Origin of the sequence: Bacillus sp. V5-8f, assembly GCF_002863565.1 — a bacterium.
Taxonomy (GTDB): domain Bacteria; phylum Bacillota; class Bacilli; order Bacillales; family DSM-1321; genus Peribacillus.
The window spans coordinates 230,687-331,031 of the sequence record NZ_PGUW01000007.1 but is presented as its reverse complement, the minus strand read 5'-3'; the positions used below and the strand labels follow the sequence as shown (position 1 = coordinate 331,031).

Genomic DNA, 100,345 nt, shown 5'->3' with positions numbered 1-100,345 from the left:
ACTTTTCAGCAGGTTTGCCATTGTCGTTTTTAATACTATTCAAATGTTTTTCAAAGACTCTGGAGCTAATTATATAAGCAATAGTACCTAAACATCAATACTTTTCTTGAAAATATTACCTCCGTTGTAATTTTTTATATAACAATCTTCACCCCAATCACCTCTATAGGCATAATAAAAAGCATCCGATTTATTCGGATGCTTTACAAACCTTCAATTATTTGTTGCTGTTCACTGATTATTAAGGTTTTTAAATTAACCAAAAAATCTTGAGTTTGTTGACTAAAGAAATATATTGAATCGGCATCATAGGAATTCATTTTTAAAGACGGATAAATTACATCATCATTTTCTTTATTTTGTTTAAATACAATTTCCAGAAAATATTCAAGTTTATCAAGGTATTCTTTTGTCATCTGTGAATTACTCATGAATCTATAAAATTGGTTATTTGTTTTAAATTCCTTTAAATGCTTAAAATTATTTTTTGCATCTTTCAAAGTGTGAAAAGCTGTAGCTGAACTTGGGAGAGAATTGAAATGTGCAATGGTTACTTCATTAAACAATTCCTGTTCATCTTCAGTTAGCTCCTGTCGATACCTTATTTTATGATCTATCCTATCTCTACCAATTTTCTCGTTCAGTTCATGACCTTTAAAATATCCAGGGCGATTAGTAATCAGAAGCGTTTTTTTCTTTCCATAAGATAAATGAGGCATACACATATACTGAACTATTTCGTTGCTTCTAATATATTCATCCAACTTACCTAATAGAGCATTTGTTTCATTCATTTCAAGCCGTATCATTTGTCGTCTAGTCATGTTTAAGGTATATCTACTTATTTCCATTTGCTTTTTATTTATATTAAAAGTATAAAAAGCCAACAATCCCATTACGATTAAATTGATCAATCCAACTAAGGAGTTGAAATATGATTCTATTTTGTCTTTTTCCACATCAGCAATTAATGTAGCCAAACCCAAAATGATTAGGATATATATAAGTCCCTCGAATTTTTTATCCATTCTTCCACCTACGAACGCAGTAGCGCATTTCCTTTCCTCTTATAATTCGACATAAAAACTGACTTTCCCTTCATCCCCCCTTCATGTATAAAAATTTTCCACGTCGAAAACGAAGGGGGCGGCGGTCCTTGGTTGGGCCTATTCTAAAGATTAATAAGAGGTCGTTTCATAATCAATATATTCTTTTTTGAATACTTCTCTTCTGCCGAAGTTATTGCTTTGCTGCGAAAACATGCTCTGTAAGTTCGAAACAAGTTGATTAAATCGGACATCTGGTTGCTGCTCCCATATCTTTTAAAGTAGAGTTAGTATCCTTTGTATTCTCCGTGGATCTCTCAATGGTTACTTCCTTTCGAATATTATTAGATATACACATCCGACATTTATTCCTTGTGAAGATTTTACCAAAAATTTATCGAATAAGAATCTATCAAAATTTTTATAATCTCCATAATCCTAAGATATTATGATTCCTTCTTGAATGCAATGAAGGGAGGGGGCTGGGAGGTTAGTCGATGTGTCTTTTTTTTGTTATTACAAATCCTAGTGAAATGAAAACGGGAGACAACTTTATGCGACTATAATTCTCAGGTGATAAATATTAAATTTAATTAATTTATTTCTTAAATAACTTAGTGAATCCATCCTATCAGCAAAGTTATACCAAACTCCTCATTGTTTATACATTTTTTTATTTAAAAAGTAAAAATATTGATGAAAAATGAGGGGTAGCTTACGTGGAGACTAGAAACAAGTGGAAATAAGCCATATGGTATAATGTAACTATTACTTATTAATTACAAATAAAATCATATTAACCAGAGGTGGGAAATGTTAACTTTTAATAAAATGATTTTAAATGAAAGTACAGAGTGGTTAGTTTTCTTACATGGGTTAGGTGGTAACAGTTCACTTTTTTATAAACAAACGGATTATTTATCAAAACACTATAATTTGTTATTAATTGATTTGCCGGGACACGGAAAGTCTAAAGGATTAGATGTAAAGCATTATTCAGCCGAGCAGGTCGCTGAAGAAGTAGTGGATTTATTATACGCTTTAAATATCCCCAAAGCACATTTTATAGCTTTCTCACTTGGAACAATTATAGCGAATGCACTTATGAATGTAGCTACAGAAAAAATCATTACCTTAACTCTCGCTGGGCCTGTCTTAAAATGGAGTTGGTGGTCAAATTTATTAGTAAAAGGGTCATACAGGTTAAGACATTTCGCACCTTATATGGCCTTCTATAAAACATTCGCTTACCTTATGATGCCTAATCAAAATCATGCAAAATCAAGGTATTTCTTTGTTAGAGAAGCTACCAAACTAGGAAGAGAGGAATACATGAAATGGGCATACATGGTGACTGTTCCAGAGAAGGTATACATGAAAAACCTACATAATAAAAATTCAATTCCAAAGTTATACATTGTTGGCGGAGAGGATCATATGTTTGTAAAAGAAGCAATAAACGCTGCTACCAAAGATACTAGTATTCATCTTCAGATAATCGAGAAGAGCGGACATGTGTGTATTTTAGAAAATAGCATAGATACCAATAAAGCGATTTATGAATTTATAAAATCGCAAAACGTAAAAAAAGATAAATCATCGATTAACGAAATATCAGCAACAGTTTATAGAAAAGTTTTGTAGCTATTTGTACAATGATTTCAATGATGATGCTTTAAATAAATTAGTGGTAGCTCACTGTAATTTATTGCTGCTATACAACTGATATAAAAAAGGTGAACAAAGCTGTTCACCTTTTTTTATTTTATCGCGGATTCTTCTTTTACTAAATTAATCCTTCGGTACAATAAACAGGCTTTACTCCCTGAATAAAGTTTCTTAGCAAATCAAACGCTAAACCCTTAGATGGATTCATTGTGTAGTAACAACCAACCGATAACTTCTGCTTTCCTTCAGGTAATCGTGCCATTGTCTAATCCCTCTAATAAAAAATAGCTATCCATTGGACAGCCTCCTTGTTATGATATATAAGTTAAATTCATTTGAAAGTGATTACATTGACTGAAGATACTAAAGAATACAATGGCTATGAGACCACCATTGTTTATGATTACAAAGAGTATCCTGATATCAAGAGCGGACGGTGTGACAATTGCGATCATTCACTGTTCAAAAGCTCTGCGAAAGATAATAAGTTCCTTAGAGAATGTAGAAACTGCGGAATGAAGAAGAGTATCTGACCCTAGAATGAAAAGGTTGCGTACATAAAATAAAGCCGCCTAATAAGCGACTTTATTTTTTACTAATTTTTTCTAATATGACTATTATCTCTCTCAAACCTACAAGCATTATTCCTGATACCACACAAGAAACCATAATAACTGCAGCGTATCCAATGCCCTGTCCAGCCGATATACCCCAATAAAATTGCAATACGATTTTCTGCTTCCATGATGCCTCTCCTCAATGTGTAAGATACTGCAGAATATGTTAAATAGTTTACTAGAGAAAAGAAAGAACCAGTTTCATCCAAACATCAAAAAAATCTTCATTTCATTCTCACAGCTCAACCCACACTTTTTTTATAGGTGTCACGATTCATACTTTCACGCAAAGTTATCAACTCACAGACCTTCACATGGGTTGAGTGTATGTGGCAAAATACTCGATGTTGGTGAGTTTACAGCTTTGAATAATAAGTCAACAAGGGACGGATCAGGATATTCATCGTAAGTTCATTATCCAACTGTCTTCCAAATCGGTGTTTTTGTACCCCACCCCATTGTTTAAAAAGAAAGCTACTTTCTGTTCCTTACACTGGTCACGAATTATTCTTATCCATTCACTTGCCATAGGCCTCGATCCTGGGCCAGATACACCACCACTATCTCAAATGAATGCCCCTTAAATCGAGAGCGTTTAAAAGGACCGATAAGGGGTTCACAAGAAAGAAAACGTATGTAGGCAGGTACTTTTATGGTCGTTAATGCGAGAGGCAGTTTCTTCATTCTCCACACTACTACCATTCCCAAAAGAAGCTACGAGAGAAAAATCCTGAAAAACAAGATATGTTAGGGATAAATTCGAAAAGTCTTTCAGGAGGAGTACCTGCTTGGTACAAGAAGATTAAGCGCGATGCAAATCCCACTGGTATTCGACTTTTAACAGGTGTGTGAATTGAGTAGAACCGAAGTTTTCGTTAATGAATTAAAAGAACCAGCATCGTTTATGCTGGTATCTATGTAAACTTTAAGCGCTTCTTTCACATGCTTTCTTCTTTATTAAATTGCCTATTCTTTTCATTTGTTCTGTGTCAAAGATCTCATCGAATTCCAATTGCCGACCACCATATTGGATATAGAGTCCTTTTTCGAAGGTACCATCTTGAAACCAGGTTACATCCTTTATGGTTTGATAGCGGAACTTTTGGAGATTTCTTAACCCTAAATCCAAGAAAAGCGCTCTCTTGGAGGTTGCGATAAGATACCCCTTTAGTTCCTGCTTTTTGGTTTTATCGTACTCACACCGGATAAACGTTAACCCTTTCTCACCCGATTCAAATATCGTTTCGCTTAGCAATTTGAAATATTGTTGATTTCGTTTTACTTCATTAAATTCGTATCTGGAATAATTGAAGCTATCAAGATCCACTACCTGAGAGAGAATCTCCAATACCTCTTGTTTTTCCTGTGCCTGCTTTTTTGTTGTTATTCGTTGGTTTTCCTTAACTTTTTCATGTTGTTCGTACTTTTTCTTTACCTTTAGTTCTTCTTTAGAGGTACGATATGTTGCGACTTTATGCTTCACTTCATTTGGATTCTGTTTTCGTGAAAGAACCTTGACGAATATGTCCTCAACCGAATAGCAGATCTTTTGATAAATCCCCATCGTTTCCGCCCCTTACTTCAGCATTTTCTTGGCTACATAAACCCTTCTGTCTAACCAACCCAGAACTCCTGCAGCAATGACACCTGATGTAGTTGCGTTATTTTCTTTTCGTTCCTGATTCCCTAATTCATAATGTTGCTTATAAATTGTTTGGCATATTCCGTGGGAACTTTATACGGTTCGCCATCCAATCCGGACTGGTAGGCAACCTCAGCGATCGCCGCCACCTTCTTGTTCGATGTAAATCCTTCTTTATACCAGTCAATGTACTTCTGCTGCTTTAATTTTGTCGCTGTGTACGTCACCATGGTAAAGGCTGCATCGTATCCCTGTTGGACGTACATCAGTTTTAGCTCTTCTTGCCCCTGTTCATACCCTTGTTTGTATGCGTTGACAAAAATCGATTTCACGTTTTTTGGTTCATTCAATACATCCGCTTTCCCATCTTTCAAACCTAAAGCGCTGTATTCTTTCTTTTTTGCTTCATCCTTTTCAGCGATCGCCTGGTTGAATCCTTCTTCAAACGAAGATGCTAACGCATCAACCGAGGCATATTTTGGGGGTACGGACAGATTGTCTCGTTTTTCCCCTAACGCATAACCCTCGTTGTTTGCCGCAACTTTCTGTTTTTCTAGTTGGTCCAACCCTTTTTGGTAGCCTTCCTCATAGGCATTTTGGTAGCCATCTTGATAGGCATCAGATCCGTTTACGGATGAATTGTTTTCAGAACCCTTTTGTCCAGCGGCTAATCCGGCTGCATATCCTGCCTTTTTCCCTTTTGCTTCATCCTGGACCGCTGCTATCGCTTTAAGCTGAGCAGGGCTGTTGTTTATTTTTGTCGTATCGTAATCACTTGGAGCTTCACACGGGATCCCGTCGTCCACAGCATTCCCCCCACCATCCAATCTCTCGGGATCGTTTGTCCTGCTGTATCCTTTGCTGTTCCAATATTCCACCACTTCCTCATAACTTGAGAAATCAGAACAGTCCTTATCCCAGGTATCGTTCGAGTTTGCAGAAGAACTAGATTCCGCAGGAGAACTTTCGCTTAAGCTCGGGCTTGGTTCGCTCGTTCCGCCGTGAGAGTGGTATTCTCCTATTGAAAATCCCCAACTTTCACAATTCGTACGGCAGGTGTGCCCACCGCCGGAATCCGTTCTGCCCGGATGCGCGGAAGCATCTGTTTCAAAAATGAACACAAGGACGGCAGTAAATAAAAAATGCAGGAATATAAACTATCCATTTCTTCAATGCAATACCTCCTTTTGCCTCTGTTTTTATCAATTTACTAATAGGGGAATAGTAGTGTAAATAAACATTTTCAATTTTCTGGGAACATATGACGCAGCTATACCTATGATGCAATTTGACCAAGAGAAAAAGGACCCTTCTTGGTCCTTCTTCGCTGTTCCATCTTGCTACGCACCCGTTACTTAAAGTATATTCCAACCCATTTTTATTTTTTTGGCTTTGTTAAAGTACACCGGGATACACTTCTTTAAAATAAAGAGCGCTTACCCAGAAACGGCTTGCCTTTATTCGGGTCAACTGCTGGTTTACCTGTTGCATGATCAACATGATAGTGAAAAGGCAGTTCTACAACTTTTTTACCACGACTAGTGATCTCAACATATATATAAACTTATCCAGCAATGGAGCTGCTTTCTCATGAGTTGTTAATGCTTTAACGCCAGCTGGAAAGACAATGTGTTCACCTGGACCTGGAGTGTTCTTGTTAAACTCATGAAGATCAGGCTCGCAGCCGGCGGCACCTGAAATTATTCCATCCTTTGGTTCTCGATAAATTGTAGGGTCAACACCATATGGAACCCCTAACCCGCCGCTTTCCAACGTAATTTCATCTGGTTTGTAATGTGGGTTTTGCTTGTCTTTTTCATGTGAACTGAATCCCATTAACGGGATTAATAAAACAGCAATCAACCCTGCCATTACTACAGAATATAGCCACTTTTTCATTCACTTTCCTCCTTAAATGGTGATAACTGTTAAAATTTGTTTCGATTTTTAGAGTATTATGTGAACTAATTGAAATGAACTAAAATTTTTTTTTAATTTACAACATAATTTTTCGTACACTCGACCAAAGTCCTGTTAAAAAGACGGAGATGAACTGTTTGATTATGGTGTACATCTCCATCTTTTTGTTTGACTACCAATATTTTATTAGACACATAAAACTGCCTTACATCAAAGAATAGCCAATGTCGCATGAAGATATTGCATTTGTTTACAAAGATTGAATTAGATGAATTTTTAAGTCAATCAAAAAAAATATTTACATCATCACCATAATTGCAGACCCAACATTCCTTATAAGTGCCAACTCGAAAGTTTATGACACCTGCAGCGAAGAAGTTATCCTATAGCCAGAGCCATGATTTGATTGTGGATGAAAATGATAAGTACACTTTCGTGGAACCGAAAATTAAGTGTCTTGTGAAATTCAGGAATTATACAAAAGCCGGATTATTGCGTATCCCTTCTTTTGTTGAATATATATCTTAACCGTCTATCTATTAGGTAGGCGTTTTTCTTTTCCAAATAAAAAACCCTAATAAATAGGGTTAGATACTCTTCTTCATTCCGCAGTTTCTACATTCTCTAAGGAATTTATTATCTTTCGCAGAGCTTTTAAATAGTGAGTAATCACAATTGTCACATCGTCCACTCTTTATGTCTGGATACTCTTTGTAATCATAAACAATGGTGGTGTCATATCCATTGTACTCTTTGTTATCTTCAGTCAATGCAATCACCTTCATGTTGAATTTAACCTTTTCATCATAACAGAACACCTTTTCATCGGGGAGGTATTGTTTATACAAATTTTTGCTGGAGTATAAGTGCTTTTGTCATATAATTTATGCAAAGGAGATGGGAACAGTGGAGTGGAGAAAACAAGATTGGTTCTGGTTAACTGGAATATTAATTGCTATTAATATATGTGTTAAGTGTGAATACTTACCATTTAAATTCAAGTTGAATGAAGTCCTGTTTCAAAATACATTTCATAACCTTTGTTGTATTTTTGTCCAGTTAATGTCATAGATTCATTTGTGGTAACAGGATGGAAACTGAGGTATGGCTTTATAAGATCAGATAGATAACTTCCGTTTGGTCCTTTGCCAAAGTAAACGGTATCTTTATCTTTGTAATAAATGGCTTTACTTTGTAGTAATCCACCTATTATGTCTACGGGTGCATATCGTACACCTTTATAATCCACCAACCCTGGCACAGACCGTAGTGTCGTCTCTGTCCTGAAAAAGAAGTGAAGGACGTTGAACTTTGTCAACGTCCCATGCGACTGCCTGTAGCACAAAAAGCAGCGGGATCTTGTTGAACTGCACCCTAATTGTTAGACACTTGACGTCTAATAATTGAAGGTGCTTTTTTATTGGTTAAATTTACACTAGAACAAAAAATTAACGGAGTAAAACAGTATTTAAGTGGTGTTGAAGGACATAGAATCATTGCTGAGAGAATCGGTGTACATTCATCTGTATTTCTAAATTGGATTAAACAATACGAACTTCATGGCAATGAAGCATTTCTAAAACGCTATACAAACTATTCCGTTCAATATAAACTAGACGTACTAAACTATATGAACGATAATGGGACGTCTATAAATGAAACAGCTGCCATTTTCAACATCCCTTCTCCCTCAAGGGTGCGCGAATGGTTAAAGGCTTTTGATTCTGGAGGAATAGACGCACTGTTATTCCACCACGTTTCGCTACTTTATTAGATGGTTGATCAGTTAACATCTCAACTATGTATCCTTCAGCATCCACAAGTAAAAAAGGTATCCCTCCCCTTTTAAACACACATAAAAATCTTTCATCACTGGCAACGCCGCATCAATGAGATCTTGATTTTGCTTTCGTCTTCTATCAATGTCGGCTTGTGAAATATGAAACAACCATCTCCCTCTTATGAGAAATGCCCAGATGTTTACATCTTTTCCACGAATCTATAATTTCTCTTCACAGGTTGTATTAGCGCTACCCTCAAAAACAAACTGACTCCATATCTCCTCATGCATCAAACTTGTCCCTCCTTAAAATTTGATTGCATAATAAATTAAAAAGTTAAATCAGCAAAGCTATATTTTAGAAATTTTGGTAGAAATTTTCCTTTCTACAAAGAAGAGATAGGAAGGGATTCCCTCCTATCTCTTTTCCATCGGATTGACCCAAAGCTTCGGTGATTGGTTTCATGTCTACCAAAACTATAGTCCATGTATTGGCTCCGAACCCAAAGTATCTAAAATTTCTATTTAAGTTCTGGCTGAGCATATTTCTTTTCAATTTTTGCAACAAGGGAATAATAGGTATCTACCATATTCCCTACATGCAGCTTACCGATTTGAGTTAGAGCCTGGTATGCTTCAAACCTCTCCCATCCCATTTCAACCATCCAGTCTATGAGCTCCGCGTAGGCAATACGGGCTGCATCTTCCATCGGGCGGGCACTTCCAACCACCATGTATTCCGTCGGGCTTTCAATCCTAGGCCACTTAATGGTTTTTCCTTTTATCAAGTTGAATTTTATGGTCACCTTTGCAGTTATTTCAAGTGCGACCCCACATAATTCTCCGTCCCCTTGACCGGCATGGGCATCACCTGTAAAGAAATAGGCACCTTCTGTATTTACGGGCAGATATACTTTATTACCCGGTTTCGTATCCGGCACATCCATATTCCCTCCATGGGAAAATGGTGTCAATGCGGAGATGGCTTCAATTTCCGGTGCCGTTCCAATGGTACCGAGGAATGGACGCCAAGGGAAGTTCAAACGGTCATTGTTCCGTAGCATTCCATTTTCTAATTTATAGATCCATACCTTCTCCGGAAGAGGTTCATTCAACGTCCGGGTCAGTTCTGTCGCTGTAAGGCCTCCGAAGTTTTCCTTCAAAACACTGACTGCCCAATCGCGAGTCGGTTCGATATCAATGATTTCAGCAACCAATGTGTCGCCTGGCTCCGCTCCTTTAATGAAAATTGGACCAGTTTGTGGGTTCAAATAATCCCCAAGTATCTCCGATGGTATGTCCTGCTCGCTCGTAATCCGATTTTCAAAAGCATCCTTCGTGAAGATTTCCACCGTTTCTCCAGGTTCTACGTATGCGATAGGCTCAAGGTATTTACTGAATACATAACTATGGGTTCCCGGCTGCTTGATCTGTTGGAATTCTTTTGTTTTTTCCATCATTATATCCTCCTTGATTTTGAAATCCCTAGCTCAATGGCACTTTTGTTTTGCCCATTCTTCTGATTGCCTGCGTGAGGCCAGCTTGTCTCGACATCCTCCGGGAATTTGGAGAAATAATATTTCCCCTTTGTCATGGAAGATATAATGACATGCAACACCGGCCCTGCCAACATGGATAAGAAAGAAGCATAATAAATCGGATATACTTTAAAAACTCCTAGGGCCCCGATTACAACCGCGACAGATAACGAAATGATGCCCGCAGGATTCCACGAATGCAGATATTCCTGGCGATACTCCACAAAATCATTCGGAGCGAGCTTTAGCACCTTACGGCAGATGTAGTAGTCTGTCAGAATGATAAATACCCATGTGTTGGTCAAGATACCTGTTATGGCGAGGAAAGTACCCATATATTGAAGCACATTGACCGCATAGAATACGACGCCAAACAGCCACACGGCCAACATCCACCACTGCCGGCCCGGACGGTAATTAAACATGCTATCCATTGTGTTGGAGAGTGCCAAAGAACCAGAGTACAAATTCATCACATTGATGCGAATTTGCGTGATAATGGCGAACACAACACCCAGAATCCCCATTACGAATGGGAAGACGAATCCGGGATCCGCAGCCAATGCATATGCATTTTCCTGAAGGTTTGGCAATAGAGTGTAGGCGAGCATGGCCCCCAAAAAAATGACCACAAACATCGGTATTAACATACCGATCATGATTGTTGCCGTCCCTTTATATGTAATCGTAGGTTTTGCGAAACGACCGTAATCGGTCGCCAATAACCCTTGAAACACCAGCTGTCCGTTTGCCAAGTTCAAAGCGGTCCACATGGTCGTGGCCGTGATGTCATCCTTTGGCATCCAGGAAGCCGTTCCTACAATGTCATAGTTCGTGCCTAACTGATAAAGTCCAATGATAAACAAAATAAGGAAAATAGGGACTCCCCATGTCTGCAAGAATTGCATTGAAGACATGCCTTTCCATACAAACCAGATCGTGATCGCCCCGAGTGTTGCAAAGATCGCAATCCCACCAACTGAATTGATCTCAATTCCAGCATAATGAGCAATCGCATGGGTCACGATCGTTCCTTCGAAAATAAAGTAGAAGATATAGTTCACCGCATAGATCAGGGATGTCACCGCAGAACCCATGTACCCAAACCCAAGGCCACGAGTAAGAAGGCTCATGGACAACCCTTCCTTACTGGCGATTTTCATGGTGCATGCCCCGATGATCGTGGAGCCGATAAAAAAATATAAAAGCGGGATCAACATCGTCGGCCAGCCTATGGTATAACTCATTTCTGCACCGAACGAGAAGAAAAACATAGCTGTGGAATTTCCTAGAAGTACAAGAATAATGGCCGGTATAGGCCAGCGGTAACGGGAAGGTACACGACCGACCGCATAGTCTTCAACGGCTTCAGCTTCGGTGATATCTTGAGGACCTTGAAACCACTCTTTCCATTTGCTCATAACTTTCCCACCTTCGTCAATTATTCACTGTTGAATTCTATAAATCGACCGTATGTGCGAGTTTCTGAGGTGATGGCCTCGATTTAATGGATGCGAGGTAACGCTGATAACGGATTCTACCAGACAGTAAATTAAGTTAACACCTCACTTTTTGTAAATAAAAAACATTGTTAGAAGTCCGAATTATCTATTTTTAATATAGCAAACATTTTCCAAAAAAAACACTTCCATTTTCAAAATCTATCACTATTAGTCAATAATTAGCTTTTAACGCTGAATGTTAACAAATTGTGGGACAATGATGATGGGAACGATAGGTGTGTGTCATCTTGTTTTTAAAATTAAAAACCATTTAGATACTAGAGATTGAATGGCATTTTTAAAACTTTTAAATTTTAATAACAATCGCTTTGGTCTGACTCTTAAACTACTCGATTCTTGGTGGCATCTTCTAGCTACATGTTAGTCTGCTTCGGGTGTTGGAAGAGTAGAAAGTTGTGCGAATCGGTGATTATATAGAAGGTGCAATTAACGTACGAGTGTTTGCGGCAACCAATCGCAATATAATGGAACAAATAGCACATCAGGGTTCCTTTCGCTCCGACTTAGAGGACATCGAATCATTGTCCATCGAATTTTTACAGTAGTTTAATCAATGTGCAAAAGACCTCTGACTCTATATGATTCTGACCTGAGAACCCTCCAATCATATAGCTAGCCTGGGAAAATCCGTGAATTGCGAAATACATTGGAACGGGCATTTCTCTTGGCTCTTGAAGAAAACGAAATATTTCCGAGACACTTCCTAGTTGAATTACAAAAGATAACAGTGCAAATATCTATGTGGTACTTTGTGGAAGAACTAGGCCTTGATCCGCTTACTGGTAAAAGAAAGCGGAAAAAGCAGCGGGGGTTTAAAACAAAAAAGGAACATTGTTAAAGGTGAACTTGACCATGCTGTGAACATGGAACTGCTTCCCACCAATCCAATCGTAAAAGTACAGTTATCTAAGAGCTGCATGGTCATAGTAATATCAAAACAACTCTGGATATATATACTTCCAAACATGCAGAAGACACAGCTAATCAAATTGATGCTTTACTCTCTAATACAAAATAAAGCTCTGCGGCACCAAATACATGATTTGTGCCATTAGTGTGCCCTTTAAAAAAATTAAAAAGCCCCAAAACGTTGCCATTTCAACGTTTTAGAGGCTTTGGTTAGTGACCTGTGAGGGGCTCGAACCCCCGACCCCCACCCTGTCAAGGTGGTGCTCTCCCAGCTGAGCTAACAGATCGTGTTATTTATTTTGCTTGCTAAGTACAATATTAATTATATGTTTTCTGTATGAAAAGTCAATACTTATTTTAAAATATTATTTTTATATTGTTAAAAACGATTCTTAAGCATTTCGTTCGTATTTACATTCAGCATATTGATACACTAATAGCGAAAAAGGAGGAATAACTATGACAACAAAAATCCGCATTTATTCTGATTATGTTTGACCGTTTTGCTATCTGGCGGAGGCTCCGCTTAAAGAAGCAATAAAAGGCAGGGATGTTGAGGTCGAATGGATGCCGTTCGAGCTGCGGCCTTATCCAACTGAAACACTTTCTCCAAAGGACGCCCGGTTCCAGCAAGGATGGAATCAATCAATTGCCCCACTGGCAGAACGCTTAGGCGTAAAAATGGTAATGCCGCAGGTTGATCCAACCCCGCATACCCACCTCGCCCATGAAGGTTTCCGGTTCGCCAAGGAACATGGAAAAGGGAATGAATATGTGGAGGCTGTCCTAAAGGAATTTTGGGAACAAAGCAAGGATATTGGCAGCATAGACGTTTTGGCTGAGATCGCTTCTTCGGTTGGATTGGACAAAGAGCGCTTTAAGGATACTTTATCTGAACGGAAATATGAACCTCATCACAAACAGGCCCTGAAACATGCATATTACGATGCGCAAATAACGGCAGTACCGACGTTTTTTATAGGCAACCGCCGTGTTCAAGGTTTGCATACAAAGGAAGCATTAGAAAGAATACTGGATGAAGAAGAATCAAATTCTCCTTCATAATTATTTTGAATAAAACGGTTCTTTTAGTAGGACCGTTTTTCTTCATACCAAACAAGAACATTTGTTTCCTTTTCGCTTGCATAAAGAACATACGTTTGCATATAATATAATTAACAGCAAAGGAGGTAATTCATATGAAAACCATGTTGCTTAAAAATTTAAAGGAAGGTACACCGTTGGAAATCATTTACCTTTCTGAAAAAGAAAACATTTCACAGCGGCGTATATCCATCATTGATATAAAAGATGAATATATTAGGGCTTTCTGCTTTCTTCGCCGTACGAAACGCACATTCAAGATTTCAAATATCCTTTCCGCCCGCTTGATCCCCTCCGTTGGTACAATGGAATAAACCCTAAAATAAAAAATTCCCAAAAATTTGATCATTATTTCAGCAAGCCGGCGTACGAAAGTTACCCTAATATTTTTCTTCTAGGCGAATGTCCTTCTAATATTCGTTCGTATCTTCTTCATCCCTCAAGTGGATGGCAAACCTTGCTGCAATCATAGTCGCGACGAAATTATATATGACACGCCTGTTGGATATAAACAAAATCATTATGTAGACTTCACCAATAAGAGCTGAATAAGTAGAGCGATTGTTGTAAATCCTTGGCCACGTTGCATTAATTAGCGCTAAAACTTTCGAAAAATCGCTGGAAGTTGTATTAAAGAATTTACTGTTAACAATTCTCCCTTTGGTTCTATATCTATTTTGATGTTGTTATAACTCCATTCTAATTCTGAAGGTATGTGAATAGCGTGTATACCATTCTCAAGGGCAGGTTTTATATCTGTCTTCAAAGAATTCCCAATCATCCAAGTGGTTTTAGGATCTGCATTAATAATTTGAAGTACTTCTTTTAGTGCTTCAGTATTTTTATGTTCATAGATGAACACTTTTTTACCAAAATAAGCTTCTAGCTCCAATTGAACAATTTTTCTTGTTTGGTTTTCTTTATCTCCACCCGTATACATATATAGATTATGTCCCTCTTCTTTAAGCTCATTTAATACCTCATACATATACGGAAAAGGTTGCACTTCTATTTCAAATACTTGTTGGCCAATTTTTCTAACTGTATCGATTTTTTCTTTTTCTATTTTTTGTTGATGTTTTTCACTAAAAAAAGTATAGGTAGATACAAGTGACTCAGGAAACCGTGAAGAGTTTAATCCATATTCAGCAATACTTTTTATATCAATTTCAAATTGCTTTTGAGTAATCTCTTCGCTTGTAAGCAACGGAAACCAATTTTGCATTTTGTCTACAAAAGAGTTGATTGAAGCCCTAAAGTATTTATTACAATGAATCAGAGTGTCATCCAAATCAAATATAAGAGTTTGTTTTCGCATTTGTTTCTCTCTCCCGGCATACAAAACCATAAAGAATGATATGATTGTATTTTTAACTAATTAACTGAACTTAAAACATTATTTAATCCTAACTCTTAATGAACTTTTTATTATTCCCCCCTACCTTAGATACTATTTTAAATTATCATTTTTATCCATCTAGAGTAACTGTTAAACCGATAATACGTAACTTTCAAATGTACATTACATCCGAAGAATTTTTATAAAAGTCACTCTATTACTCCTGAGCAATTAAAATCAGCTATTTCACGTTAAGAAAATAGCTATTATAAACAAACTATATGAGATTTTAATATGCGCCTTGCTATACCGTAGTGGTCAGATACATCTGATTTGATTGCACTTTTTTCAAAATTCAAAATCATAACGAAGAAAATAAGCCCTTAGTATGCTAGAATAAGCGGGTAAACCGATAATAGATAATTGGGGTGGATCGATGAGTAGTATACCTAAGGGCACTATAAAGGAGTACAAGTTTAACAGCCAGGCACTGGAGGAAGAATTGGAGTTATTGGTTTATCTTCCTGCAAATTTTTCGCCTTTGACTAAGCATACTGTTTTAATTGCCCAGGATGGGCGGGATTATTTTCAGCTTGGCCGAATCGGAAGAGTTGCTGATGGGTTGGCAAACGACGGAGACATCGACAATTTAATTATCGTGGGCATCCCCTATCACGATGTTCACGACCGCCGCAGCAAGTATCATCCCGCGGGTGAAAAGCATTCAGCTTACATACGCTTTCTTGCCCATGAGCTTGTTCCATTCATAGATGAAGAATTTCCGTCATATCATATGGGTTTAGGCCGCGTCTTAATTGGGGATTCCTTAGGGGCGACGGTATCACTGCTAACCGCTTTGAAATATCCAAATACATTTGGAAAATGCATTTTGCAATCTCCACTAGTCAATGAGGCAGTTGAGAACGCGGTAAAGGGTTTTGAACACCCGCAGCTGCTTGAAATATACCATGTCGTTGGCAAACAGGAAACAGAAGTCCCTACCACTGACGGTGGAAAAGCGAATTTTATTGAACCAAACCGAAGGATAAGCAAATTATTCGAAGAAAAAGGATTTTCTTATTTTTATAATGAATTTGAAGGAAACCATACATGGAAATATTGGCAGCCTGATTTGAAACGGGCGTTAAAGTATATTTTTAAAAACTGACGGTTATATGGCGCTATATATAAGCTTCACAAAATTACTTGTTTTTCCATAGACTTTGCTATAATTTACTTAGCTCATATTTATTGAAAACAATTTTTTTACATAGGAGGTATGATGATGAAATATGGTGTGGTAATTTTTCCATCGAAAACGCTTCAAGATAAAGCGAATTCTTACCGGAAACGGTACGATCCGCATTATGCACTGATTCCTCCACATCTTACACTTAAGGGGCCATTCGAAGCCAGTGATACAGAAATTAAGACAATTTCCGATAAACTTGCACAAATCGTTTTGGATTCAAAGCCTTTCACATTGAAGGTCTTGAAAGTTAGCTCCTTCAAGCCAGCTAATAATACCATCTACTTCAAGGTTGAGCTGACACCAGAGCTTGAAAAGCTTCACTGTGCCTTGCACAGTCAAGATTTCTTTGAAGAAAAGTCCGAATACACTTTTGTTCCCCATATTACAATTGGGCAAAAGCTTTCAAATGATGAACACTCCGATGTATATGGGCAATTGACTATGGTAAATGTAGCACATGATGAGCAAGTGGAAAGAATCCATTTACTATACCAGTTGGAAAATGGTTCCTGGACTGTTTACGACACATTTACACTAGGAAAGGAAAAAAAAGAGTGAACGTAAAAATCGCAGCCACTAAGGAAGAACGGGAGGATGCCTTTTCCGTACGGACAAAGGTATTCATCGATGAACAAAATGTACCTGTAAAAGAGGAAATTGACCGTTTTGAAGATGAGTCCGCTCATTTTGTCTTATATGATGACTCCCAATTCGCGATTGGCGCCGGCCGTTTTCGGGTGTTAGACGACTTTGGCAAGGTTGAACGAATTTGTGTGCTATCTTCAGCCCGGCAACAAGGGGCGGGGGCTGCCATTATGAATGCCATTCACAAATTTGCAGCATCTAAAGGTATAACAAAATTGAAGCTGAATGCCCAAGTCCATGCCATTCCTTTTTATGAAAAATTAGGCTATCAGACAATCTCCGATGAATTTCTTGATGCAGGCATTCCCCACAAAACCATGATTAAAAATATCTAAGTGTTTTCCTTATAAAAAAACCCAAATTCAGTGCGTAGACAACTCCGCAGAATTTGGGTTTTTTTGCATCTTCACGCCATACCTTTCGAAAAATTCCACAACAGCCCTAAGCCAATTTATTTTTCCTTACATAGTCTAAGGTAAGGAAAAATGAAGGAGGGATATGATGGACCACAAAGGATCAGAAATGGAAGAAGCGCAGAAACGGATGATGGAACTGCTTGTTTCCCGCACTTTGCGAAAGCATGGAGTACAAAAAGGAAAAGCAAATCTTACCGAAGCAGAAAAAGAAAACCTAAGAAATACAATCGAATTATTACGAAAACAAGTCAATGCATTTACCGGAAAAACAAACGTAACGGAACATGATGTAAACCCGGAAACTAATGTGTATGAAGAAGACAAGACCCAGCCTGAACAAGAAGAAGCGCCACCGAAAGCCCCCCGTATAAACAGGCTGGCCCAGAGACGGAAAAATAGGCGTTTGGAGTAATATATTCGTCCAAACATAGTTTCTTGACCAGCATAGCTTAATAGGGAATAAACTTAAAGGAGGATCATTATGAATCAAGAGGTTTACAGCAGCAAGTTTGGTCACAACTGTGATCACCATGAAAAAAGATGGTCAGCTTTAGATCCGCATTGCAAACACCCAATGTCCCATTTTTGCAGCGATGATACTGAAATCGAACAAGAAGCCGTTCAAAGAAGCACAGAATATCAGCTTTCAGAAGAACTGATCTATATCAAGGATTCCTGTGATGTGAATGTTAACTCCGTTGACATCAAAGCAGCTCTTTCATTACAGGCAGCTCTTCAGGCAGCCATCGCCATTGTCATCAGCGTTTCTATCCTGGATGGTGAACGCGCCGAAAGAATCACTCAAGAATTACTTCAATCTACTAAAATTACCCAAATCACAAGACAAAAGACTATCATTGAAAATTCTCGACAAGTTGATGTGCAAACTACTGACGGTCAATTCGCAGCAAGCATTCAAGCCTTGTTCCAGCTATTAGTAGCACTAATTGTAGAAGTCGATATCCTTTAATAAAACAAAAGGACACGGAAAGTGTCCTTTTGTTTTATCCTTATATCGTTTGATTAATATATGCGCCCTTTCCTGTTAGTTCGGACTGGGTTTTGGAAATCAGGTGCTCAGGAATCCTGTTTTTTATAGGGTGATTCATAAATACTGCCGGCAAAGATTTTGTTTCCCGTTTAGCTGGCAGGGGCTCATTTTTTTCTAAAGCAGATGTTTGCCTATCAAGCTCCTCCATAAATGTGATAGGCATAATGGGATTTACCCCTTCTACCACTTTTTGCGGCAGCTTGTCAGCGCTTACCGTGCGGTTTGCATATTGAATATACTCAAATTGAGTGATTGGAAGTATGTATCCCATTACAATCCCCCTTCTTTCTTTTCAACGTCTATAGTTTTTGTATTTATACCCTCATGTTTACTTGTGTAAACATAAATTTATCCTCTTTTTGTTTAGTATATGTTCTGTTATCATGAAGATTACCTATGCTAACTGGCAGATTGTGAATCGCTTGAAGGTTTAGACTTAGTAGAATTAAAAAAGAAGTATCCATGTTATTTTTTCTTAACATGTTAATGAATTGAGGTAATATGCATGAATGCAGCAAAGACAGCTAACGGAATTATAAGCCTTGAATCTGTGCCGGAGGATCAGCTGCAGGCTCTATATGAAAAAGGGAGGCGCGGGGAACTATCCTGCCCATATTGTAAAAACCCTGTGAAGCTTTATATTGGAATTCATGAACCTCCCCATTTTAGCCATACGTCCCAATCTCATGTTTGTGAACAGTCCCTCGACAAGGGTGTTGTCAAGCAAGAACCAGAAATACAGGACCAAGAAGTAGATCACCTCCAAGAAGGCTTCAGGCTTCCGGTACGACGAAGCATCTCCTCGCCATCCGGGATAGCAGAACCTTTTACTAATAGCAGGCCGATCAAGGGAAATCCTCCCTTTTTTGAAAAAATCCCTGTGTCCAATATTAAAGAAGATACATACTTTTCGTTGCTGCGCGACTATGGCATAACACTAGATCAACAACAAAGCCAAGCGGCTGGCTCCATCCATGGCCCTCTTCTTGTGCTGTCAGGTGCAGGCAGCGGCAAAACAAGGGTATTGACCATAAGAACCGCTTACATGCTAACTGAGGAAAAGATTGATCCAAAATCTATTATGCTGGTTACATTTACAGCGAAGGCCGCAAAAGAAATGAAAGACCGGCTGATTACCTATCCAAAAATTACGTCGTCTGACGTAAATCAGTTGGTAAGTGGAACATTCCACAGCATTTTCTATAAAATCCTCATTTTCCATGAGCCACAGAAATGGCAGCGGAACCTCTTGATAAAATGGGAATGGGAAAAAGAAAAGATCTTGAAAGCTGCCGGACACGAATTCGGGCTGGATGAAAAAGAGTTTGCGTATGACAATGCCCTGCAGCAGATCGGCCTTTGGAAAAATTCCCTTGTGTTTCCGGACGATATTAATCCAGCGGATGATTGGGAATCTGCGTGTGCTTATTTGTACAAAAAATATGAGAATTATAAGCGCGAATCGATGATGTACGATTTTGATGATATGCTCGTAGGCTGTTATTCCCTTTTTATGGAACAGCCGGCTCTCCTAGAAAAGTACAGGCAAAGATTTCAATACTTTCTGGTCGACGAGTTCCAGGATATTAATAAGGTTCAATATGAACTGATTAAACTCCTTTCATCCGGAACGAAAAATGTGTGTGCGGTCGGTGATGATGACCAAGCCATATACTCATTTCGGGGTAGCGATCCGGCTTTTATTTTAAACTTTAAAACAGATTTTCCTGAAACAAGGGTGGTCAAGCTTACGGAGAATTACCGTTCCGCCCATGAAATTGTTGCAACAGCGAACCGGATCATAAGCTATAATAAAAACCGAATGGATAAAGCAATGACTGCCCAGCACAATTTCAGTGATCCGCCCGTTTTATTTTATCCTTATGATGAAGAATTGGAAGCCACGATGATTGTTACGGACATACAGGAAAAAATCGCCAAGGGTGCGCGTCCCGGTGATTTCGCAGTGCTTTACCGTACCCATTCCATGTCACGCGCCATTTTTGAACGGTTAGCCTCCTCTTTCTTGCCTTTTGTAATTGAAAGGGATGCTGATTCCTTCTATGAACGCCGAATTGTGAGAGGAATGCTTGCTTTCTTGCGTTTAAGCATATATCCAGAAAATCCGAAAGCCGCTGCAGAGGTACTGGCATCATTGTTCCTAAAGCAAACGGTCCTGCAGGAAATGAAAGCCCAGACGATTTTGCAGGATTGTGATTTTATCGATTCTTTTGCCCATATAAAGACAGGGCATTCTTTCCAAGATAGAAAGCTTAAAGCTTTGCCAGACAAAATTCGCGCATTAAAGAATGTTACTCCCCTTACCGCTCTTGAAAGGATCGAAAAAGACCTTGGGTACCAGGATTTTGTTAAAAAGCGCGGAAATGAAGGAAATATCGAGAAGGGCTCTGATGATATCCGGGACCTTAAAGTGGCGTCCAGAAGGTTCCAAACGGTAAACGAATTTCTTGAACATGTCGACCATATGATTGCTATGAACAAGGAAGTGAAGGAATTTTCCAAGAATAATACAGATGCCATTCATCTCACCACTATCCACCGTTCAAAAGGGCTGGAATACAAAAATGTGTATGTATTAGCCGCTGTGGAAGGGAGCCTGCCGCATGACTTTGCTCTGGATTCCTATAGAAATGGAGACCAGGCGCCATTGGAAGAAGAGCGCAGGCTTGTGTATGTGGCAGCTACCCGAGCTAGCCACGGGCTGTATTTCTCCATCCCGCGGACAAGAAGAGGAAGAACAGCCTATCCTTCACGTTTTTTGAAGATTTAAGCGAAAGAAACGGGGTATATCGTTCTCCCCGTTTCTTTTTTCCCTCCTTTATTTACTGCTGAGCATTTTTGAGAGGGTACTAAAGTCGATTTGATTGCCATCTTTAATGATGGATTGGACAATTTGCTCTTCCATTTCTTTGCTTACAGGTTTATTTGCCAGTAGTGAGACTTTTTTGATCACATTTCGGACGGTTGCTTCATCTTTAAAATTTGCCCCCTGAAGAGAGTTCGCCAATTCAAAAATATCCTTCATGTTAACACCGGTTTTGCTTTCCATGTTTTTAAAGAATTGATTATCCACACATAGCCCTCCTTCTCTGTATTGGTATCTTATGTAAAAGGAGCTAAATGGTGAAATTGTTTTAAAAGAACGTCGACCAAAACCCGCCACGTCCTCGAAAAGCAAAGACTTCGCAGCCAAAAAATCTTTGATTTTTGGTGACATCCTGTGCAAGTAAAAAATGGAATGGATTTACCCATTCCATTTTGTATTAGCAGCAGAAGGAAGCACCAACAATGACTAATAAGATGAACAATACAAGAATAAAAGCAAAACCGTAACCACCAAATCCTACCCCAGCTACAGGAGCGGCATATCCATATCCGCCATATCCGCCGAAGCATCCACATCCAAACATATCATTTCACCTCGCTTTTCGCTTAAGGTACTTTAACATATGTAGGTCTGCGGACATTTGTATATGATGCATGCCTAATACATGTACCAAATTCTTGTTAGAACCGGTTTATGGTACAAGCAAACCAAGCGCATCGGGATACAGTGTCATTGTAAAATATAATGGCAATGAATTAAGGAAGGAAACAAGTCTCACTCAGGCCAGTACATTGAATGAATTCCGGATTTGCCCTTCTTAGCCTTTAGGCCTGAATACCAGAGCACCAAGTACCCCGAATATGATGGCAGCGGATATACCCGCGCTCGTTATTTCAAACATTCCTGTAACAACACCTATAATCCCATGTTTATCGGCTTCTTGCATTGCGCCATTTACAAGGGAACTTCCAAACGAAGTGATCGGGACAGATGCTCCTGCTCCTGCAAAGTCTATTAACGGCTCATAAAGGCCAAGACCGCCTAGTACAGCTCCAACAACAACGAGTAAACTCATTGTATGCCCAGGCGTCAGCTTGGCTACATCAAACAGTAGCTGCCCGATTACACAAAAGATCCCTCCAACTACAAAAGCCCAAAAAAACATTGGTAACATGAAAGCTCCTCCTTTCGATTATTTCTTGTCTAGTTCTAGCGCTACAGCATGCGCTATGCATGGTATAGTCTCTTTTTGCTGATATGATAACGGTGATAAAAGCGCCCCCGTTGCAATCATTAAAATTCTTTTATAAGTTCCTTTTCTCATTTCATTAAGCAAGTGGCCGTATAAAACCGTTGCCGAGCAGCCCGCGCCACTTCCGCCTGATTGCACAGGCTGGTCGTCCTTGTAAATCATAATTCCACAATCCCTGAATTTATCTTCCTGCAAGGATAGCCCTTTTTGCGAGAGAAGCTCGAGGGTTGTTGCGCGTCCTATTTTCCCCAAATCCCCGGTAACAATTAAATCATAGTGGTCAGGCTTGATTTCAAGGTCTTGGAAATGGGCAAGGATTGTATCGGCTGCTGCCGGTGCCATCGCCCCTCCCATATTAAAAGGGTCTTTAAGTCCCTCATCCTTCACTTTCCCTATTGTTGCGGACGTAATGGAAATACTTGAATCATTTCCATTCTCCGCTGATGTAACAATCGCCATTCCGGCCCCCGTAATCGTCCATTGCGCTGTGGGCGGCTTTTGGCCCCCGTATTCTGTTGGATAGCGAAATTGCTTTTCAACGGCCGAATTATGACTTGATGCACCTGTTAATATATAGTTGGCCCCTTTGTTGTTAACTAGGAAAGCGGATAACGCCAAACCCTCCATCGATGTGGAGCAAGCTCCAAAAAGACCGAAATATGGCAGGCCGATATCTCTGGCAGCAAAGCTGGTCGGCGTGATTTGATTGATTAAATCACCTGCTATAAAGAATTGGATATCGTCCTTTTGGACGTTTCCTTTTTCGATTGCTTTCTCAGCTGCCTCTTTTATGAGGATTTTGTGTGCTTTTTCGTAGCTATCCTCTCCAAGCCATAAATCTTCATGTAGAATATCGAAATCATCAGCCAGATTTCCTTTCGCTTCGAAAGGACCGCCTGTTACGCCTGTAGAGAGGATTACCGGTTTATTATCAAAAATCCATGACTGTTTTCCAGTAAGCATGGTCATCCCCCTAACTGAGTAAAGATTGTTTTTATAAGAGCGACAACGAAGGCCGCAAATACACCTAATGCAATAACGGTTCCCGCAAGTTTAAAGATATTACCCCCGACACCTAGGACCAATCCTTCCGTACGATGTTCTATCGCGGCTGATATCACTGAGTTGCCAAACCCCGTTACTGGTACAGCACTGCCCGCTCCGCCAAACTGGCCTAGACGGTCATATACCCCAAACCCGGTTAACAGGAAGGCGAAAAAAACCATGGTAGCCACGGTTGGATTGCTGGCTGTTTGTTCTGTGAAATTAAAAAAATAAATATAAAAATAGGTAACGGCTTGTCCAATGGCACAAATAGCTCCTCCGACTAGAAATGCTCTTATGCAATTTTGCAGTACCGGTCGTTTTGTTTCATATTTTCCTTGAAGCTGTTTGTAAGACTGTTGGGCTGCTTTAGCATTCGTTTGATTCGCCATTTTTTTGACCTTCCCCTCTTACGTCATTTCCTTCTGCAGTGACTCAATTTCTTGGAACTTTTTCTTTGCCTTTTGCTTTGGAACATCCTTGTTCAATAACATCTCATTTAACCTGACCGTTTCCAGAAAGATTTTATAATCACTCGAAACGATAAATTCATTGTCCTTGAACCTTTTTTTCAGGTGACTGTTAACATCCTTTTCAATCTTTTTCATCTGAAAGCGACGTAAATGGTTGACCTTATAGGCTACAAGCACTTTCTTTCCATTTTGCACAACCGCCACATCATAAATACCATCCAGCCCAGCTACTTCTTTTTTTACCTTTTCGGGTAAACCATCCTTTTGATAAGTAGTACTGCGGACATCCACGGCAGGAGGATTTGTCTGTTGAATAAGTGCCGTGCCTTCTCTCGCTCCTTCTCCATTTCCGCAACCAGCGGCTAAAAGAATGATCATCATCTGGATGACAAGAAAGTAAAATCGTTTGTTATGTTTTTCTGGCATGTGGTTCACATCCTATTTGTGTTCTGAATATAATTTTTGTATATCCTTATTTTTTATGAATGACATATTTTCCCCTGTTCATTTAAAAACAGCTGTCATAGAAAGCAAAAAAGCTGACTCGGATAGGCTCGAGTCAGCTTTTTTGCTTTTACTTCCCTTTGCTGCAGCCACAGCTTTTTTTTACCTTCGTAGGTCTCACTTTAATAAGCGGTCTTGGATACTGTGCACCCTGTCTAATCATGGTTTCACCCTCCTTTTTGGAAGATTATAGTGTTATAATATGAGAACGAGCCTGTATTTGTTTCTATTACGAGCCTACAAATTTACTGACAAATGTCTCAATTATAGAGCCGATAGCTGCAATAGCGAGCACGAAAATAACATAATCCCCTGCTGTAGAACCATATAGATGCAATGCCACCAAAATTAAACTGACCCAAATACCTGTGCACCAATAACAGCTTAATAAATCTCCTATCCACGCCTTTATTCCGGATTTTTTGGGAATTAGAAAAACTTCATCGAATCCATCTTCTGTTTTTTCCACTATTTCATCAAAAAAAGGACTTCTCAAGAATTCGGTAATTTTATCAAATACAATAAGCCTGGTCAGCCTGAATGAGGCGAGGCCGAGGAGTATTAGTATCGTGAAATTAATGTTGTCATCCATTTTCCTGCCATCCTCCTCCACGAACTTGACGCTCCTTTGAAGTTACAATACTCGCAGGTCTTGTATGTCTGAGACGTGAAGGTCATATATATGTTCCCCTTCTTGGACAATCACCACGTCTTTTCGTTTATTCAAGACCCGAAAACTGATCCGTTTCCCTTTTACAGTAGCTTCACAGGTAGGTTTCTTCGCTTTAGCAGGATAGCGTGACAGTTTTTCAAGCATAGTACTTACCTCAAATTGAGGCTGGTTATCAACTAAATCTTCTTCATTTTCATTGGCTATTTTTAGCGATACTGGAGTTTCGTTACGGAACTGTTCTGCTTTTATTTTTTGAACCGATGCAATCTCATCCGATATTTCCTTCAGCGCATCATAAACACCATATTCGCGCTTGATTTTCTCCAGTTTTTCCTCTTCTTCCTTTTTCTTTTGCTCATCCTCTTTCTCTTCCTGATTTAAAGCGGACTCCTTTGTTTGTGGTTGATCAATCTTGAAAAACTCGGAACCCTCCCATTCACTTTCCTGCCCGCTCTTTTGTTGGCTGCCCTTTGTTCGAAAAACCTGCTGCATCTGCGGATCTTGGTGTGGGGGCAGATTGGGTTGGACGATATATAAGAGGGGAGTAGAGGTTTTATCGCTATTGTTTTTCATATCATTCTCACCTCAGGTATTTGATCACTTCCACTGATTCTATCTTATCAATAGAAAATTGAAGCGTTTTTCTCGTAAAACACGTCTGGATATAAACCATTGATCTATCCTTTGCCGATCCACTGGCTCCCATTTATAAAAATCTCGCAAATAGGTCTTGGTGCAAGAACAGGAAGCCTCCCTAATAGTAAAATCCTTTCCTCTGTATTCATTTCGCTAAACTTTTTACGAAGGAAGCATTTTGTGAATAGGAATCTGTTTTGCCTTCCATTTTTCCCCTCCCGTCTGTGAATTCAACGATGAACGGCATGAGTCAAAAAAGGCAGAATCCTTTTTCATATGTATATGGCCGTTGTAGCGGGATTATGAATCACCCTATTTTTCCACTTTTTCCGTTTCATAAAGGATCGATTTCATGGACAGACAATCTCCTGAAAGCAAGACGAATAAAAAATCTGCCCCAATGTAAAGCGAGCATAGTTGAAAAGCTATAGATCATAAAAGCGGTCCCAAAGGAATTTAGTCTGTTTTCGCCACTATTCGCTTCTCACCTGCAAAAAAAGCCTGCCCAGTTTGGACAAGCTTTGTGTACATTGCGATCAACGCTTTATTGATTGGAATTATATTTTGTGTCTTAGCCTTTAATATGGTACCCAGAGTCTACATGAATGTTTTCCCCGGTAATACCGCGTGACATGTCGCTAAATAAGAATACCGCTGTATCTCCTACCTCTTCAGGTGTAGTGGTTCGTCTTAACGGGGCTTCTTCTTCTATCTTTTTCAGGATAGAGTTAAAGTCACTGACTCCTTTGGCAGATAATGTTCGGATCGGCCCGGCAGAGATGGAATTAACTCGAATTCCGTGTTTCCCAAGATCATTTGCCAGATAGCGCACGCTAGCATCAAGTGAAGCTTTCGCAACGCCCATTACATTATAATTCGGAAGAACCCGTTCGCCCCCAAGGTAAGTTAATGTAACAATGCTGCCACCCTCTGCCATTAGGTCCTTTGCTGCCTTTGCAACCGCGGTCAACGAGTAAGAGCTTATGTTATGTGCCAACAGAAAGCCATCACGAGTCGTATTCATATAGTCTCCCTCAAGCTCCTCCTTGTTCGCAAAGGCGATGCAATGAGCGATTCCTTGAATTGTTCCGGCTTCCTCTTTGATTTGAGCAAAGCAGCTTTCAATGCTCTCGTCACTTGTGACATCACAAGGAAGTACAAGTGAAGAAGCACCTAACGATTCAGCAAGCTCTCTCACACTTTTCTCAAGACGTTCACCGGCATATGTAAAAATTAATTTAGCGCCCGCTGCATGAAGGGATCGGGCAATTCCCCAGGCAATGCTTCGCTTGTTTGCAACACCCATTACCACATATGTTTTTCCCTCTAAAGATAAAGCCATACCATTTGCCCTCCTTTTTATACAAGTTAATAGTACCTAGTACTAATTTAAAGTATATCAAATATCAATAGGGATTCAAACCTTTTTCCATGTTCGGAATAAGCTATATAGGAATAGTTTCGGACTGAACCCGTTAAATTAACCTTTCCCCTTCATCTTTTTTCCATTTTTTCTGATATACTGAAAAGGGGGGGCTCCGTCTTGAATAACAGTATAATCGAAGTAACAGAGGTTGCGAAAACAATTAATGGGCAGTCCATTTTAACAGACGTTTCATTTTCCATAGAAAAAGGAAGCATCACCGGTCTGTTGGGACCTAACGGAGCAGGCAAAACAACTATCATCCGCTTGTTGAACGGGGTAATTGATGCTACTTGCGGCACGATTTCTGTGTTGGGGAAGAATCCAATCACAGAAGGGGACGAAATCCGAAAAAACTCAGGCATCGTTACCGAAAGCGCTTCTCTTTACAACGATATGACCGCCTGGGAGAACCTTAAGTTCTTCGCTAAGATCTACGGAGTCAATGATGAAAGAAGGCTTAGCTACTTGCTGGATCAGTTTGACTTGCTAGAAGTTAAGGATAAACCAGTTGGGACTTTCTCGACCGGAATGAAAAAACGAGTTTCCCTCGCAAAGGCATTGTTGCATCATCCAAAATTATTATTCTTGGATGAGCCTACAAATGGTCTAGATCCTGACGGAATCAATTCTGTAATTTTTTATTTGGATCGAGTGAACAAAGAAGAAAACGTCACGATTTTAATTTGTTCCCATGTCCTGCACCAGCTTAAGCATATTTGTGATTCCTATTTATTTTTGAAAAACGGGCGGATCATGGAAAAAGGGACAAAGCATGAGCTGGAGGATAAGTACCTGAAAGAAATCCGTTTTTTAGTAGAAACCGGATTAAAGGTCAAGGACAGTTTTTATATGGGTTATCCGATAGAGCAAAAAGGCAAGGAGGGAATAGAGTTCGCACTTTCTTCAAAGGATGAAATCACCCCTTTGTTAAGGGAAATCCTTAAGGAAACCTGGATTCATTCAAGCAAAATTACAAATAGAAGCCTTGAATCACTATATTTCAAGATTATAGGTGAGCGCGATGAATAGACAAATAATAAAAGCCATTGCGATAAAAGATATAAAGTCTATTTTTTCTTCAAAAAAGATATGGGTTCCAATGGTGATTTTGTCGTTTGTCCTATGTATTGCTTTTCCAGCAGTGATGGCATACCTGGGAATCCATACGGATTTATTGAACCAATCAGCCGAAGACATTGAAAAGCCAATTCTTGCCGTCATTGATCATTTCCCTGTTATGGAGATACGTACAACCCTCTCACAATTGCCAACCTTGGGTTTCAAGTTTGTTTATTTTTTCATGAATTTTATGTTAATTCCTTTTTTCTTAATGCCAGCCATTATTCATTCCATGGTTACAGCATCCAACAGCTTTGCGGGAGAAAAAGAAAGAAAAACGTTGGAAACCCTGCTATTTGCTCCGATATCGGTTTATGACTTGTTTTTAGGCAAAGTGTTGGCATCACTTATTCCAACTTTATTGATCACCTATACTTGCTTTATCATAAACATGATTGTTGTAAACATAATTTCTTTCAAGGCGCTTGATAGCATCCTCTTTTTGAATGCCGCTTGGCTGCTCTTTATGTTTTGGGTAATTCCCGCTCTTGTTATCTTCAATATCCTTCTGAATATACTTGTATCGGCAAGAGTAAAGTCCTTCCAGGAAGCCCAGCAATTCGGGGGAATTATGATTTTGCCCATTGTCGGGATTATTATCAGCCAGGCGAGTGGACTATTTTTTTTAAGCCCTGTGATTTTGTTCCTTATAGGAATCGTGCTGTTTGTTTGTAATCTCTTTTTGTTAAAAATCATTGCACGGTTTAATCAACGTAATGCCCTGTTTGAAAGCCAAATCCATTAAAGGATCAAGCCCTTTTATAGAAAAACCGGTGTTGCCATTTACTTTGGTACACCGGCGTTACTATAGTGAAAGGTAGGTTATTCCTGAAACTGTTCTTCCCAAAAATCTTTGACTTTGGTGTATCCTTAGAATCATGCACTTTTATCCGTCCAAAATGAATGTCAAAACGTTCCCTACCTGTGAATGACATTAAGGTTGCTTTATGACAGATAACTCATGAACAAGGTTGCCATTCCAAAATAAATTAAAATACTAATAAGGTCATTAATGGTTGTAATGAAAGGGCCCGAGGCAACGGCAGGGTCGATTTTCATTTTATGCATGAATAGCGGAACAAGCGATCCTGCCAAAGTGGCAACAATGAGCGTAGCGAAGATTGAGACACCTACCAAAAAACCGAGGACAACGTCATGCTGCCAGAAGTACACGACAAAGGTGACTAATATCCCGCAGGTTGCACCGGTAATGAGCCCGGTGCCCGCTTCCCTTAGCAATAGCTTCCATTTATTTTCATCCTCCAGATCACCTGTTGCTATCCCGCGTACAGCAACGGCAAGCGCCTGAGTTCCCGTATTTCCTGCCATACCCGCAATTAACGGAATAAATACAGCTAGAATCGCTTTTTTGCTCAACGTTTCTTCAAATCTACCGATCAAGCTCGCTGTTATCATTCCTAAAAATAACAGGATCACAAGCCATGGCAGCCTTTTCCTTGCTGCAGCAAAAGGATTCTTATCGACTCGGTCCAAATCCGAGACGCCGGCGAGCTTGGAGTAATCGTCAGACGCTTCTTCATCCATAACGTCCATGATATCATCTACGGTAATGATTCCAATAATTCGCTCCTGAAAGTCTACGACCGGCATCGCGAGAAAATTGTAATCCTTCATTTTTCTCGCAACTTCTTCCTGATCCTCTGAAACCGATACTGCAACCACCCTGTCTAACATCACTTCTGATATCATCGTCTCATCATCGGCGATTATTAAATCACGCAATGACATAACTCCAACGAGTTTCCGTCCGTCATCAATTACATAAATATAATAAATCGTTTCAGCTTGGGGTGCCTCATTTTTCAGGATTTGCATCGCTGAACGGACTGTTTGATTGGCCGAAATCGCGATAAATTCCGTGGTCATGATACTTCCTGCCGTATATTCCTCATACCTCAGAAGATCCTTTATGTCCTTGGCTGCCTCATCATCCATGATGGTCAAATAACTTACAGCCTGATTCTTATCCAATTCACTTAGGACGTCTACGGCATCGTCAGCATACATATGGGAAAGCATCTCTGCAACATAAGCAGGATCCATTTCAGCTAGCAGGTTCTGGTACTCTTCCTCATCAATTTCAATATTTTCAAAGAGGCTCGCCATCTCTTCCGGAGAAAGATACAAATAAACCCTGGAGCGAATTTCAGCATCTAGGCCAGTATAAACTTTAGCCTGATCGTATGGGTGAAGATCCATGAATTCGCTTCGAAAGGCATCGATATCCTCACGCTCTAACGTCTGGGCCAGGAGATCTTCATTAACCTGATTTTTTTCATTTTCGATAAAATCCGTCATTCTTTGACACCTCCCCCCATTGTTTTTATCATTCTCAAGAAAGGAATCCCTCTCCAGATTCTTCCACATTTTCAGGTTGATATTATTTAATTTCCCTCCAGGGTATTATACTATTAGCTTACAATGTAAGAAAAGTCGTCTCGTTGACAGCCAATTATGATGATGACAAAAGAACCAGCAAGAGATTAGTCCAAAGGGTGGGAAATATGGAGATCGATATCATTGGCGACATTCACGGATGCTTTGAAGAATTTATGGCGCTTTCGGAAAAACTGGGGTATTCGTGGGACAGCGGCATACCTGTACATCCCTCAGGTAGGATTCTAGGCTTCGTCGGTGATCTTACAGACCGGGGGCCGTTTTCGGTAAAAGTAATTGAAACGGTGTATGATCTTGTCGTAAAGCAAAAACTTGGCCTGTATTCACCGGGAAACCATTGTAATAAGTTATATCGGTATTTGAAGGGCAACAAGGTACAAGTAACTCACGGGCTTGAAACAACAGTAGCGGAACTCGAAGGCCTCTCAGCACGTGAAGAAAAAAAAGCCAGAAAGCAATTCATTGAACTTTATGAGAAAGCACCTCTTTACCAGGTTCTCGACAGTGGGAATTTGATCATTGCCCATGCAGGGATTCGGGAGGACTACATCGGCAAACATAACAATAAGGTGAAAACATTCGTACTGTATGGTGATATTACAGGAGCTAAGCACCCAGATGGTACCCCGGTGAGGCTTGATTGGGCTGCGCGTTATACAGGTAATCCATGGATTATCTATGGGCACACGCCGGTTAAGGAAGCGCGGAAAGTTAACCACACCTACAACATTGATACCGGCTGTGTTTTTGGAGGAAAATTAACCGCCCTAAGATATCCGGAGATGGAACTGGTCGATGTCCCTTCCACTCTTCCATATGTCCCGGAAAAATTCAGGACGGTATTCGACTGACCGATCCTGCGGCTTCTATGATCGATCATATGACAGGTGGCACTTACACCCCCTGTATAAATAATTGTAGACTTATTTAAAAAAATTGTGGCAGCTTGAAGATTGCCTGATCTTTGCATTTTTTTCCCTTTATATGCACGATGAAGGACATTTTTCTTTCCTGATCCCCGGATGTTGTCCTTCATATCCCCGATGAAGGACAATTTGCTTTCCTGATCCTCGGATGTTGTCCTTCTTATCCCTGATGAAGGACATTTTGCTTTCCTGATCCTCGGATTTTGTCCTGCATGTCCCCGAATGTTTTGCCACCAGGATTTAGACCTTGTCATCTCTCTTCCTGGCTTTTTCTCCCGTATTTTCCGGATATCCCATTTTCTTCAACCAAACGTTCGCCCGCAAGTTTTATCATCCGTTTCCCATCGTATAAACATGTTTCGTATACACACATTTAGTGCCACCAACCCTAGCAACCAATCTTCGCCTCGCCACATATTATATGTTAGGAACAAAATAACAGCTACCGCTGATTATTGCCCAACTCCAGGAGCTGGTGCATATCCAGCGGAAGCGGTTCTTCAAATACAAGCTCTTTATTTAAAAAAGGATGACAGAATTTCAAACTGTTGCAATGCAGGGCCTGCCTGGAAATATCTTTTGTTGACCCCCCATATAAATCATCCCCGGCAAGAGGGAAACCAAAATACGATAAGTGGACGCGAATCTGATGGGTCCTCCCGGTTAAGAGTTGCAGCCGGACCACGCTGTAGCCTTTTGCTCTTCCCGCCACTTCAAAAAGTGTACAGGCATACTGGCCATCAGCCCTTACCTCGCGCTCGATAATGCTGGTCGGTTTTCGGCCGATCGGTTCTTCAATTCTTCCTGAATCTTCTTTGATATAACCTTCAGCAACCGCTATGTATCTACGCTTTACCTTCCCTTGCTTCTGCTGTTCGCTTAAAAGATGGTGAATATGGCTATGCTTCGCGACCAACACTAGCCCTGAAGTGTCACGGTCCAGCCTTGTTACAACATGAATGGTGGAAGCAAGCCCCTTGTCCCGGTAATAACCTGCCAGGGCATTGGCCAGGCTGCCCGCAGGATGCTCCCTCGAAGGGATTGTATTCATAAAAGGTGGCTTTGACACCACAAGGATAAAATCATCTTCATATTTGATAGTTAGAGGAATCATTTCGGCAATAAGTCCTGTACTTGGTTCTTCCAGTGGAAAAATAAGTTGTACGATATCGCCATCCTTTAACGAATAACGAACAGTTGCTTCCGTGCCGTTTACCAGGATAAGACCGCCCTCGAATTTTATAGCAGCTAATGCCCGTCTAGAAATTTGGCGCTGCCGAAGAAATTCCCTTAATAACATTCCCGTTTCCCGTTCAGATGCCACCCAATGCAGTTTGAATCTATTATCGAATGTTTCATTTTGCATATATATTTGTTAACTCCCTAGTTTGCAATAAATGAATCATGCACCCTTTTCCAAAAGGGAAATGGCCTGAATCTGGCAAATCGGATTTTTTCGTCAGCTACCCTGAATTGCACGGACTTAACATCTTCATGTACCAAGGAAAGATGGTCGATTGTAATTTGAAAATTTACATTATTCACTGGCTTCAGCATGCAGGTATGGTGTGCTGGCAGTAATAGAGGTGAACCAACAGTACGGAACACCCGGTTGTTGATTGAAGCCATTTCAGCGAGCTGGATAGCATCAATAGCCGGATGAACGATGGCTCCGCCCAGCGCTTTATTATAAGCCGTACTTCCTGATGGCGTTGATACACAAAGCCCGTCCCCTCGGAAGATTTCAAAATGCTGTCCCCGTATTTCAACATCCATAACAAGCGTTCCCTCCACGCTTTTTATTGTGGATTCATTCAACGCAAGAAATCGCGATTCCCTGCCACCATGCCTGTATCGGATAATCACTTCTAAAAGGGGATATTCGACCACCTGGAACGGCGTTTTTGCAAGGGCAATCACCAGCTTTTCCATTTCATCCGGGGTCCAATCTGCATAAAATCCAAGGTGGCCTGTATGCACACCAACAAAAGCAGTCTTATCCAGGCGGTTCTTATATCGATGGAAAGCATAAAGCAGTGTTCCGTCCCCGCCTACTGAAATTACGATATCAGGCTGGTCTTCGTCACATTCCAAATTGAAGTCTTGAAGATATGTGCGCATTTTGTGCATAAGCGTATTCGATTTAGCGTCTCCTTTAGAGGTAATAGCGAATTTCATAAGTCCCATCCTATATAATAGATTTTTTGTAACGAAAGGGGGGCAAAGTCAGCACATACACCACATCACGTTTTTAGCGTGTTTCTTTTTTTCTTGAAAAAATTCGCTGCGCCTCCTTAATTTCCAACCGGATTTTTGACATTTCTTCATCCAGCGAGAACGCTGCTTCAGCTGCCCTCTTTAGCCGGACCTGAATATCTTCCGGAAAATCGCCTTTATATTTATAGTTTAGCGAGTGTTCAATCGTTGCCCAGAAATTCATTGATAGAGTCCGGATTTGTATTTCTGCAAGAATCTTTTTTTCACCGTTGATTGTCTGCACCGGGTAGCGGATCACGACATGGTAGGAGCGGTAACCGCTTGCTTTTTTCTGTGAAATATAGTCTCTTTCTTCAATTACTTCAAAGTCTTTTCTCTTATGCAACAGCTCGACTACTACTTTTATATCATCGACAAATTGGCACATCATCCTGAGGCCCGCAATGTCCTGCATTTCTGATTCCAATTTATCTAGCGGAATATTCTTCTCAGCCGCTTTGTCGAGGATGCTGACAATCGGCTTTACCCTTCCTGTAACAAACTCAATCGGGGAATGGATGTGTTCCCGTTCAAATTGTGTCCTCATTCCCTTTAACTTTACCTTTAATTCTTCAACAGCCTGTTTATACGGAGCTAAAAAATCTTCCCAATGTTCCATGTTCGCCACCCCTATTCCAAAACGCTTCTACCGGCTATGAGAGGAATACCTGCTCCACTTTAGAAACAAAATCCTCTCCATAATTGCTGTTTCCCTTGATATTCTCTATTAAATAAGAAAGCTCTTCATATAAACCCTCTAATTCAATCTTCTTATCTCCTTGGGCAAGAACGGCAGGAATATTATCCGCCATGGCAGCTTTGATATTGGCCCAGATAGGCTCAGGCAACGAAATATATGTATAGTCATCTTTATTTTCCATTATGTAGATAAATGAGGCGCCATCCGAATCTACCAGCATTTGCCCTTTAGGGGTTAACTCGGACAAATCCGCATCACTCTCCGGGGTAAGTAGTAGTTCTTGATTTATGATGTCGGCTTTTAACATTGAAATTTTCTTTCTCATAGTTCAACCTCCCAGTTTTACGGTTATATTTTATCACATTGGCAGACCGATTCATAAAAAATTCAAGTTTGCCCTCCTACGATATTACAGAGATAATAATGGCAATAGTATGACTTGATGAAGGGATGATATTATGGAACAGCATATTGAGATTGAATTCAAAAATTTATTGACACATGAGGAATTTAAACAACTAAAGAATTATTTCAAACTGAATGAAGCAGATTTCGCAACCCAGGATAATCATTATTTTGACACCCCAGATTTTGATTTAAAAAAACAGCAAGCCGCGCTTAGAATCCGTCAAAAGAACGGAAAATACGAGCTTACACTAAAACAGCCTGCAGATGATGGTCTGCTTGAGACCAACCTACCCTTGGAACCATCCCTGGCTGAGGACATACTTAGCGGGAATAGATTGCCTGACAATGAAATCACAAATTTGCTTCCATCCATAAATATAGATCCTTTTCAGCTAATATTGTTCGGATCTTTAAAAACAAGCAGGGCAGAATTCAGCTATAAAGGCGGTCTGCTCGTGCTTGACCACAGTTCTTATTTAAACCAAGAGGATTTTGAGGTAGAATATGAAGTAACACAGAAAGATGAAGGCCAGGAAATTTTTATCAATTTACTGGATAGCCTTCAAATACCCAGAAGACAAACCGAAAATAAAATTAAACGCTTCTACCGCGCGAAATTCGGCTGTTAGCAGCATAATTCAGAAATACTCACTTTTTCAAAAATTTACGTTCCAGAGGTGGAAATCAAAGTTGAAAATACAGGATGTCAGAATGCTAATGGAACTTCAGGCCCTTCAAGGATTTTCAGGTGTAGAAAGCCCTGATACAGAAGAATCCGGGAATCTTTTTCAGGAAGCGCTGGAAACAGCGATTGGACTGGGAAAGGAAAATTCTGTTTCACAGAAGCTTGGGGGCCTTGTGGATATTCTAACCAACAAAAACACTCTTGAAAATATGCTGGACCATATTCCGGTGAAAAGCATGAAGGAAGTTACACTGCCAACTAAAATACCAGAAGCTCTGCCCCCTGAATCCTTGCAGGTAACAAAAGATGACGTTCCTTCCGACATAGAAGATATCATTGAAAAGGCCGCTAACCTGTATAACTTGCCTGCAAAGCTGTTAAAATCGGTCATCAAGCATGAGTCCAATTTTAACCCGAATGCGACGAGCCATGCCGGTGCGACTGGTCTAATGCAGCTTATGCCATCAACCGCTCGGGGACTCGGCGTAAAAAATATATTCGATCCGTTTGAGAATGTTTTGGGAGGCAGCAAATATCTACGACAAATGCTGGACCGTTATGACGGCGATATAAAGCTTGCCCTCGCTGCATATAATGCAGGACCAGGTAATGTGGATAAGCATGGAGGTATTCCCCCGTTTAGAGAAACCCAGAACTATGTAAAAAAAATCATGGGCACGTTTTCTGCATAATGTAAAATAATATTTGTCCTGGAAGAAGATCATCAGGCTTTTACTAAAGAACCGGGTACTTGAGTATTCATTTGATTTTCCAAAGGGCAGTTTTTTCCCTTTCGATTGAAAGCGGTTACAAAGATTGTGGAATAGCTTACTAATCTTTTTGCTAGAAGGCTGACAAGCGGAAAATTTGAGATATTAAATGGCGATTGATAAAATAAGTATACATTATATTTTTAAAAGGAGTAATCAGGATGACAGAAGGTAACCCTACACCATATGAAGTAATTGGAGAAGGGCGGCTGCATAGGCTGATTGATTCCTTTTACTCAAAAGTAAGTAAACACCCGGAACTGAAACCAATCTTTCCTGATGATTTAACGGAGACTGCCAGGAAACAAAAGCAATTCATGACACAGTATCTTGGTGGTCCTTCGCTATATACGAATGAACACGGGCACCCGATGCTTAGGGCGCGCCATATTCCTTTTAAAGTAACACCCAGCCGTGCCGAGGCCTGGCTTGCATGTATGAGGGAAGCTATGGATGAAATTGGATTGGAAGGAGAATTTAGGGAATTTTTCTATCATCGTCTTTATCTGACAGCGCAGCATATGATCAACACGCCTGAAGAAGACGGGAAGGGAGAAGACATTTGAGTTCTCAAAAACCGGTTTTCAATGTAACGGATTGGATTGGGTCACAAAGCTGGTACGGTCCAGGCAAGAAGCCGATTGAAATCTATATTTTTGTGGACCCGTTATGCCCAGAATGCTGGGCATTGGAACCAATCTTAAAGAAACTGCAAATCGAATATGGTGAATTATTTAGTTTAAGGCATGTATTGAGCGGTAAATTAGCTTCTCTTAATAGAGGGAACAGAAAAAATTATGAAAGTATGGCACAGGTTTGGGATCGGACCGCCGGGCGTTCGGGAATGTCCTGCGACGGCACCCTATGGTTTGAAAATCCCATCTCCTCCCCTTACAGTGCTTCCATTGCCATTAAAGCAGCTGAGTTGCAAGGCCGGAAGCAGGCAACCCTCTTTTTAAGAAAGCTGCAAGAATTATTGTTTCTTGACAAACGCGATATTTCCGATTTACAGGTCCTTACAGAATGTGCTCGGGAGGTTGGCATTGATGTCGAGGAATTCACTAAGGATATTTCTTCCGCAAGTGCCGCCAAGGGTTTTCAATGCGATTTGAAGATTACTTCGGAGATGGACGTTCACGAGATCCCTACCCTTGTCTTCTTTAACCAAAATATCGAAGAAGAAGGCATAAAAGTGACTGGCTTTTATCCGTACGATGTTTATGTACACATACTGGATGATATGTTAAGAGGCCTTCCTGAACCAAAAAGCCCTCCTCCTCTCGAATCCTTTATAAAAGCATTCAAGCTCGTAGCCACAAGGGAAATTGAAGTGGTTTATAATATGAACAAATATGATGTTGAACGGGAAATGAAAAAGCTTGCATTACAGCAAATTGTCAAAAGGGTTCCGGCTAAATATGGCACCTTTTGGAAATATATCGGCGAATAACTCCCCTCTGTGGGGAGGTTATTTTTTATGGTTTTAAATGTGAAAAGCCTTGCAAACAACTATTTGCAAGGCTTTTCTATTCATACGAACAAAGGGGATGGGAGAAATTTTTCACGGTCAAACAAAAAGGGGTATGTGTTTGCTTGTGATCAACTTCACTATTGTAATATAACAAATAGTCACAGCTTTTTTCAACTGATTGTACATTATTTCACAATATTGTCATATTCTCAGCATAATGATTGTCCAGCTGAATATAATTATGTCATTGGGGGTCTGCCCCTCAATCCGTTAACTCATTAAGCCATCGTCTTTGAATCTGTGACTCTGGGAGGAAGCTGTATTGTGGCCAGATTCGTTATTGTCCTGTTATTTTTGATGATTGTGTTTTTTATACAATTAATGGGGTTGTTGAGAATCATTCCTTTATATATTAGTTCCCCAGTGTTGTTTCTAACTATATTTATTATCGTGTATAAACTGAATGAACGAAATCGTTTTAAGGGGTTTTGATCGGTTTTTTAGGCACAAAAACCGTCCGATTTGGGCCGGTTTTTATATAATTCACATATTCATGGAATAACAAAATGCTTAGTTTTCCATGACTTATGGGAATATAGTTTTTCCTAAACCACTAATTAAGTAATACTGAGTTTTAAACCAACTCGTTAATACCAAGATAATGAAAATTAACAACCTGTTTACTTGTTTGATACTGCATATATATTTGTGCACCGTGCTTGATACTTTCCGTTCCCCAGTGTAAATAAAAAAGTACACCACTTGATTCTTTGTGGTGTACTCATTGAAAATCTTTAGGCTAATAACCCTTCCAACTCAGATAGTTTTTCTTCAAATACCTTTAGAGCCGCTCTGATTGGCTCAGCTTCAGTCATGTCTACGCCCGCTCTTTTTAGTACCTCGATCGGATAATCGGAGCTCCCTGATTTTAGGAAGTCAATGTACCGGTCAACCGCAGGCTGGCCTTCTTCCAGTATTTGTTTGCTTAATGCTGTAGCGGCGGAAATGCCTGTCGCGTATTGATATACATAATAATTGTAGTAGAAATGTGGAATGCGTGACCATTCCAGTCCGATTTCTTCATCGATTACAATATTTGTGCCGAAGTATTTTTTGTTTAGCTCATAATATTCATTGGTCAGCATTTCAGCCGTTAAAGCTTCCCCGTTTTGTGCCTTTGTATGAATTAGGTGCTCGAACTCTGCAAACATGGTCTGGCGGAAAAGGGTTCCCCGGAAGCCTTCCAAATAGTGGTTCAACAAGTAAATGCGCTTTTTCTCATCATCGATTGTTTTCAATAGATAATCGTTTAGCAAATTCTCATTGCATGTGGAAGCTACTTCTGCCACAAAAATGGAATAGTTTCCATAAGGATAAGGCTGGGTTTTCCTTGTATAGTAGCTGTGTACAGAATGTCCAAATTCATGGGCCAATGTAAACAAATTATTAACGTTATCCTGCCAGTTCATTAAAATATAAGGATTTGTACCGTATGCACCGGATGAATAAGCACCGCTGCGTTTACCTTTGTTCTCATGAACATCGACCCAGCGGTTTTCAAAGCCTTCTCTTAATACATTCAAATAATCCTCGCCAAGTGGTGCAAGACCATTCAGGATTAATTGTTTCGCTTCTTCATAAGGAATTTCCATCTTTACTTCTTTGACCAATGGGGTATAAAGATCGTACATATGAAGTTCATCAAGGCCAAGCACTTTCTTTCGCAGGTCGACATATCTATGAAGCAAATGAAGGTGCTCATTCACTGTGTTGATTAAATTATCATACACGCTTTCAGGGATATTATTGTTGCTAAGCGCGGCATGGCGTGCGGATTCATAGTTGCGCACCCTTGCATTAAAATTATGATTTTTTACAATTCCGGAAAGTGTGCTAGAAAAGGTGTTCTTAAATTGTCCGTAAGTCGCGTATACACCTTGAAAGGCATCTTTGCGGACCCGGCGTTCTTCGCTTTCCAGAAAACGAATATAGCGGCCATGTGTAATTTCCACTTCATTGCCATCCTCGTCCTTAATGGTTGGAAAGGACAGATCGGCATTGTTTAACATTCCAAATGTATTGCTTGAGGCATCCAGCACTTCCGATGCTTCAGCAAGCAATGCTTCTTGTTCGGCAGAAAGTACATGGGGACGCTGCTTGTTGATTTCCTCTAGTGAATGTTCGTAGAGCTTGAGCTCCTCTTTTTCCTGCAAAAATTGTTGTATCTTGCTTTCTTCAATGGCGAGCAGCTCGGGAACAACATAAGAAAAACTGCTTGCTGCCTGAGAATAAAGGTTTTTTGCACGGTCGTCCATGCCTTGGTAGAAAGAATTGGTGGTGTCCTGGTCATAACGCATATGCGAATATGTATAAACCCTGCCTAGCCTTTCAAAAACGTCATCCTGAAACTGAAGGGCAGCAAATAGTTTTTCCGCACTTTCCCCAAGGGTGCCCCTGAAGGAATCCGCTTTTGCAAGATCCTCTTTTATCCCCTTCCATTCCTTTTCCCATTCCTCTTCCGTTGCGAAAATGTCTTCGAGCCTCCATGTATCTTCAGCCTCTATATCTTCTCTTGCAGGCAGTTTTTGTACACCTGTGTCCTGTGCCATGATGATTCCTCCATTCCAAAAAAATTTATAGTACTATTTCGCGCCGCTTGAATGATATCCTCTTCCACCCAATTAGCTCCTACTTCCTTTTATTTTACTTCATTTACCCATCTGAAGCAGTTTTTGATGCACATAATAAAAATTTTTCTCCAATTCAACCATTTGTTCAACGGTTCTTGGTATCTCAATTTTCTTCTTTATTTTAAAGTATCCGGTTTTCTGCGCTTCTATATACCCGGTTTGCAGGAAGAATGACACATAGTTAAACAGTGGGAATAAGTGGTCTTTACCTGTAATCAGGGGAAGCCTCCGTAACCGAATATGCCCTTTTTCTATCCTATTGTTAAAAGCCCTGATAAATTCATTGATCAAAATAATCCGGCCTTCTTCCTTCCTATGCAGTACATCGGTAAAAATGTAAGATTGCCATCGCACAGCCGCCGTCTCGACCAGATGCATGCCTTGGACCGGAAAACCTATCTCCGGTGGGAGTGTACTGGGTGTTAATTGATTCATATACAGATTACGATAAAAAACGTCTTTCCAATTGGCTGATTTTTGATTGTGGAACGACCAGGCCATCCTCTTTTCCCTCCATCTGGAAAGAAAAGGGAGCACACAGGATTGCACATCAAATAATTCTTCAAATGATAAGTTGGATAGAGGAGAATGGGTTTGAAGAGAAAAAGCAGTTCGTGGGGAAAACGGAATGATTCGCTGAAGCATTGAAAGGCGATCCTTCAAGGGACAATAAGCAAGAATCACAGGTGCCGCGTGGCTGCCCGATAGAAAAAGCCAATCGAAATGACGAAGGGAAAATTCGTTTTGGTTTATTTTGTTAATGTTCTTCTCACTAACGATCCATAACGGAGAAATGCCTGCGCTTTGATAGGCTTTTGTACGATTGATAAAGACAGCTTCAGGTATGCTTGAGCACTGGAATTCAATGGCATACTTTTTGTTACCAACTGTAAAGAGAATGTCTGCCCTTTGTTTTATTTCGGGAATATATGCTTCGAGAATGGAGTGGTACTGACGGGAAATCCATTGGTAAAGGTTTGCTTTTCCTAACAAATGATATTCAGATTCTGGTTCGGAGGAAGCATTGCATGAGGAGTTTCGTTTGTGGGCAAAATGGGGAATTTTCACGTTTCCAGCTTTAATGGTTACTTCGCTATTACAGCATGGACAATGAAATCTCCCTTGCTTTTTCATGTTTAGAACTTTTTCTTTCGTTTCAATATTATAGAGCGTTATGAATAAACCCTTTTCGTTTTTTGCTGTCAGCACATGTCTGGCCTCCTTTTCTCTTTGAATATTCTATCAATACCACCTAATTTCCTTTTTCTTATCTAAAAATATTTAATTAGTTAGTAGACATTTTACAGGTGATATCCGGTGAAGGGAATACATACTCAATCGCCAAATATACCGCAATTTCGTATCAGCGAATTGCCGCATATATCAGCCAATTATCTAGATATATAGGCCAAATTATAGGGCTCCATTAGGAATTGTACAGATAGGAATAGCATGAATTCCTATCTGACAAAAGATTACGAAGAAAACCTACTTATAATAGCGGTGACAGCAGTCTGCACGTGGATTCAATGACTTTCAGGCCGAGGTTCCGCTTTGAAAAGGTCTCGATATGAATCTCCCGGGACTCCAAGATGTCGTGTAAATAATCGTTAACAAGCTTCTCAGTGCTTCTTGTTTTGTATAGGAATGCGTTTACTTCAAAATTCAAATGAAAGCTTCTCATATCCATATTCGAAGTACCGATAGAAGCCAATTCATTGTCAACAATCACTATTTTACTATGCATGAACCCATGCTTATACTCGAAGATCCGGACACCGGCATCAAGCAATTCTGGAAAGTAGGATCGGGATGCATGAAAAACAATTCGTTTATCGGGGTTTTTAGGAACAAGAAGCCTAACATCCAGACCGCTTAAAGCTGCTATTTTTAAAGCCTGGAAAATATCATCATCAGGAATGAAATAAGGGGATGCAATCCATACAGATTCCTTTGCCGATGTTATCATGGAAAAGAAAATGCTCTTGATAACCGTCCATTCATTATCAGGACCGCCGGCAATCATTTGGACACCTCCATGTTTATGGACAATCGGCATGGGCGACAGATATTCATCTGTAAGAAAGCTGTGATCCGTACTATAATACCAATCCTGTAAAAAGATCAGCTGCAAGGAACGCACCGCTTCACCCCGTAACATTAGATGTGTATCCCTCCAAAACCCGAAATGTTCATTCCGCCCAAGGTATTCATCCCCGATATTTAATCCACCCATAAAAGCTGTCTGTCCATCTATGACAATGATTTTCCGATGGTTCCTAAAGTTAAATTTATTATTCAAGAACGGCAAGCGGACTGGTCCAAACGCTACCATTTCGACACCGGCGTTCTTCAAATCCTGTATATACTCCCTTGAAAGCTGCCAGGATCCGACTGCATCGTATAAAAATCTTATTTTTACGCCCTGCTTCGCTTTTTGGATTAATATATCCTTTATATCTATGCCAATCTTGTCATGGCGAACGATATAATATTCCATATGGATATGATGATTTGCCTTTTTAAGCTCCTCTAGTATATGTGAAAAAGTCTCTTCACCATTTGTTAAAATTGTTGTTTCCGTACCAAAAGATATAGGGCTATTGCCAATACGCTGGGCTAGCTTAAACAGCTTTTGCTGATGCTCCCCCATCTCCAAAATTCTTTCATTGCTGATATCCGGCTCCCCATTTACCCTTAAAAAAGCTTCTTTATCAAGAAAATATTTTTTCCTGAACATTCTTTCTTTCCGGAAATTCCGGCCAAACAAGAAATAGAAGATAAAACCAACTAATGGAAATGCTCCAAAGACAACCAACCATGTAAGCGTCTGTGTCGGATGCCTGTTCTCCAGGAAAATGATAATTCCGATAACAACTACGGATAACGTCAGCAATACACTGAAATAACCAAGGATACCTCCCTTAAAATGATCTTTTAAAAAAAACCATAAGCCACCCATTAAGACGATTAAAAAAGAAAGTCCAATCGTTTTTTTCACAAAGACACCGCCCCTGCCAACATGTTCACCTATACAACATACATACCCTAAAACAATTTCATGCAATCGTTCGGGTTCTTAGAGTGTACTATTTATAACAAGCATAGTAGAAAAAAGCCGATTCCTTGTTGAAATCGGCCCTAGCTTTATGCAAAATATTTATTTACTGTTATGAAAACATCGTTTTCCATTACAACTTTCCCATATTCTTCAAGCATATGGACGGTAATTGGAGATTCCTCACTGTATTCAAGAAGAATGCTTAATATATTATCGATTTCATCTTCGTCGGACTCATCCTCAGAAAACTCAATGTACAAGTAATATTTATTTTGGTATACAAACAGCTTTGTAACTAGTCCATCTAAACCCTGGCGGTTACTCAATGCTATTAAGTCATCAAAGTTCTCAAATTCCGTGATGAACTCTAATATGCCATCCTCAAACTGTAGAACATTGTCAACCTGGTGTTTTCCCTGAAAATGATGGTCAAGAAGAGACTCAATCTTTTCGTCAACAGGTAAATCCTTCAGCTTGTCTTCAGAAATCGGTAATTCCAGCCTTTGGCCATCTTTGGTCAACTGTGCACGGGTAACAAGAACCTCTAACCCTTTCTCAAGAGCCTGAACCTGAATCCATAACGGGCCTTCAATCATGAATTCCTCTTCCTGATGCACTTCGTCCATCATTTCCCAGAAAAGCTCTTCGCTCCGTTCCCGGCTATACCAGATTTCTTCCCGATCAAAGCCGCGTTCTTCGATATCTATATAAGAGATGTAAAACTTTACTGTATCTTCATTGATCCTTTCAATTTCCACGATATACCTCTCCCTTCTGTTCACATTTTGAAGGGATAATTACCCCCGGGCACCAAAGCCCTTTCTAATATCATTACCCATGAAGCTGCTTTTGTAATCATTGCCTCATTGGTAAAAAATATATTCTATTTTTCTTTTATTTTATGACAAAATAATCAATAAGGGAAATAAAAAACCTGTCCAAATTGAAAAACAATTGTTTACCCACTGTCTCAACCAATTTACCGGTTTGACAGGTCTATTTATCAGCTCACAAACATGCAGTTTGCTGAAGGCAGACAAAGTTTGAGTACGGTCGAGACGTTTCAGTAACATTTATTGATAAGGATACTATATAATGAAAGAGCCCTGCCATTATTATGGCAGGGGTTCTTTCAAGATAAAATCTACAGGAACATTTGCTTTTCTTTTTAATTAACCATTTTTTGTGCTTCACGCAGCTGGAAAGTGCGTACCTTGCGCGGCAGGAACCGGCGAATTTCGTCTTCATTGTATCCTACCTGAAGCCTTTTTTCGTCTAAGATAATCGGTCTTCTTAGCATGCCAGGATTATCTTTAATCAATTTATATAATTCCTGGAGGGGCAAAGCCTCCAAATTTACATTCAGCTTTTGAAAGGTCTTAGATCTAGTGGATATAATTTCATCTGTACCGTCTTCAGTCATGCGAAGAATTTCTTTAATTTCTTCAATAGATAGGTTCTCGGAGAAAATATTTCTTTCTGAATATGGAATCTCATGTTCTTCGAGCCAAGCCTTCGCTTTCCGACATGATGTACAGCTTGGTGATGTATATAAAGTAACCATCATTCACTCACACTCCCTGAAAATAGAATCGGTGATCTATGCTGGGAAATCATTTTATTTATTGCGGTTTATTCACCTTATTTGAAATAACTTTAAATAAGTAATTTCTATTAATTATTATACACTAAAACTAGTAAAATGAATACCCTTTTTGAAAAATGTTGAAAACGTGAAAACTATCTTGTCTAAAGCTTCTATCTCCTGCATTTTACATTAGCTTCCAGCCAACTCAACCATCATTATCGCTAAAGAATGGTAATTTCTTATTCTCAATTACAAAGGACTTTAAAGGTTTTTACTGATAATGGATAAGATTATTTTCTACCTTTTACATATACCCAGAGGTGCACTTCACAAACATATTACAGCCGATATTGCCAGATTTTTGCTCATTTATTTTAGAAATGTGCTGAATGATTTCTTTTTTGCTTTTAAAGTGGTCATTCATTAAATAAAATAGAAGATGTAGGGCTGTGTGTTCAAATGCTTCACTTATGACAGGAGGATTGAGATGGCTGCTTATTTCCTTGATTTTTCAATCGTAGCGGTACTTATTATTGGGATAACGGCAATCAATGGTGTTTTGACTAATGGCATAGGCGAAAAAGTATTTGGCGGGAAGCGCCACTCAGCAAGTTCAGACCAGTCTGAAAGAATTCAGTCAGGCTGGAATAGCGTAGGCGGCAAAACAAAAAGTAACAAATAAAATCCATAGCCGGCTTAAAAGGATACCAAAAAGAGGTCTAGCGGTCACAAGCTGTATCTCTGTCGGCATCCTTTTCTTTTATTGAAATTTCCTCCATACGTATTCGCCTTTTACTTTTGGTATCAGTTGAGGTACCAAAACCATTTATGGGGTATATTCCACATTAGGGGTATAGCGGTTTGCCGCATTCCATAGCAGAAATTCGTTTATTCCGTTATCCTTTAGAGCCTTTATTTGGGCATCCACTTCCACTTTGCCATATTTCTTATAATTCCCCGCACCAAGGTATGAAGCGGTAAAATCCTGTAGCCAAGGCCTTGAAACAGGAGGTGTCTTTAATTGCCCCAGCTTTTGCTTTTCAAGCTTCGCGTACTCATTCACTAATTTGTATGGTTCAAGGTCCGGCTTTACGATCCCGAAATACGAGGTCCAATGGCTCGGATATATCATAGATGAAATAACATCTACGTTTTCCGAGATTTTTGAGAAGTTTTGGCCAATTCCAGGAGCCTCAGGCAATGTCGCGGAATAGCCAAAAATGTCAACGGAAACCTTTACACCGTATGGCTTTAATTTTTCACGGGCATAAGCGACAAAATCCGTTACAGCTTTTACCCGTTTTTGTATATTATCCATTTTAATATCCCTGTATGCTCCCAAACCGTATTTCAGTGTACTATCCCTTTTTTCAAAACCTTCAGGAAATCGGACATAATCAAATTGAATTTCCTGAAACCCCATTTTGGCTGCTTCAATGGCGATGCCAACATTATAATCCCATACTTCCTTCATAAATGGATTAACAAATGATTCTTCTCTTCCATTTTTCCAAACTTCTTTCCCGTCCACAAAAGACAACTCCGGCCTTTGTTGAGATAGTATGGAATCTTTGAATACAACGACCCTTGCAATCGGATAGATTTGTTTCTTTTCCATCTGTTTAAGTATGTCGGCAGGTTTCTTTATGTAATCTTTTCCAATTCCTGCATAGGGAGATTGCGGGTCTTCAGGCCGATAGGTAACATTGCCCCGATCATCTTTGATATCAATAACCATCGCATTTAATTCCGTTTTGTCAACCAAATCCACAAGCCGGCCAAAGTTGCTTCCGCCAGCTGAATGCCCTGTCACATAAATTCCCCGGACTGCATTCGGGTACTTAAATGTCAGACCTGAATCATAAATAAACCTTGGAACAGCCTCCGGTATATTTTTGATGGAAAGCGTTACCTCACTTTTTGGATGGCTTAACGAATCAAGTGCATCTTCTGCAAACACAGGAACCCCAAGCGTGGTGGCTGAACCAAGACATAACATCCCAGTGATTGCCAGCCGTTTTAATCGTCTCATATCCCCGCTCCTCTCGGACTGGAATCTCAAATCCTATTATAATCTAACAGTAAGTAAGTGGAATCCTCTTTTGGAACGATTCTATTTAAAAAGAAATTCTCAACTTCCTTTACCACCTATAAAGGAGATATACTCTTCTTTTCCATAAAAAAACGACCTTCGCCTTGAAGGTCGTTTTTTTTTATTTAGCACGGCTTGCTTGATATTGCTTTAACTCCGCTTCTGAGCATAAAACAAAATGCCCTGGAGCCACCTCACGCATCTTTACTTCCTCACCCTCTGCATAGTTATGAACGCTAGGATCATATACCTTCCGTTTTCTTGTTCTTTCGAGCTCCGGATCTGGAAGAGGAATGGCGGATAACAGAGATTGCGTATACGGGTGGATCGGGTTTTCATACAGCTCGTCACTAGTGGCAAGTTCAACAAGCTTTCCAAAATACATTACACCGATACGGTCACTGATATATTTCACCATGGAAAGGTCATGGGCAATAAATAAATAGGTTAACCCTTTTTCTTTTTGCAGCTTTTTCAATAAATTGACGACCTGCGCCTGAATAGACACATCCAAGGCTGAAATGGGTTCATCGGCAATGATGAATTCAGGCTGGACGGCAAGTGCGCGGGCAATCCCGATACGCTGGCGCTGCCCTCCTGAAAATTCATGCGGGTAACGATTAGCGTGCTCACGGTTTAAGCCAACTGTTTCTAGAAGATTATAAACCATATCCATGCGTTCTTGTTGTGTCTTTGCAAGCCCATGGATATCAATTCCTTCGGCAATAATATCCGCTACCTTCATACGTGGATTCAGGGAAGCGTAGGGGTCCTGGAATATCATCTGCATGCTGCGATTGAAATTCTTTAGTTCCTTCTTGGATTTCCTTCCATGTACATTTTCCCCTTTAAAAATTACTTCACCATCCGTCGCATCATAAAGACGAATGATTGTACGTCCGGTTGTTGACTTTCCACAACCAGATTCTCCGACAAGGCCTAAGGTTTCCCCTTTATATATATCAAAGGAAACATCATCTACTGCCTTTACCATGGATGGTCTGCCAACATTAAAATATTGTTTGAGATTCTTTATTTCCAGTAACTTATCCTGTTCCATCAATTACCCTCCTTCCTGTCAACGAACTTTTTCATACGTCTTTTAACTGCCTCAGGCGGCTCTACCTTTGGAGCATCCGGGTGCAGAAGCCAGGTAGCTGCATAATGTGTATCCGAAACCTTAAACATTGGAGGCTGCTCTTCTAAATCAATCTGCATCGCATAAGCATTGCGGGGCGCAAATGCATCCCCTTTTGGCGGATTCAGCAAGTTAGGAGGAGTTCCCGGAATTGCGTACAGCTCTTCATCCTTTGTGTCCAGGCTTGGCATAGAACTGATCAAACCCCACGTATAAGGATGCTGTGGATTGTAAAACACTTCATCTACTGTACCAATTTCGACAATCTTTCCGCCGTACATCACAGCAACTCGATCGGCTACGTTGGCAACGACACCAAGATCATGAGTAATAAAAATGATAGAAGTATCAATTTTTTTCTGCAAATCCTTCATTAACTCCAGGATTTGTGCTTGAATTGTTACATCTAGTGCTGTCGTGGGCTCATCCGCAATCAGGATTTTAGGATTGCAGGCCAATGCAATGGCAATAACAACCCGCTGCCTCATTCCCCCTGAAAATTGGTGAGGATACTGGTCAAACCGTTTCTCCGCCTGTGGGATTCTTACCAGATGAAGCAGCTCCAAAGCACGTTCTTTTGCTGCTGCCTTGCTGACATTTTGGTGCTTGATAATTGGCTCCATGATCTGCTTCCCTATTTTAATCGTAGGGTTTAAAGAGGTCATTGGATCCTGAAAAATCATAGAAATATCTTTTCCGCGGATTTTTTGCATTTCCCTATCTGATAGTTTCGCCAGATCCTTGCCTTCAAATAGAATTTGACCGTTCTTAATTTCAGAATTCGAAGGAGGCAATAACCTCATAATAGACTTGGTTGTTACAGACTTGCCTGAACCTGATTCACCCACAATCGCAAGTGTTTCTCCTTTTTTTAATTCGAAATCGACGCCGCGGATTGCTTTTACTTCCCCCGCAAAAGTGTGGAAGGAAATATTTAAATCCTTAACTTCTAATATATTTTCCATACCTTCACCTACCTTCTTAATCTCGCATTTTAGGATCTAGGGCATCCCTTAATCCATCTGCAAGCATATTGAACGCTACCATGATAATACTGATTATGACAGCCGGAATGATCATTTCGTGCGGATGCAGGCGCAATACTTTGAAGCCTTCATCAATCAACGTACCAAGTGACGCATCAGGCGGCTGAAGTCCCAATCCGATAAAGCTTAAAAATGCTTCAAAAAAGATTGCGTTTGGAATGGTAAACATCGTATTGATGATAATGACACCTGCGAGGTTTGGCAATAAATGCTTTGAGATGATTTTTGCATGGGTATTCCCTAGTGTTTTGGAAGCCAGAATGAATTCCTGTTCCTTTAGCTTCATAACCTGCGCGCGGACCACCCGGGACATCCCTACCCAACCGGTTATGCTCATCGCGATTGTAATAGATATAATCCCTGGTTCAAGAACAAGGATCATAAGAATAACAATTACCAATTGAGGGATACCCATCAAAACTTCGGCGATACGCTGCATGATATTGTCCAGCCTTCCGCCGAAGTAACCGGAAACCGCTCCATAAGCAACACCGACTACCATATCAATTAAAGCCGCTAAAAACGCAATATATAGTGAAACTTGCGTCCCCTTCCAAACACGCGTAAATAAATCGCGTCCCAGAGGATCCGTACCAAACCAGTAATATTCTTTTACATTTTTCTGTTCATACATATCCACTTCTTTTCCGCTCGGCAATGTTTTCACACCATCGAATGGAAGCCAGCTGATATTCTCCAAGCCTTGTATCTTAGGAGGAAGGTTCTGATGTCTTACGTTTTGTGTATCGAACTCCTTGCCGCTGATCGCCGGGCCAACAAATGCCATAATAATCATTACCACCATTAAGACAAGGCTTATTAACGCGGCTTTATTTTTTCGCACACGCATCCAGGCATCTTGCCAGAAGTTCAGGCTTGGCTTGTTGATTTCCTCACTCTTTGAGGAATCAATAACGGCTGGGGCAAATCGTTCAGCAGCAATCTTTTCATGCTTTGTTGCCATTATTTTTTCCCTCCCGCTAGCCTGATACGTGGATCAATGACTCCATAAAGGATATCCACAATCAAGATAATTACTACGAAAAGTGCCGCAAATAGAAGGGCAGTACCCATGATTACATTATAATCGTTCACGACAATCGACTTTACAAATTGCTCACCAATACCCGGTATCGCAAAAATCTTTTCTACTACAAGGGAACCTGTCATTAGAGAGGCGGTTAACGGGCCAAGAACCGTTATAACCGGGATTAAAGCATTCCGCAATGCATGTTTAAAGGCAATTTCAAAGAAGCTGGCACCCTTCGCCTTTGCGAGTGTGATGTAGTCCGAGCTTAACACCTCAATCATTTCCGTCCTCATAAAACGGGCAGCTATTGCAACGGGAAACATGGCTAGCGCAATTGTGGGCAGGACGGTGTATTCAGGACCTTTCCAGAAAAGGACCGGAAACCATCCTAGCTTCAAAGCGAGAAAATATTGCAGCAACCCTGCGAAAACAAAATTAGGAATTGCCTTTCCGATAACTGCAAGGAAAGTTGAACCATAATCAATCCATGTATTCTGTCTGACAGCTGCCACAACTCCAAGGATTATTCCTACAATAGATCCAAAGATCATGGCCTGCAGCCCAAGTTGGGCAGATGGGCCTATTCTTCTCATCAATAGATCATTTACCGGTGTGTTTCCGAACTGGAACGCGATACCGAGATCTCCTTGTATCAAACTGCCAAGGTATTTGAAATACTGAACCGGTACTGGCTGATCCAGGCCGTATTTAGCTTTCATTATTTCTAACTGCGCAGGGGGCAACTTAGCGGCACTTGCAAAAGGCGTTCCCGGAATAAGCTTCATTAGAAAAAAAGTAGCAGAAGCAATGACAAACAATGTAATTAACATATAGAACACCCTTTTTGCCAAATATTTGGCCATCCTCTCGCACCTCCATAAAAAAATTTAATTTTCCCTTAAATTCGACAATTCTCGCACAGGGAAAAAGAGAGTATATTCTAAAAATATACTCTCTTTTCAACTTCTAAATTATTAACGATCTAGAAAAAGAAAATCATATTGATCTTATTCTTCAGCGATATACGCCCACTTGTAGCAGTAATCAGGACCGTAGTCGTAGGCAGCGATATCTTTAACTTTTGTTGCCTGAAGGATTGCACTGTTACGCTGGTAAACCGGCGCAATTGCAGCGTCTTCCTCAAGAAGGATTTTCTCAGCCTTCAGTAGTGTCTTATAATACTCTTCAGGGTTTGCACCTTGTTCGCTAGCCTGTTTGATTAACTTATCATATTCAGGGTTTGAGTATGCCATTCTGTTACTTCCGCCGTTAGTAACGAACAGGTCAGAGAAAGACATAGGATCGCGGTAGTCTGGTCCCCATCCAGCCATTTGAAGATCGTAGTTCATAGAGTTGTCACGTTCTAAACGAACAGTAAATGGAACACTTTCTACTTTAACTGTTAAACCTTCAAGGTTTGTTTCCAATTGATTCTTCATATACTCAGAGATTTTCTTGGCACTTTCTGTATCATCGCCAAGATAACGAAGAGTGATTTCTTTCTTTCCAAGTTCTTCTAAACCTTTTTTCCATGCAGCCTGAGCTTCTTTCTTGTTGTATTCAAGAAGATCTCCGTTTACTTCACGCCAGTCTTTACCAGATGCTGGGTCAGTTACAAATTCCTTTGGCATTTGTCCATTGGCAGGAATAGAACCATTGTTCATGATGCTGTCAGTGAAATCTTGTTTGTTAAATCCTTGAGCAATTGCCCGACGGATGTTTTCGTTTTGTAAATCAGGATTCTTTTGGTTCATTTTCAACCAAAAAGTCACCTTTTCTAAATCATTAACTAAACGCTCGTCACCTTCATAATTTGGTACAAGATCAGATGAAAGCTTATACGTTCTGTCCACTTCACCAGCTTCAAAAGCATTTGCTTGTGCAGCAGTGTCTTTAACTACGTTGAATGTCAGCTTTTCTAACTTCACGCTGTCTTTATCCCAGTAGTTATCGTTCTTTTCAAGAACCCACTCTGTGTCAGTAGGGCCATCCCAATCAGTCATTACGAATGGGCCGTTGTATAGTAAGTTGTCTTTGCTTGTTGCATAATTCTTTCCTTTTTCCTTAACAAACTTTTCTTGTTGCGGATAGAAGGTAGGGAATGCGAAAAGGTCTTCCCAGTATGGAATTGCCTTTTCTAAAGTTACTTCTAGCGTTTTGTCATCTTTCGCAACAACACCTAAAGTATTTAAATCATAAGGCTTTTTAGCTGCAGCGGCATCTGTGATAGCTTGAGCGCCTTTAATCTTGCCGCCCATCATATATGGACCGTATGGGGAAGCAGTCTTAGGATCGATTGCTTTTTTCCATGCAAAAACGAAATCATTTGCAGTAATTGGATCTCCATTAGACCATTTTGCATTTCTTATTTTAAATGTAATAACAGTTTTGTCATCACTAACTTGTGGCTCACCATCAGAAAGAGCTGGCACCGGCTTGTTCTCCTGGTCTAGACGATATAGACCTTCACCAACGTTGTTGATGTAATCAAAACTTGTTGATCCTTCAGCAAGTGCTGTATCCATTGTTGGGATTTCTGATGCATCAAAAGCAGTTAATTCCTGTGTAGCCGCAAGTTGGCCATCACCTTTTGCTTTGCCATCCTTATCACCCGAAGCCTGGTTATCTCCACCGCCGCTACATGCAGCAAGGATTAAACTAAACACAAGTGTAAGAATCATTAACAAAGAAAATTTAGATTTCTTCAAATATGACACCCCTTTTATTAAATTCTTACAAAGTTTATTATACAAGTTTTTAGAATTTTGTATATAAAGTTTTTTAAAAAAGTTTACAAAGTCATAATAAATTTATGGAAATTAAGCAATTCCTCCTATGGAAATACAAATCATTTAGTTAATTTTACACAATTTTACACTTAAACCCAGTAAATAAGCGGCTTTTTTGCAGGAAGAAACACAATGCGCCTATCTATTGAATGTAATAAGGTTTTTTTATCATCTTATAAATTACTCGTTAAATGTTATTCTGATATAATATTAATGCTTTAAAACTTATTTTCCACCTGTATTTTTGATATACTACCTCTAGATAACGAAGCTAGCGAGGTCATTTCATTGAAAAAAACCTTTTTTTGGACTGCCACGTCCATTTTTCTCGTTTTATTGCTTTCAGTGCTTCTATACAGGGAGCTGTCATTGCTCCATTTCATCAATCTCACCTTTTATATTGCCGGCGGGCTGTTAAGTGTATCTTTATTGGCCATGGTGACGCAGAAAGGTTTCTTTGACGCCATCTTCCTTAGTTTCCGCACAGTCCTTGACAGGACAGATAATAAAGAAGAAAAAAAACCACTATCAAAGCTTATTTCCTTTGATTACAGTACTTTGTTTTCTGTAGGAATTTCTCTTCTTGTTATTATGCTGGCAGCATTATCTTTATATTACTTATGAGATTCCAGGAACTTGTTTAAACTTAGGAAAGAGGCATATAGATTATTTAAAACAGTGGAATAACCGGGAATTTATCCTTACAATATTAAGAAGGTCTTATTTTATGATAACTAGAGGAGTGACAAGTAAGTGAAAAGAATTTTTTCAGGCATTCAGCCTACTGGTTCCGTTACCCTGGGAAATTATATCGGGGCCATGAAGCAATTTATCGACCTGCAGCATGAGTATGATTGCTTTTTCTGCATCGTCGACCAGCACGCGATTACCGTGCCCCAGGACCGCCTCGAGCTGAGGAAGAACATCAGGAGTTTGGCAGCCCTTTATGTGGCGATCGGCCTTGATCCAGAGAAGAATACTATTTTCATACAGTCCGAAGTCCCAGCACATGCACAGGCAGGCTGGATCCTGCAGTGCATCTCCTATATTGGCGAGCTTGAAAGAATGACCCAGTTCAAGGATAAGTCTGCGGGAAAAGAAGGAGTATCTGCGGGGCTGCTTACATATCCGCCATTAATGGCTGCTGACATCTTACTCTACAATACAGACCTTGTACCTGTCGGCGAGGACCAAAAACAGCATCTCGAAATAACAAGAGACCTAGCAGAACGTTTTAACAAAAAATACAGCGATATCTTCACGATTCCTGATATCCGCGTACCAAAGGTCGGTGCCAGGATTATGTCCCTTCAAGAGCCGGGGAAGAAGATGAGTAAATCAGACCCGAACAAGAAAGCGACCATATCCATTCTGGATGATCCAAAACAGATTGAAAAGAAAATTAAAAGTGCCGTCACCGATTCTGAAGGCATCGTAAGATTTGATAAAGAAAATAAGGCAGGCGTTTCCAATCTGCTCTCCATTTATTCCATTTTCAGCAAGAAGAGTGTGGAAGAAATTGAAGCTATGTATGAAGGAAAAGGGTATGGGGACTTTAAGGCCGGCCTTGCAGAGGTTATCCTGGAAGAAATCATGCCAATCCAGGAAAGATACCGTGAACTCCTTGAATCAAAGGAACTTGATGACATCTTGGACCGCGGGGCTGAAAAAGCAAACGCTGAAGCAAATAGAATGCTTAGAAAAATTTATAATGGCATGGGCCTTGGCAGAAAGCGGTAAAATCCATACAAAAACGGGTTCCAGACTGGAACCCGTTTTTTATGAATATATACATAAGACAACGAATAATCGAGATTAAATCAATAACAAACCGGAAAGCTTTCATTATTAAGCCAAACCTGTCACGATTTTCACGAAAAAACGAGATTCACGTTATACGTAATACTTTTTAAACGAATATCAATTTTCACGGCCTATTATAGCATGGACGGGCTGTCCCCTACTTCCATTTCCCAAAGCTTTTCAAAAAACGGCTGCCCTTTGATTAGGTTCTCACACAGGTGCAAATGCTTTTCCGACCATCCCTCTTGTATTTCTTCGTATAATTCCTGCCAGGCATCCTCGAAATTCAGCGACTGGATATATTCATATTTTTCCGGAGCCCATTCGGTATACCAATAACGGATCTCAGCCGTGTTTTTTGCATTGAAGAGCTGGTCAAGTGCCATGAACAAAAGCTGCTTGAGCTGGCGCTCCCTCCTGGTAAGACCTTTCATGAAATCAGGAGAAGGGGATAAAATATGATGCTCTTTCCCGGTTCCGTCCGCTTCATTGTAGGTGAAATCCATCTCTTCTTGATTTTCCACCATATCATAAACGATTTGTTCTTGTCGGGGAATCAGCCTGCTTTTTCTGATTGGGATATGGTAGCCAATGGTGTCTACAGCCAGGATTCCGGATCCGTCCGTCACCACAAAGCAGTAATCCATCTGCACCCTTTCATGGTTTTTCCTGGAGTACGCCTTTTGATAAACGTCATTAAGTAAGGCTTTAGGAAGTTCTGCTAAATCGTTTTCTATGTACTTAAACAACGGGGTAGAAATTTTGAGCAGCGGCACTTGGTCGAGAAGTTCAATGCCGTCATCTTTTCTCCATTCATGGAAATGGCATATATTGTAGCCATTTTCCTCTCCTTCAAACCAATTCACCCATACATCGTGAAGATATAACATGATTAACCCCTCGCTTACATGAATCTATTTGTCCATCATTATAGGCAGAGTGCAGAAAAATTATTCCTGTTTTGGATTGGAAATGGCATAAAAATCAACAGGAATAAGCCTAAGCTTTCCCGTGTATAAGGGCTCATTCCCGATCCTCCATTCCTTCTACAAAAACATGCGAAGGAATCGTAAACGATTTTTTTATGGGAATAAGACCATGCTTATTTACCAAATCATACCCTGAACAATAGCCAAGCATAGAGGGATATGGGCGTTTCCCAAGCAGCAACGCATCATGAAGCTCATCAGATCGTCTGGTCCCAAGCCGTCCCTTTAAGTACTTCTTGAAAAATGCATCAAGCTCCTGTTCTGTGTATAATCTGGTCCAATGAGCAACCTGCTCGTTCCCTACATGCTTTAATACCGCATACTCTGCAAGACCTTCCATAATAATCGAATCGAGCAGCGTATATTCTGAAGGCTGCTTAATGATACGGTTTAAGCGGCAGACATGATGATATTCATGAACAAATACAGCTTCCAGCTCCTTCTCTCCGATCCCGGGACTGATAAACAGAAACATCCTGTCTTTGAAGGCAAGCCCGGATTTAGTCTCCTTTGATCTTCCCAGCAACCCCTGATTTCTTAAAGGGAAAATATAAACTGGAATATCGAAGCCGTCCCATATATCATTATATTTAGTAAAAAAATGGTCTGTTAATCCCCATACATCCCTCTCCATTAATTGTTGAAAATCTTTTTTAGACCTTGCAGAAGGTGAATACATCCCATGCTTTTTTAAATAGTGATAAAACTGGTCACTGCTTTCTTTTGAAAGAGATACACTGCACTTGGCCAGTATGTTTACCGGGTTGTTAAAGTCTTTTTCTAGCCATTCCTTTGTATCAATAACTGCCAATGCCATCCACCTCCATGCTTATGGATTACGTTATTGTATGCCGCAAGCTATAACACTGGTAAACAATTCCACAACGTTTTTCGTTTATTTTTTTCCGGGACGGGAAAGGTTTCCTATAAGCTAATTAAAGGAGGTTGGTTCCATCATGAGAAAACTACTTATGGGCGGATTGGCAATAGGTGCAGCTTATATGCTGAAAAACAAGGATTCAAGGGACAAATTGATGAATCAGTTTAAATCACGAACTGGCAGGAAACGTAAATAATTAGATCAAAGTAAACGTTCAAAAGGGTGCACCAATACAACAGGTGCACCCTTTTTGAGTTATTCTTGCTTATTCATATTTCTTAAATACGATCGTCGCATTGTGTCCGCCAAATCCAAGCGAATTACTCATCGCCGCTTTTATTTCAGCCTTCCTTGCCTCATTGGCGACATAATCCAAATCGCATTCCGGGTCAGGCGTTTCTATGTTAATTGTTGGAGGCATGATCCCATCGCGAATTGCCTGAATCGTAAAGATTGCTTCCACCCCTCCGGCAGCCCCTAATAGATGTCCTGTCATCGATTTTGTCGAACTCATTGCCAGTTTATATGCATGGTCGCCAAATACTTCTTTAACCGCCATTGTTTCATACTTGTCATTATAAGGCGTGCTGGTACCATGGGCATTGATGTACTGAATATCTTCTGGCGCCAAGCCGGCATCGTTGATTGCCATTTTCATGGCACGGGCACCACCCTCCCCGCCTGGTGCAGGTGCTGTAATATGATAGGCATCACCGGTAGAGCCGTACCCAACTATTTCAGCATAGATAGTGGCACCGCGTTTTATGGCATGCTCAAGGTCTTCCAGAATAATGATACCAGCGCCTTCTCCAATGACAAAACCATCCCTGTTTATATCAAATGGCCGGCTTGCCGTTTCTGGATCAGGGTTTGTTGACAAAGCCGTATTGGCACAGAACCCGGCAACAGCCATTTTCGAGATTGGTGCTTCAGCTCCACCCGTAACCATCACATCTGCATCGCCCCGCTGGATGACTTTAAAGGCATCCCCAATAGAATTTGTACCTGTTGCGCATGCAGTAACAGTACAGGAATTCACTCCTCTTGCCCCGAGCAAAATGGAAACCTGCCCGGCAGCCATATCCGGAATCATCATGGGAACAAAGAAAGGGCTAACCCTCTTATATCCTCTATTCAGGAATGTTTCATACTGGGTTTCGAATGTTTCCATTCCGCCAATCCCTGAACCGATCCATACGCCAACCCGAGGGGCGTTTTCTTCCGTGATCTCAAGTTTTGCATCCTTCACAGCCATCATCGAAGCCGCAATTGCATAATGTGTAAAGCGGTCCATTTTTCTGGCATCCTTCTTTTCCACGTACTCTTCGATGTTAAAATCCTTTATCTCTGCAGCAACCTTTGCGGGATATTCTTCTTTATTCAGGCGCGTCAATGGGCCGACCCCAGACTTACCAGCAAGAATATTGGTCCAAGCTGTTTCGGCATCATTGCCAACCGGGCTCACAGCTCCAATTCCTGTTACAACTACACGGCGTTTATTCATAGCAACCAGTGCTCCTTTCTCACACAATTAACTTATATATATATCTTCTAACCTAACGTTTCTGTCTTCAAATTCGTAGCTTGTTCTATTGCTGTTTAAATTATTTTCCCCAGCGCAGGGCGATGGCTCCCCACGTTAGTCCTCCACCAAAGCCTACCATGACTAGTAGGTCTCCATCTTTTATCTTGCCTGCCTCCAATTCCTCCACGATCGCAATCGGGATGGAAGAAGCAGATGTGTTCCCATATTTATGAACGGTTTTTGACATCTTTTCTTCAGGCAGGTTCAGCCTTTCTCTAGCGGCCTCCATAATGCGAATATTGGCCTGATGAGGTATAAGCAGGTCAACATCTTCTTTAGCAAGGCCTGCTTTCTCGAGAACATTTACACATGATTCCCCCATTTGGCGAACTGCGAACTTGAATACTTCACGGCCATTCATAATGATGTGTTCGTCTTGGTATAAATGCTTGGCACCGGATCCGTCGGCACCTAGTTCGAAAGAAAGGATCCCCCTTCCCTCACTCACCGGCCCTATGATCGCAGCACCAGCTCCATCTCCAAAAAGAACGGCTGTATTGCGGTCATCCCAATTCGTGATTTTGGAAAGCTTTTCAACCCCAACAATGAGTACATGTTTATACACGCCCGACTGGATAAATTGGCCTGCGGTAACCATCGCATACATGAAGCCAGCGCAAGCTGCACTAATATCCATCGCAGCAGCCCTCTTAGCGCCCAGCTTTTCCTGGAGCATGCAAGAGACAGAAGGGAATGGCTGGTCAGGAGTAACTGTAGCGACTAAAATCAGATCGATATCTTCTGCCGCAATCCCTGAATCTTCGATTGCTTTAAGAGATGCTTCATAAGCCATATCAGATGTGTCAAAATCATCGTCCGCTATTCTTCGCTCCTCAATTCCCGTTCTTGTTCGGATCCACTCATCTGAAGTATCTACAATCTTTTCCAGATCAACATTCGTCACAACTTTTTCGGGTAAAAAGCGGCCGATGCCTAAAACGCCTGCATTCATACTGACAACCCCTTTTTTATCTTCAATGTTTAATATCAAATATTATTACCTGGTACTAATTTTATTATATGTTTGCGCGATGATGCAATAGTTATCACCCAACAAACAAGTTTTTCTTTTAGAAGACTGGGACAAGTGCCCTTTCAGGGAGGCAAGTCGTTCATATATTGTACAAGAGGCATTTATAGCAGGAGGTGACGACTATGGGACTTTTCAAAACGAAAAAACAGGAGCAACAGAGCAATCGCTTTAACCAATTGATGTTCGGAAAAAAAGCTGCTCCCCAAAAGGAAAAAGAAAAAACGGATTGGAAGAACATCGCCAATAATATCAATTATGAACAGCTAATGGATAATGTGGGGCGGCTAATGGACGCTTACGGTAAAATCAAACCTGGCCTGTCCAAGATCAATCCATTGGTTTCAAAGCTGATCAAAAAAGGATAGCGAAAAAGGGCGAGTTAACATTCGCCCCTTTTTCATAAAATCAGCTATTATTACTGCTTTCTGCGTCCTTTTTACCAAGCTCATAAGCTTCATACATCACCTTCTGGAATAAATCCATAAAAGGCTCGGCCATTTCCATCGATAATGGGATACCCGCTTGCTCCAGCTTGGCTTTTGCTTCAGGAAAATATTTCATTGCGATTGCCATAAACTCTAGTGCTTTTTCATTTTGCATATGATGATTGCTCCTTTTGCTTAATTCTTTTTGTATGTAACTTCGGTTTTATTAAGCTGTTTACCGCTTTTGATGTATCACGATATACGGTGATCTGCTTCTCCCGCCTCTCAAATGATGGGCTTTACTAACTCCTGTTTACTTTGTTGTTAAAATAATGATAGTTTCCCCGACTATATTCTCCTTTTGAACGTGCCAGCAAATGCTTTACGATGCTTGGTAGCAGATGGAGTCCCCAAGTTCTGTTTCATCGCAAAATAAAGCCGATGACCCGTTTTCTTACAGTCTGCCGTTTACAGGAACATTATACCCATCACCAACCGGATACACCACATCTGTGCTTGAGATATTCATAGCGAATTGCTGATATATCCGTATTGGCGTTTTTTTCAGAGTGTCACCAAGTAAAAATCGGAAAACACTCCTTTAGTATGAAGGTATTTTATCTGATAATAAGCTTTTTTTTATTCTACCTTTCCCGTAAAGAATTGAATAGCTTTTAGCGCAGCTTCCATTTTTGGATTGTTTCTATACGTTTGTGATGGGCTTTTTGAAGTTGAATGCCTAACTCCGGCTTTACCTTATTTTTAAGTTGATAAACAAACGATTCAGTAGCAATATCTTTCTCATGCACGGACGAATTTTCATCAACCGGGTCTCGGTTAAATACTGCCCTTGCACAAAGCTTCCATTGGTCAAAATCTGTGCTTTTTACCATAATGGAGTTCTCGGAATGCTCCAGGATGTCACCAAAATAGTCCAGGAAATCCGTTATATATATGGCATCAAGCATATATTCAGACTTCCATTCTGCTGTGGCCAAAGCCGCTCCATTTGAATGGATGCCCCGTTCAAATACCATGGTTTCAGGCTGCCAGGGACCATAAATGGTCGGCAAATAGATAATCTTATCCTGTCCATTCAGAGTTTCAAACATTTTTCTTTCATCGCCAGTATACCCAAGAGGATAAAGTACAATGATTCGGGGGGCAGGATGCATTTTAGGCATCAATGCGTCCAATGCCTTCTTTATTTCAATGGTTTTATCTGTACCCTTTTTAATATAGTCATATAAACAAATATAAAGCGTTACATTGCCCTGTGTGTTTACGTTCTTCAACTCTTGTAATGAAGTAAAATTAAAATTGGCATTACGGCCAATTTCAAGCTGTTTTTCCTCTATAGGATGATCTGTACGAGAATCATCTGTCCAATCGGCCCCTAATACTTCATGGCCCTGTTCCAGCAAATATTTGCATAAGTGAAACCCGATAAATTGATAGGCTCCAATAACGATGGATAACTCCACATCAAGCCCTCCTGTCCTGGAATCACGAGTAAAGCAAATGCCGAATGCTTGCTGTATCGTATGCACCAAACCGGAGATTATTTCTTTTTATAAATAAGTTTCATATTTTTTATAGAACTGGGCCATCTGAAAAGGAATCTTATATCTTTTTTCAGGCAACAAATAGGTGATATTCATTTCCGCCCTGTCTGATTGCTGTTCCAGTTTTTTATAAATATCGGTTTGTCCCTTTTCAATACTACCGACAATATGGATAATCTTTAAAGGAATATCCTTATTTGGAAAGGGTGATTCCGATGAAAAAATTAACTCTTCGCATTCTTTTTCTTGAACTCCAAATGCAGCGGCGATTTCCTTCAGCTGCCTTTTGTAAAAGAATTTATTATCTTTTTCTTTTTGCATATGCTGTTGAATGGATAGGCAGGGGTTCAAGAAAACCGCAGACCTGACTTGCTGTTTCATTTCAGCCATCAGCTGGATCGCCGTCAGGGCGCCTGCCCCCTCAGCCAAAATATGAATTTTATCGTTTAAAATCTCGCTCTTCATCATCATCCAATACAGTTTTTTTGCCAGATCTACAGCCAGCGGGCTTCCCCACCCACTATCATAAAAATTTGACGAAAAAATTAGGTATCCGTATTGTTTTAAACGCTCTAATATTTGGTATCTCCCCGGATGCTGCAGCCAATAGCTGTTCCCCTCTTCAACGAAATGATTCCTGTCTCCAATGAGGAGTACAGCAAAACCGCTTGGCTTAGGAGGATAATAGACGATATTCCATTGGCCGTCACTTTGAAATGTTCGCTGCTCCATCAGAACTTTCTCCTTTTTCATGCATATTGCCTTATCACTATATGTAATCTGACAAATTTCGATAGTTTGATCTGCCTATCAATGCAGCCTAATTCCTCGTGTTGGAGTTTGAAACCATCTCTTTCATATATTTTACAATATTGCTCACCGCAATTGATTTTTTTAAAACAATTTAAGCAAAAAATATATGTTATAGTAAGCTTCTTATGGTACTATTAAATGGAATGCAGTGGAACGAGGTGATGATCAATGCGATACTTGTGGACGGTAATCTGGAGCTTCATTTTAACTCATATGCTTACATATGTAGTTTCTTCGATGCTCGGATCAAGCTATAACTTGAATACCGCCAATACCCTGAGTGTGGCGGTAGCGGTCTTAATTTTCGTTGTAACAGCCATCATTCCTGATGAACCGGTTGAAAATACCCACCATTAGTCCCACAGATGTGGGTCGCACAGACAAAGACATGAGGCGCGTAGCGCACTTAGTCTGTGTTCATATATAGCAGATAAGCATGTTTTATACTCTCTTATCTGAAAAAAAGGGGCACCTCGAATTGGTGCCCTTTTTCTATTTGGCATGCCCTTTTTAAAAAGCCATTAATCAAATAGCTAATAAAAATTACAGTGTTCTCATACTGGAATTATTTTCAAATCTTCGCCATTATAATCAATAGTAAGCTTCTGGTTTTCATCAATCCGGCCGGCAATCAATCCCCTCGCTAGCTTTGTTTCAACGTGTTTTTGAATAAATCTTCTCATGGGACGGGCTCCATAGACAGGATCATACCCCTGGTCGGCAATATACCTTTTTGCTGAATCTGTAATGGCAAGGGAGATATTCTTTTCTTTCAGGCGACTCTGCAAATCCATAATGATTTTTTCTACAATCCCAATGATTTCGTGTTTTGCGAGGGGCTTAAACAGCACTATATCATCAATGCGGTTCAGAAACTCCGGACGGAATCGGCTCCTTAATTCTGCAAATACCTTTTGTCTCGCCTCATTCGTGATTAAACCATTCGGGTTGTTGGTTTCCAGTAAAATATGTGAACCGATATTGGATGTCATAATGATAACAGTGTTTTTACAGTTCACCGTTCTTCCCTGAGAGTCTGTGATCCGGCCATCATCTAGTATTTGCAGCAAAATATTAAAAACTTCCGGATGGGCTTTTTCGATTTCATCCAGTAATATAACCGAATATGGTTGCCGGCGTACCGCTTCTGTCAATTGGCCGCCTTCTTCATATCCGACGTAGCCGGGTGGTGCCCCGATTAGCCTTGCGACTGAATGCTTCTCCATATACTCAGACATATCGAGCCGGATCAAGTGGGCTTCACTATCAAATAGCGTGTCTGCTAAAGCCTTTACCAATTCCGTTTTCCCTACTCCAGTCGGGCCAAGGAAAATGAACGAACCAATCGGCCTATTGGGATCCTTGATTCCCGCCCTTGCCCGCAATACTGCATCAGAAACTAGCCCAATGGCATCATTCTGGCCAATTACGCGTTTGCGGAGCATTTCTGGTAAACGAAGCAGCTTTTCCCTTTCACTTTCGATAAGCTTAGTGACCGGTATTCCAGTCCACCTCGCTACGATATTTGAAATCTCTTCTTCCGTTACCTCTTGGCGCAGCAATCTGGATTCCTGCTTTCCTTGCTCAAATGCATCCTCCATGGCATGCAGCTGCCGCTCCACTTCCGGAATCCTCCCGTGCCTTAATTCTGCGGCACGGTTTAAATCGTATTCATTCTCTGCTTTTTCAAGGGCCCTGCGGTAGCTTTCAAGCTGTTCCCTCTTTTCCTGTACCTGTATGAGCAGCGATTTTTCTTTTTGCCATTTTGATTTCATGCTGTCGGCCCGTTCCCGCAGTTCCGTCAATTCTTTCATGAGCGTATCCAGGCGCAACCGGCTTTGATCATCATTTTCTTTTGAAAGGGCAGCCTCTTCAATTTCCAGCTGCATCACCCTTCTTGTGATTTCATCAAGCTCTGCCGGCATAGAATCGATTTCTGTCCGGATCATTGCACAGGCCTCATCGATCAAATCAATTGCTTTATCAGGTAAAAAGCGCTCGGTAATGTAACGATTTGACAGGACAGCCGCTGCAACGATTGCACGATCGTGGATGCGCACACCATGGTGGATCTCAAAGCGCTCCCTTAATCCACGCAAAATGGAAATTGTATCTTCCACATCAGGTTCCTGCACCATTACCTGCTGGAATCTTCTTTCCAGTGCTGCATCCTTCTCGATAAACTGACGGTATTCATTAAGCGTTGTGGCTCCTATGCAGTGAAGTTCACCTCGAGCAAGCATCGGCTTTAGCATATTCCCGGCATCAAGTGCGCCTTCAGTCCTTCCAGCTCCGACAATAGTGTGAAGCTCATCAATAAACAGCAGGATCCGCCCTTTACTTTTCTGTACCTCATTCAATACGGTTTTTAACCGCTCTTCAAATTCCCCCCGAAATTTAGCACCGGCAACAAGCGCACTCATATCAAGGGTAAAAATAGTCTTATCCTTTAATCCCTCCGGTACGTCTTTCCTGACGATCCGTTGAGCCAACCCTTCTACAATCGCTGTTTTCCCAACCCCCGGTTCACCGATTAGGACCGGATTGTTCTTTGTTTTCCTCGAAAGAATCCGGATTACATTACGAATCTCTGTATCACGCCCAATTACAGGATCTACCTTACCTGCTTTCACTTCCTCCACAAGGTCTCTACCATATTTTTTTAATGCTTCATACGAACTTTCTTGGTAACGCCCTTCCATTTTCTGATTCCTCCTGATCCAGATTTTCTGACATGTTGATGCTGGAAATTCGGCAAAGACAGAAGCGAATTTGACCTTTCCTGACCTTGTACTTTTCATTATAGGTTTTCTATTCAATATGTAAAGGCAGAATCCCCTCGAATGGGAAGCTTTTTAAGACGACCTGCAAAGATTAACAAATAGCAAAAAAGCCAGGCCTCTTTAGAGGCCTGACAACTTGGCTGCCATATTCAAGGTTTCCGCCTATATGTCCATAGGCGGTTGTGATTTGATGTTTCCGGGAAACGGTCTCCCGTTTTCAGTTTAATCCTTTGAGGATTTACCACCATGCTCCCCGTCTCGCCAATTTCAACATAAACGCCGTTATTGGGAGCTTGTTGCCCTGGCCTGAATTGATGATTCTGTCCCATCGTCATCTCTCCTTTGCTATGGCTGCTACATTATTGTTTCCTATTGTCTATCGAACATGACTGTTTTTTGCTCTTAAGACATCAGATCTACAAGAATAGCCTTTTGTGCATGAAGTCGATTCCCTGCTTGATGGAAGATGACAGAATGCGGACCGTCAATAATTTCTGCGGTTACTTCTTCCTCACGGTGGGCAGGCAGACAATGCATGAAGATATAATCGGTTTTTGCACCGCTTACTAACTCCGCATTGATTTGATAATCCTTAAATTCTTTCAAACGCAGTTCATTTTCTTGTTCTTGCCCCATAGATGTCCACACATCGGAATAAACTATGTCTGCATCTTTTATCGCAGCCTCGGCTGAGGTATGGACTTCAATTTTACAATTGTTGGCTGCCGCTTCTTTCTGGGCAAGCTCTACAATTTCATTATCAGGCATATAATTAGAAGGGCACCCAATTGCAAAATCCATACCCGTTTTTGCACAAGCGATCATTAATGAATGAGCCATATTATTTCCGTCTCCAATATAGGCCATTTTAAAGCCCTTTAAGCTGCCTTTTACCTCCTGGATTGTTAGCAAATCAGCTAGAGCCTGGCAAGGATGAGCAGAGTCTGTAAGCCCGTTAATCACCGGAATATCGGCATTTGCTGCCAGTTCTTTTACTTTTTCATGTTCAAACGTGCGGATCATGATTCCATCTAGATACTGTGACAACACCTTTGCGGTGTCGGAAATAGTTTCTCCTCTGCCAATTTGCAGGTCATTGCTGCTTAGAAACAGTGCATGTCCCCCTAACTGGAGCATTCCTACTTCAAAAGAAACCCGAGTACGTGTAGAGGATTTTTCAAAAATCATTCCAAGCGTTTTTCCATTCAAAGGGCGATATTCCTCGCCCTTTGACAGTTTATTTTTAATGTCCTTCGCAAGCTCAAGCAAGTGTAGGATTTGATCGCCAGAAAGATCTGCGAGTGCCAGAAAGTCTTTTTGCTGGAGAATTTTTAATTCGGTTGCCCTCATGCTTGTGTCACTCCTTCTGATTGTTTTGCCAGCCACTCTTGCAGTGAGGCAATTCCCTTCTCCTTGCAAGCAAGCCCCTTCAAATATGCTTTAAAGGTTTCTTCCTCTGTAAAAATCTGCAATCGGTACTTGGCTGCCAATAATCTTATTTGCTTATCTTCTGGACTGGCGGTATAAGCCAGAACAGCAGCCCCTTTTCCAGATTTTAACCACTCATCAAATGTTGTATTGACTACACTATAACCTAATTGTTCCAATTCTGATACTGTGCTTTCGTCCAGAACTACTGAATCGGCCTTGTAAATTTGGTTTACATTCGTTTTTAACCGGGAATGAAATACCTTAGCTAATGCTTCCTGAAAATCTGCGCCAATGGCAATTCCTTCGCCTGTAGATTTCATTTCCGGACCAATTTTTGAATCCAGACCACTTAGTGCAAATGTCGAAAACACAGGATACTTGACTACGCTGAAATTGATATCTTTCATAAGGCCTGTTTTTTCGAATAAATCCGACAGTGAATATTTCCCAAGCAATACTTTTGTTGCAGCCTGCACCATCGGAACCCCTGTTACTTTACTAATAATTGGGATCGTCCGGCTGGCTCGTGGATTTACCTCTAAAACGTATATCTCATCTTCTTCAATGACAAATTGAATATTCATTAAGCCTTTATAATCCAGTTCTTCGACAATTGCTTTGGCATAATCCGCCATTTTTTGCTTTTGTGCTGCTGTCAGATTCAGGGATGGAAGCATTGCCATACTGTCACCGGAATGGACACCTGCTCTTTCAATATGTTCAGCAACGATAGGGATAAAAACATCTTTCCCATCTGCAATCAAGTCGATCTCTGCTTCCTTTCCAGGAATGTAAGAATCAATTAAGACAGGATAGGCAAGGCTCTTGCCATTTCCAAGACGCTCTAGCAAGCTTTCCTTATCTATAAAAATTTCCATTCCCTGGCCGCCAATAACGTAGGATGGCCTTATTAAAACAGGAAATCCTATATTGGTTGAGTTACGGACAAGCTCCTTTTCGTTGTTAGCCATCGTACCTGGAACATGAGGAATTCCCAGCTTTTGAAGCAATTGATAAAAACGGTCCCTATCCTCCAATTGGTCTAGAATGTCAAACGAGGTACCCAGAAGATTAACCCCATATTCCTCTAATCCTTTAGCAAGGTTTATAGCAGTCTGTCCTCCAAATTGCACGATCACATCTGTAACGCCTTCCGCTTCTATAACATTTAGCACATATTCCATCGTCAATGGCTCAAAATATAAACGGTCCGCCGTTGCAAAATCAGTGCTCACCGTCTCCGGATTATTATTGATCATGATCGTTTCTATGTTTTCTTGTTCCAGCGCATAAACTCCATGGACAGAACAGTAATCAAATTCAATTCCCTGTCCAATCCGTATCGGTCCGCTGCCAATGGTCAACACTTTCTGCTTTTCTGATTTTTTCTGTTCATTCTCGCCAAAGTAAGTAGAGTAATAATAGTTGGTGTGAGATTCAAATTCGGCAGCACATGTATCAACCGTTTTATAAACAGCAACCACTCCAAGCTGTTTCCGCCAATTTCTTATTTCGGCTTCCTTCAGGTTCCAAACAGCTGCCAAATAACGGTCAGACATCCCTTTTTCCTTCATCGATTGGAGCTCATCTTTTGATAGGGAAAGCGGCTTAGCGTTGGCAGCCACTTTTTCGGCTTCAATAATGGAAGCAAAGGAATGCAGGAAGAAATAATCCATCAAAGTTGCCTCATGCACCTGTTCGACAGATACACCCTTACGAATCAATTCAAAAACGACAAATATTCGCTCGTCGGTAGATTCAAAGAGTGCTTTCCAAAGTTCCTCAACTGATTTTTCTTTTAATGCGGTAAGCTGAAAGCCCATGGTTTTTAATTCCAAAGAGTCTACCGCTTTTTGCACGGCTCCTTCAAGGTTCCGGTGAAGAGCCATAACTTCTCCCGTAGCTTTCATTTGCGTACCCAGCTTACGGTTGGCACTTGTGAATTTATCGAAAGGCCAGCGCGGGAATTTTACCGCGACATAATCAAGCGCCGGCTCGAAGCTTGCATATGTGCTTTTGGTTACCGGATTAATCAATTCTGATAAGTGGTAGCCAACCGCCAATTTGGCCGCAATCCGTGCAATCGGATAGCCAGTTGCTTTGGATGCCAGAGCAGATGAACGGCTTACCCGAGGATTGACTTCAATCAAATAATATTTTTTACTGTGCGGATCCAGGGCGAACTGGATATTGCACCCGCCAATGATTCCCAGCGATGAAATGATTTTAATTGATGCTGAACGGAGCATCTGGTATTCATCATCCGTAAGTGTCTGGGAAGGTGCCACAACAACGGAATCCCCCGTATGGATTCCGACGGGATCGATATTTTCCATATTACATATTGTAATGCAAGTGTTATTACCGTCCCTCATTACTTCGTACTCAATTTCCTTAAATCCAGCAATGCTTTTTTCTATTAAGCATTGGGTAATAGGGCTTTCCTGCAGCCCTCCCCGGACTAGCTCCTTGAACTGTTCCATATGATCAGCAATCCCGCCGCCGGTACCACCTAATGTATAAGCAGGACGGACAATGATCGGGAAGCCAATTTTTTCAGCAAACGTAATGGCTTCATCCGTAGTATGGACAATTTGGCTTTCAGGAACAGGTTCGTTTATTTGGAACATTAGCTCCCGGAAGAGCTCGCGGTCCTCCCCTTTTTTAATAGAATCGATTGGTGTTCCTAGAAGCCTCACACCATATTTCTCTAAAATTCCTTGCTCGTGCAATTGAAAGGCCAGATTTAGGCCGGTCTGCCCGCCCAATGTGGCAAGAAGGCCACAAGGCCGTTCATGTTCGATAATTCTTTCCACCACGTCGACAGTAAGCGGTTCAAAATAAACGACATCTGCGTTCATATCGTCTGTCATGATCGTGGCCGGATTATTGTTAACCAGGATTACTTTATAGCCTTCTTCTTTCAATGCGAGGCAAGCCTGGGTCCCTGCGTAATCAAATTCCGCTGCCTGGCCTATTACAATCGGTCCAGACCCGATTACCAGGATTGTCTGGATGCTAGTATCTTTAGGCATATGCTTTTACTCTCCCGCTATTCTCATTTACCATCTGCAAAAATTCCTGGAAAAGCGTACTGCTTTCAGCTGGGCCGGGATTTGCTTCCGGATGGTATTGTGTAGTGATAATTGGCAATGTAGAATGCTTCAGGCCCTCCACTGACCCGTCATTGACATTGCGGAATCTGACACATAGTGGAGTCTGTTCCAAGCTTGGTTCGTCAACTTCATAGCTGTGGTTTTGTGAACTCATATACACTCGGTTTGACTCTATATCCACGACAGGCTGATTTGCCCCTCGATGGCCAAACAACATTTTTTTTGTATTTCCCCCAAAAGCCAGAGCCGTTAACTGGTGGCCCAGACAAATCGCCATCGTCGGGAAACCAGAAACAATATCTTTAATGTTCCCCAATAAACCCTGTAATTGTTTCGGGTCCCCAGGTCCGTTTGAAAGCATAATACCGTCAGGATTCAATGATTTTACTTTTTCCATAGTTGTGTCAAATGGGACCACTGTAACCTTACAGCCATGCAAGAGCAGGGAATCCAGGATAGACTTTTTGTATCCGAAATCCATCAACACGATATGTGTTTTACCTTCGCCATAGCTTTTTATTTCGTATGAGGACACTTCCTGTACGACATTTTTTGCTTTTTCGATCAATGCTGAAGTATCATACGTACTTTCAGTCGTGATTGCGGCCTCCATGGAACCTTCCTGCCGGATGTTTTTGACAAGAGCCCGCGTGTCAATGTTGCCGATAAGCGGAATATCCCATTTTTCCAGATAGTCCTTTAAAGAGTATTTGGCCTGGTAATGGGAGTGGTTCATGTTCCCTTCATATACAATCACTCCCGCTACATGCGGTTGTCTGCTTTCAAAGTCATGTTCATTGATTCCGTAGTTGCCAACCAGCGGATACGTAAACACTATAATTTGGTCTTTATAAGAAGGGTCGGTTAATACCTCCTGATAACCGGTCATACCTGTGTAGAAAACGACTTCTCCTTTGATTTCCGTATTAACCGGTTTAGTGATCATATTTCCTTCAAAGGAATTGCCATTTGATAAATGCAAATAGATTTTCATGATTCCACCTCTGTAGATGACGAATATTTAATAAAATAAAAGTATTTTTATACAAGTTATATCATAAAAATTCAACCTTGTAGGACTGTCGCTTTGATCGCTTTAGCAATCTTTTCGGCACCAAGGCTACGTTCACTTTTTCTGTCTAAACGGAGGAAGCAAGCGCAGTACGTGTAGGCATTGTTAACTAGTGTTAGCCATCCTTCCTAATGCAGGTAAGCAAAAGGCTGCGCCTCTTCTACAGCCCCGATTTACCATGCCTGTGAGATGCTTTTAGTGGCAGGTTAAGGGTCAACTTTGTACGACTGGGAGTGCTTTAATTGCATTTGCAATCTTTTCAGCGGCAATATCCAGTTCAGTTTTTTCAACTGTTAAAGGCGGAAGCAGGCGAAGTACGTTAGGCCCTGCAGTTAATGTTAGCAACCCTTCCTGCTGCAGTGGTTCTAGCAACGCCTGGGCTGGTTCCTTCAACTCAATCCCTATCATTAATCCCAATCCACGAACTTCCTTTACAGAAGGCTCATTTTGAAGATCTTCGTTAAGCTTTTCAAGGAAATATTGTCCCTTTTCGGTGACTTCCGCTGAAAATCCATTATCCAGAATTTTCTGTAAAACCGCCTTTGCGCTTGCAATACTTACAGGATTACCGCCAAACGTCGAACCGTGGCTTCCAGGCCCAAAGTGTTCAGCTAGTTCCTCTTTGCCTATTACAGCTCCGATTGGCAGCCCGTTTCCAAGCCCTTTTGCAACGGTTATGATATCCGGATCAAATTCAAAATGCTGGAAAGCAAATGGGGTACCTGTTCTGCCAATCCCTGTCTGGATTTCATCAACGATGATTAGGGTCCCTTTTTTAGAGCAAACTTCCTTTATTGTATTCAGGAAGTCCTGGTTTGCTACATGGATCCCGCCCTCACCCTGCACTACCTCCAGCATGACCGCTGCGGTATTTTCATCAACTGCCTTTGACAGTTGTTCACTATCGTTATATGTGCAATACTCAAATTCCTCAAGCATCCGGCCGTATCCCATTCTTACCTTCTCTTGGCCGGTTGCAGCCATTGTGGCAAATGTCCTGCCATGAAAGGATTGATGAAAGGTCACAATCTTACTTTTTCCTGTAGCCTTTCTTGCAAGCTTGATCGCCGCTTCATTCGCTTCGGCTCCGCTATTGCAAAAGAAGACCCGGTCCAAACCTGTTGCCTGAGCTAATAGCCCGGCTGCTTCTTCTTGTCCCTTGCTTTCGAACAAATTTGAGGTATGCCAGAACTTTTCCAGCTGGTCCTGTACTGCTTTCTTAACGTACGGGTGGCAATGACCAAGATTTAAAACTCCAATTCCTGACGTAAAGTCTAGGTACGTCTTTCCATTCTGGTCTGTCAACCAAGAACCGCTTGCACTGGCTGGTTCAATGCTCCATTTTTGGTATGTGGGGAACAATGCGCTCAATTCATTACCTCCTGTTCGCTTACAAATTTAGTTCCAATAAATTGTCCATTGTTGTAAAAGGATTCCTTGCCGCTCACGATCATGACTTCATTGATACCTTTTTTTAACACAGATAAGGCTGTTTCTACTTTTGGGATCATGCCACCGTATATTGAACCTTCACTTATTAGGTCTTGCGTTTGCCTTTCAGTAAGCTCTTCTATGATACTGCCATCCTTCATGACACCCTTAACGTCAGTGACAAACAGGCAACTGTAGGCATCAAGCGCCTTGGCTACCGCACCGGCTGCCATATCAGCGTTAACATTCAGCTTTCTGCCGTCTTCTGTAATGGCTATTGGGGTCAGAACAGGTGAGAGCCCTTTATCTAACAACATATAAAGCAATTCAGTATTGACACTATTTATTTCTCCTACCGCACCAAGGGAAGCTTCATTAATAAAATCCCCTGCGAGCAGCTTTCCGTCCGAGCCATTCAATCCGATTGCATTAATTCCATTAAGAGTCAGCTTGTGGACAATGCTTCGATTTGATTTCCCTGCAAGCATTAGCTCAACAATATTCAGTACGTCATCCGTTGTCTTTCGGAGACCTTTCTCAAACACAGGTTCAATTTCATATTTTGCAAGCATTGTATTAATATCGGGTCCCCCGCCATGCACAAATACTAGCTGGCAGCCGCTTCGCTTTAACTGTTTCAAACTTTCAAAAAATAAAGGCGACAATTCATCTATAATGCTTCCGCCGCATTTTATGACCAAAACTTTCATCAGGGAACCTCCTTACGACCGGTAACTCGCATTTATTTTCACATAGTCATATGTTAAATCGCAGCCCCAGGCAGTTCCCTTTTCGTCTCCCTCCTGCAACTCCACATGGATAACAATATTTTTCTGTTCCAGATAGGCTTTAGCTTCTTCTTCGGAGAAAGCTACAGGAACACCACCGTTTAATACATTGATGGGGCCGAATGAAATACTTACTTTATCTGGATTAAACGTGAGTCCGCTCCGTCCCATTGCTGCAATGACACGGCCCCAGTTGGCATCGGAGCCATAAACCGCAGTTTTGACCAGGTTTGAGCCCATGATTGTTTTAGCCATTGCCTGAGCGTCCGCCTTGGTTTTCATGCCATGGACATTCACTTCCACAAGCTTTGTTGCGCCTTCCCCATCTTTGGCAATCTGCTTCGCTAGATCTTCCGAAGTTTTCTTTAATAATTCCACAAAGATTTTCCAATCGGGATGAGAAGGTGATACCTTTTCATTTCCTGCCTGCCCATTCGCAAGGACAATGACCATATCATTAGTTGAAGTATCTCCATCTACTGTAATCTGGTTGAATGTGAGATCCGTCACCGAGGAAAGTGCGAGCTGGAGGTCCGACGATTCTATGGCAGCGTCAGTAGTGATGAACCCTAGCATCGTTGCCATGTTTGGATGGATCATTCCAGATCCCTTCGCTGCACCGCCCATTGTAATTAGCTGCCCGCCTATAACCGCTTGGTAGCAGCAGTTTTTAGTTACTGTATCAGTAGTTAAGATTGCTGTTTCAAAAGCTTCCGCTGCTTCATTCGATTCCTTTGGCTCAAGCATGGCGATCCCTTTTTTCACCTTATCCATTTGCATAAATTCACCAATAACGCCTGTAGAGGCTACAGCTACTAAATGGTCCTGCAAGCCGAATTGGTTAGCTGCATAGTTCCTCATCTCAAAGGCATCCTTTAATCCCTGTTCTCCAGTACATGCATTAGCACATGCACTATTTACGACAATCCCTTGCAGCTTCTGCCCGGACGCAATACTTTCCCTTGTCACATCAAGCGGAGCCGCCTGGACAACGCTCTGAGTGTATACAGCAGCACAAGATGCTGGATTATCAGATAGGATCATGCCGATATCTTTTTTTGAGTAGCGCAATCCTGCATGAACTCCTGCTGCTTTAAATCCTTTCGGCGTTAATATATTTCCCTGGGTAACTTGTTGAATTTCTTCAACAGGATGTATTGTTTTCATGAAAAACCTCCAAGTAATTAAGGATACAACGGTATGTTCAAAAGGCCTGCCGTTTCGTCTGCACCCATTATAATGTTCGCATTCTGGACCGCTTGCCCAGCAGCACCTTTCATTAAATTATCAATAACGGATACGATGGTCGCTTTATTTGTCCTCTCATCGAAAGCGATGCCTATATCGCAAAAATTAGATCCATAAACCTGCTTTGTACAAGGAAAAGAATTCATCGGCTGTACCCGGACAAATGGGTTATTTTCGTATACAGTTTTATATAAATCTATTAATTCCTGTGTGGATGTGTGCCTACGCAACTTCACATACATCGTGGCCATAATTCCCCTGGTCATCGGTACCAAATGGGTACTGAAGGAAATGGGTTGTGAATCTACATTCCATAGCCCAAGCTGCTGTTCAATTTCCGGAACATGCTGATGTGCGTGGACTTTATAAATCTTAAAATTTTCATTGATCTCACTATAGTGCGTGGCTGCTGAAGGCGATTTTCCCGCTCCGGACAAGCCTGACTTCGCGTCAACTATAACATCCTGGCCTGTGGCCCATTTTTCCGTATACAAAGGTGCCAGCCCAAGCAGCGTTGCAGTTGGATAGCACCCTGGATTTGCCACAATTTTCGCGCTTTTTATATTATGGGCATTCCATTCTGAGAGCCCGTATTCTGCTTCTTCCAGGATTTCTGAAGGAGCTGGGGAATGCTTATACCATTTTTCATAGTCCCCTGGATTCTTTAGCCTCAAATCACCTGAAAGGTCAATTACTTTTACGCCCAGTTTATAAAAATCTGGGGCAAGCTGCGCCGAAACTCCAGAAGGCGTAGCGAGGAAAACTATATCAGCCTTCTTAGCGATTTCTTCAGGGACGATTTCTTCCAATGTATATTCCATATGAAGTAAGTGTGGGCTTTCTTCATGGATTTTCCGCCCAAATCTTGATGACGTATGGAGCGATGCAATTTCCAAATGGGGGTGGTGGCGCAAAAGCCTAATCAGCTCCAATCCTCCATAACCGGTCGCACCCACAATAGAAGCTTTCACGTAATCATCTCCTGTTCAAAAGTACACTGACATTCTTAATTTCTCTTATTATATGACTGAATAAAAATAAAATCAAATGTATTTTTATAAAATGATTATACAATTTAAAAAGCACTATGACAAGGAGCAATACATTCGTACTATGAAAATAGTAAAAAGTTTTATACATATTGACTTCTTCATTTTTTTCTACTTAAATCAAAGTAGTTATTATGTATGTATTTTATGAATTTTCAAGCTAATAACCAATTTACCCAATTGGATTGACCTCAAACCAAAGTTCTTACATGACAGTTTAGCTAAACGAACCGAAAGCTAATGGTTATTCCTAACTGAATTCTTCAGTTCAACATAATGGTACGTACCTGTTAAAGGTGGTTAGATATATGCAAACTTCAGTCCCCTTGCGCTTAAAAGAAATCCTGGAGAGTAACCAGCATGCAAGAAAAATGAAAAAAGGAGAATTTCTTTTTCAGGAAGATACAAATGCCCAAGAGCTATTTTTGATTTTAAGCGGGACCGTGCAGATTAGTAAGCTTGTACCCGACGGACGTGAATTGACGCTTCGGGTTAGTTCAAGGGATGAGATTGTCGGGGAAACAATCCTTTTTTCTTCCTCTTCCAAATACTTTATGAATGCAAAAATGATCCAGGAAGGCGAGGTTATAGTAATCCAGAAGAATGAACTTGAGGAGAAGATCGCTCTTGATGGTGGCCTTGCAGTTGATTTAATGAGATGGCTTTCGGTTCAACATCGAAAAACACAAACCAAATTCCGCGACCTTATTCTTCACGGCAAAAAGGGTGCTCTCTACTCAACCCTTTTACGACTTTCAAACAGCTTCGGCATTCAGACGCAAAACGGAATTGTCATCAATCTGCCATTAACAAACCAGGAATTGGCCAACTTTTGCGGAACTTCCAGGGAGGTTGTCAACCGATTGTTAAGCGACTTGCGAAAAAAAGGAATCATATCAATCAAAAAAGGTACCATTACTATTCATGAGATCCAATATTTAAAAATCGAAATCGACTGTGAAAACTGTCCTGCAGAAATTTGCAATATAGAATAAACGATTAAAAAGGGCCAGCCCGTACTGCTTTCACTCTAATGCAGCGGGGACTGACCCTTTTATAGGTACTTGTAAAATGAAGAATTAGATTTCGTATATTCAAGATTGCTTTTTTTAGTTAAAGTCATTTTCAAAACTTTAATGAAGGTCAGAATCACAGAGTTTAGTCATTACTAATAATGTCAGCATGCGTAAGGCAAAAAGCGTATGCCCAGTTATCTATTATGTATGTTTTTTCTAATCCTAGAAATACCTTCCTTAAAAAATTTATAGGGCCTTGCTATGTAGATTAAATATCTCGTGAATGAAAGCGCCAACAAAAATGTAAAAAGCAAAATCAGATGGACGCGTGAAAGAATGGAGAGGTGCTGAACTATATCCATATCCGGCTGAAGCTTGATTAAGCTGGTAACCCATAAAAAGAGCTGTTTGGGTTGGTAGACCAAGTCGTAATCCACGATAATCAAAAGCCCAGTAGCCATGCATAAAAATAGCAGGACCTTGACGACTACCTTTTCAATCGTTTTTTCCTTTTTTCCTCTACTGTCAATTTGATCAGTTTTCCCCTCGTCATAATGCCAAATTAGCCCCATCCCCACGGCTGCTATAGCAATATACGGATAAACCAACAATATGATCCTGTGCACATCCATTGTTTTCACCACCATTTATGATATAAACATAACATAGCAGGTCGGAAGACACAGTGACTAAAGTTACAAATATGTCGATTTATTAAAATAATTGTGGTTTTTTTACGAATGCTGGCTGGTCTCGTACATTATTAGCTAAACTAAGAAATCGTTTTACGGATTTGTAATAATAAATCTTGTGGACTTACTGGCTGAGGTATACAGCTAACTTTTTCACGAGGACTTGTTTCAAGTGGATTATACAGGGGATGAGTACACTTTTAAGACATTAATAAAAAGCTTGTAGACGTGGCTTGATATGCCAATCCGTCTACAAGCTTAACCAACCGTCAAACGGCCTGGGAATTCTAAATTATGATAATCCACCTTGATTAGCCATCATGCCAGCCTGAAAGCTGCTCATTTGCCCACCGGCACCTTGCTGCTGGCTTCCGTAAGCTAAATCTCGGGCGATATCCTGTCTCACTTGCTGTGGATTTGTTCCGAAATTTGGCTGAAGAGCCGCTTGAGCATTTTGGGCTTGCATTGCAGTCCCCATCATGCCACGTCTAAGCTGAGATCCATCTTGCATGCCAGTTGACATCATAGAACTACCATCACCCATCATGCCACCTGACATCATCCCGCCTTGCATACCACTTGACATCATTCCACCTTGCATACCGCCTGACATCATTCCACCTTGCATACCACCAGCTTGTTGGGTGAAGCCACCTTGCTGTTGTTGCTGGCGTCCGTAGGCTAAGTCTCGGGCGATATCCTGTCTTACCTGCTGTGGATTTGTTCCAAAATTCGGCTGAAGAACGGATTGAATATTTTGTGCTTGTTGAGGTGTTCCCATCATGCCGCGTCTCATCTGAGAGCCATCTTGCATTCCAGCTGACATCATAGAACTACCATCACCCATCATGCCACTTGACATCATGCCGCCCTGCATTCCACCTGATGTCATTCCGCCTTGCATACCGCCTGACATCATTCCACCTTGCATTCCACCAGCTTGTTGCGTGAAGCCACCTTGCTGTTGTTGCTGGCGTCCGTAGGCTAAGTCTCGGGCGATATCCTGCCTTACCTGCTGTGGATTTGTTCCGAAATTCGGCTGAAGAACGGATTGAATATTTTGTGCTTGTTGAGGTGTTCCCATCATGCCGCGTCTCATCTGAGACCCATCTTGCATTCCAGCTGACATCATTCCGCCTTGCATACCGCCTGACATCATTCCACTTTGCATGCCACCAGCTTGTTGAGTGAATCCGCCTTGCTGTTGTTGCTGGCGCCCATAAGCTAAGTCACGAGCGATATCCTGTCTTACCTGCTGTGGATTTGTTCCAAAATTCGGTTGAAAAACTGATTGAATATTCTGGGCCTGCTGTGGAGTGCCCATCATGCCGCGTCTCATTTGAGATCCGTCTTGCATGCCGCCAGCCATCATTCCGCTTGTTGGAGTCTGCATAGCCTGCATGCCAAATTGACCTTGGTTCAATGGTTGATTCATTTGGATTCCTCCTTTATTGTTAATGAAACAATTTTAGAATGTCCGAAAACATGCAGAACTATTTATATTTCTATAAATTTTTAAAAAAACTCCTGTTTACTTCTTCTTTTTAATTTCTTTCTGCACCGTTTCATCAATAAAGAGTTCGCAGAAAAAAATAAACCTAACATCAATTTACAGAAATCAGTTTAACTCGTTTAAATTTTTTAAAAGATGTTGTGCAGTGCATCAATTTGAGGGAAAAGGAATGGCTTTTTTATCTTGATAAATTTTTCACTACGACCTGAATAAAATGGTTTCGTTTCAGATACTATAATTCGAGTGACATGTTGTTTTCTCCCTTGAAAGGTCTGCCTTTTCCAAAGGCAGACTGCTTTATATTTTCAGCACTTTGTTTTAGGCTATGCTACCAGTCCTAACATTAACGAAAATAACCTTTTTCTAAGTCCTATTCTTAGAGTATGAAACCAGATCCCAGCAGGTAGACAGGTAATGAAAGGAAGGCAGTATCCAAAATAAAAAACCTCCGCAAAATGCAGAGGTTACCCACCGATATAAGACATTTCTATTTTTTCCTGTCCATTATTTTTTCCTTCCGCCCTTTCATCCGAATAGCGGTCGCGGCGATGGTTCCAAAGGGAAGCGATATGTTTGGTGAGGTCACCGTCGTTCATATTGGAACGAAGCAAGCTCTTAATATCATGGCCGTTGCCGTTGAATAAACAAGTATAAATTTCCCCCTTGGCAGAAATACGAGCACGTGTGCAGCTGCCACAGAAGGATTCCGACACTGAAGTGATAAAACCGACCTGAGTATCGGTTCCTTTATAACGATACCTTTTGGCCACTTCTCCATAATAATCAGGATCGACAGGTTCAAGGTCAAATTCAGTAGAAAGCATCTCCAGGATTTCTTTTTTGGTGACGACATTATCCATCTGCCAGCCATTCGTATGACCGACATCCATGAACTCAATATATCGAAGCTGTAGTCCTTCCTCCTTACAGAATCGGGCCATCGGCAAAATCTCTGACTCATTCAGTCCTTTTTTCACAACCATATTCACTTTGACTCCAAGACCCGCATCCCTTGCCGCCAATATTCCTTCGATGACCGGGGCTGTACCGACATTCCTACCATTGATTTCTTTAAAGAGGTCATCGTTCATACTGTCGAGACTAACGTTTACCCTGTGTAGTCCGGCCTCTTTTAATTCAGAGGCATATCGCTTCAAAAAAACTCCATTCGTTGTCAAACCGATGTCATGGATGCCCTCTATCTGGGAAAGATTTCGAATCAGATGTGGCAGGTTCTTTCTTAGCAGCGGTTCTCCACCGGTGATCCTCAGCTTTTCCACCCCTAGGCTCGCAAAAATTCTCGAGACCCTTTCAATTTCCTCGTAGGATAAAAGTTCATTTTTGGGCAGAAATTTAAAGCTCTCATTGAAAATCTCGGCAGGCATGCAATACTGGCATCTAAAATTGCAGCGATCTATAACAGATATCCGTAAGTCTCTTAAGGGTCTGTCCAAAGTGTCTTTCACTTTGTTAATGCTCATATTGTTCACTCCCTTAGGATTCGGTACTAAAGTTGATTGACGAAAACTAATCACAATAAGTGATTTTAACATGATTTATATAGTTTTAATACTGTAATAGCTTTTGGATAAGTATTTGTTCTACATTTTACTATTTACCTTTTTAGCGGTGTTAAAACTTTGTCTCCCTTGAGACAATCGCTTTAAAATCAGTGCAATTCATAATTATTCATTAAATGTGAAATAATCCTTCAATTTCGTTTTATAAAACATCAGTCCTTAACAGGTTATTCTATATAATTTGAAATATCCAATACTTTGGTTTCTTTTCCTAAAAAGACAGTGAAAATGTAAATTACTTTAACAGGCAAGTTTTTTTTACCAATGACATGGAGTCGTTCTAGTCAAACCAACTCATTTTGTTAAAAAATGATTAACATGAAGGAGAAAATTACGAAATCAGATAAGTAACATGTCCTTCATGGGATAGCGAAAGGAATAGAAGCCGGAAGAGTTCAAATTAGTAGATAAGGCTTCGTATCTGTGGGGAAAATGACATATGTGGTAACTAACGATACTTACCGATTTAGAAATGGCGCAAGTTATGGAAACAGGTGAAATTGCCGTTCTGTTAAAAATAATTCGCAAAAAAGCTGTTTGAAGATCCGGCGTTGGCTTTTCAATTTATGACTGGATGAGCGATCAATTTGCCTTATCAAAAGCCCGTCCCTTTTTGCGCCAGTCCAGCTATTGATGATTTAATCAGTATAGAATAATGTGGCTCCTTGTTCGTTAAGGACAAGATCGCGCAACTTGTTGAGTTTTACCAAATTTGGCTTCGAGAATTGCCTAACCGTATATCTCCATGATTAAATAGAAAACTCGCCACTTGGCGAGCTTTCTTTTTTGCCGATTATTTGATTCCAAGAGCAATTTTTGCGTATCGGGACATACGATCCTTCGACCACGGCGGATTCCAGACGATATTTACCTCCGTCTCCTTTACTTCAGGGATATCCTCAAGTGCAGTTTTCACCTGGTCAACAATCGTTCCTGCCAACGGGCAGCCCATTGCTGTCAAAGTCATTGTTACAGTTGTAAGGCCCTCCTCATTCATGTCCACATCATATACAAGGCCGAGATTAACGATATCGATACCGAGCTCCGGGTCAATTACCTGTTCAAGAGCCCCCATAATATTATCCTTTAAATCCTGGTCCATCCTTAACACTCCTTTTAATTGGTATAAGATAATGAATAAAACTTTCTTATCTGCTAAAAAACACAGACTACTTACGCTATGGCTGAGGCAACGCCTGTGTTTTCTATATTCCTCGTAGCCTAACTACCACTTCAAATTCTCAGCGGTGTAGTGTTCAACTATTTCTTACATCATAACAGAAAGGAAAATTCCCATTAAACATTTTGCCCAGCCGGACTCATATGTGTTTCAAACCATTCCACTGTTTTTAAAACGCCTTCCCTGCTCACCTTATGCTCAGCTGTTTCATCCAAAATGAAGGATAGCCTATCATTTTCAAATTGATACCCGGGCAGTAACGCTTGATACAGCTCCCAGGCATTCCGGTAAGGGACAACCCTGTCTTTAGCTCCGTGCCAGAACATCAGTGGACGTCCCGCCAATTTCTCCTGTTGAAGGCTTAAATCGTATTCGGCAAGCCGGCTCAGCGTTTGATCAATTTCTTGGTCTGAGAGATTGAGGCTTACATCTTGTTTTTTTAGCGTTTCGATTTGTAATTTTGCGTATGAGACATAAGCAGGATTTCCCATTAAACTAACCCCGGTATGGATCCATTCATAGGATGCGAGCGCACCAAGTGTTACAATCCCGCCCATCGAAGTACCTGCCAAACCAATCTTCTCCGGAATAATTATATTACGATCTATAAGATTCTTTCTGATTACATCGATTTCAGTGATGCTCCTGATTACAATTTCCCAGAATTCCCCCATTAATTTTTGTTCGTTATCGCCTTTTGCCCTTTCACCATGGTATGGCGCATCAGGAAGAACTACCCGAAAGCCCTTTTCTGCCATTAGATAGGCATAATGTAAATTATGCTCCTTTGCGCTCGTGAAACCGTGAATGAATATAATCAGGGGAAGTTTTTCCTCCCATAATTCCCGTTTCACCAAATGAAGCACGGGTATCTCTTCTATACGCTCGTTTTCTATGATTACCAAAGCCCTGCCTCCTGATTGGTTTGTTTTAAAAATTCTCATAGTTTTACTATACAATGTAAGGGAATAAATGAAAAAGATTTAACTTTCCCTTAAAAACAGGGTAACATGAAAGGAATATAATAATAGAAGAGCGAATTCTGAAAATAGGGCATAATGATTTAAATAACTAAATGAAGGTGACTATATGAGAGAAAAGCATTTAATCTGTCTTGACCTGGATGGTACATTGCTAACAGACGAAAAACAAATCTCCCCTCGTTCAAAGGCCATTTTGTCACGGTTGAAAAACGAAGGCCATGAAGTCATGATCGCCACCGGCAGGCCTTACCGTTCCAGTGAATTGTATTATAGAGAACTGGATTTAAGGACACCCATCGTAAACTTTAATGGTGCATTCGTACATCACCCTCGTAATACTAGCTGGGGAGTATTCCACACACCAATGGATATCTCAGTAGCAAAAGAAATTGTCGAGGCCTGCGATCATTTCCGTTATCACAATATTATTGCAGAGGTACGGGATGATATTTACTTCCACTACCACGATGAAAAACTGATTGATATCTTTAAAATGGGTAACCCTAGGGTAACAACTGGTGATTTGCGGAATTTCCTTGAGGATTCTCCTACTAGTATGCTTATCCATACAGATGAACAATATGTAACGCAAATCCGCCAGCATCTTTCAGATGTGCATGCTGAGGTTATCGACCATCGCCGCTGGGCAGATCCATTCCATGTTATAGAAATTGTGAAATCTGGATTAAACAAAGCGGTTGGTATCCAGAAGGTTGCTGCAACACTCGGGATTCCAAGAGAGCGTATTATCGCGTTCGGCGATGAGGATAACGATTTAGAGATGCTTGATTACGCCGGAACCGGAGTAGCAATGGGGAATGCAATCGCGCAGCTGAAAAATGTAGCAAATGCTATTACATTAACTAACCAGGAAGATGGAATTGCTGTATTCCTTGAAGAAAAGTTCAATATCAAGACAGCTTAACGGCTGGATGCCAGTTCCTTCGAATTGGCATTTTAAATCCCGTTCGCAAGAGGCATGATAATAATGACGCAATATCTTGTGTCAAAAGCTTCTAAGCGGAGGGGATAACCATGGGTAAAAACAGTAAATCGCGACGGTTTGTACAACACGGAAGAGATTCTGTATCAAGGCATTCCGAACGTATCCCATATCGTACCACGTACGCTGAAGCGGAAGCCAAGCGGCTTCAAACCATGTCAGAACAAAGCTATGGTGGATTCTAATGGGTAATCAACTCTTTCAACAAGCAAGGACAGCAGTGAACAATGTTTTACATGCTACTGAAAAGAGCGAAAAGCAGGATAAACTGGAAATAGCGAAAAACGCTCTTTCCTCAGCCTATGCAAATTCCACTCCTGCTGAGCAAGAACAGCTCCATGAATTCCAGCAGCAGTTAGAAGCTGATCAATCGCGTTAAAAGAAAGGCCTCCGATCTCTGTTTTCGAGATGGAGGCTTTTCCTATGGTATCAGTCATTGTTGTTATTAGAACGAGACTTACCGCCCTTTTCACCGATCTCTTCGTAGAATTCCCGGTCATGGTTTTCTGAAGTAGCTTCGCCGCCTTTTCGGCCGATTTCCTGATAGAATTCCTTATCATGGTTTTCAGCGGTTGTCTCGCCGCCTTTTCGCCCAATCTCCTGATAGAATTCCTTATCATGGTTCTCAGCGGTAGCTTCGCCGCCTTTTCGGCCAATTTCCTGGTAAAAATCTTTATCGTGATTTCTTGAAGTCGCCTCGCCGCCCATACGTCCTGCTTCTTCTCTGCTCATTTTATTGTCGTCGTTATTTCTAGCCACTATCAATCACTCCTCTAAAGATTTTAGTATTAGCTTGTACAGTAGAGAAATAGCCGTTTTAGGGAGTGGTTAAACAGTTATTTATACATTTCATAAAATTGTAACAATTCTGTAATTAACAAATGCTAATATTATTCTTTCCGGAAAAAGCCAAAAATTGCCGATGTTTCAATGATGTTCGTAAAAGCCTTAGGATCCACCTCGCGGATTGTGCGCTCCAAATCATAAAGTTCATATCTTGTAATAACAATCATCAATATATCTTTATCCTCGTTCGTAAACGCACCTTTTGCTGGAAACATAGTGATTCCGCGGACCAGTTTGCCATGAATTGCTTCCTTCAATTCCTTGCTTTTCTTGGTAACAATCATGGCTGTCAATTTTTCATGGCGGGTATGAATGGCATCTATTACTCGTGTTGACGCATATAGTGTTACAAGAGTATATAATGCTTTCTCCCACCCATATAAGCTCCCTGCTGTTACGATGATAATAGCATTTAATATAAAAAAATATGTACCGACCGGTCTGTCCTTCATCCTGGAGAGCAGCATGGCGATAATATCCATCCCACCCGTAGATGCCCCATATTTAAGCGTTATCCCGACACCTATAGCCGCGATTACTCCACCAAAGACGGCATTCAAAAGAATATCTGGTGAAACGTGAATGATTGGGATGATCTCAAGGAAAAGCGACATAAGCACCACACTTAAAAAACTATAAAAAGTAAAAGCTTTTCCTACTTTTTTCCAGGCAAGAATAGTCACTGGCACATTTAATAAAAATAGTAAAATCCCTGTTGATATATTTATTGGAGTATAAGTGCTTATCATTCGTGAAAGTAATTGCGCTGCTCCCGTGAACCCGCTTGCATAAACTCCTGCTGGAATTAAAAATAAATTCATCGCAATGCCATTTAAAAATGCTCCAATGATAACCGCGATAATTTTTTTCGCCTCTGCCATATACATCGCTGTCCCTCCTAAAAAAACACATATGTATAGTATCCTATTACCCTCGCTTTGTTATTCTATTCACACAATCTATATCCTGTTTCTTCAACTGTATAGATTGTATTTTTCCAATGAAATGCTACACTGTTTATATACTAACCCAAGAATAATTTTGCCGAAGAAAGCTGGTGAATGAATGACTGTACAGATCATTGCTGATAGTGCATGCGACCTGCCGTTGTCATTTTATAAAGAGAATAATGTTACCCTGGCCCCTTTGCAGGTGCTTTTAGATGGGAACACTTATGAAGATTTGGAAACAATCGCGCCAAAGGAAGTGTATGACGCGATGAGGGAAGGGAAAACCCCGACAACTTCTCAGGTTTCACCGGAAAGATTCTTGACGTTATTCACCGGTCTCGCCAAGGAAAAGAAACAGGCAGTGTATATCGCATTTTCTTCCGAGCTGTCGGGCACATACCAAACAGCGGTCATGGTGCTCAACCAGGTAAAGGAAGATTACCCTCATGCCGACATTGAAGTAATTGACTCCAAATGCGCGTCAGTGGGTTATGGCCTTTTAGTATATAAAGCAGCCAAAATGGCACATGCCGGATCTTCAAAGGAATCAATTATTGAGAATGTTACGTTTCGAGCCAAGCATATGGAACACCTTTTCACGGTGGATAACCTTGAATATCTTGCAAGGGGCGGCCGGGTATCAAAAGCAGCAGCCTTTTTTGGAGGGCTGCTTAACATAAAGCCTCTGCTGCATGTTGAAGAAGGGAAATTGATCCCACTGGAAAAAATACGGGGCAAGAAAAAGCTATTGAAACGGGTACTTGAACTCATGCATGAACGCGGTGTTGATATAAAAACACAGACCGTGGGTATCAGCCATGGTGATGACGAGGAGACAGCGAATGAGTGGAAGAAAGCGATCCAGGAGGAGTTTGGCACATCAAACTTTGTGATCAACACAATCGGCTCTGCCATTGGTGCACACGTTGGCCCGGGAACCATGGCCGTATATTTCTTAAACGAGCTTCCGCCACGCAAATAACATACATACTCCCCTTCCTTAAAACGAACAATATAAAGGCATTTTATATGAAGGAGGCACGCATTATGCCACATACAAAAGATGACGATAAATTGCCTAAGGATAATCAGGCGCTGAATGAACAAAAAAACATTCTGCATGAGAAAAACAGGCAGGCAGGTAAATTTTCTTATTCAAAAAAAACCGACCACAAATAGCAGGGGGATCTCCCCTGCTATTTTCATGTGCAACGGGCGGCCGTACTTCTGTTGTCATTCCCGTGTTGTTTATCTATAATAAAGAAAGGAAAAAAGCGTACTTGGAGGTAGGGTATGGCAAAGGAAAGTTCATTCGATATCGTCTCAAAGGTTGATTTTTCGGAGGTCACGAATGCCGTGACGATGGCACTTAAAGAGATTAAAACCCGTTACGATTTTAAGGGCAGCAAAAGTGACATCACCCTGGATAAAGAGGAGCTAGTTTTGGTGTCCGATGATGAATTTAAGCTGGACCAGTTAAAAGATGTGCTCCTTAGTAAGCTTGTAAAACGCAGTGTTCCCATCAAAAACCTTGACTATGGGAAAATTGAAGGGGCTTCAGGCGGGACAGTCCGCCAGCGCGCCAAGCTAATTCAGGGCATCGATAAAGAGCAGGCAAAGAAAATCAACACGATTATTAAGAATTCTGGCTTGAAGGTAAAAAGCCAGGTCCAGGATGACCAAATCAGGGTCACAGGCAAAAGCCGCGATGAATTGCAAGGCATCATTGCCGCGATTCGTGGTGCTGACTTATCCATCGATGTTCAGTTTATTAACTACAGATAATGAGAATTTAAGAACCACCCAGTCAGGAAAACGTCTATACTAACAGAAGAAATATCTTTTATCATTGAAGCCTTCGTATTGGGAAGGCCACCTCGAATGGCATCGTTAGTGAATATATGTCGTGGTACATTGATATGTTATCGTTTTAAAAAAGCTGCAGAAGTATATGCAGCTTTTTTTTATTCCTTACTATGTATTAAGATTAACGGGCCAACTATCCAGTTTGTTATTTTTTTCCATGTTTTCCCCCTCCATATCAATGGAATAAGTAAAAGGAGAATAAACACTGGAGGGATATATATTGGGCAGTCAAGAGAAAAGTAAACAAACATTTCCGCCGCAGCACCAGGAACAACAGCCCGGAGTCGAGACCGAAATGACTCCTAATCCGGAGTCAGTCAAATCTGAATATAAAGGAAGCGGTAAATTAAAGGGAAAAACGGCCATCATAACTGGAGGCGACAGTGGAATCGGGAAATCCGTTGCCATCTATTATGCAAAGGAAGGGGCTAATGTTGCGATTGTGTACTTGGAGGAGCATGAAGATGCGAGCGCCACTAAGGAACTGGTCGAACAAACTGGGCAAAGATGCCTGCTTCTCTCTGGAGATATCGGTGATGAGGCGTTTTGCAAAGAGGTTGTTCAGAAAACGCTGGGTGAATTTGGTTCCGTTGATATCCTGGTTAATAATGCCGGTGAACAGCATCCACAAAAGAGCCTGCTTGATATTTCGACAGAACAGCTTGAAAAAACCTTTAAAACGAATATCTTTGCAATGTTCCATCTTACAAAAGCGGTTCTCCCACATTTGAAAAAGGGCAGCAGCATAATCAATACGGCTTCTATAACAGCCTACCAGGGTCATCCCGAGCTTATTGATTACTCTTCCACGAAGGGAGCCATTGTCTCATTCACAAGAGCGCTGTCCAATTCTGTTTCCAAGGACGGAATAAGGGTCAATGGTGTAGCGCCCGGGCCAATTTGGACTCCACTTATTCCTTCCACTTTTACCGAAGACCAGGTAGCCAAGTTCGGAAGTGACACGCCAATGGGCCGGGCAGGTCAGCCTGAAGAGCTCGCACCTGCTTATGTCTTCTTGGCTAGTGATGATTCATCCTATATCAGTGGCCAAATGATTCATGTAAATGGCGGCAAGGTCGTTAATGGATAGATATTTTGATAATCATGAAAAAAATAGATGAAGCATATCCCCTGCTTCATCTGTTTTTTATTGCCTAAGCCGGGCGATCACGATTTTATCCCCTATCCCGACGTGCCCTTTTCCATATTACGATAATGAAAACCGCAAACGCGGCGTAGACCGCACCCATAATGGCCAAATACGGGACATTTAAACCAGATTTATCAGTGAGCACATATACTTCGGCAACTTCACGGTCAAGAACGATTGTATATTTTTCACCCTTGCTCCGTACTAAGTCTCCTGCAAGCAATCCCCTTAGCTCTTTGTCTTCTTCTATTATATCCTTATCCAACGTGACTGTTTGGGACTTTGATGTGTTGTTGATCGCAATGATTGCCGTTTCATCTCTGTATGTCCGCTTAAATATCAACATTCCATCCTTTTCATAAAGAAGCCGGACATCGCCTTTCGTCAGCGAAGGCAGCTGTTTTCGCAGTTCGGCAAGCTTAGTGATATAAACAATTAGCTCCTGTTCCGCTTTAAATGCCATTATCTGATGATTGTCAGGCACTTTGCCCCCATTCATGGCAATTTCAGTACCATAATATACAGCCGGCATTCCTGGGACGGTGTATAGATAGGATAACGCCATTTTCCACCGCGTTCCAGGATGTTGTTTCTTCGCCATAGCTTCATTGGTAAAACGGGACATTTCATAATTATCGATAAAGCTCATCATGTTCCTGGAGGATTCCCCACCACCAAACCCAGTAACAACTTCGCTCAGGGGCCGATCCGTCCTGCTGAAAGCTTCCCGTAATTGTTCGGCTTTTGTCATGTCCATGATTCCATCTATACCAATTTTTTTAAGCTGTTCAATTGTCTGGGGTTCATCTTCTGTTATCTGTCCCGCCAAAAAGAAATCTTGTTTCTCCACCTTAACAGCCTTTGAAAAATCGGTCCAAAAATCCTTCGGTGCATGCTCAAGTCTTCCAAGGCTGTAGCCGTCAATGTCAGTCTCATGTACCCACCATTTGGCTGCATCAAGAAAATAGGTCCTTGTCTCCTGATTATCTAGGTTCAATTCAGGCAAATCCTCTGCCCACACAGCGTGCTCTCCGCCTTGAGCATTTCTGCCTTCACTTGCGCTTTTTTCCAGGAACCAATCCTTTTTATCTGGATCATTAAGCCAGGGATGGTTTGGTCCGACATGGTTCACTGGAAATTCTACTATTATTTTCATATCCCGTTTATGAGCTTCCTTTACAAGCTTTTTAAAGCCTTCTATTGTGCCGAAATGTTCTTCTGTCTTATAAAAATCCCGAATCCAATAACCATGGTAGCCCCGGTCTTCATTGTCAAATACAGGCGTCAGTGAAATTGCTGTAAAACCCATGTCTTTTATGTAATCAAGCTGTTCTTCAATCCCTTTAAAATCCCCGCCATTGTAGGCGGTGGGGTCAGTGACGTTCACATCGTTTGCGTTCTTTGTATTACCATCGTTAAATCGGTCAACCATCAAGGAATAAATCACTTCGTCTTGCCAAGATCGCTCTTCTTTTTCGACAGCGCTTACTTTAAGGCCGTTAAAAAGAAGAAACGGAATCAAAACGAGTGCCAGCACTCTATTTACCATATCCGCTCCCCCTACTATACTTCTCTACGACTATAAGATTAGCTTTTTGTCACTCAACCGTCAAACATGAATCTGAACGGAGAGGGCGGAACGACTGGTAAACCAAATTTTCGTTCAGTTGCCACCTGCTGTTTTCGTAGATTTATTAAAATTAAAGGTTATGATAATAATAATGCAAACCTATAATTTCATTACAGCCAAACAAGCATAAATAAAGGAAAAGGCGCAACCGTTCATTAAGTGAATTGTTGCGCCTTTTCCTATCTATTATTTCCTTTACGGCTTGTTTCCGAATGCAGTTGTTCGCTCGTACTAGTACCTGTGAAGTACTGATTTTTGCCCGGGAGAACCTTATGATTCAATCAGTTTAATATCATAGTCCTTAAACCAGACATGTATTTGGGCAAGATGCGCTAAAAGCTGCGGCCCAGTCATAAGCTGCCCGAACCATGGAATCTCGAAGGACGCACCTTTTGACTCCACAATTTCATTTAATTTTCCTCTATCAAAGAACTCATGCAGACTCGAATTCCGGTCAGCCAAAATTTCTTTCAACCACGATTGGATTCTATTTGTGTAGGCAGGGTTATGCGTTTTCGGGTATGGACTTTTCTTTCGGTACAGCACTTCTTCCGGTAATAGCCCTTCCAATGCTTTCCGAAGAATGCCTTTTTCCCTATTTCCGGTCATCTTCATTTCCCATGGGATGTTCCAAACATATTCAACGAGGCGATGGTCTGCAAATGGAACCCTGACCTCAAGGCTTGCACCCATGCTCATCCTGTCTTTTCGGTCTAGCAGCGTCGCCATGAACCATAGGATATTTAAATAAAATAATTCTCTCCTTTTGGCAGCTTCCCCTGTTTCTCCATCCAGTCGCGGGACTTCTGCAACCGTTTGTAAGTACTTTTCCTGTACATATTCTTTAAGCTTTAATTTCGTCTGCCAGTTTTCTGTTAATAATGACACCCTTGCACTGGTTGAACGCATCCATGGAAAACCAGTGCGGCTTAAATCATCTTCCCTGTGGAACCATGGATAGCCGCCAAAAATTTCATCCGCACATTCCCCAGAAAGCCCGACAGTAAAATTGTTTTTAATTTCCTTGCAAAACCAAAGAAGTGATGAATCAATATCCGCCATTCCCGGCAAATCCCTTACATGGACAGCCTCTGTTAAGTAATCAGCAAGGGATTCCTGTGAAATCACGGAGCTATGATGCACTGTATTAAATGCCTCGGACATTAATTTAATCCACGGTCCATCCGAATTCGGCTGGAATGCATTCTCTTTAAAGAACAAGTCATTATCTTGGTAATCGATGGAATAAGTATGAAGCCTGCCTTTGCCTTCTTGCTCGTACGCTCTCGCTGCTATAGCCGTAATGGCGCTTGAATCGACCCCTCCGGATAAAAATGTACAAAGTGGGACATCCGAGACAAGCTGCCTTGTAACCGCATCATTCACTAGGAAGCGTACTTTTTCCGTGGTTTCCTGCAACGAATCGGTGTGCTCTTCACTTTTCACATTCCAGTAGCGCCAGACTCTTAATCCCTTTCCTGCCGATAATGTTAATGCGTGTCCCGGGCGCAATTCCTTAATGCCGCGGAACACCCCTGACCCTGGTGTGCGTGACGGACCAAGACCAAAAACCTCCGCAAGCCCTTCTCTGTCAATTTGGGCCGACATGTCTGGATGGGCCAAGATTGCCTTTATCTCCGAACCAAACAGGAATCCTCCGCCTTTCTCTGCATAAAACAGAGGTTTAACGCCCAACCGGTCTCTGGCCATAAACAATTTTTGCTCCTCCATATCCCAGATCGCAAAGGCGAAAATCCCATTAAACAAATCCATGCAATTTTCTTTCCATTCAATATAAGAAGTTAGTAAAACTTCTGTATCACTATGACCTTTAAAGGAATATCCTTTTAATAACAATTGTTTTCGAATATCATCCGTGTTGTACAGCTCGCCATTGTAGCACAGTATATATGTTCTTTCCCGATGCTCTTTTAGCATTGGCTGGCAACCGCCTTCCGGATCTACAACGGTGAGGCGCTTATGGCCAAACGCTGCATGTGTATCCGTCCATACATTTGTTTGGTCAGGGCCGCGTTTAGACAGCGTTTCAGTCATTTTGCCCACAATATCAGTCTCATTCCCAACATTTTTCCGGTAATCAATCCATCCAGTAATCCCACACATGTATTTTCACCCTTCCTCTTATCATAGGTCTAACCCTCTTTGCGGCATTGCGCTAAAGCAATTAACCGGGGTCTGACCCCCAGTGCAGTGCCGCGTTAATACGATGGAGGTTTGCCGCCCCAATCAGTGCCGCGTTAAAACGATGGGTCTGACCCTAGTGCGGTACGTTGTTGAGCAATGGGGTAACCCCCAAATGAAAAGTTGAGCAAGACCGGCGTCATTTTGTTTTAAATACACTATGCAAACTTATTTGGGATGGTTATTTGTCCCGGTAGTAAAAAAAGAAGTTATATTTTTTGTGGAATTTGTCAAAAAAGTAGGTGAGGTTCCATTTTTTGGAGGGGTATTGTATGAGCCAACAGCAGAGATCTAAGCTTTTCAACCGCCAATCTCGCGCATTTACTGAAGGTACGGTTGAATACATCAATCATCAATGGATATTCTTTGATGGAGAAACGGATGAGGCCTCTTCGCTCGATGAGTACTTGCACCATGATATTGAGATTTTCCGCAACGGCCGCTGGTGCAAAGGGAGCATTGGGGAAAATGGTACTGTTACACATAAAGGCCAAGTATTTGATTTAGGGCATGATGAACCAATCCGAATCCGAAAGCAGCTTATCTACTCATTTGAAAGGCTGCTGGATGAATTGAATGATGATTCCTTCTTTCAGTTTGTTACCACCTTAAATTCACTTGATTTTTCTATATATGATTGCATATACGGCTATAACCAGCTCACCTTCCTTAGGACGGCAGCAACACAGTCCGGAGTCAATTTTTTCATTTTTGATAATGGTACTCTGATTTGCTCTGTCCAGCATCATTTTTTTTACTCTGCAAAGGAACATGATCGATTTGAATTTACCCTCAATACAGGAAAGCGGATTATTATAGAAAAAATCAATTCCGACCAACGGTGAGCAGCAAATTATTGCCAGCATCCCTTTCAGCTTCCCATCGTCAAGTTATAAAGCTCAACGACGGATAACTTTGTAAAGGTGAAGACAGAAGCAAAAATAGGCCCATAACGATAGATGGTTACACAGGTAGCAAAGGAAATGGCGTACTTAGTCTGTGTTATGTTTTTATGAGTGCAAGAAAGTTTCAGCTTTCATATACTAAATTAGCCTGGTTAAGGAAACCCGCCAGGCTTTTAACTTACAATTGATTTACTTACTTTTGGCCTGATACAAATACAAATTAAAAACACCGCCAAAAGTAAACGGCGGTGTTCAGGATTTAAGCAAATGGCTGGAAGCCCTGTGGTAAGGCCAATCCCATATAAACCACTGCCAGAAAGGCAACGATAAATACGGCCCAAAGCGGTCCAGTGCTTTTCCCTTTTTTAGCTCTGACAAGAATCATTTCCATCATACCAATGACAATAATGCCGAGGATAGCCTTGAGCGCGTAAACGTCAAAAGCACTGCCTATCAAGCCAAATCCGGTAAGGATAATTAGCACGTAAAAAAGGCGCAGGATCATATGTACAATTTTAAAGCCTTTCGCGTTGTCACCCTTATTCATAGACACTGCTACAAAAAAGAGTATGAGAGCGACTACCCAGGTTGTAATATGCATGTGCGTCATCTAAAAAAATCCTCCTCAGAAATAATCACATCAATCATATCATAGACAAACGCGTTATCACAAAATTTTGCATAATACTATTGGATTTTATTTACGAGAGTTCCAATTTTTTCGACAGTGATTTCCACTGTATCTCCAGATTTAAGGAATTTTGGCGGCTTAAAGCCTTTCCCTACTCCTGCTGGTGTGCCGGTAGCGATGATGTCGCCAGGCTCCAGGGTCATTCCTCTCGAAATTACCGAAATGATTTCCTCTGTGGGAAAAATGAACTGTTCCGTATTAGCATCCTGGCGTATTTCCCCATTCACTTTCGTTTGGATGCGAAGCTTATTAGGGTTAGGGACCATTGATTTATGAACGATATAAGGGCCCATTGGGCATGTACCGTCAAGACTTTTTCCAAGCAGGAATTGTTTGTGCCTAGCCTGCAGGTCCCGGGCTGTGATATCGTTGATAACGGTATATCCAAACACATAATCCAAAGCTTCTTCACGCATGATCGTGCGCCCTTTTTTTCCTATGATAATCGCAAGCTCTCCTTCATAATCCAATTGCTGTGTAACGTCACTATGACTAGGAACAACTGAATTTTGCCCGACTACTGTGGTAGGAGTTTTCGAAAAAAGCATGATATGCTCAGGAATATCTGCTTCACTGCCAAGTTCGATTGCATGCTCAGCATAATTTTTTCCTACACAGAAAATATTTTTGGCCGGTCGCGGTATTGGTGCCTCCCATTCCAACTCTTCATGGGCTACAAAAAGAGAGTCATCGTCCGTGCTAACGCTCCATAGATATATCCTTTCTGCCTTTTCCGCAAAATCGGCCACTTCCTGAATGCATTCTAGCAGTGTAGCCGGAAGAGCAACAGAGCTGTCATTCATTTTTACGGCAGCCTCCCTGAGCATTAAATACTTCTTGTCGTTTTCTTTAGACATCAGGATTTTGCTTTCCCCTTTGATTTTGGCTGTTGAGAATCTCATTAAATATTTCGCTCCTTCTCATCCCAATTGCTTTCACAAATTTTACTATACCACGATTATTTCTCAGTATAAAAAACTTGTTTCTAGATTGAAAGTGCTTCAAGGAAACTTTTATGTAGGTATGGTTACTTTGCTAAACTTAACAAACTCTCAATCTACCTTTCCGTTTAACCGCAGTCTTGGTACTATACTCTCCTTTTTTATAATCGTATAAAGGCAGACACTTTAGGAAATCCAGATAGGAACATTGTAGCTACCCTAGAAAGCCTGCTTGTCCTATCATTCTAAAATGAAAAGCTCTTTCACGAATGCCCCCTCTTACTCTGATTTCTCCTTGAACCAGGCTTTTCCCAATATATGAAACGCCTCCACATATGCTCGACAGGCCCGTTGCTGAAGTACTGGAGCCAAACTCTGCTCGCTGCCATTTGAATGATAAAAATACCAACTGCGAGCAGCATGCCTGCAGTAAAGGAGATATTTCCGTAATAGCCCAAACCATACGAGTAAAATAGGGAAGTTCCGACGATAGATTGGAAAAGATAATTGCTCATCGAAAGCTTTCCTACATAGGAAAATGGCTTTAAAAGATTATAAAAAAAGCTCTTCTCTACCAACAGAGTGATGGATGATACATAAAAAAACGACAGAATGGGTCCCCCAAACTGGTCCTGAATAAATAAAGCCAGAGGGCTTGCAAAACTGTAGTAAGGGAACAACTTTATTGAAAACCCTACAATAAAACTTACAACAAGTAGGATGGCCCATGTTTTTTTATAATGGATCGGCCTTTGAAGAAGGTCCGTTTTCGCAAAGCCTGCACCAATCAAAAACAATGGAAAAATGGACAAAAATAAGTAAATGGATGAAGCCGCGTTATTCACCAAATACCAGTCTTGGAACCTCTGCTGCATAATTTCCTTAAATGAACCAGTTGCATAAGCTTCCAGAGATTGCCGAATTCCTTCCTGGTGAGAAGGAACACTCATTTCCGACAATCCGGCTTTCCACATAAGAACCGCAACGAATAGAAAAGGAACCAAATAAATAGATGAGCCTATGATCAACAATGATTTCCCGCTCATTTTATAAAATAAGAGAAAAGCGAAACCGAACAAGGCATAATTGATTAATATATCTCCATGCCAGATGAAGAACGCATGCAGGCAGCCAAATAAAAGCAATGCCAATAACCTTCTTGAAAATAAGTTTGCAAACGATTCTCCATTACGGTTGGTCTTTCGTGCAAATAAAATGGCGCCAAACCCAAACAAAAATGCAAACAAAGGGTAGAAGCTTGCCTGGGCGAAAATATCAGTGATGATATACAAAAAGTGGTCGGGATTATCCTCCCACCAGGCCAGCGGATTCATATAGAGCACCGGCGAATGAAACGATGGCATGTTTACCAGGAGGATACCAAGGATTGAGAATCCCCTCAGGATATCTATACTTATCATTCTATTAGGCTGTTGCATCTGAAGGATCACATCCATTCTAATCGAAATCCAGGCTAGGTATATCATTATCTTTATCACATTTTAATTCTTACTACAAATTTGTTAAAAATTTTCTTATTTTCGCATTAACATCTTCTGCCAATTTCTATTTTCGCCACGAAATAGTTTTTTTTAATAAATTGGTTGATTAAAAGATTGATAGAGCGGGAATACATATACTAATAACAACAAAGGAGGAAAAAATAAATGAAACAGATTATCGAATTTATAGATGAAGAAGGATTTGAGCTAAAGGGTTACATATCCAATCTATTCGAACAAGCAAAAACAAATAATCAAGAAGAAAGCTGACGCAGAATGCTGGTCAGCTTTTATCATTTCTTTAGTGAAATGAATGAAAGATTTTATGTAGCAAATATCAAGCAAAACATACAGAATGTCATCAAAAATCTGAATAAGATATTTTGGGTAAGTACTGCCGAAGGGCTTTTATGAACAAAAAAAGGCGAGAATTGAAATCCTCACCTCTGGTTCCTATTTAATCCATTGAACAATATCATTCATGTTCTTTCTAGTTTTGGGACGGGGCTCATTACTTCTGTAACCGAATGCCGCCATTACGGAGACAGCTAAATGGCCATCTTCAAGCAAACCTTCCTCTGCTAAAACCTTTTGCACCTTGTCAAAATTAAATCCTTCAATTGGACAAGAGTCTATTCCAATTTGAGCAGCAGCCGTCATCATATTAGCTAAGGCAAGATACGTCTGTTTACTGGCCCAGTCGAATGCTGTTCGTTCATTTTCAAGAATATTCAAATCATCTTCCTGAAACTCCTTGTATCTGATTTTCATCTGAGCAAAAACGTCTTCAGGAATCTGTTTTACGTTTAGCATTTGGTTTTTTACATATTCGCTATCATATTTGGTGTCTTTAATCGTTCTTGCAAGAATAACGACGAAGTGGCTTGCAGTCGGTAGCTGCCCACGTGCTCCCCAAGAAACTTCCCGCAGCTTTTCCCGCAATTCTTTGTTTTGAACAATTAGAAATTTCCATGGTTCATAACCGACTGAGCTAGGCGATAATCTTGCTGCTTCCAAAATAAAGGTAAAGTCATCTTCAGAGATTTTTTTATTTGGGTCAAATTCTTTTGTTGCATGCCTAAATTGAAAGGCTTCAAGTATTTCCTGCTTTTTTTCTTCACGGCTGTCCATCATTGTATTGCTCCTTTTTGTCTAAATTTCGATTCTAAGATGAAAGGATGTGAACCGGTTTCATAGCTTACGATAACACTTAAATGCGTCTTGGCTTATTAAGAGGCATATTCTTTGCAACCCTCTCCACACTAACTTTTCAAGGATTATTATTGTCTAGCTGTGATCTAATTATTACTTGGTCGATTATAAAGAAAACAGAATAAAACACAAATAATATGCCTGAGTTATGAAGCTCTTCAAAGGATTATAAATACCTACAAAATGATGGCTAGGCCCCCTCGTATCTTCATTCATTATTGTAGTTTAAAAGACCGCCCTATGTAAAAGGGCGGTTTTGTTCATACGGATTAGTTTACAAAGCGTCCCGTTTTCCCATGCGAACTCCAATATTCATTGCGGAGATGGACTTTTTGGATCTTCCCTGATGCAGTTTTCGGAAGCTCCTGTACAAATGTCACCCCTGTAACAGCTTTAAAATGGGCAAGTTTTTCCCTGGAAAAGTTGATGATATCTTGTTCACTTACATTCTGGTTTTCTCTTAAAACTACATAGGCATGCGGGGTCTCTCCCCACTTTTCATGGGGCACGGCAATGACCGCGGCCTCACGGATGCTTGGGTGTTCATATAATACCCCTTCAACTTCAATGGAAGAAATATTCTCTCCGCCGCTGATAATGATATCCTTCTTGCGGTCTACAATATCGATATGCCCATATTCATCGACCGTCCCCATATCACCGGTATGCAGCCAGCCATTCCGGATTGTTTCCATCGTTGCTTGTTCATTTTTCCAATAGCCCTTCATGACTCCATGGCTTCTTGTCACCACTTCTCCAATTTCTTTCCCGTCATGTGCCACTTCTTTCCCATTCTCTTTGACTACCCGGACATCGCAGCCAATCATTGGATAGCCTGCTTTGGCCTTGATTCTGTACTGTTCATTTTGAGGAAGATGGGAGATATGTGGCCTAATGGTGGAAACTAAGCTTAGCGGTGTAGACTCAGTCATTCCGTAGACCTGGATGAATTCCCAGCCAAGCTCTTCTTCCACTCTTCTCACGAAAGCCGGCGGTGGTGCCGAACCTGCGATTACCACACGAACCTCTTGCTCTAATGCTGGTGCATTTTCTTCATTATACTGCAGAAGCGAATTCAAAACCGTAGGCGCCATATGAAGGATAGACACTTTATGGTCCTTCATTGCTTGAAAAATTGCCTCAGGAGTAGCTTTCTTCAAGCAAATATGGGTCGCACCGTTTGCGGTATAATAAAAAGGGGAGCCCCATCCATTCACATGGAACATCGGCAGGACATGGAGGTAAACATCACGGTCGCTCACCCGTAAATGATGCATAGAACTTAAGGCATGAAGATAATTGTTGCGGTGAGTCAGCATAACTCCTTTGGGATTTCCCGTTGTCCCACTTGTATAAAGCAGGCTGCAAACATCATCTTCATGGAGATCAGCACGCTCAAAACGTTCAGGGGTATAACTGTCTACCCATCTATTGTAATCGGTTTCATTTGTTTCCTGATCCTTATAGTGGACGATGATATGCTCAACCGTTTCCAGCTGCGTCTTAACAGGCTGTATGAGGTGATATAAGTCCTGGTCCACAAAAAGAACCCTAGATTCACTGTGGTTTAGAATAAACACATAATCCGCTGGAGTCAGCCTTATGTTAAGCGGCACCATAATGGCACCAAGCTGGAAAACACCGTAGAACCCTTCTAGCATTTCAAGGGTATTGGGCGCCAAATAAGCAACACGGTCCCCTTTAGCTATTCCTAGATCTCTTAATCCATGAGAAAGCTGATTAACCCTTGCATTTAATTCTTTGTATGTAAAAACTCTTTCATCACAATAAACCGCCGCTTTTTCTCCGTATAAGGAAACGGCGCGGTCCAAAAATTGCGGCAAAACTAAAGGTACATTCATCTCCAACACCTCTAAAAGTTTGAATTTTCTAAATCATCTTCATACTAACACACCCCATTGCAAATAAACCAGTAACTTTTATTTCTGTTATATAACATTTTTTCTTCTATTCTTAAAATAATTGTTTAATGATCTGTGTTTCTTTGTTGTGTAAGGCTTTGTATGACTTTCTTTCTCTCGTTGATTGTGTACGTGCTGCCAATAGCACGTAACTGCCGATATCACATTAGCGGAATCGTGACATAGGATATATGAATTCAATCCATAAAAATGGAGGGATATTATGCCGGCTATTGTTGGAGCAGTGCAAGTAATAAACATAGGGAGCGGCGGTGTCTTCCATATTGGCGATGTATTTAAGATTTCCCCACGTTCGAATACAAAAACCTTTGCCGGTGCTGGTTCCTTTAATACTGGAGAAAACCTATCACTATATAATAACCAAAGTACAACTAGTACTTATGACGCCAATTTAGTTGACCAGCCCATCGGACTCACTCTGTAACATTTTTGGAAATAAGGAGGTTGGCGCGATGATTTTCCATATTCAACAGTCGATTCATATAAACATGATAAAGATCAATAGCATCTCAAACTCATCTGTTTTTCAAATTGGAAGCGCTGGAGTGATCAAGCCCTTTTCCAGCCTTGCTAATACTGGAGGATTTATAGGCCCTGCACCCGAATTAGCTCCCGAAACTGCCAGCTTTGTGCAATTCCGGGATTCTTCCGGGAACTAAACTATTTGCTTAGGCACTCACCTAAGCAAGATTTTTGCATATAATATGGCAAGAACTGAGATAGCGCAGGAGTTGAGGTGATTGGACCTGTGCAAAATGAATTTCATTCCTACACGCTTCAGATGCAACGATATTTAGCGACCCAGGAAAACCGCATTGCCCAATTGGAAAAGTCATTACAGTTATTAAGAGAGGAGCTTACGGAACTAAGGAATAAACCGCCAGTGCATGTTGGAAGAATCGAATATAAATTTGATCAGTTGAAGGTTGAAACTTTGGAAGGCACATTAAATATCGGATTAAATCCAAATGATCTTAACCAGATAGATGAATTCTCCATAAATGGAACTTCTCCACAGGTACCTTACTTATTTCCG

General features: G+C 41.0%; 104 protein-coding genes, 1 tRNA gene and 1 pseudogene (1 of these 106 only partly in view). 37 read left to right on the top strand and 69 right to left on the bottom strand.

All coding sequences use genetic code 11. From position 1 onward, the window contains the following. Positions 1-203 precede the first annotated feature (203 nt). The gene (locus CUU64_RS12480) at positions 204-1,028 is read right to left on the bottom strand and encodes a hypothetical protein (RefSeq protein WP_101633949.1); all 825 of its coding nucleotides are present in this window, start codon (positions 1,026-1,028) and stop codon (positions 204-206) included. Between the two features lie 831 nt (positions 1,029-1,859). Here CUU64_RS12480 and CUU64_RS12475 point away from each other — a divergent pair. Then, the gene (locus CUU64_RS12475) at positions 1,860-2,690 is read left to right on the top strand and encodes an alpha/beta fold hydrolase (RefSeq protein WP_101633948.1); all 831 of its coding nucleotides are present in this window, start codon (positions 1,860-1,862) and stop codon (positions 2,688-2,690) included. Positions 2,691-2,832: 142 nt separating this feature from the next. Here the strand turns inward: CUU64_RS12475 and CUU64_RS22035 are convergent, their stop codons facing one another. Further along, complete coding sequence (locus CUU64_RS22035) at positions 2,833-2,976, bottom strand: hypothetical protein (RefSeq protein WP_180954581.1); 144 nt, start codon at positions 2,974-2,976, stop codon at positions 2,833-2,835. Positions 2,977-3,064: 88 nt separating this feature from the next. Between CUU64_RS22035 and CUU64_RS22615 the strand changes: the two genes are divergently transcribed. Continuing rightward, entirely contained in the window at positions 3,065-3,247 is a 183-nt protein-coding gene (locus tag CUU64_RS22615) for a DUF8096 family protein (RefSeq protein WP_101633947.1), read from the top strand. Positions 3,248-3,309: 62 nt separating this feature from the next. Here the strand turns inward: CUU64_RS22615 and CUU64_RS22030 are convergent, their stop codons facing one another. The 6 genes from CUU64_RS22030 to CUU64_RS12445 all read right to left on the bottom strand — a co-directional run bounded on the left by CUU64_RS22030 (position 3,310) and on the right by CUU64_RS12445 (position 7,678). Beyond that, positions 3,310-3,459, bottom strand: a complete 150-nt coding sequence (locus CUU64_RS22030) for a hypothetical protein (protein WP_180954580.1) — start codon at positions 3,457-3,459, stop codon at positions 3,310-3,312. Positions 3,460-3,731: 272 nt separating this feature from the next. Next, positions 3,732-3,860, bottom strand: a complete 129-nt coding sequence (locus tag CUU64_RS22610) for a phage Gp37/Gp68 family protein (RefSeq protein WP_257985503.1) — start codon at positions 3,858-3,860, stop codon at positions 3,732-3,734. Between the two features lie 396 nt (positions 3,861-4,256). After that, on the bottom strand, positions 4,257-4,895 hold the full coding sequence (locus tag CUU64_RS12460; RefSeq protein WP_101633946.1) for a PH domain-containing protein: 639 nt from the start codon (positions 4,893-4,895) through the stop codon (positions 4,257-4,259). 122 nt (positions 4,896-5,017) lie between these two features. Continuing rightward, complete coding sequence (locus CUU64_RS12455; protein ID WP_180954579.1) at positions 5,018-6,094, bottom strand: YHYH domain-containing protein; 1,077 nt, start codon at positions 6,092-6,094, stop codon at positions 5,018-5,020. A 397-nt stretch (positions 6,095-6,491) separates the two neighbouring features. Next, on the bottom strand, positions 6,492-6,872 hold the full coding sequence (locus tag CUU64_RS12450) for a hypothetical protein (RefSeq protein ID WP_101633944.1): 381 nt from the start codon (positions 6,870-6,872) through the stop codon (positions 6,492-6,494). Positions 6,873-7,480: 608 nt separating this feature from the next. Further along, positions 7,481-7,678 carry a DUF8096 family protein gene (locus tag CUU64_RS12445; protein WP_101633943.1) on the bottom strand — a complete coding sequence of 66 codons (198 nt, stop codon included), beginning with the start codon at positions 7,676-7,678 and terminating at the stop codon, positions 7,481-7,483. Between the two features lie 635 nt (positions 7,679-8,313). Here CUU64_RS12445 and CUU64_RS12435 point away from each other — a divergent pair. Next, entirely contained in the window at positions 8,314-8,667 is a 354-nt protein-coding gene (locus tag CUU64_RS12435) for a helix-turn-helix domain-containing protein (protein ID WP_101633941.1), read from the top strand. Positions 8,668-9,194: 527 nt separating this feature from the next. Here CUU64_RS12435 and CUU64_RS12430 read toward each other — a convergent pair. After that, on the bottom strand, positions 9,195-10,130 hold the full coding sequence (locus CUU64_RS12430; protein WP_101633940.1) for an acetamidase/formamidase family protein: 936 nt from the start codon (positions 10,128-10,130) through the stop codon (positions 9,195-9,197). Positions 10,131-10,132: 2 nt separating this feature from the next. Beyond that, positions 10,133-11,632: a purine-cytosine permease family protein gene (locus tag CUU64_RS12425; protein ID WP_142383623.1), complete on the bottom strand. Its 1,500-nt coding sequence runs from the start codon at positions 11,630-11,632 to the stop codon at positions 10,133-10,135. A 497-nt stretch (positions 11,633-12,129) separates the two neighbouring features. On the opposite strand from CUU64_RS12425, the gene CUU64_RS21690 reads away from it, so the two are divergent. Both CUU64_RS21690 and CUU64_RS12420 read left to right on the top strand, forming a co-directional pair. After that, positions 12,130-12,279 (top strand): sigma 54-interacting transcriptional regulator, encoded by a 150-nt coding sequence (locus CUU64_RS21690; RefSeq protein WP_180954578.1) that lies wholly within the window; start codon positions 12,130-12,132, stop codon positions 12,277-12,279. Between the two features lie 194 nt (positions 12,280-12,473). Then, positions 12,474-12,572 carry an Arm DNA-binding domain-containing protein gene (locus CUU64_RS12420; protein ID WP_101633969.1) on the top strand — a complete coding sequence of 33 codons (99 nt, stop codon included), beginning with the start codon at positions 12,474-12,476 and terminating at the stop codon, positions 12,570-12,572. Positions 12,573-12,857: 285 nt separating this feature from the next. Here CUU64_RS12420 and CUU64_RS12415 read toward each other — a convergent pair. Beyond that, a tRNA-Val gene (locus CUU64_RS12415) sits at positions 12,858-12,930 on the bottom strand. Between the two features lie 223 nt (positions 12,931-13,153). Here CUU64_RS12415 and CUU64_RS12410 point away from each other — a divergent pair. Continuing rightward, positions 13,154-13,708, top strand: a complete 555-nt coding sequence (locus CUU64_RS12410) for a DsbA family oxidoreductase (RefSeq protein ID WP_257985511.1) — start codon at positions 13,154-13,156, stop codon at positions 13,706-13,708. A gap of 134 nt (positions 13,709-13,842) precedes the next feature. After that, a complete protein-coding gene (locus CUU64_RS12405; RefSeq protein ID WP_101633938.1) occupies positions 13,843-14,061 on the top strand; it encodes a hypothetical protein in 219 nt (72 codons plus the stop codon). Positions 14,062-14,345: 284 nt separating this feature from the next. On the opposite strand, the gene CUU64_RS12400 is transcribed toward CUU64_RS12405, so the two are convergent. Next, on the bottom strand, positions 14,346-15,065 hold the full coding sequence (locus CUU64_RS12400) for an HAD family hydrolase (protein ID WP_101633937.1): 720 nt from the start codon (positions 15,063-15,065) through the stop codon (positions 14,346-14,348). A gap of 457 nt (positions 15,066-15,522) precedes the next feature. Here CUU64_RS12400 and CUU64_RS12395 point away from each other — a divergent pair, with 457 nt between their 5' ends. The 5 genes from CUU64_RS12395 (at position 15,523) to CUU64_RS12375 (ending at position 18,369) form a co-directional block, all read left to right on the top strand. Continuing rightward, complete coding sequence (locus CUU64_RS12395; protein WP_101633936.1) at positions 15,523-16,254, top strand: alpha/beta hydrolase; 732 nt, start codon at positions 15,523-15,525, stop codon at positions 16,252-16,254. 117 nt (positions 16,255-16,371) lie between these two features. Beyond that, a complete protein-coding gene (locus CUU64_RS12390) occupies positions 16,372-16,896 on the top strand; it encodes a YjcG family protein (protein WP_101633935.1) in 525 nt (174 codons plus the stop codon). Beyond that, positions 16,893-17,318 (top strand): GNAT family N-acetyltransferase, encoded by a 426-nt coding sequence (locus tag CUU64_RS12385; protein WP_101633934.1) that lies wholly within the window; start codon positions 16,893-16,895, stop codon positions 17,316-17,318. Before CUU64_RS12390 ends, CUU64_RS12385 begins: the two co-directional genes overlap by 4 nt. A gap of 166 nt (positions 17,319-17,484) precedes the next feature. Then, on the top strand, positions 17,485-17,811 hold the full coding sequence (locus CUU64_RS12380) for a hypothetical protein (RefSeq protein WP_101633933.1): 327 nt from the start codon (positions 17,485-17,487) through the stop codon (positions 17,809-17,811). A gap of 69 nt (positions 17,812-17,880) precedes the next feature. After that, positions 17,881-18,369: a spore coat protein gene (locus CUU64_RS12375; RefSeq protein WP_101633932.1), complete on the top strand. Its 489-nt coding sequence runs from the start codon at positions 17,881-17,883 to the stop codon at positions 18,367-18,369. A gap of 40 nt (positions 18,370-18,409) precedes the next feature. Here the strand turns inward: CUU64_RS12375 and CUU64_RS12370 are convergent, their stop codons facing one another. Beyond that, a complete protein-coding gene (locus CUU64_RS12370; protein WP_101633931.1) occupies positions 18,410-18,721 on the bottom strand; it encodes a hypothetical protein in 312 nt (103 codons plus the stop codon). Positions 18,722-18,955: 234 nt separating this feature from the next. Between CUU64_RS12370 and CUU64_RS12365 the strand changes: the two genes are divergently transcribed. Continuing rightward, positions 18,956-21,241: a UvrD-helicase domain-containing protein gene (locus tag CUU64_RS12365; RefSeq protein ID WP_101633930.1), complete on the top strand. Its 2,286-nt coding sequence runs from the start codon at positions 18,956-18,958 to the stop codon at positions 21,239-21,241. Between the two features lie 48 nt (positions 21,242-21,289). Here the strand turns inward: CUU64_RS12365 and spoVIF are convergent, their stop codons facing one another. The 9 genes from spoVIF to fabI form a co-directional block, all read right to left on the bottom strand. Then, complete coding sequence (spoVIF, locus tag CUU64_RS12360; protein ID WP_101633929.1) at positions 21,290-21,544, bottom strand: sporulation-specific transcription regulator SpoVIF; 255 nt, start codon at positions 21,542-21,544, stop codon at positions 21,290-21,292. A 190-nt stretch (positions 21,545-21,734) separates the two neighbouring features. Beyond that, positions 21,735-21,881, bottom strand: a complete 147-nt coding sequence (locus CUU64_RS12355) for a YjcZ family sporulation protein (RefSeq protein ID WP_101633928.1) — start codon at positions 21,879-21,881, stop codon at positions 21,735-21,737. Between the two features lie 234 nt (positions 21,882-22,115). Beyond that, a complete protein-coding gene (spoVAE, locus tag CUU64_RS12350) occupies positions 22,116-22,472 on the bottom strand; it encodes a stage V sporulation protein AE (RefSeq protein ID WP_101633927.1) in 357 nt (118 codons plus the stop codon). Between the two features lie 18 nt (positions 22,473-22,490). Next, a complete protein-coding gene (gene spoVAD / locus CUU64_RS12345) occupies positions 22,491-23,513 on the bottom strand; it encodes a stage V sporulation protein AD (protein WP_101633926.1) in 1,023 nt (340 codons plus the stop codon). A gap of 2 nt (positions 23,514-23,515) precedes the next feature. Beyond that, positions 23,516-23,986 carry a stage V sporulation protein AC gene (gene spoVAC, locus CUU64_RS12340; protein ID WP_101633925.1) on the bottom strand — a complete coding sequence of 157 codons (471 nt, stop codon included), beginning with the start codon at positions 23,984-23,986 and terminating at the stop codon, positions 23,516-23,518. An 18-nt stretch (positions 23,987-24,004) separates the two neighbouring features. Continuing rightward, positions 24,005-24,493, bottom strand: coding sequence for a YhcN/YlaJ family sporulation lipoprotein (locus CUU64_RS12335; RefSeq protein ID WP_101633924.1), 489 nt, complete (start codon positions 24,491-24,493; stop codon positions 24,005-24,007). Positions 24,494-24,800: 307 nt separating this feature from the next. Continuing rightward, positions 24,801-25,184 carry a DUF1360 domain-containing protein gene (locus tag CUU64_RS12330; protein ID WP_308302372.1) on the bottom strand — a complete coding sequence of 128 codons (384 nt, stop codon included), beginning with the start codon at positions 25,182-25,184 and terminating at the stop codon, positions 24,801-24,803. A 21-nt stretch (positions 25,185-25,205) separates the two neighbouring features. Further along, on the bottom strand, positions 25,206-25,817 hold the full coding sequence (locus CUU64_RS12325) for a hypothetical protein (protein WP_101633923.1): 612 nt from the start codon (positions 25,815-25,817) through the stop codon (positions 25,206-25,208). 634 nt (positions 25,818-26,451) lie between these two features. Beyond that, positions 26,452-27,222 carry an enoyl-ACP reductase FabI gene (gene fabI / locus CUU64_RS12320; protein WP_101633922.1) on the bottom strand — a complete coding sequence of 257 codons (771 nt, stop codon included), beginning with the start codon at positions 27,220-27,222 and terminating at the stop codon, positions 26,452-26,454. Positions 27,223-27,423: 201 nt separating this feature from the next. Here fabI and CUU64_RS12315 point away from each other — a divergent pair, with 201 nt between their 5' ends. After that, on the top strand, positions 27,424-28,335 hold the full coding sequence (locus CUU64_RS12315; RefSeq protein WP_180954577.1) for an ABC transporter ATP-binding protein: 912 nt from the start codon (positions 27,424-27,426) through the stop codon (positions 28,333-28,335). Further along, positions 28,328-29,170, top strand: coding sequence for an ABC transporter permease subunit (locus tag CUU64_RS12310; protein ID WP_101633920.1), 843 nt, complete (start codon positions 28,328-28,330; stop codon positions 29,168-29,170). The genes CUU64_RS12315 and CUU64_RS12310 overlap by 8 nt, the downstream gene beginning before the upstream one ends. Before the next feature lie 200 nt (positions 29,171-29,370). On the opposite strand, the gene mgtE is transcribed toward CUU64_RS12310, so the two are convergent. After that, positions 29,371-30,744, bottom strand: coding sequence for a magnesium transporter (gene mgtE / locus CUU64_RS12305; RefSeq protein ID WP_101633919.1), 1,374 nt, complete (start codon positions 30,742-30,744; stop codon positions 29,371-29,373). A 206-nt stretch (positions 30,745-30,950) separates the two neighbouring features. Here mgtE and prpE point away from each other — a divergent pair, with 206 nt between their 5' ends. Beyond that, positions 30,951-31,694, top strand: a complete 744-nt coding sequence (prpE, locus tag CUU64_RS12300) for a bis(5'-nucleosyl)-tetraphosphatase PrpE (RefSeq protein ID WP_101633918.1) — start codon at positions 30,951-30,953, stop codon at positions 31,692-31,694. 325 nt (positions 31,695-32,019) lie between these two features. Here the strand turns inward: prpE and CUU64_RS22605 are convergent, their stop codons facing one another. The 5 genes from CUU64_RS22605 to CUU64_RS12280 all read right to left on the bottom strand — a co-directional run bounded on the left by CUU64_RS22605 (position 32,020) and on the right by CUU64_RS12280 (position 35,050). After that, entirely contained in the window at positions 32,020-32,142 is a 123-nt protein-coding gene (locus tag CUU64_RS22605) for a hypothetical protein (RefSeq protein ID WP_257985502.1), read from the bottom strand. A gap of 69 nt (positions 32,143-32,211) precedes the next feature. Next, complete coding sequence (locus CUU64_RS12295) at positions 32,212-33,135, bottom strand: RluA family pseudouridine synthase (protein WP_101633917.1); 924 nt, start codon at positions 33,133-33,135, stop codon at positions 32,212-32,214. 17 nt (positions 33,136-33,152) lie between these two features. Then, complete coding sequence (locus tag CUU64_RS12290; RefSeq protein WP_101633916.1) at positions 33,153-33,947, bottom strand: NAD kinase; 795 nt, start codon at positions 33,945-33,947, stop codon at positions 33,153-33,155. 73 nt (positions 33,948-34,020) lie between these two features. Continuing rightward, positions 34,021-34,644, bottom strand: a complete 624-nt coding sequence (gene yjbM / locus CUU64_RS12285) for a GTP diphosphokinase (RefSeq protein ID WP_101633915.1) — start codon at positions 34,642-34,644, stop codon at positions 34,021-34,023. A 34-nt stretch (positions 34,645-34,678) separates the two neighbouring features. After that, complete coding sequence (locus tag CUU64_RS12280) at positions 34,679-35,050, bottom strand: UPF0738 family protein (RefSeq protein ID WP_101633914.1); 372 nt, start codon at positions 35,048-35,050, stop codon at positions 34,679-34,681. A 133-nt stretch (positions 35,051-35,183) separates the two neighbouring features. On the opposite strand from CUU64_RS12280, the gene CUU64_RS12275 reads away from it, so the two are divergent. The 4 genes from CUU64_RS12275 (at position 35,184) to CUU64_RS12260 (ending at position 38,038) form a co-directional block, all read left to right on the top strand. Further along, positions 35,184-35,762: a CYTH domain-containing protein gene (locus CUU64_RS12275; RefSeq protein WP_180954576.1), complete on the top strand. Its 579-nt coding sequence runs from the start codon at positions 35,184-35,186 to the stop codon at positions 35,760-35,762. A gap of 61 nt (positions 35,763-35,823) precedes the next feature. After that, positions 35,824-36,510 carry a lytic transglycosylase domain-containing protein gene (locus tag CUU64_RS12270; RefSeq protein ID WP_101633912.1) on the top strand — a complete coding sequence of 229 codons (687 nt, stop codon included), beginning with the start codon at positions 35,824-35,826 and terminating at the stop codon, positions 36,508-36,510. 239 nt (positions 36,511-36,749) lie between these two features. Then, on the top strand, positions 36,750-37,154 hold the full coding sequence (locus CUU64_RS12265; protein ID WP_101633911.1) for a globin domain-containing protein: 405 nt from the start codon (positions 36,750-36,752) through the stop codon (positions 37,152-37,154). Next, positions 37,151-38,038: a ClpXP adapter SpxH family protein gene (locus CUU64_RS12260; RefSeq protein WP_101633910.1), complete on the top strand. Its 888-nt coding sequence runs from the start codon at positions 37,151-37,153 to the stop codon at positions 38,036-38,038. Before CUU64_RS12265 ends, CUU64_RS12260 begins: the two co-directional genes overlap by 4 nt. Positions 38,039-38,853: 815 nt before the next feature. Here CUU64_RS12260 and pepF read toward each other — a convergent pair. The 5 genes from pepF to spxA form a co-directional block, all read right to left on the bottom strand. Then, on the bottom strand, positions 38,854-40,668 hold the full coding sequence (pepF, locus tag CUU64_RS12250; RefSeq protein WP_101633908.1) for an oligoendopeptidase F: 1,815 nt from the start codon (positions 40,666-40,668) through the stop codon (positions 38,854-38,856). Positions 40,669-40,767: 99 nt separating this feature from the next. Next, complete coding sequence (locus tag CUU64_RS12245; RefSeq protein WP_180954575.1) at positions 40,768-41,958, bottom strand: competence protein CoiA; 1,191 nt, start codon at positions 41,956-41,958, stop codon at positions 40,768-40,770. A 283-nt stretch (positions 41,959-42,241) separates the two neighbouring features. Next, positions 42,242-43,711, bottom strand: coding sequence for a cardiolipin synthase (cls, locus tag CUU64_RS12240; protein ID WP_101633967.1), 1,470 nt, complete (start codon positions 43,709-43,711; stop codon positions 42,242-42,244). 185 nt (positions 43,712-43,896) lie between these two features. Then, positions 43,897-44,568, bottom strand: coding sequence for an adaptor protein MecA (gene mecA, locus CUU64_RS12235; protein ID WP_101633906.1), 672 nt, complete (start codon positions 44,566-44,568; stop codon positions 43,897-43,899). A gap of 410 nt (positions 44,569-44,978) precedes the next feature. Then, entirely contained in the window at positions 44,979-45,374 is a 396-nt protein-coding gene (gene spxA / locus CUU64_RS12230; protein ID WP_101633966.1) for a transcriptional regulator SpxA, read from the bottom strand. A gap of 511 nt (positions 45,375-45,885) precedes the next feature. On the opposite strand from spxA, the gene CUU64_RS12225 reads away from it, so the two are divergent. After that, positions 45,886-46,080, top strand: coding sequence for a hypothetical protein (locus CUU64_RS12225; RefSeq protein ID WP_101633905.1), 195 nt, complete (start codon positions 45,886-45,888; stop codon positions 46,078-46,080). 144 nt (positions 46,081-46,224) lie between these two features. Here the strand turns inward: CUU64_RS12225 and CUU64_RS12220 are convergent, their stop codons facing one another. The 6 genes from CUU64_RS12220 to CUU64_RS12195 form a co-directional block, all read right to left on the bottom strand. Next, positions 46,225-47,430, bottom strand: coding sequence for a putative glycoside hydrolase (locus CUU64_RS12220; RefSeq protein ID WP_101633904.1), 1,206 nt, complete (start codon positions 47,428-47,430; stop codon positions 46,225-46,227). 181 nt (positions 47,431-47,611) lie between these two features. Then, entirely contained in the window at positions 47,612-48,550 is a 939-nt protein-coding gene (locus tag CUU64_RS12215; RefSeq protein WP_101633903.1) for an ABC transporter ATP-binding protein, read from the bottom strand. Continuing rightward, on the bottom strand, positions 48,550-49,593 hold the full coding sequence (locus tag CUU64_RS12210; protein ID WP_101633902.1) for an ABC transporter ATP-binding protein: 1,044 nt from the start codon (positions 49,591-49,593) through the stop codon (positions 48,550-48,552). Before CUU64_RS12210 ends, CUU64_RS12215 begins: the two co-directional genes overlap by 1 nt. Before the next feature lie 16 nt (positions 49,594-49,609). Continuing rightward, entirely contained in the window at positions 49,610-50,638 is a 1,029-nt protein-coding gene (gene opp3C, locus CUU64_RS12205; protein WP_101633901.1) for an oligopeptide ABC transporter permease, read from the bottom strand. Further along, the gene (gene opp3b / locus CUU64_RS12200) at positions 50,638-51,567 is read right to left on the bottom strand and encodes an oligopeptide ABC transporter permease (RefSeq protein ID WP_101633900.1); all 930 of its coding nucleotides are present in this window, start codon (positions 51,565-51,567) and stop codon (positions 50,638-50,640) included. Before opp3b ends, opp3C begins: the two co-directional genes overlap by 1 nt. A 144-nt stretch (positions 51,568-51,711) precedes the next feature. After that, positions 51,712-53,421, bottom strand: a complete 1,710-nt coding sequence (locus CUU64_RS12195; protein ID WP_308302375.1) for an ABC transporter substrate-binding protein — start codon at positions 53,419-53,421, stop codon at positions 51,712-51,714. Between the two features lie 360 nt (positions 53,422-53,781). On the opposite strand from CUU64_RS12195, the gene CUU64_RS12190 reads away from it, so the two are divergent. Together CUU64_RS12190 and trpS are read left to right on the top strand one after the other, a co-directional pair. Continuing rightward, complete coding sequence (locus tag CUU64_RS12190; RefSeq protein ID WP_180954574.1) at positions 53,782-54,117, top strand: DUF3899 domain-containing protein; 336 nt, start codon at positions 53,782-53,784, stop codon at positions 54,115-54,117. A gap of 129 nt (positions 54,118-54,246) precedes the next feature. Then, a complete protein-coding gene (trpS, locus tag CUU64_RS12185; protein ID WP_101633897.1) occupies positions 54,247-55,233 on the top strand; it encodes a tryptophan--tRNA ligase in 987 nt (328 codons plus the stop codon). 197 nt (positions 55,234-55,430) lie between these two features. Here trpS and CUU64_RS12180 read toward each other — a convergent pair whose 3' ends face one another. The 4 genes from CUU64_RS12180 to CUU64_RS12165 form a co-directional block, all read right to left on the bottom strand. Next, entirely contained in the window at positions 55,431-56,186 is a 756-nt protein-coding gene (locus CUU64_RS12180) for a YjbA family protein (RefSeq protein ID WP_101633896.1), read from the bottom strand. 133 nt (positions 56,187-56,319) lie between these two features. Beyond that, positions 56,320-57,096, bottom strand: a complete 777-nt coding sequence (locus CUU64_RS12175; RefSeq protein ID WP_180954573.1) for a DUF2268 domain-containing putative Zn-dependent protease — start codon at positions 57,094-57,096, stop codon at positions 56,320-56,322. Positions 57,097-57,430: 334 nt separating this feature from the next. Beyond that, entirely contained in the window at positions 57,431-58,669 is a 1,239-nt protein-coding gene (gene fabF / locus CUU64_RS12170) for a beta-ketoacyl-ACP synthase II (protein ID WP_101633894.1), read from the bottom strand. A 100-nt stretch (positions 58,670-58,769) separates the two neighbouring features. After that, a complete protein-coding gene (locus tag CUU64_RS12165) occupies positions 58,770-59,702 on the bottom strand; it encodes a beta-ketoacyl-ACP synthase III (protein ID WP_101633893.1) in 933 nt (310 codons plus the stop codon). A 203-nt stretch (positions 59,703-59,905) separates the two neighbouring features. Between CUU64_RS12165 and CUU64_RS12160 the strand changes: the two genes are divergently transcribed. Further along, positions 59,906-60,148: a hypothetical protein gene (locus tag CUU64_RS12160; protein ID WP_101633892.1), complete on the top strand. Its 243-nt coding sequence runs from the start codon at positions 59,906-59,908 to the stop codon at positions 60,146-60,148. Positions 60,149-60,188: 40 nt separating this feature from the next. Here CUU64_RS12160 and CUU64_RS12155 read toward each other — a convergent pair whose 3' ends face one another. The 3 genes from CUU64_RS12155 to CUU64_RS12145 all read right to left on the bottom strand — a co-directional run bounded on the left by CUU64_RS12155 (position 60,189) and on the right by CUU64_RS12145 (position 62,505). Continuing rightward, positions 60,189-60,383 carry a ComZ family protein gene (locus tag CUU64_RS12155; protein WP_101633891.1) on the bottom strand — a complete coding sequence of 65 codons (195 nt, stop codon included), beginning with the start codon at positions 60,381-60,383 and terminating at the stop codon, positions 60,189-60,191. 499 nt (positions 60,384-60,882) lie between these two features. Beyond that, entirely contained in the window at positions 60,883-61,692 is an 810-nt protein-coding gene (locus CUU64_RS12150) for a hypothetical protein (protein WP_101633890.1), read from the bottom strand. A gap of 87 nt (positions 61,693-61,779) precedes the next feature. Then, positions 61,780-62,505 carry a hydrolase gene (locus tag CUU64_RS12145; RefSeq protein ID WP_101633889.1) on the bottom strand — a complete coding sequence of 242 codons (726 nt, stop codon included), beginning with the start codon at positions 62,503-62,505 and terminating at the stop codon, positions 61,780-61,782. Between the two features lie 249 nt (positions 62,506-62,754). Here CUU64_RS12145 and CUU64_RS12140 point away from each other — a divergent pair, with 249 nt between their 5' ends. Next, a complete protein-coding gene (locus CUU64_RS12140; protein ID WP_101633888.1) occupies positions 62,755-62,943 on the top strand; it encodes a YjzD family protein in 189 nt (62 codons plus the stop codon). A 197-nt stretch (positions 62,944-63,140) separates the two neighbouring features. Here CUU64_RS12140 and CUU64_RS12135 read toward each other — a convergent pair. The 9 genes and pseudogenes from CUU64_RS12135 to argC all read right to left on the bottom strand — a co-directional run. Continuing rightward, positions 63,141-65,306: pseudogene (locus CUU64_RS12135) on the bottom strand (ATP-dependent Clp protease ATP-binding subunit); the annotation flags it as partial. 212 nt (positions 65,307-65,518) lie between these two features. Then, positions 65,519-65,698, bottom strand: coding sequence for a YjzC family protein (locus tag CUU64_RS12130; RefSeq protein ID WP_101633886.1), 180 nt, complete (start codon positions 65,696-65,698; stop codon positions 65,519-65,521). Between the two features lie 73 nt (positions 65,699-65,771). After that, positions 65,772-66,719 carry an ornithine carbamoyltransferase gene (gene argF, locus CUU64_RS12125; RefSeq protein ID WP_101633885.1) on the bottom strand — a complete coding sequence of 316 codons (948 nt, stop codon included), beginning with the start codon at positions 66,717-66,719 and terminating at the stop codon, positions 65,772-65,774. Further along, the gene (locus CUU64_RS12120) at positions 66,716-69,835 is read right to left on the bottom strand and encodes a carbamoyl-phosphate synthase (glutamine-hydrolyzing) large subunit (RefSeq protein ID WP_101633884.1); all 3,120 of its coding nucleotides are present in this window, start codon (positions 69,833-69,835) and stop codon (positions 66,716-66,718) included. The genes argF and CUU64_RS12120 overlap by 4 nt, the downstream gene beginning before the upstream one ends. Further along, the gene (locus CUU64_RS12115) at positions 69,828-70,910 is read right to left on the bottom strand and encodes a carbamoyl phosphate synthase small subunit (RefSeq protein ID WP_101633883.1); all 1,083 of its coding nucleotides are present in this window, start codon (positions 70,908-70,910) and stop codon (positions 69,828-69,830) included. The genes CUU64_RS12120 and CUU64_RS12115 overlap by 8 nt, the downstream gene beginning before the upstream one ends. Before the next feature lie 291 nt (positions 70,911-71,201). After that, positions 71,202-72,359 carry an acetylornithine transaminase gene (locus CUU64_RS12110; RefSeq protein WP_101633882.1) on the bottom strand — a complete coding sequence of 386 codons (1,158 nt, stop codon included), beginning with the start codon at positions 72,357-72,359 and terminating at the stop codon, positions 71,202-71,204. Further along, positions 72,356-73,129, bottom strand: a complete 774-nt coding sequence (argB, locus tag CUU64_RS12105) for an acetylglutamate kinase (RefSeq protein WP_101633881.1) — start codon at positions 73,127-73,129, stop codon at positions 72,356-72,358. The genes CUU64_RS12110 and argB overlap by 4 nt, the downstream gene beginning before the upstream one ends. A gap of 12 nt (positions 73,130-73,141) precedes the next feature. Beyond that, positions 73,142-74,374 carry a bifunctional ornithine acetyltransferase/N-acetylglutamate synthase gene (gene argJ, locus CUU64_RS12100; protein WP_101633880.1) on the bottom strand — a complete coding sequence of 411 codons (1,233 nt, stop codon included), beginning with the start codon at positions 74,372-74,374 and terminating at the stop codon, positions 73,142-73,144. Between the two features lie 17 nt (positions 74,375-74,391). Next, entirely contained in the window at positions 74,392-75,426 is a 1,035-nt protein-coding gene (argC, locus tag CUU64_RS12095; RefSeq protein ID WP_101633879.1) for an N-acetyl-gamma-glutamyl-phosphate reductase, read from the bottom strand. Positions 75,427-75,812: 386 nt separating this feature from the next. On the opposite strand from argC, the gene CUU64_RS12090 reads away from it, so the two are divergent. After that, the gene (locus tag CUU64_RS12090; protein ID WP_101633878.1) at positions 75,813-76,499 is read left to right on the top strand and encodes a Crp/Fnr family transcriptional regulator; all 687 of its coding nucleotides are present in this window, start codon (positions 75,813-75,815) and stop codon (positions 76,497-76,499) included. 215 nt (positions 76,500-76,714) lie between these two features. Here the strand turns inward: CUU64_RS12090 and CUU64_RS12085 are convergent, their stop codons facing one another. The 5 genes from CUU64_RS12085 to yjfP all read right to left on the bottom strand — a co-directional run bounded on the left by CUU64_RS12085 (position 76,715) and on the right by yjfP (position 82,390). Further along, positions 76,715-77,152, bottom strand: a complete 438-nt coding sequence (locus CUU64_RS12085) for a respiratory nitrate reductase subunit gamma (protein WP_180954572.1) — start codon at positions 77,150-77,152, stop codon at positions 76,715-76,717. Positions 77,153-77,504: 352 nt separating this feature from the next. Continuing rightward, the gene (locus tag CUU64_RS22020; protein WP_180954571.1) at positions 77,505-78,647 is read right to left on the bottom strand and encodes a hypothetical protein; all 1,143 of its coding nucleotides are present in this window, start codon (positions 78,645-78,647) and stop codon (positions 77,505-77,507) included. Positions 78,648-79,189: 542 nt separating this feature from the next. Continuing rightward, positions 79,190-80,206: a GTP 3',8-cyclase MoaA gene (gene moaA / locus CUU64_RS12075; RefSeq protein WP_219621869.1), complete on the bottom strand. Its 1,017-nt coding sequence runs from the start codon at positions 80,204-80,206 to the stop codon at positions 79,190-79,192. Between the two features lie 892 nt (positions 80,207-81,098). Then, positions 81,099-81,407 carry a metal-sulfur cluster assembly factor gene (locus CUU64_RS12070; RefSeq protein WP_101633875.1) on the bottom strand — a complete coding sequence of 103 codons (309 nt, stop codon included), beginning with the start codon at positions 81,405-81,407 and terminating at the stop codon, positions 81,099-81,101. 194 nt (positions 81,408-81,601) lie between these two features. After that, complete coding sequence (gene yjfP, locus CUU64_RS12065; protein ID WP_101633874.1) at positions 81,602-82,390, bottom strand: esterase; 789 nt, start codon at positions 82,388-82,390, stop codon at positions 81,602-81,604. 184 nt (positions 82,391-82,574) lie between these two features. Here yjfP and CUU64_RS12060 point away from each other — a divergent pair, with 184 nt between their 5' ends. From CUU64_RS12060 to CUU64_RS12055, 3 genes are all read left to right on the top strand, one after another. Beyond that, positions 82,575-83,393: a Cof-type HAD-IIB family hydrolase gene (locus CUU64_RS12060; RefSeq protein WP_101633873.1), complete on the top strand. Its 819-nt coding sequence runs from the start codon at positions 82,575-82,577 to the stop codon at positions 83,391-83,393. Between the two features lie 110 nt (positions 83,394-83,503). Continuing rightward, the gene (locus CUU64_RS22015) at positions 83,504-83,656 is read left to right on the top strand and encodes a hypothetical protein (protein WP_180954570.1); all 153 of its coding nucleotides are present in this window, start codon (positions 83,504-83,506) and stop codon (positions 83,654-83,656) included. Further along, a complete protein-coding gene (locus CUU64_RS12055; protein WP_101633872.1) occupies positions 83,656-83,850 on the top strand; it encodes a DUF3813 domain-containing protein in 195 nt (64 codons plus the stop codon). Before CUU64_RS22015 ends, CUU64_RS12055 begins: the two co-directional genes overlap by 1 nt. Before the next feature lie 50 nt (positions 83,851-83,900). Here the strand turns inward: CUU64_RS12055 and CUU64_RS12050 are convergent, their stop codons facing one another. Then, positions 83,901-84,203 carry a KGG domain-containing protein gene (locus CUU64_RS12050; RefSeq protein WP_101633965.1) on the bottom strand — a complete coding sequence of 101 codons (303 nt, stop codon included), beginning with the start codon at positions 84,201-84,203 and terminating at the stop codon, positions 83,901-83,903. Positions 84,204-84,361: 158 nt separating this feature from the next. Next, complete coding sequence (locus CUU64_RS12045) at positions 84,362-85,204, bottom strand: YitT family protein (protein ID WP_101633871.1); 843 nt, start codon at positions 85,202-85,204, stop codon at positions 84,362-84,364. Between the two features lie 178 nt (positions 85,205-85,382). Between CUU64_RS12045 and CUU64_RS12040 the strand changes: the two genes are divergently transcribed. The 4 genes from CUU64_RS12040 to CUU64_RS12025 all read left to right on the top strand — a co-directional run bounded on the left by CUU64_RS12040 (position 85,383) and on the right by CUU64_RS12025 (position 88,223). Continuing rightward, the gene (locus tag CUU64_RS12040; RefSeq protein ID WP_101633870.1) at positions 85,383-86,249 is read left to right on the top strand and encodes a DegV family protein; all 867 of its coding nucleotides are present in this window, start codon (positions 85,383-85,385) and stop codon (positions 86,247-86,249) included. A 65-nt stretch (positions 86,250-86,314) separates the two neighbouring features. Next, positions 86,315-86,446, top strand: a complete 132-nt coding sequence (locus CUU64_RS12035) for a DUF3941 domain-containing protein (protein WP_101633869.1) — start codon at positions 86,315-86,317, stop codon at positions 86,444-86,446. Positions 86,447-86,560: 114 nt separating this feature from the next. After that, on the top strand, positions 86,561-87,052 hold the full coding sequence (locus CUU64_RS12030; protein ID WP_101633868.1) for a YajQ family cyclic di-GMP-binding protein: 492 nt from the start codon (positions 86,561-86,563) through the stop codon (positions 87,050-87,052). Positions 87,053-87,353: 301 nt separating this feature from the next. Beyond that, positions 87,354-88,223 (top strand): SDR family oxidoreductase, encoded by an 870-nt coding sequence (locus tag CUU64_RS12025; RefSeq protein WP_101633867.1) that lies wholly within the window; start codon positions 87,354-87,356, stop codon positions 88,221-88,223. Between the two features lie 85 nt (positions 88,224-88,308). Here the strand turns inward: CUU64_RS12025 and CUU64_RS12020 are convergent, their stop codons facing one another. Both CUU64_RS12020 and asnB read right to left on the bottom strand, forming a co-directional pair. After that, positions 88,309-89,832 carry an alpha-amylase family glycosyl hydrolase gene (locus CUU64_RS12020; RefSeq protein ID WP_101633866.1) on the bottom strand — a complete coding sequence of 508 codons (1,524 nt, stop codon included), beginning with the start codon at positions 89,830-89,832 and terminating at the stop codon, positions 88,309-88,311. A gap of 351 nt (positions 89,833-90,183) precedes the next feature. After that, a complete protein-coding gene (asnB, locus tag CUU64_RS12015; RefSeq protein ID WP_101633865.1) occupies positions 90,184-92,037 on the bottom strand; it encodes an asparagine synthase (glutamine-hydrolyzing) in 1,854 nt (617 codons plus the stop codon). Between the two features lie 350 nt (positions 92,038-92,387). Here asnB and CUU64_RS12010 point away from each other — a divergent pair, with 350 nt between their 5' ends. Further along, on the top strand, positions 92,388-92,960 hold the full coding sequence (locus tag CUU64_RS12010; RefSeq protein WP_101633864.1) for a DUF2777 domain-containing protein: 573 nt from the start codon (positions 92,388-92,390) through the stop codon (positions 92,958-92,960). A gap of 319 nt (positions 92,961-93,279) precedes the next feature. Here the strand turns inward: CUU64_RS12010 and CUU64_RS12005 are convergent, their stop codons facing one another. The 5 genes from CUU64_RS12005 to CUU64_RS11985 form a co-directional block, all read right to left on the bottom strand. Continuing rightward, on the bottom strand, positions 93,280-93,630 hold the full coding sequence (locus CUU64_RS12005; protein ID WP_101633863.1) for a YisL family protein: 351 nt from the start codon (positions 93,628-93,630) through the stop codon (positions 93,280-93,282). Positions 93,631-93,707: 77 nt separating this feature from the next. Beyond that, complete coding sequence (locus CUU64_RS12000) at positions 93,708-94,613, bottom strand: fumarylacetoacetate hydrolase family protein (RefSeq protein WP_101633862.1); 906 nt, start codon at positions 94,611-94,613, stop codon at positions 93,708-93,710. Positions 94,614-94,915: 302 nt separating this feature from the next. Continuing rightward, positions 94,916-96,091 (bottom strand): DUF418 domain-containing protein, encoded by a 1,176-nt coding sequence (locus tag CUU64_RS11995; protein WP_257985500.1) that lies wholly within the window; start codon positions 96,089-96,091, stop codon positions 94,916-94,918. A gap of 516 nt (positions 96,092-96,607) precedes the next feature. Then, on the bottom strand, positions 96,608-97,285 hold the full coding sequence (locus CUU64_RS11990; protein ID WP_101633964.1) for an NAD(P)H-dependent oxidoreductase: 678 nt from the start codon (positions 97,283-97,285) through the stop codon (positions 96,608-96,610). Positions 97,286-97,635: 350 nt separating this feature from the next. After that, positions 97,636-99,228, bottom strand: a complete 1,593-nt coding sequence (locus tag CUU64_RS11985; protein WP_101633860.1) for a long-chain-fatty-acid--CoA ligase — start codon at positions 99,226-99,228, stop codon at positions 97,636-97,638. Positions 99,229-99,511: 283 nt separating this feature from the next. Here CUU64_RS11985 and CUU64_RS11980 point away from each other — a divergent pair, with 283 nt between their 5' ends. The 3 genes from CUU64_RS11980 to gerPC form a co-directional block, all read left to right on the top strand. After that, positions 99,512-99,733: a spore germination protein gene (locus tag CUU64_RS11980; protein ID WP_101633859.1), complete on the top strand. Its 222-nt coding sequence runs from the start codon at positions 99,512-99,514 to the stop codon at positions 99,731-99,733. A gap of 1 nt (position 99,734) precedes the next feature. Beyond that, on the top strand, positions 99,735-99,968 hold the full coding sequence (locus tag CUU64_RS11975) for a spore germination protein GerPB (protein ID WP_308302373.1): 234 nt from the start codon (positions 99,735-99,737) through the stop codon (positions 99,966-99,968). An 89-nt stretch (positions 99,969-100,057) separates the two neighbouring features. Next, positions 100,058-100,345: the 5' end (the start) of a spore germination protein GerPC gene (gerPC, locus tag CUU64_RS11970; RefSeq protein WP_142383621.1), read on the top strand. 324 nt of this gene lie beyond the right edge of the window; only the first 288 of its 612 coding nucleotides appear in the window; its start codon is at positions 100,058-100,060; its stop codon lies off the right edge, out of view.

What these genes read in the sequence shown, in the direction of transcription:
- CUU64_RS12480 (WP_101633949.1), bottom strand. Translation starts at nt 1,028, where the DNA reads ATGGATAAAAAATTCGAGGGACTTATATATATCCTAATCATTTTGGGT.
- CUU64_RS12475 (WP_101633948.1), top strand. Translation starts at nt 1,860, where the DNA reads ATGTTAACTTTTAATAAAATGATTTTAAATGAAAGTACAGAGTGGTTA.
- CUU64_RS22035 (WP_180954581.1), bottom strand. Translation starts at nt 2,976, where the DNA reads ATGGCACGATTACCTGAAGGAAAGCAGAAGTTATCGGTTGGTTGTTAC.
- CUU64_RS22030 (WP_180954580.1), bottom strand. Translation starts at nt 3,459, where the DNA reads ATGGAAGCAGAAAATCGTATTGCAATTTTATTGGGGTATATCGGCTGG.
- CUU64_RS22610 (WP_257985503.1), bottom strand. Translation starts at nt 3,860, where the DNA reads ATGGCAAGTGAATGGATAAGAATAATTCGTGACCAGTGTAAGGAACAG.
- CUU64_RS12460 (WP_101633946.1), bottom strand. Translation starts at nt 4,895, where the DNA reads ATGGGGATTTATCAAAAGATCTGCTATTCGGTTGAGGACATATTCGTC.
- CUU64_RS12450 (WP_101633944.1), bottom strand. Translation starts at nt 6,872, where the DNA reads ATGAAAAAGTGGCTATATTCTGTAGTAATGGCAGGGTTGATTGCTGTT.
- CUU64_RS12445 (WP_101633943.1), bottom strand. Translation starts at nt 7,678, where the DNA reads ATGAAGGTGATTGCATTGACTGAAGATAACAAAGAGTACAATGGATAT.
- CUU64_RS12430 (WP_101633940.1), bottom strand. Translation starts at nt 10,130, where the DNA reads ATGGAAAAAACAAAAGAATTCCAACAGATCAAGCAGCCGGGAACCCAT.
- CUU64_RS12425 (WP_142383623.1), bottom strand. Translation starts at nt 11,632, where the DNA reads ATGAGCAAATGGAAAGAGTGGTTTCAAGGTCCTCAAGATATCACCGAA.
- CUU64_RS12420 (WP_101633969.1), top strand. Translation starts at nt 12,474, where the DNA reads ATGTGGTACTTTGTGGAAGAACTAGGCCTTGATCCGCTTACTGGTAAA.
- CUU64_RS12405 (WP_101633938.1), top strand. Translation starts at nt 13,843, where the DNA reads ATGAAAACCATGTTGCTTAAAAATTTAAAGGAAGGTACACCGTTGGAA.
- CUU64_RS12400 (WP_101633937.1), bottom strand. Translation starts at nt 15,065, where the DNA reads ATGCGAAAACAAACTCTTATATTTGATTTGGATGACACTCTGATTCAT.
- CUU64_RS12395 (WP_101633936.1), top strand. Translation starts at nt 15,523, where the DNA reads ATGAGTAGTATACCTAAGGGCACTATAAAGGAGTACAAGTTTAACAGC.
- CUU64_RS12390 (WP_101633935.1), top strand. Translation starts at nt 16,372, where the DNA reads ATGAAATATGGTGTGGTAATTTTTCCATCGAAAACGCTTCAAGATAAA.
- CUU64_RS12380 (WP_101633933.1), top strand. Translation starts at nt 17,485, where the DNA reads ATGGACCACAAAGGATCAGAAATGGAAGAAGCGCAGAAACGGATGATG.
- CUU64_RS12375 (WP_101633932.1), top strand. Translation starts at nt 17,881, where the DNA reads ATGAATCAAGAGGTTTACAGCAGCAAGTTTGGTCACAACTGTGATCAC.
- CUU64_RS12370 (WP_101633931.1), bottom strand. Translation starts at nt 18,721, where the DNA reads ATGGGATACATACTTCCAATCACTCAATTTGAGTATATTCAATATGCA.
- CUU64_RS12365 (WP_101633930.1), top strand. Translation starts at nt 18,956, where the DNA reads ATGAATGCAGCAAAGACAGCTAACGGAATTATAAGCCTTGAATCTGTG.
- CUU64_RS12355 (WP_101633928.1), bottom strand. Translation starts at nt 21,881, where the DNA reads ATGTTTGGATGTGGATGCTTCGGCGGATATGGCGGATATGGATATGCC.
- spoVAE (WP_101633927.1), bottom strand. Translation starts at nt 22,472, where the DNA reads ATGTTACCAATGTTTTTTTGGGCTTTTGTAGTTGGAGGGATCTTTTGT.
- spoVAD (WP_101633926.1), bottom strand. Translation starts at nt 23,513, where the DNA reads ATGCTTACTGGAAAACAGTCATGGATTTTTGATAATAAACCGGTAATC.
- spoVAC (WP_101633925.1), bottom strand. Translation starts at nt 23,986, where the DNA reads ATGGCGAATCAAACGAATGCTAAAGCAGCCCAACAGTCTTACAAACAG.
- CUU64_RS12335 (WP_101633924.1), bottom strand. Translation starts at nt 24,493, where the DNA reads ATGCCAGAAAAACATAACAAACGATTTTACTTTCTTGTCATCCAGATG.
- CUU64_RS12325 (WP_101633923.1), bottom strand. Translation starts at nt 25,817, where the DNA reads ATGAAAAACAATAGCGATAAAACCTCTACTCCCCTCTTATATATCGTC.
- fabI (WP_101633922.1), bottom strand. Translation starts at nt 27,222, where the DNA reads ATGGCTTTATCTTTAGAGGGAAAAACATATGTGGTAATGGGTGTTGCA.
- CUU64_RS12310 (WP_101633920.1), top strand. Translation starts at nt 28,328, where the DNA reads ATGAATAGACAAATAATAAAAGCCATTGCGATAAAAGATATAAAGTCT.
- mgtE (WP_101633919.1), bottom strand. Translation starts at nt 30,744, where the DNA reads ATGACGGATTTTATCGAAAATGAAAAAAATCAGGTTAATGAAGATCTC.
- prpE (WP_101633918.1), top strand. Translation starts at nt 30,951, where the DNA reads ATGGAGATCGATATCATTGGCGACATTCACGGATGCTTTGAAGAATTT.
- CUU64_RS22605 (WP_257985502.1), bottom strand. Translation starts at nt 32,142, where the DNA reads ATGTGTGTATACGAAACATGTTTATACGATGGGAAACGGATGATAAAA.
- CUU64_RS12295 (WP_101633917.1), bottom strand. Translation starts at nt 33,135, where the DNA reads ATGCAAAATGAAACATTCGATAATAGATTCAAACTGCATTGGGTGGCA.
- CUU64_RS12290 (WP_101633916.1), bottom strand. Translation starts at nt 33,947, where the DNA reads ATGAAATTCGCTATTACCTCTAAAGGAGACGCTAAATCGAATACGCTT.
- yjbM (WP_101633915.1), bottom strand. Translation starts at nt 34,644, where the DNA reads ATGGAACATTGGGAAGATTTTTTAGCTCCGTATAAACAGGCTGTTGAA.
- CUU64_RS12280 (WP_101633914.1), bottom strand. Translation starts at nt 35,050, where the DNA reads ATGAGAAAGAAAATTTCAATGTTAAAAGCCGACATCATAAATCAAGAA.
- CUU64_RS12275 (WP_180954576.1), top strand. Translation starts at nt 35,184, where the DNA reads ATGGAACAGCATATTGAGATTGAATTCAAAAATTTATTGACACATGAG.
- CUU64_RS12265 (WP_101633911.1), top strand. Translation starts at nt 36,750, where the DNA reads ATGACAGAAGGTAACCCTACACCATATGAAGTAATTGGAGAAGGGCGG.
- pepF (WP_101633908.1), bottom strand. Translation starts at nt 40,668, where the DNA reads ATGGCACAGGACACAGGTGTACAAAAACTGCCTGCAAGAGAAGATATA.
- cls (WP_101633967.1), bottom strand. Translation starts at nt 43,711, where the DNA reads ATGGGTGGCTTATGGTTTTTTTTAAAAGATCATTTTAAGGGAGGTATC.
- spxA (WP_101633966.1), bottom strand. Translation starts at nt 45,374, where the DNA reads ATGGTTACTTTATATACATCACCAAGCTGTACATCATGTCGGAAAGCG.
- CUU64_RS12225 (WP_101633905.1), top strand. Translation starts at nt 45,886, where the DNA reads ATGGCTGCTTATTTCCTTGATTTTTCAATCGTAGCGGTACTTATTATT.
- CUU64_RS12220 (WP_101633904.1), bottom strand. Translation starts at nt 47,430, where the DNA reads ATGAGACGATTAAAACGGCTGGCAATCACTGGGATGTTATGTCTTGGT.
- CUU64_RS12215 (WP_101633903.1), bottom strand. Translation starts at nt 48,550, where the DNA reads ATGGAACAGGATAAGTTACTGGAAATAAAGAATCTCAAACAATATTTT.
- CUU64_RS12210 (WP_101633902.1), bottom strand. Translation starts at nt 49,593, where the DNA reads ATGGAAAATATATTAGAAGTTAAGGATTTAAATATTTCCTTCCACACT.
- opp3C (WP_101633901.1), bottom strand. Translation starts at nt 50,638, where the DNA reads ATGGCAACAAAGCATGAAAAGATTGCTGCTGAACGATTTGCCCCAGCC.
- opp3b (WP_101633900.1), bottom strand. Translation starts at nt 51,567, where the DNA reads ATGGCCAAATATTTGGCAAAAAGGGTGTTCTATATGTTAATTACATTG.
- CUU64_RS12180 (WP_101633896.1), bottom strand. Translation starts at nt 56,186, where the DNA reads ATGTTATATCTTCACGATGTATGGGTGAATTGGTTTGAAGGAGAGGAA.
- fabF (WP_101633894.1), bottom strand. Translation starts at nt 58,669, where the DNA reads ATGAATAAACGCCGTGTAGTTGTAACAGGAATTGGAGCTGTGAGCCCG.
- CUU64_RS12165 (WP_101633893.1), bottom strand. Translation starts at nt 59,702, where the DNA reads ATGAATGCAGGCGTTTTAGGCATCGGCCGCTTTTTACCCGAAAAAGTT.
- CUU64_RS12160 (WP_101633892.1), top strand. Translation starts at nt 59,906, where the DNA reads ATGGGACTTTTCAAAACGAAAAAACAGGAGCAACAGAGCAATCGCTTT.
- CUU64_RS12155 (WP_101633891.1), bottom strand. Translation starts at nt 60,383, where the DNA reads ATGCAAAATGAAAAAGCACTAGAGTTTATGGCAATCGCAATGAAATAT.
- CUU64_RS12145 (WP_101633889.1), bottom strand. Translation starts at nt 62,505, where the DNA reads ATGGAGCAGCGAACATTTCAAAGTGACGGCCAATGGAATATCGTCTAT.
- CUU64_RS12140 (WP_101633888.1), top strand. Translation starts at nt 62,755, where the DNA reads ATGCGATACTTGTGGACGGTAATCTGGAGCTTCATTTTAACTCATATG.
- CUU64_RS12130 (WP_101633886.1), bottom strand. Translation starts at nt 65,698, where the DNA reads ATGGGACAGAATCATCAATTCAGGCCAGGGCAACAAGCTCCCAATAAC.
- argF (WP_101633885.1), bottom strand. Translation starts at nt 66,719, where the DNA reads ATGAGGGCAACCGAATTAAAAATTCTCCAGCAAAAAGACTTTCTGGCA.
- CUU64_RS12120 (WP_101633884.1), bottom strand. Translation starts at nt 69,835, where the DNA reads ATGCCTAAAGATACTAGCATCCAGACAATCCTGGTAATCGGGTCTGGA.
- CUU64_RS12115 (WP_101633883.1), bottom strand. Translation starts at nt 70,910, where the DNA reads ATGAAAATCTATTTGCATTTATCAAATGGCAATTCCTTTGAAGGAAAT.
- argB (WP_101633881.1), bottom strand. Translation starts at nt 73,129, where the DNA reads ATGAAAGTTTTGGTCATAAAATGCGGCGGAAGCATTATAGATGAATTG.
- argJ (WP_101633880.1), bottom strand. Translation starts at nt 74,374, where the DNA reads ATGAAAACAATACATCCTGTTGAAGAAATTCAACAAGTTACCCAGGGA.
- CUU64_RS12090 (WP_101633878.1), top strand. Translation starts at nt 75,813, where the DNA reads ATGCAAACTTCAGTCCCCTTGCGCTTAAAAGAAATCCTGGAGAGTAAC.
- CUU64_RS12085 (WP_180954572.1), bottom strand. Translation starts at nt 77,152, where the DNA reads ATGGATGTGCACAGGATCATATTGTTGGTTTATCCGTATATTGCTATA.
- CUU64_RS22020 (WP_180954571.1), bottom strand. Translation starts at nt 78,647, where the DNA reads ATGAATCAACCATTGAACCAAGGTCAATTTGGCATGCAGGCTATGCAG.
- moaA (WP_219621869.1), bottom strand. Translation starts at nt 80,206, where the DNA reads ATGAGCATTAACAAAGTGAAAGACACTTTGGACAGACCCTTAAGAGAC.
- CUU64_RS12070 (WP_101633875.1), bottom strand. Translation starts at nt 81,407, where the DNA reads ATGGACCAGGATTTAAAGGATAATATTATGGGGGCTCTTGAACAGGTA.
- CUU64_RS12060 (WP_101633873.1), top strand. Translation starts at nt 82,575, where the DNA reads ATGAGAGAAAAGCATTTAATCTGTCTTGACCTGGATGGTACATTGCTA.
- CUU64_RS22015 (WP_180954570.1), top strand. Translation starts at nt 83,504, where the DNA reads ATGGGTAAAAACAGTAAATCGCGACGGTTTGTACAACACGGAAGAGAT.
- CUU64_RS12055 (WP_101633872.1), top strand. Translation starts at nt 83,656, where the DNA reads ATGGGTAATCAACTCTTTCAACAAGCAAGGACAGCAGTGAACAATGTT.
- CUU64_RS12050 (WP_101633965.1), bottom strand. Translation starts at nt 84,203, where the DNA reads ATGAGCAGAGAAGAAGCAGGACGTATGGGCGGCGAGGCGACTTCAAGA.
- CUU64_RS12045 (WP_101633871.1), bottom strand. Translation starts at nt 85,204, where the DNA reads ATGTATATGGCAGAGGCGAAAAAAATTATCGCGGTTATCATTGGAGCA.
- CUU64_RS12040 (WP_101633870.1), top strand. Translation starts at nt 85,383, where the DNA reads ATGACTGTACAGATCATTGCTGATAGTGCATGCGACCTGCCGTTGTCA.
- CUU64_RS12035 (WP_101633869.1), top strand. Translation starts at nt 86,315, where the DNA reads ATGCCACATACAAAAGATGACGATAAATTGCCTAAGGATAATCAGGCG.
- CUU64_RS12030 (WP_101633868.1), top strand. Translation starts at nt 86,561, where the DNA reads ATGGCAAAGGAAAGTTCATTCGATATCGTCTCAAAGGTTGATTTTTCG.
- CUU64_RS12020 (WP_101633866.1), bottom strand. Translation starts at nt 89,832, where the DNA reads ATGGTAAATAGAGTGCTGGCACTCGTTTTGATTCCGTTTCTTCTTTTT.
- asnB (WP_101633865.1), bottom strand. Translation starts at nt 92,037, where the DNA reads ATGTGTGGGATTACTGGATGGATTGATTACCGGAAAAATGTTGGGAAT.
- CUU64_RS12010 (WP_101633864.1), top strand. Translation starts at nt 92,388, where the DNA reads ATGAGCCAACAGCAGAGATCTAAGCTTTTCAACCGCCAATCTCGCGCA.
- CUU64_RS12005 (WP_101633863.1), bottom strand. Translation starts at nt 93,630, where the DNA reads ATGACGCACATGCATATTACAACCTGGGTAGTCGCTCTCATACTCTTT.
- CUU64_RS12000 (WP_101633862.1), bottom strand. Translation starts at nt 94,613, where the DNA reads ATGAGATTCTCAACAGCCAAAATCAAAGGGGAAAGCAAAATCCTGATG.
- CUU64_RS11995 (WP_257985500.1), bottom strand. Translation starts at nt 96,091, where the DNA reads ATGCAACAGCCTAATAGAATGATAAGTATAGATATCCTGAGGGGATTC.
- CUU64_RS11990 (WP_101633964.1), bottom strand. Translation starts at nt 97,285, where the DNA reads ATGGACAGCCGTGAAGAAAAAAAGCAGGAAATACTTGAAGCCTTTCAA.
- CUU64_RS11985 (WP_101633860.1), bottom strand. Translation starts at nt 99,228, where the DNA reads ATGAATGTACCTTTAGTTTTGCCGCAATTTTTGGACCGCGCCGTTTCC.
- CUU64_RS11980 (WP_101633859.1), top strand. Translation starts at nt 99,512, where the DNA reads ATGCCGGCTATTGTTGGAGCAGTGCAAGTAATAAACATAGGGAGCGGC.